At 69.1% G+C, this 112,216-nt stretch carries 103 protein-coding genes, 1 tRNA gene and 3 pseudogenes (1 of these 107 cut by a window edge); 44 read left to right on the top strand and 63 right to left on the bottom strand.

Annotated features, from left to right (window positions below):
* The 9 genes from ACW7GZ_RS11300 to ACW7GZ_RS11260 form a co-directional block, all read right to left on the bottom strand.
* A protein-coding gene (locus tag ACW7GZ_RS11300) for a lipoprotein-releasing ABC transporter permease subunit (protein WP_457002179.1) crosses the window boundary here: on the bottom strand, positions 1-528 show its start. 714 nt of this gene lie to the left of the window's left edge; 528 of the gene's 1,242 nt are visible here — the first part of the coding sequence; it begins with the start codon at positions 526-528; its stop codon lies beyond the left edge, outside the window.
* Positions 529-552: 24 nt separating this feature from the next.
* Complete coding sequence (locus ACW7GZ_RS11295; protein ID WP_457009259.1) at positions 553-1,005, bottom strand: hypothetical protein; 453 nt, start codon at positions 1,003-1,005, stop codon at positions 553-555.
* Positions 953-1,228, bottom strand: coding sequence for an FAD assembly factor SdhE (locus tag ACW7GZ_RS11290; RefSeq protein ID WP_457002175.1), 276 nt, complete (start codon positions 1,226-1,228; stop codon positions 953-955). The genes ACW7GZ_RS11295 and ACW7GZ_RS11290 overlap by 53 nt, the downstream gene beginning before the upstream one ends.
* Complete coding sequence (locus ACW7GZ_RS11285) at positions 1,225-1,647, bottom strand: MAPEG family protein (protein ID WP_457009257.1); 423 nt, start codon at positions 1,645-1,647, stop codon at positions 1,225-1,227. Before ACW7GZ_RS11285 ends, ACW7GZ_RS11290 begins: the two co-directional genes overlap by 4 nt.
* Before the next feature lie 49 nt (positions 1,648-1,696).
* Positions 1,697-2,482 (bottom strand): succinate dehydrogenase iron-sulfur subunit, encoded by a 786-nt coding sequence (locus tag ACW7GZ_RS11280; RefSeq protein WP_457009255.1) that lies wholly within the window; start codon positions 2,480-2,482, stop codon positions 1,697-1,699.
* 13 nt (positions 2,483-2,495) lie between these two features.
* Positions 2,496-4,286, bottom strand: a complete 1,791-nt coding sequence (gene sdhA / locus ACW7GZ_RS11275) for a succinate dehydrogenase flavoprotein subunit (RefSeq protein ID WP_457002170.1) — start codon at positions 4,284-4,286, stop codon at positions 2,496-2,498.
* A 13-nt stretch (positions 4,287-4,299) separates the two neighbouring features.
* A complete protein-coding gene (gene sdhD / locus ACW7GZ_RS11270) occupies positions 4,300-4,701 on the bottom strand; it encodes a succinate dehydrogenase, hydrophobic membrane anchor protein (RefSeq protein WP_457002168.1) in 402 nt (133 codons plus the stop codon).
* Positions 4,698-5,087: a succinate dehydrogenase, cytochrome b556 subunit gene (sdhC, locus tag ACW7GZ_RS11265; protein ID WP_457002166.1), complete on the bottom strand. Its 390-nt coding sequence runs from the start codon at positions 5,085-5,087 to the stop codon at positions 4,698-4,700. The genes sdhD and sdhC overlap by 4 nt, the downstream gene beginning before the upstream one ends.
* Positions 5,088-5,171: 84 nt before the next feature.
* On the bottom strand, positions 5,172-5,339 hold the full coding sequence (locus tag ACW7GZ_RS11260; RefSeq protein WP_457002165.1) for a DUF1674 domain-containing protein: 168 nt from the start codon (positions 5,337-5,339) through the stop codon (positions 5,172-5,174).
* Positions 5,340-5,368: 29 nt separating this feature from the next.
* Here ACW7GZ_RS11260 and ygfZ point away from each other — a divergent pair, with 29 nt between their 5' ends.
* Both ygfZ and ACW7GZ_RS11250 read left to right on the top strand, forming a co-directional pair.
* Positions 5,369-6,328: a CAF17-like 4Fe-4S cluster assembly/insertion protein YgfZ gene (gene ygfZ / locus ACW7GZ_RS11255; RefSeq protein ID WP_457009253.1), complete on the top strand. Its 960-nt coding sequence runs from the start codon at positions 5,369-5,371 to the stop codon at positions 6,326-6,328.
* Positions 6,329-6,485: 157 nt separating this feature from the next.
* Positions 6,486-6,980 carry an OmpA family protein gene (locus tag ACW7GZ_RS11250; RefSeq protein ID WP_457002161.1) on the top strand — a complete coding sequence of 165 codons (495 nt, stop codon included), beginning with the start codon at positions 6,486-6,488 and terminating at the stop codon, positions 6,978-6,980.
* 267 nt (positions 6,981-7,247) lie between these two features.
* On the opposite strand, the gene ACW7GZ_RS11245 is transcribed toward ACW7GZ_RS11250, so the two are convergent.
* From ACW7GZ_RS11245 to ACW7GZ_RS11225, 5 genes are all read right to left on the bottom strand, one after another.
* Positions 7,248-9,527, bottom strand: a complete 2,280-nt coding sequence (locus ACW7GZ_RS11245) for a thiamine pyrophosphate-dependent enzyme (protein ID WP_457009251.1) — start codon at positions 9,525-9,527, stop codon at positions 7,248-7,250.
* A 58-nt stretch (positions 9,528-9,585) separates the two neighbouring features.
* On the bottom strand, positions 9,586-12,225 hold the full coding sequence (locus tag ACW7GZ_RS11240; RefSeq protein ID WP_457009249.1) for a DUF3857 domain-containing protein: 2,640 nt from the start codon (positions 12,223-12,225) through the stop codon (positions 9,586-9,588).
* Positions 12,219-12,779, bottom strand: a complete 561-nt coding sequence (locus ACW7GZ_RS11235) for a GNAT family N-acetyltransferase (RefSeq protein WP_457009247.1) — start codon at positions 12,777-12,779, stop codon at positions 12,219-12,221. Before ACW7GZ_RS11235 ends, ACW7GZ_RS11240 begins: the two co-directional genes overlap by 7 nt.
* Before the next feature lie 64 nt (positions 12,780-12,843).
* Positions 12,844-14,013: an acyl-CoA dehydrogenase family protein gene (locus ACW7GZ_RS11230; RefSeq protein WP_457009245.1), complete on the bottom strand. Its 1,170-nt coding sequence runs from the start codon at positions 14,011-14,013 to the stop codon at positions 12,844-12,846.
* 216 nt (positions 14,014-14,229) lie between these two features.
* The gene (locus ACW7GZ_RS11225) at positions 14,230-15,048 is read right to left on the bottom strand and encodes a glycine zipper 2TM domain-containing protein (RefSeq protein ID WP_457009243.1); all 819 of its coding nucleotides are present in this window, start codon (positions 15,046-15,048) and stop codon (positions 14,230-14,232) included.
* A gap of 193 nt (positions 15,049-15,241) precedes the next feature.
* Here ACW7GZ_RS11225 and ACW7GZ_RS11220 point away from each other — a divergent pair, with 193 nt between their 5' ends.
* A complete protein-coding gene (locus ACW7GZ_RS11220) occupies positions 15,242-15,475 on the top strand; it encodes a DUF6116 family protein (RefSeq protein WP_457002151.1) in 234 nt (77 codons plus the stop codon).
* Between the two features lie 5 nt (positions 15,476-15,480).
* A complete protein-coding gene (locus ACW7GZ_RS11215; RefSeq protein ID WP_457002150.1) occupies positions 15,481-16,245 on the top strand; it encodes a TatD family hydrolase in 765 nt (254 codons plus the stop codon).
* Between the two features lie 64 nt (positions 16,246-16,309).
* On the opposite strand, the gene ACW7GZ_RS11210 is transcribed toward ACW7GZ_RS11215, so the two are convergent.
* Entirely contained in the window at positions 16,310-17,125 is an 816-nt protein-coding gene (locus tag ACW7GZ_RS11210) for a tRNA threonylcarbamoyladenosine dehydratase (RefSeq protein ID WP_457009241.1), read from the bottom strand.
* Between the two features lie 66 nt (positions 17,126-17,191).
* Between ACW7GZ_RS11210 and ACW7GZ_RS11205 the strand changes: the two genes are divergently transcribed.
* The 5 genes from ACW7GZ_RS11205 to ACW7GZ_RS11185 all read left to right on the top strand — a co-directional run bounded on the left by ACW7GZ_RS11205 (position 17,192) and on the right by ACW7GZ_RS11185 (position 21,431).
* Positions 17,192-17,680, top strand: a complete 489-nt coding sequence (locus tag ACW7GZ_RS11205; protein WP_457009239.1) for a hypothetical protein — start codon at positions 17,192-17,194, stop codon at positions 17,678-17,680.
* A 172-nt stretch (positions 17,681-17,852) separates the two neighbouring features.
* Entirely contained in the window at positions 17,853-18,329 is a 477-nt protein-coding gene (locus ACW7GZ_RS11200) for a glycine zipper 2TM domain-containing protein (RefSeq protein ID WP_457002146.1), read from the top strand.
* Positions 18,330-18,404: 75 nt separating this feature from the next.
* Entirely contained in the window at positions 18,405-18,890 is a 486-nt protein-coding gene (locus tag ACW7GZ_RS11195; protein ID WP_457002144.1) for a DUF456 domain-containing protein, read from the top strand.
* Positions 18,891-18,948: 58 nt separating this feature from the next.
* On the top strand, positions 18,949-20,067 hold the full coding sequence (locus ACW7GZ_RS11190; protein WP_457002142.1) for a phospholipase A: 1,119 nt from the start codon (positions 18,949-18,951) through the stop codon (positions 20,065-20,067).
* A 98-nt stretch (positions 20,068-20,165) separates the two neighbouring features.
* The gene (locus tag ACW7GZ_RS11185) at positions 20,166-21,431 is read left to right on the top strand and encodes a phospholipase D-like domain-containing protein (RefSeq protein ID WP_457002871.1); all 1,266 of its coding nucleotides are present in this window, start codon (positions 20,166-20,168) and stop codon (positions 21,429-21,431) included.
* Here the strand turns inward: ACW7GZ_RS11185 and ACW7GZ_RS11180 are convergent.
* Entirely contained in the window at positions 21,420-22,940 is a 1,521-nt protein-coding gene (locus ACW7GZ_RS11180; RefSeq protein WP_457009237.1) for a fumarate hydratase, read from the bottom strand. The two genes, ACW7GZ_RS11185 and ACW7GZ_RS11180, sit on opposite strands and share 12 nt — an antisense overlap.
* Before the next feature lie 94 nt (positions 22,941-23,034).
* Here ACW7GZ_RS11180 and ACW7GZ_RS11175 point away from each other — a divergent pair, with 94 nt between their 5' ends.
* The 7 genes from ACW7GZ_RS11175 to ACW7GZ_RS11145 all read left to right on the top strand — a co-directional run bounded on the left by ACW7GZ_RS11175 (position 23,035) and on the right by ACW7GZ_RS11145 (position 31,118).
* Positions 23,035-23,628, top strand: a complete 594-nt coding sequence (locus ACW7GZ_RS11175) for an RNA polymerase sigma factor (RefSeq protein ID WP_457002138.1) — start codon at positions 23,035-23,037, stop codon at positions 23,626-23,628.
* Positions 23,625-24,299, top strand: coding sequence for a hypothetical protein (locus ACW7GZ_RS11170; protein ID WP_457009236.1), 675 nt, complete (start codon positions 23,625-23,627; stop codon positions 24,297-24,299). The genes ACW7GZ_RS11175 and ACW7GZ_RS11170 overlap by 4 nt, the downstream gene beginning before the upstream one ends.
* A gap of 16 nt (positions 24,300-24,315) precedes the next feature.
* Complete coding sequence (locus ACW7GZ_RS11165; RefSeq protein ID WP_457002135.1) at positions 24,316-25,200, top strand: DUF4097 family beta strand repeat-containing protein; 885 nt, start codon at positions 24,316-24,318, stop codon at positions 25,198-25,200.
* A 139-nt stretch (positions 25,201-25,339) separates the two neighbouring features.
* On the top strand, positions 25,340-27,232 hold the full coding sequence (locus ACW7GZ_RS11160) for an ABC transporter ATP-binding protein (RefSeq protein ID WP_457002133.1): 1,893 nt from the start codon (positions 25,340-25,342) through the stop codon (positions 27,230-27,232).
* 227 nt (positions 27,233-27,459) lie between these two features.
* A complete protein-coding gene (locus tag ACW7GZ_RS11155) occupies positions 27,460-28,269 on the top strand; it encodes a ferredoxin--NADP reductase (RefSeq protein ID WP_457002131.1) in 810 nt (269 codons plus the stop codon).
* A 75-nt stretch (positions 28,270-28,344) separates the two neighbouring features.
* The gene (locus ACW7GZ_RS11150) at positions 28,345-28,767 is read left to right on the top strand and encodes a universal stress protein (RefSeq protein WP_457002129.1); all 423 of its coding nucleotides are present in this window, start codon (positions 28,345-28,347) and stop codon (positions 28,765-28,767) included.
* 140 nt (positions 28,768-28,907) lie between these two features.
* Entirely contained in the window at positions 28,908-31,118 is a 2,211-nt protein-coding gene (locus ACW7GZ_RS11145; RefSeq protein WP_457009620.1) for a M3 family metallopeptidase, read from the top strand.
* A gap of 59 nt (positions 31,119-31,177) precedes the next feature.
* Here the strand turns inward: ACW7GZ_RS11145 and cfa are convergent, their stop codons facing one another.
* From cfa to ACW7GZ_RS11115, 6 genes are all read right to left on the bottom strand, one after another.
* Positions 31,178-32,308, bottom strand: coding sequence for a cyclopropane fatty acyl phospholipid synthase (cfa, locus tag ACW7GZ_RS11140; protein WP_457009234.1), 1,131 nt, complete (start codon positions 32,306-32,308; stop codon positions 31,178-31,180).
* A gap of 73 nt (positions 32,309-32,381) precedes the next feature.
* Positions 32,382-33,239: a DUF3298 domain-containing protein gene (locus ACW7GZ_RS11135; RefSeq protein WP_457009232.1), complete on the bottom strand. Its 858-nt coding sequence runs from the start codon at positions 33,237-33,239 to the stop codon at positions 32,382-32,384.
* Positions 33,240-33,371: 132 nt separating this feature from the next.
* Complete coding sequence (locus tag ACW7GZ_RS11130) at positions 33,372-33,581, bottom strand: cold-shock protein (RefSeq protein ID WP_343254799.1); 210 nt, start codon at positions 33,579-33,581, stop codon at positions 33,372-33,374.
* A gap of 255 nt (positions 33,582-33,836) precedes the next feature.
* Entirely contained in the window at positions 33,837-34,550 is a 714-nt protein-coding gene (locus ACW7GZ_RS11125; RefSeq protein ID WP_457002123.1) for a pseudouridine synthase, read from the bottom strand.
* A gap of 73 nt (positions 34,551-34,623) precedes the next feature.
* Positions 34,624-34,902: a GNAT family N-acetyltransferase gene (locus ACW7GZ_RS11120; protein WP_457002121.1), complete on the bottom strand. Its 279-nt coding sequence runs from the start codon at positions 34,900-34,902 to the stop codon at positions 34,624-34,626.
* Between the two features lie 12 nt (positions 34,903-34,914).
* Positions 34,915-35,877, bottom strand: coding sequence for a histone H1-like repetitive region-containing protein (locus ACW7GZ_RS11115; RefSeq protein WP_457009618.1), 963 nt, complete (start codon positions 35,875-35,877; stop codon positions 34,915-34,917).
* Positions 35,878-35,940: 63 nt separating this feature from the next.
* Between ACW7GZ_RS11115 and ACW7GZ_RS11110 the strand changes: the two genes are divergently transcribed.
* Entirely contained in the window at positions 35,941-36,126 is a 186-nt protein-coding gene (locus ACW7GZ_RS11110; RefSeq protein ID WP_457002117.1) for a hypothetical protein, read from the top strand.
* A gap of 1 nt (position 36,127) precedes the next feature.
* On the opposite strand, the gene ACW7GZ_RS11105 is transcribed toward ACW7GZ_RS11110, so the two are convergent.
* Positions 36,128-36,730, bottom strand: coding sequence for a rhomboid family intramembrane serine protease (locus ACW7GZ_RS11105; RefSeq protein ID WP_457009616.1), 603 nt, complete (start codon positions 36,728-36,730; stop codon positions 36,128-36,130).
* An 11-nt stretch (positions 36,731-36,741) separates the two neighbouring features.
* The gene (locus ACW7GZ_RS11100; protein WP_457009230.1) at positions 36,742-38,379 is read right to left on the bottom strand and encodes a POT-type proton-dependent oligopeptide transporter; all 1,638 of its coding nucleotides are present in this window, start codon (positions 38,377-38,379) and stop codon (positions 36,742-36,744) included.
* A gap of 119 nt (positions 38,380-38,498) precedes the next feature.
* Between ACW7GZ_RS11100 and ACW7GZ_RS11095 the strand changes: the two genes are divergently transcribed.
* Positions 38,499-40,325, top strand: a complete 1,827-nt coding sequence (locus tag ACW7GZ_RS11095) for a M14 family metallopeptidase (RefSeq protein WP_457009228.1) — start codon at positions 38,499-38,501, stop codon at positions 40,323-40,325.
* 49 nt (positions 40,326-40,374) lie between these two features.
* Here ACW7GZ_RS11095 and ACW7GZ_RS11090 read toward each other — a convergent pair whose 3' ends face one another.
* The 4 genes from ACW7GZ_RS11090 to ACW7GZ_RS11075 form a co-directional block, all read right to left on the bottom strand.
* Positions 40,375-41,385, bottom strand: a complete 1,011-nt coding sequence (locus ACW7GZ_RS11090; RefSeq protein ID WP_457002111.1) for a diguanylate cyclase — start codon at positions 41,383-41,385, stop codon at positions 40,375-40,377.
* A gap of 189 nt (positions 41,386-41,574) precedes the next feature.
* Positions 41,575-43,479, bottom strand: a complete 1,905-nt coding sequence (locus ACW7GZ_RS11085) for an ATP-binding cassette domain-containing protein (protein ID WP_457009226.1) — start codon at positions 43,477-43,479, stop codon at positions 41,575-41,577.
* 41 nt (positions 43,480-43,520) lie between these two features.
* Complete coding sequence (locus ACW7GZ_RS11080) at positions 43,521-45,131, bottom strand: protein adenylyltransferase SelO (protein ID WP_457009224.1); 1,611 nt, start codon at positions 45,129-45,131, stop codon at positions 43,521-43,523.
* Positions 45,132-45,172: 41 nt separating this feature from the next.
* Positions 45,173-46,696: a transglycosylase SLT domain-containing protein gene (locus tag ACW7GZ_RS11075; protein WP_457009223.1), complete on the bottom strand. Its 1,524-nt coding sequence runs from the start codon at positions 46,694-46,696 to the stop codon at positions 45,173-45,175.
* Between the two features lie 128 nt (positions 46,697-46,824).
* Between ACW7GZ_RS11075 and ACW7GZ_RS11070 the strand changes: the two genes are divergently transcribed.
* Both ACW7GZ_RS11070 and greB read left to right on the top strand, forming a co-directional pair.
* Positions 46,825-48,351: a helicase HerA-like domain-containing protein gene (locus ACW7GZ_RS11070; RefSeq protein WP_457009221.1), complete on the top strand. Its 1,527-nt coding sequence runs from the start codon at positions 46,825-46,827 to the stop codon at positions 48,349-48,351.
* A gap of 65 nt (positions 48,352-48,416) precedes the next feature.
* Complete coding sequence (greB, locus tag ACW7GZ_RS11065) at positions 48,417-48,923, top strand: transcription elongation factor GreB (RefSeq protein ID WP_457009219.1); 507 nt, start codon at positions 48,417-48,419, stop codon at positions 48,921-48,923.
* A gap of 204 nt (positions 48,924-49,127) precedes the next feature.
* Here the strand turns inward: greB and rimO are convergent, their stop codons facing one another.
* A complete protein-coding gene (gene rimO / locus ACW7GZ_RS11060) occupies positions 49,128-50,516 on the bottom strand; it encodes a 30S ribosomal protein S12 methylthiotransferase RimO (protein WP_457009217.1) in 1,389 nt (462 codons plus the stop codon).
* Positions 50,517-50,670: 154 nt separating this feature from the next.
* On the opposite strand from rimO, the gene ACW7GZ_RS11055 reads away from it, so the two are divergent.
* Positions 50,671-51,105 (top strand): HIT family protein, encoded by a 435-nt coding sequence (locus tag ACW7GZ_RS11055; protein ID WP_457002098.1) that lies wholly within the window; start codon positions 50,671-50,673, stop codon positions 51,103-51,105.
* Positions 51,106-51,111: 6 nt separating this feature from the next.
* On the opposite strand, the gene dcd is transcribed toward ACW7GZ_RS11055, so the two are convergent.
* Both dcd and apbC read right to left on the bottom strand, forming a co-directional pair.
* On the bottom strand, positions 51,112-51,699 hold the full coding sequence (dcd, locus tag ACW7GZ_RS11050; RefSeq protein ID WP_457009215.1) for a dCTP deaminase: 588 nt from the start codon (positions 51,697-51,699) through the stop codon (positions 51,112-51,114).
* Positions 51,700-51,823: 124 nt separating this feature from the next.
* A complete protein-coding gene (gene apbC, locus ACW7GZ_RS11045; RefSeq protein WP_457002094.1) occupies positions 51,824-52,702 on the bottom strand; it encodes an iron-sulfur cluster carrier protein ApbC in 879 nt (292 codons plus the stop codon).
* Positions 52,703-53,046: 344 nt separating this feature from the next.
* Between apbC and ACW7GZ_RS11040 the strand changes: the two genes are divergently transcribed.
* The 4 genes from ACW7GZ_RS11040 (at position 53,047) to rnfB (ending at position 59,288) form a co-directional block, all read left to right on the top strand.
* Positions 53,047-56,076, top strand: coding sequence for a TonB-dependent receptor (locus ACW7GZ_RS11040; protein ID WP_457002092.1), 3,030 nt, complete (start codon positions 53,047-53,049; stop codon positions 56,074-56,076).
* A gap of 163 nt (positions 56,077-56,239) precedes the next feature.
* Positions 56,240-56,680, top strand: a complete 441-nt coding sequence (locus ACW7GZ_RS11035) for a DUF2147 domain-containing protein (RefSeq protein WP_457002090.1) — start codon at positions 56,240-56,242, stop codon at positions 56,678-56,680.
* 69 nt (positions 56,681-56,749) lie between these two features.
* The gene (gene metG / locus ACW7GZ_RS11030) at positions 56,750-58,855 is read left to right on the top strand and encodes a methionine--tRNA ligase (RefSeq protein WP_457002088.1); all 2,106 of its coding nucleotides are present in this window, start codon (positions 56,750-56,752) and stop codon (positions 58,853-58,855) included.
* A gap of 7 nt (positions 58,856-58,862) precedes the next feature.
* Positions 58,863-59,288 (top strand): Rnf electron transport complex subunit RnfB, encoded by a 426-nt coding sequence (gene rnfB, locus ACW7GZ_RS11025; RefSeq protein WP_457002087.1) that lies wholly within the window; start codon positions 58,863-58,865, stop codon positions 59,286-59,288.
* Here rnfB and ACW7GZ_RS11020 read toward each other — a convergent pair.
* From ACW7GZ_RS11020 to ACW7GZ_RS10995, 6 genes are all read right to left on the bottom strand, one after another.
* The gene (locus tag ACW7GZ_RS11020; protein WP_457009213.1) at positions 59,285-60,286 is read right to left on the bottom strand and encodes a TraB/GumN family protein; all 1,002 of its coding nucleotides are present in this window, start codon (positions 60,284-60,286) and stop codon (positions 59,285-59,287) included. The two genes, rnfB and ACW7GZ_RS11020, sit on opposite strands and share 4 nt — an antisense overlap.
* Positions 60,287-60,347: 61 nt before the next feature.
* The gene (locus ACW7GZ_RS11015) at positions 60,348-61,307 is read right to left on the bottom strand and encodes a DUF1684 domain-containing protein (protein WP_457009211.1); all 960 of its coding nucleotides are present in this window, start codon (positions 61,305-61,307) and stop codon (positions 60,348-60,350) included.
* On the bottom strand, positions 61,307-63,199 hold the full coding sequence (gene mutL, locus ACW7GZ_RS11010) for a DNA mismatch repair endonuclease MutL (RefSeq protein ID WP_457009209.1): 1,893 nt from the start codon (positions 63,197-63,199) through the stop codon (positions 61,307-61,309). Before mutL ends, ACW7GZ_RS11015 begins: the two co-directional genes overlap by 1 nt.
* Before the next feature lie 73 nt (positions 63,200-63,272).
* Positions 63,273-64,832, bottom strand: coding sequence for an N-acetylmuramoyl-L-alanine amidase (locus ACW7GZ_RS11005; RefSeq protein WP_457009614.1), 1,560 nt, complete (start codon positions 64,830-64,832; stop codon positions 63,273-63,275).
* Between the two features lie 74 nt (positions 64,833-64,906).
* On the bottom strand, positions 64,907-65,407 hold the full coding sequence (gene tsaE / locus ACW7GZ_RS11000; RefSeq protein WP_457002079.1) for a tRNA (adenosine(37)-N6)-threonylcarbamoyltransferase complex ATPase subunit type 1 TsaE: 501 nt from the start codon (positions 65,405-65,407) through the stop codon (positions 64,907-64,909).
* On the bottom strand, positions 65,407-66,900 hold the full coding sequence (locus tag ACW7GZ_RS10995) for an NAD(P)H-hydrate dehydratase (RefSeq protein WP_457009207.1): 1,494 nt from the start codon (positions 66,898-66,900) through the stop codon (positions 65,407-65,409). Before ACW7GZ_RS10995 ends, tsaE begins: the two co-directional genes overlap by 1 nt.
* Positions 66,901-66,926: 26 nt before the next feature.
* On the opposite strand from ACW7GZ_RS10995, the gene queG reads away from it, so the two are divergent.
* Positions 66,927-68,009, top strand: a complete 1,083-nt coding sequence (gene queG / locus ACW7GZ_RS10990; RefSeq protein ID WP_457002076.1) for a tRNA epoxyqueuosine(34) reductase QueG — start codon at positions 66,927-66,929, stop codon at positions 68,007-68,009.
* Positions 68,010-68,055: 46 nt separating this feature from the next.
* Here queG and pgi read toward each other — a convergent pair whose 3' ends face one another.
* From pgi to pcnB, 6 genes are all read right to left on the bottom strand, one after another.
* Entirely contained in the window at positions 68,056-69,570 is a 1,515-nt protein-coding gene (gene pgi, locus ACW7GZ_RS10985) for a glucose-6-phosphate isomerase (RefSeq protein ID WP_457009205.1), read from the bottom strand.
* Positions 69,571-69,574: 4 nt separating this feature from the next.
* A complete protein-coding gene (gene panD, locus ACW7GZ_RS10980) occupies positions 69,575-69,955 on the bottom strand; it encodes an aspartate 1-decarboxylase (protein WP_457002073.1) in 381 nt (126 codons plus the stop codon).
* A 462-nt stretch (positions 69,956-70,417) separates the two neighbouring features.
* The gene (gene panC, locus ACW7GZ_RS10975; RefSeq protein ID WP_457002071.1) at positions 70,418-71,308 is read right to left on the bottom strand and encodes a pantoate--beta-alanine ligase; all 891 of its coding nucleotides are present in this window, start codon (positions 71,306-71,308) and stop codon (positions 70,418-70,420) included.
* Positions 71,305-72,120, bottom strand: a complete 816-nt coding sequence (gene panB / locus ACW7GZ_RS10970; protein ID WP_457002069.1) for a 3-methyl-2-oxobutanoate hydroxymethyltransferase — start codon at positions 72,118-72,120, stop codon at positions 71,305-71,307. Before panB ends, panC begins: the two co-directional genes overlap by 4 nt.
* 65 nt (positions 72,121-72,185) lie before the next feature.
* A complete protein-coding gene (gene folK, locus ACW7GZ_RS10965) occupies positions 72,186-72,680 on the bottom strand; it encodes a 2-amino-4-hydroxy-6-hydroxymethyldihydropteridine diphosphokinase (RefSeq protein ID WP_457009203.1) in 495 nt (164 codons plus the stop codon).
* Positions 72,677-74,005: a polynucleotide adenylyltransferase PcnB gene (gene pcnB, locus ACW7GZ_RS10960; RefSeq protein WP_457002065.1), complete on the bottom strand. Its 1,329-nt coding sequence runs from the start codon at positions 74,003-74,005 to the stop codon at positions 72,677-72,679. The genes folK and pcnB overlap by 4 nt, the downstream gene beginning before the upstream one ends.
* Before the next feature lie 136 nt (positions 74,006-74,141).
* On the opposite strand from pcnB, the gene ACW7GZ_RS10955 reads away from it, so the two are divergent.
* Both ACW7GZ_RS10955 and fdxA read left to right on the top strand, forming a co-directional pair.
* Positions 74,142-74,217: transfer RNA gene (locus ACW7GZ_RS10955), tRNA-Glu, on the top strand.
* A 93-nt stretch (positions 74,218-74,310) separates the two neighbouring features.
* Positions 74,311-74,634, top strand: a complete 324-nt coding sequence (fdxA, locus tag ACW7GZ_RS10950; RefSeq protein ID WP_457002064.1) for a ferredoxin FdxA — start codon at positions 74,311-74,313, stop codon at positions 74,632-74,634.
* Between the two features lie 49 nt (positions 74,635-74,683).
* On the opposite strand, the gene ACW7GZ_RS10945 is transcribed toward fdxA, so the two are convergent.
* Positions 74,684-75,217 carry a hypothetical protein gene (locus tag ACW7GZ_RS10945; RefSeq protein WP_457002062.1) on the bottom strand — a complete coding sequence of 178 codons (534 nt, stop codon included), beginning with the start codon at positions 75,215-75,217 and terminating at the stop codon, positions 74,684-74,686.
* Positions 75,218-75,239: 22 nt separating this feature from the next.
* Entirely contained in the window at positions 75,240-76,151 is a 912-nt protein-coding gene (gene dapA / locus ACW7GZ_RS10940; RefSeq protein WP_457002060.1) for a 4-hydroxy-tetrahydrodipicolinate synthase, read from the bottom strand.
* Between the two features lie 190 nt (positions 76,152-76,341).
* Between dapA and ACW7GZ_RS10935 the strand changes: the two genes are divergently transcribed.
* The 3 genes from ACW7GZ_RS10935 to ACW7GZ_RS10925 all read left to right on the top strand — a co-directional run bounded on the left by ACW7GZ_RS10935 (position 76,342) and on the right by ACW7GZ_RS10925 (position 78,920).
* Entirely contained in the window at positions 76,342-76,905 is a 564-nt protein-coding gene (locus ACW7GZ_RS10935; protein WP_343254837.1) for a glycine cleavage system protein R, read from the top strand.
* Positions 76,906-76,921: 16 nt separating this feature from the next.
* Positions 76,922-77,401 carry a peroxiredoxin gene (locus ACW7GZ_RS10930; protein WP_457002058.1) on the top strand — a complete coding sequence of 160 codons (480 nt, stop codon included), beginning with the start codon at positions 76,922-76,924 and terminating at the stop codon, positions 77,399-77,401.
* Between the two features lie 115 nt (positions 77,402-77,516).
* The gene (locus tag ACW7GZ_RS10925; protein WP_457009201.1) at positions 77,517-78,920 is read left to right on the top strand and encodes a PhoH family protein; all 1,404 of its coding nucleotides are present in this window, start codon (positions 77,517-77,519) and stop codon (positions 78,918-78,920) included.
* A gap of 326 nt (positions 78,921-79,246) precedes the next feature.
* Here the strand turns inward: ACW7GZ_RS10925 and ACW7GZ_RS10920 are convergent, their stop codons facing one another.
* Complete coding sequence (locus ACW7GZ_RS10920; RefSeq protein WP_457009199.1) at positions 79,247-80,920, bottom strand: SulP family inorganic anion transporter; 1,674 nt, start codon at positions 80,918-80,920, stop codon at positions 79,247-79,249.
* Between the two features lie 138 nt (positions 80,921-81,058).
* Here ACW7GZ_RS10920 and thiD point away from each other — a divergent pair, with 138 nt between their 5' ends.
* Both thiD and ACW7GZ_RS10910 read left to right on the top strand, forming a co-directional pair.
* Positions 81,059-81,862 (top strand): bifunctional hydroxymethylpyrimidine kinase/phosphomethylpyrimidine kinase, encoded by an 804-nt coding sequence (thiD, locus tag ACW7GZ_RS10915; RefSeq protein WP_457009197.1) that lies wholly within the window; start codon positions 81,059-81,061, stop codon positions 81,860-81,862.
* Positions 81,859-82,788 (top strand): alpha/beta hydrolase family protein, encoded by a 930-nt coding sequence (locus ACW7GZ_RS10910; RefSeq protein ID WP_457009195.1) that lies wholly within the window; start codon positions 81,859-81,861, stop codon positions 82,786-82,788. The genes thiD and ACW7GZ_RS10910 overlap by 4 nt, the downstream gene beginning before the upstream one ends.
* On the opposite strand, the gene galE is transcribed toward ACW7GZ_RS10910, so the two are convergent.
* Positions 82,740-83,789, bottom strand: coding sequence for a UDP-glucose 4-epimerase GalE (gene galE, locus ACW7GZ_RS10905; protein WP_457009193.1), 1,050 nt, complete (start codon positions 83,787-83,789; stop codon positions 82,740-82,742). The genes ACW7GZ_RS10910 and galE overlap by 49 nt on opposite strands.
* A gap of 576 nt (positions 83,790-84,365) precedes the next feature.
* Between galE and ACW7GZ_RS10900 the strand changes: the two genes are divergently transcribed.
* The 6 genes from ACW7GZ_RS10900 (at position 84,366) to ACW7GZ_RS10875 (ending at position 91,587) form a co-directional block, all read left to right on the top strand.
* Positions 84,366-86,399 carry an HzsA-related protein gene (locus ACW7GZ_RS10900; protein WP_457009191.1) on the top strand — a complete coding sequence of 678 codons (2,034 nt, stop codon included), beginning with the start codon at positions 84,366-84,368 and terminating at the stop codon, positions 86,397-86,399.
* 104 nt (positions 86,400-86,503) lie between these two features.
* Complete coding sequence (locus tag ACW7GZ_RS10895; RefSeq protein ID WP_457002047.1) at positions 86,504-87,124, top strand: XrtA/PEP-CTERM system exopolysaccharide export protein; 621 nt, start codon at positions 86,504-86,506, stop codon at positions 87,122-87,124.
* Complete coding sequence (locus ACW7GZ_RS10890; RefSeq protein ID WP_457009189.1) at positions 87,124-88,713, top strand: XrtA system polysaccharide chain length determinant; 1,590 nt, start codon at positions 87,124-87,126, stop codon at positions 88,711-88,713. Before ACW7GZ_RS10895 ends, ACW7GZ_RS10890 begins: the two co-directional genes overlap by 1 nt.
* The gene (locus ACW7GZ_RS10885) at positions 88,710-89,474 is read left to right on the top strand and encodes a polysaccharide biosynthesis protein (RefSeq protein WP_457002044.1); all 765 of its coding nucleotides are present in this window, start codon (positions 88,710-88,712) and stop codon (positions 89,472-89,474) included. The genes ACW7GZ_RS10890 and ACW7GZ_RS10885 overlap by 4 nt, the downstream gene beginning before the upstream one ends.
* Before the next feature lie 23 nt (positions 89,475-89,497).
* Positions 89,498-90,823 (top strand): hypothetical protein, encoded by a 1,326-nt coding sequence (locus ACW7GZ_RS10880; RefSeq protein ID WP_457009187.1) that lies wholly within the window; start codon positions 89,498-89,500, stop codon positions 90,821-90,823.
* Positions 90,820-91,587: an acyltransferase gene (locus tag ACW7GZ_RS10875; protein ID WP_457002040.1), complete on the top strand. Its 768-nt coding sequence runs from the start codon at positions 90,820-90,822 to the stop codon at positions 91,585-91,587. The genes ACW7GZ_RS10880 and ACW7GZ_RS10875 overlap by 4 nt, the downstream gene beginning before the upstream one ends.
* 6 nt (positions 91,588-91,593) lie before the next feature.
* Here ACW7GZ_RS10875 and ACW7GZ_RS10870 read toward each other — a convergent pair whose 3' ends face one another.
* The 11 genes from ACW7GZ_RS10870 to ACW7GZ_RS10820 all read right to left on the bottom strand — a co-directional run bounded on the left by ACW7GZ_RS10870 (position 91,594) and on the right by ACW7GZ_RS10820 (position 104,418).
* Positions 91,594-92,823: a pyridoxal-dependent decarboxylase, exosortase A system-associated gene (locus ACW7GZ_RS10870; RefSeq protein WP_457009185.1), complete on the bottom strand. Its 1,230-nt coding sequence runs from the start codon at positions 92,821-92,823 to the stop codon at positions 91,594-91,596.
* Positions 92,820-94,037, bottom strand: coding sequence for a glycosyltransferase family 4 protein (locus ACW7GZ_RS10865; protein ID WP_457002037.1), 1,218 nt, complete (start codon positions 94,035-94,037; stop codon positions 92,820-92,822). Before ACW7GZ_RS10865 ends, ACW7GZ_RS10870 begins: the two co-directional genes overlap by 4 nt.
* A 4-nt stretch (positions 94,038-94,041) precedes the next feature.
* Positions 94,042-95,259 (bottom strand): GNAT family N-acetyltransferase, encoded by a 1,218-nt coding sequence (locus ACW7GZ_RS10860; RefSeq protein ID WP_457002035.1) that lies wholly within the window; start codon positions 95,257-95,259, stop codon positions 94,042-94,044.
* A gap of 3 nt (positions 95,260-95,262) precedes the next feature.
* Positions 95,263-96,348 (bottom strand): hypothetical protein, encoded by a 1,086-nt coding sequence (locus tag ACW7GZ_RS10855; protein WP_457009183.1) that lies wholly within the window; start codon positions 96,346-96,348, stop codon positions 95,263-95,265.
* Positions 96,345-97,337, bottom strand: a complete 993-nt coding sequence (nadE, locus tag ACW7GZ_RS10850) for an NAD(+) synthase (RefSeq protein ID WP_457002032.1) — start codon at positions 97,335-97,337, stop codon at positions 96,345-96,347. Before nadE ends, ACW7GZ_RS10855 begins: the two co-directional genes overlap by 4 nt.
* Complete coding sequence (locus ACW7GZ_RS10845; protein WP_457009181.1) at positions 97,334-98,854, bottom strand: class I adenylate-forming enzyme family protein; 1,521 nt, start codon at positions 98,852-98,854, stop codon at positions 97,334-97,336. Before ACW7GZ_RS10845 ends, nadE begins: the two co-directional genes overlap by 4 nt.
* Positions 98,851-99,108, bottom strand: a complete 258-nt coding sequence (locus ACW7GZ_RS10840) for an acyl carrier protein (protein WP_457002029.1) — start codon at positions 99,106-99,108, stop codon at positions 98,851-98,853. Before ACW7GZ_RS10840 ends, ACW7GZ_RS10845 begins: the two co-directional genes overlap by 4 nt.
* Before the next feature lie 115 nt (positions 99,109-99,223).
* A complete protein-coding gene (locus ACW7GZ_RS10835) occupies positions 99,224-100,432 on the bottom strand; it encodes a glycosyltransferase (protein WP_457002028.1) in 1,209 nt (402 codons plus the stop codon).
* Positions 100,429-101,778, bottom strand: a complete 1,350-nt coding sequence (locus tag ACW7GZ_RS10830) for an O-antigen ligase family protein (protein ID WP_457009179.1) — start codon at positions 101,776-101,778, stop codon at positions 100,429-100,431. Before ACW7GZ_RS10830 ends, ACW7GZ_RS10835 begins: the two co-directional genes overlap by 4 nt.
* 7 nt (positions 101,779-101,785) lie before the next feature.
* Complete coding sequence (locus ACW7GZ_RS10825; RefSeq protein ID WP_457009177.1) at positions 101,786-102,910, bottom strand: glycosyltransferase family 2 protein; 1,125 nt, start codon at positions 102,908-102,910, stop codon at positions 101,786-101,788.
* The gene (locus ACW7GZ_RS10820) at positions 102,907-104,418 is read right to left on the bottom strand and encodes a lipopolysaccharide biosynthesis protein (protein ID WP_457009612.1); all 1,512 of its coding nucleotides are present in this window, start codon (positions 104,416-104,418) and stop codon (positions 102,907-102,909) included. The genes ACW7GZ_RS10825 and ACW7GZ_RS10820 overlap by 4 nt, the downstream gene beginning before the upstream one ends.
* Positions 104,419-104,661: 243 nt before the next feature.
* Here ACW7GZ_RS10820 and ACW7GZ_RS10815 point away from each other — a divergent pair, with 243 nt between their 5' ends.
* Together ACW7GZ_RS10815 and ACW7GZ_RS10810 are read left to right on the top strand one after the other, a co-directional pair.
* Entirely contained in the window at positions 104,662-105,450 is a 789-nt protein-coding gene (locus tag ACW7GZ_RS10815; RefSeq protein WP_457009175.1) for a class I SAM-dependent methyltransferase, read from the top strand.
* Positions 105,451-105,461: 11 nt separating this feature from the next.
* A complete protein-coding gene (locus ACW7GZ_RS10810) occupies positions 105,462-106,649 on the top strand; it encodes a glycosyltransferase (RefSeq protein WP_457009173.1) in 1,188 nt (395 codons plus the stop codon).
* Between the two features lie 254 nt (positions 106,650-106,903).
* Here ACW7GZ_RS10810 and ACW7GZ_RS10805 read toward each other — a convergent pair whose 3' ends face one another.
* The 3 genes and pseudogenes from ACW7GZ_RS10805 to ACW7GZ_RS10795 all read right to left on the bottom strand — a co-directional run.
* Positions 106,904-108,016 (bottom strand): hypothetical protein, encoded by a 1,113-nt coding sequence (locus tag ACW7GZ_RS10805; RefSeq protein WP_457002019.1) that lies wholly within the window; start codon positions 108,014-108,016, stop codon positions 106,904-106,906.
* Positions 108,013-108,453 (bottom strand): hypothetical protein, encoded by a 441-nt coding sequence (locus ACW7GZ_RS10800; RefSeq protein ID WP_457002017.1) that lies wholly within the window; start codon positions 108,451-108,453, stop codon positions 108,013-108,015. Before ACW7GZ_RS10800 ends, ACW7GZ_RS10805 begins: the two co-directional genes overlap by 4 nt.
* A 151-nt stretch (positions 108,454-108,604) precedes the next feature.
* A pseudogene (locus tag ACW7GZ_RS10795) lies at positions 108,605-108,915 on the bottom strand (DUF1153 domain-containing protein); the annotation flags it as partial.
* 104 nt (positions 108,916-109,019) lie between these two features.
* Here ACW7GZ_RS10795 and ACW7GZ_RS10790 point away from each other — a divergent pair.
* Positions 109,020-109,409, top strand: a pseudogene (locus ACW7GZ_RS10790) (formylglycine-generating enzyme family protein); the annotation flags it as partial.
* A 72-nt stretch (positions 109,410-109,481) separates the two neighbouring features.
* On the opposite strand, the gene ACW7GZ_RS10785 reads toward ACW7GZ_RS10790, so the two are convergent.
* Complete coding sequence (locus ACW7GZ_RS10785) at positions 109,482-110,369, bottom strand: DUF6708 domain-containing protein (RefSeq protein WP_457009171.1); 888 nt, start codon at positions 110,367-110,369, stop codon at positions 109,482-109,484.
* Positions 110,370-110,373: 4 nt separating this feature from the next.
* Complete coding sequence (locus ACW7GZ_RS10780; protein ID WP_457009169.1) at positions 110,374-110,973, bottom strand: hypothetical protein; 600 nt, start codon at positions 110,971-110,973, stop codon at positions 110,374-110,376.
* A gap of 86 nt (positions 110,974-111,059) precedes the next feature.
* Between ACW7GZ_RS10780 and ACW7GZ_RS10775 the strand changes: the two genes are divergently transcribed.
* Both ACW7GZ_RS10775 and ACW7GZ_RS10770 read left to right on the top strand, forming a co-directional pair.
* Positions 111,060-111,191: a transposase gene (locus ACW7GZ_RS10775; RefSeq protein WP_457009167.1), complete on the top strand. Its 132-nt coding sequence runs from the start codon at positions 111,060-111,062 to the stop codon at positions 111,189-111,191.
* Between the two features lie 9 nt (positions 111,192-111,200).
* Positions 111,201-111,827, top strand: a pseudogene (locus ACW7GZ_RS10770) (IS3 family transposase); the annotation flags it as partial.
* Between the last annotated feature and the right edge of the window lie 389 nt (positions 111,828-112,216).

Here is a 112,216-nt window from a genome sequence, read left to right as displayed (position 1 = left end):
CATGGGCGTGGCCTGGAAGTCGGTGGTGACCACCACGCTGTCGCCGAGGCGCACGCCCAGCCACGCCGCCAGCTCGCGGCCGAGCACGATGTTGTAGCTGCGCGGCGTCAATGTATCGAGGCTGCCTTCGACCATGCGCTCGCCCAGCACCGAGACCTTGGCCTCGTCGGCCGGGGTGATGCCGCGGATCATGGCCGGCTCGCGGCGCTTGCCCGAAAGCAGGCCTTCGGTGGAGATGTAGGGCGCGGCGCCGGCAACGCGCGGATCGGCCACCGCGGCATCGACCGCGCGCTGCCAGTCCTGCATCGGCTCGCCGTGCGCGCTGACGGTCGCGTGCTGCGTCATCTGCAGCATGCGGTCGCGGATCTCGCGCTGGAACCCGCTCATCACCGCAAGCGTGGTGATCAGCGCGGTCACGCCGATCGCGATGCCGAGGATGGAGGCCAGCGAAATGAAGGAGATGAAGCCGTTGCGGCGCTTGGCGCGCAGATAGCGCATGCCGATGGCGACAGGTAATGGTTTGAACATCGGGTCTCGCCAGCTCGAAGGCCGCTATGGTGCCACCGATGGCCCCGCGCGCGCAGTGGGCAGCCTGTCGACGGCCAGCCGGAGTTCACGGCGCCAGCGCGGCGGCAGGGTGTCGGGCCACCAGGCCAGGCGCCGGCGGCGGCCTTCGGCATCACGCCAGGAGAGAAAAGCGAGCGGCCCGCGCCACTGCAACTCGATGTCGGCCACATCGACGTCATCGACCTGCAGGCGGCCATCGGCGGTGAACAACAGGCTGCGCGGGACCCGCCGCCACTCGCGCGCGGCGGAATGCAGGCTCTGCACCGCCGCGGCCGCGGCCAGCAGCCAGGCCACTGCGCGCGGCATCTCGCTGGCCAGCACCGCGACGGGCGCAAGCACGCCCAGCAGGATCAGGATCGCCGAAGGCCAGCGCGACGGCCGCCAGTCAATGCGGCAGGGCGCGGATCCGGTGGACCAGGGCGTCGAGGGCGTCGTCATCGGGGCGTTGCTGGCCGAGGAACCATTTCCACAGCCTATCGTCCTCGCTGTCCAGCAGCCGCAGGAAGACTTCGCGCTCGGCCGTCGGGGATTGCCGCCATTCGCGCTCCAGCCAGCGCTCAAGCAACTGGTCGAGCTCGCGCATGCCGCGCCGGCAGCGCCAGCGCAGGCGGCGGAACTCGGCCTCGTCGTCGGGCATGGGCTTGTCGACGGGTGTGCTCATGCCAGGAACAGGTACCAGGCCAGGCGGATCCAGAGCAGCGCCAGCACGAAGAAGCCCGCGATAAAGACCTGGAAGCGATGCATGACCTTGTTGTAGCCGCAGTGGATCATGCTGTGCACGATGCGCAGGGCGACAAAGCCCCAGGCCAGCCCGAGCACCCATGGATCGCGCACACCGGCGCCGATCGCCACGGCGACAGCGAAATAAAACAGCACCGGCAGTTCGAACAGGTTGCGGTAGTTGTCCGACGCGCGAGTATCGGTAAGCCGCTGCGCGATCTGCGCCGACAGCGCCACCGACTGCGGATGCACGCGCTCGCGCTTCATCACCGACACGCGCCGGCGGTACATCACCACCGCCACCACGAAGGTCAGCGCGATCAGGACCACGGCGGGCCACAGGATCAAGTTGCTTGTCATCGCGCTTCCCCGGATACGAACGCGCCGGCAGGTGCCGGCGCGGTATGGATCAGACCTGGCGGGCCAGCATCAGCTGCTTGATCTCGCTGATGGCCTTGGCGGGGTTGAGCCCCTTCGGGCAGGTCCGCGTGCAGTTCATGATGGTGTGGCAGCGGTAGAGCTTGAACGGATCCTCGAGATCGTCCAGGCGCGCACCGGTGTCCTCGTCGCGCGAGTCGACGATCCAGCGGTAGGCCTGCAGCAGGACCGCCGGGCCGAGATAGCGCTCGCCGTTCCACCAGTAGCTTGGGCACGCGGTGCTGCAGCAGGCGCAGAGGATGCACTCGTACAGGCCGTCGAGCTTGGCGCGGTCTTCCTTCGACTGCAGCCGCTCGCGGTCCGGCGGCGGCGCGCTCTGGGTGCGGATCCAGGGCTGGATGGAGGCGTACTGCGCGTAGAAATGGGTCAGGTCCGGGACCAGGTCCTTGACCACTTCCATGTGCGGCAGCGGGTAGATCGGCACCTCGCCCTTTCCGCAGTCGTCGATGGCCTTGGTGCAGGCCAGCGTGTTGGTGCCGTCGATGTTCATCGCGCACGAACCGCAGATGCCCTCGCGGCAGGACCTGCGGAAGGTCAGCGTGGGATCGACCTCGTTCTTGATCTTGATCAGCGCGTCGAGAACCATCGGGCCGCACTTGTCGAGATCGATCTCGTAGGTGTCGGTGCGCGGGTTCTCGTTGTCGTCCGGGCTCCAGCGGTAGACCTTGAACTCGCGCACGCGGGTCGAGCCCGCCGGCGCGGCGAAGTGCCTGCCCTTGTGGACCCTGGAGTTCCTGGGGAGTGAGAATTCGGCCATCTGCTTATCGATCCTAGTAGACGCGCGCAACGGGCGGGACGACTTCGACCTCATCGTCGAGCGTGTACATGTGCACCGGGCGGTAGTCGATGCGGGTGTTGCCCGCCTCGTCCACCCAGGTCAGCGAGTGCTTCTGCCATTCGGCGTCGTTGCGGTCCGGGAAGTCCTCGCGGGCGTGGGCGCCGCGCGATTCCTTGCGGTTCTCGGCCGCGACGATGGTCGCCAGCGACAGCCCCAGCAGGTTCTGCAGCTCCATGGTCTCGATCAGGTCGGAGTTCCAGACCAGCGAGCGGTCGCTGACCTTGACGTCGGCGAACGACGCGTGGATCTCGCGGATCTTGTGCACGCCCTCGGCCAGGGTCTCGCCGGTGCGGAACACCGCGGCGTCGGCCTGCATGGTGCGCTGCATGTTGTCGCGGATCACCGCCGTCGGCGTGCCGCCGTTGGCGTTGCGCAGCGTGTCGAGGTTGGACAGCGCCTTGTCGCAGGCGTCGCGGGCGAGCGTCTTGTGCGGCTGGCCCGGCTTGATGGTCTCGGCGCAGCGGTTGGCCACCGCGCGGCCGAACACCACCAGGTCCAGCAGCGAGTTCGAGCCCAGGCGGTTGGCACCATGCACCGAGACGCAGGCGGCCTCGCCGATGGCGTACAGGCCCGGGACCACGGAGTCCGGGTTGCCGTCCTTCAGCTGCACCACTTCGCCGTGGTAGTTGGTCGGCACGCCGCCCATGTTGTAGTGGACGGTGGGGATGACCGGGATCGGCTGCTTCTCGACGTCGACGCCGGCGAAGATCCGCGCGGACTCCGAGATGCCCGGGAGCTTCTCGTGGATGTCCTTGGGATCGAGGTGGGTCAGGTCGAGGTGGATGTGGTCCTTGTGCTCGCCGACGCCGCGGCCTTCGCGGATCTCGATGGTCATCGAGCGGCTGACGACGTCACGGCTGGCGAGGTCCTTGGCGTTGGGCGCGTAGCGCTCCATGAAGCGCTCGCCGTTGGAGTTGCGCAGGATGCCGCCTTCGCCGCGCACGCCCTCGGTGATCAGGCAGCCGGCGCCGTAGATGCCGGTGGGATGGAACTGCACGAACTCCATGTCCTGCAGGCCCAGGCCCGCGCGCAGCGCCATGCCGCCACCGTCGCCGGTGCAGGTATGCGCGGAGGTCGCGGAGAAGTAGGCGCGGCCGTAGCCGCCGGTGGCCAGCACCGTGCCCTGGGCGCGGAACAGGTGCAGCGTGCCCTCGGCCATGTCGATGGCGAGCACGCCGCGGCAGGCGCCCTCCTCGTCCATGATCAGGTCGAGCGCGAAGTATTCGATGAAGAACTCGGCCTTGTGCGCCAGCGACTGCTGGTACAGCGTGTGCAGCATGGCGTGGCCGGTGCGGTCGGCGGCGGCGCAGGTGCGCTGTGCAGTGCCCTTGCCGTAGTGCGTGGTCATGCCGCCGAAGGGACGCTGGTAGATCTTGCCCTCTTCGGTGCGCGAGAACGGCACGCCCTGGTGCTCGAGCTCGATGATCGCGGGGATGGCCTCGCGGCACATGTACTGGATGGCGTCCTGGTCGCCCAGCCAGTCGGAGCCCTTGATGGTGTCGTAGAAGTGGAAGCGCCAGTCGTCCTCGCCCATGTTGCCGAGCGCGGCCGAGATGCCGCCCTGCGCCGCGACCGTGTGCGAACGGGTCGGGAACACCTTGGTGATGCAGGCGGTGCGCAGGCCCTTCTGGGCCAGGCCGAAGGTGGCGCGGAGGCCGGCGCCGCCGGCTCCGACCACGATCATGTCGTAGTTGTGTTCAGTGATCTTGTAGGCGTTGGTCATTTCGGGCGTCTTGTCAGGCCAGCAGCGCGATGCGGGCGATCGCGTACAGCGATCCCAGCGCGCCGAGCACGCAGAGGAGGATGTTGAGCACAAGCAGCGTGAGCTCGACGGCGCGGTTGTGCACGTAGTCTTCGATCACCACCTGGATGCCGAGCTTCGCGTGCCAGAACAGCGCCATCACGAACAGCGCCATGAGGATGGCGTTGTAGGGGCGCGAGAAGACCTCGTAGACGCGGCCGAGGTCGGCGCCAACCATCGACACCAGGGTGCCGACCAGCCACGGCACCAGCAGCGCCAGCACCACGGCGGTGACGCGCTGCCACCAAAAGTGGCCGGTGCCGGACTTGGCCGAACCCAGGCGGCGCGCCCGCGACAGCGGCGTGCGGTAGTCGGGGGTCACCTTGACGTCGCTCATGCCGATGCTCCCAGCGCAACGAACCAGATCAGCGCGGTCAGCACCACGGTGAGCCCGAACACGGTGTAGCCGGAGCGGTAGACCTCGGGAATCGACATGCCCCAACCGGCATCCCACAGCATGTGGCGGATGCCGTTGAGCAGGTGGTAGACCAGGGCTGCCGAGAACCCGAACAGCGCGACCTTGCCCAGCGGCGAGGCCAGGCAGGCGGCAGCGGAGGCATAGGCCTCGCCGCCGGCGGCGACGGCAAGCAGCCACCACGCGAGTCCGAACGCGCCGACCACCAGCGCGATGCCGGTGGCTCGGTGCAGGATCGACATGAGCATGGTGATCTGCCAGCGGTACACCTGGAGGTGCGGCGACAGGGGGCGGTTGGAATGGGTCATCGCGGCAGGCGTCTCTTGCTGGGCGGCGGCAGCGCCGCGTTGGCTTACGAAGGTCTTGCTGTGGCCGCGTCCGGCGGCCCCGCATCAGAAATCGATGCAGCGTCCGTTCTTCTCCCAGTCGCCGTAGCGCGTTGGATCGGGGCCGTCGCGCCCACCGAACTCGGGCGCCGGCGGCGATGCCGGAGCATCGCCCGGGGAGCTCGCCGGGGGCGTCTCCGGGGGCGTATCGCCTATGATTGCGGGATCTTGCACGAGTCGAAGTCTACGTCCCGGAGCACAGTTTGGACAAGCCAGCCGCCGCGCAGGCACCGTTTTTCGCCCTTTCCGACCATGCCCTGCTCGCGCTTGAAGGCCGCGATGCGATCGCCTTCGCGCAGGCGCAGTTCATGGGCGATCTTTCGAAGCTGGCCGACGGCCAGTGGCAATGGAGTGGCTGGCTGACGCCGAAGGGCCGGGTGCAGGCCCTGTTCGCGCTGCTGCGCGTGGGGCCGGAGACGCTGTGGCTGCTGCTGCCCGATGGTGACGCCGACGCGTTGTCCGCAGCGCTGGGGCGCTTCGTGTTCCGCAGCAAGGTGAAGCTGGGAATTCCCGGGGGGCTGTCGGTCTGCGGGGTGTTTGATGCGCCGAGCAACGTGGTTGGCGCGACCGCTGCGTCCGGCGCAATTGCAATGATCGATACCGATGGCGGCGTGGAACTCGATTTCGGCGACGGCACGACGCCGCGAACCCTGCGCATCGCGTCTGCCGGCAGCCTTGGCGAGACCGGAGCGGAGGCAGGCGATGCCGCTGCCGATGGTCCCCGCGTTGATGCCGACGCCCTCGCCCGCTGGCGCGCATTCGATATCGCGCACGGCCTGCCGCGCCCCGGCACGGCGACGCTCGAAGCCTTCACCCCGCAGCAGCTGTCGCTGGAGCGCCTGCGCGCCTACAGCGTGCACAAGGGCTGCTACCCGGGCCAGGAAATCGTGGCCCGCACGCACTTCCTCGGCCAGGCAAAGCGCGGGCTGGCCTTGTTCGGCTGCGCGATCGTGCCGGCTGCCGGTGCCTCGGTGATGGAGGGCGATCGCGCGCTCGGGACCGTGGTCGCGGCCGCCGCGGCCGGCGGCGAAGCGCCCGGCCACGCCGCGCTGGCGCTGGCGCTGGCGGTACTGCCGCTTGAGCGGGCGGAAGACGCGCCGCCGCTGCATGTTGATGGCGCCGCCCTGGCGCCGCTGTCGCTGCTGGACGGCCTGGCGCGCTGAGGGCCGGCGGCCCTGCCGCCGCCCCTCCGGAGTTCCCGAACAGCGGCTCCGGTTGCGGCACGGACACGTTCCGGCGTTATGCTCGGGCGCAGGGGGATCCGGAGCGGACGCTTGGCATGGGGCCATCGCGCCGCCCGCAACGAACCAGGGGAATCACATGTATCGCCAGTGGAAGCCGACCTTGGCCGCGCTCGCGGCCACCTGCCTGATCGCAGCCTGCGCGACTGCGCCGGAGCCCGCACCAGCAACGCCGGAGCCGCCACCGCCGCCGGCCTCGTTCAACCACACGCTGTCCGGCGATGCGCTGTTCGCGTTCGGCAAGGCCAGCGTGGAGAACCTGAGCGATGCGGGGCGCGCGGAGCTCGATGATCTGGCGGCGCGGGTATTTGCCACGTCCGGCATCGAGGCGGTGCATGTGATCGGCCACAGCGATCGCATCGGCAGGGACACGGCCAACGTGGAGCTGTCGCGCAAGCGCGCGGCGGCGGTGCGGGATCATCTGATTGCCGCGGGTGTGCCGGGTGAGCTGGTTACGGCGGTGGGGCGTGGCAGTGTGGAGCCCGTGGCCGACTGTGATGATGTGAAGGGGCAGGCTTTGATTGACTGTCTTGCGCCAAACCGTCGGGTTGAGGTACGGGTCGTCGCGCCTTAAGGCTTGGCGGGGGCGGAGGATGGGCGGGTACTCCGCCGGCGTCGCGCCTTTGATTTTCCGGCGGGCCGCGGGAAGGCGCTGCAAGGCGGGTTGGGGGGTGCGGAGTGGGCATAAAGGCCCGCGCAGCGGGACAGCCCACGGAGTACCCACCGACCTGCCGTACCGCGCGCCTTCGGCGAGACGTCGCAACATGTAGCCGGTCGCAGCTATAGCTGCTCCTACAGGTGGTTGCGGGTCGGGTGGCCGCGAGGTCGGGTGGTTGCGCGGTCAGGTGGCGGCGAGGCGGTCGGCGGCGGCGACGATTTCTTCTTCGGACGGGATCACCAGGAAGGCGGCGCCGGCCAGCGGGGTGAAGGTGTCGGCGCCGGTCACGCGCAGGAAGGGGCGCGCGGCGAAGCCGCCCTCCACGATCGCGGTCACGACGCCCTCGCCCACGCCGGCGCTGCGGCGGCCTTCGTCGACGATCAGCATGCGGGTCGCGCTCGCGGCCTGGTCGCGGATGAAGTCCTCGTTGAGCGGCACCAGCCAGCGCAGGTCGACCACGCGCACCTTCCAGCCGTGCTTCGCCTCGATCGCGCGTGCGGCGCGCAGGCTCATCGGCACGCCGTTGCCGTAGCTGAAGATCACCAGATCCTCGTGGTCCTCGTCGTAGACGCGGCCTTCGCCAAGCTCCATCGACTCGCCGGGGGCCGGGAACTCCGTCAGCCAGCCGCCGTCGCCAGGCTCGTGCAGGTCCTTGGTCATGTACAGCGCGATCGGCTCGAGGAAAGCGCAGACGCGACCGTCGACCTTGGCCAGCGCCATCATCGTGCGCAGCATGGTGGCCGCGTCGTCGCCGCGGCTGGGGCAGCCGACCACCAGGCCCGGGATGTCGCGCAGCGCGGTGATCGAGTTGTCGTTGTGGAAATGCCCGCCGAAGCCGCGCTGGTAGCCGAGCGAGGCGATGCGCATCACCATCGGGTTGCGGTACTGGCCGTTCGAGAAGAACTGCAGTGACGCCGCCTCGCCGCGGATCTGGTCGCAGGCGTTGTGGAAATAGGCCAGGTACTGGATCTCCGGCATCGGCAGCAGGCCCATGTTGGCGTAGCCCTGGGCGAGGCCGAGGATCACGGTTTCGTCCAGCAGGGTGTTGAACACACGGCGCGCGCCGAAGGACTTCTGCAGGCCCTTGGTGACGGTGTAGACGCCGCCCTTCTGGGCCACGTCCTCGCCGAACAGCAGGGCTTCGGGGTACTTGGCGAACAGGTCGTGCAGTGCCTGGTTGATCTGGATCGCGAGGTGCTTCGGCGGCTGGTTCTCGGGCAGCTTGGCTTCGCTGCCGAACACTTCAAGGCGGCGCTCGTCGTAATCGGTGCGCCCGGCCTCGGCGGCCACTGCGTCGGGCGTGTAGGGAGCCAGCGGCGCCATCACGTCTTCGAGATTGTCCAGGCGCGGGCGGCTGTCGGCGTCCTCGGCGGCGGCGAAGCACTTCGCGCGCGTGGCCTCGTACAGGTCGATGACGTCGTCCTTCGACATCAGTCCGGACTCGAGCGCGATCGCGGCCGAACGCAGCAGCGGATCGGTGGCTTCGACCGCGCACAGCTCTTCGATCGAGCGCCATTCGATCTCGAAATCGGTGCCGGCGTGACCCATGATCCGGGTGGTGCGCAGGTGCAGGAAGGTGGGGCGACGGGTGCGGCGGCAATGGTCGACGGCGCGCTGCACGTCGCCGTAGCCGGTGGCCAGGTCCTGGCCGTCGGCGGTGAAATAGTCCAGGTCCGGGCGCTGCGCGAAGTTGCGCGCGATCCAGCCGTCGGGCGTCTTCACCGAGATGCCGATGCCGTTGTCCTCGCACACGAACAGCACCGGTGCCGGCAGCTTCTGGTAGGCGGTCCAGGCGGCGGCGTTGAACGCGGTCTGCGCGGTGGCGTGGTTGCTGGATGCGTCGCCGAACGAGCAGATGGCGATGCTGTCGCCCGGCACCGGCAGCGGATGGCCGATGCGCCTGCCCTGCTCGATCGCGACCGCGGTGCCCAGGGCCTTTGGCAGGTGCGATGCGATGGTGGACGTCTGCGGCAGCACCCACAGCGGCTTGCTGCCCCACACCTTGTGGCGACCGCCCGAGGCCGGATCGTCCTTTGACGCCGCGAACGACAGCGCCGAATCCATCACCGGATCCATGCCCGGCAGCTTGCGGAAACGCTCGGCCATGAAGGCGCCGGAGCGGTAGTGCAGGAAGGCGGGATCGGTGTGGCGCGTCGCGCGCGCCACCATCGCGTTGCCTTCGTGGCCGCTCGATCCGATGGTGTAGAAGACCTTGTTCTGTACCCGCAGCACGCGCGCCATCAGGTCCAGGTGGCGGCTGACCAGCTGCGATTCGAACAGCTCCATGAAGCCGGTGGCGTCGAGCGCGCTGCCGGGCAGGATGGCGTCGTCGGCGCCGGGCGCACGGCCGTTGCCACCCTCCCAGCCGCGCACGAATTCGCTGAAATTGACGTCGCAGATCTCGGCGCGGTTGAGGCCGCGCATGCGGGCGGGGATCGGGGACGGAACGCTGGAACTGGTCATGGCTTGCGATGCTCCGGACGGGGCTTGCAGGAAGGCTGGGATCGATGGGGGGACGGGATCACAGCCCCCCGCCCCCGGAAAAATAGACGACGGCGGCCACCAGTCCCACGACCAGCACCAGGCCGACCAGGAACAGGAAGGACAGCACGAACGCGCCAAGCGTCTTGGCGCGCCCGGTGGATGCCGCCACCGCGCTTGCATTGATGCTGGTCACCATGCTCCAGCACACGCCGGTGAACACCAGCAGCACTGCGAGCAGGACGCCGGGGACGTCGGACGGCTGCATTTCATGGCCGTCGGCAAAGGCCTGGATCCGGCCGCCGAGCGCCATGCCGGCAAGGAGCAGGAACAGCAGGTAGGGCACGCAGGCCCAGGCGGCGGCCAACAGCAGGTTGCCGAAGCCTGCGCGCACCGAAAGCAGGCGCAGGCAGCCCATCAGCAACAGGGTGTAGAGCGGGAACCAGACCAGCGACGCCACGAGGCTGGCGATCGCCAGGACCAGGTTGCCGCCGCGGGACTCGCCGACGAAATCGGGCGCCGCGCCCAGCACCGCGGTCAACGCGATCAGCGCCAGCGCCGGCCACCAGGCACGGGGGCGTTCCAGCAGCGTCGCCATCGTCGGCCTTGGCGCGAACAGCATTCCCGACAGCCGGTCCCTGCGCCTGCGCCTCCAGGCCAGGCCAAGCAGCGCGGCCAGGACGACGGTTGCCGCCGCCGGCCAGGCCCAGTCCGCGGCACGGGCCGAAAAAATGGCCGGCGTTGCGTCCAGGTCGACCCGGTATGCCAGCAGGTCCCTGGCGCTCTCCATGTCACTGCGGAAGCGTGCGTAGTCCGCGGCCGGGACTTCGTCGGCGTGGCGGCGCCAGCTGCCGGAGACGACCAGGTCTTCGCCTTCCACTCCGACCCGTCGCTCGAACGAGAACCAGGGGTTCTCGACCAGATCCACCCCGGGCGTGATGGACCAGCCGCGCGCATAGTCGACGCGGATCGTGTGCGTTGCGTACTGCGGCCCCGCGAGCAGGCGCGGCGCTGTCCTGGCGCGCTGTGGCAGCGTCGGCAACCAGTCGCCAAGCTGGAACAGGACGATGCCGAAGGCCTGCCCTTCCCGCTCCATGTTCCAGTCCAGGCGGTAGCCCTCGACCGTGCGCATCACGCCCGGCGCCGGCGGCTCGGCGGCATCGGGCCGGCCGGCGGCGGCGATGCCGTCGTAGAACGAGCGCATGTAGGACAGATAGCGTTCACCGATATCGCCGCGCGCGCTGTCCTCGTACTGGACGCGCCGGTCCTCGGCCTCGCCGCGGCGGTAGTCGGTCACGACGCCGAACAGGGCCCGCGCATCGCCACCCGAAGCGTCCAGGCGGATGCGCTGGGTGACTTCGACATCCGGAAGCGCGGGCACCGGCGCCGGAATTTCCACCAGCCCGCCGCTGCTGTACACCGGCAGGCCGTAGCGGAACGGCAGCGGCTCGCGCTCGCCGAGCGGCGCGCGTTCGCGGCTGCGCGTGGCGTCGATCCAGACGTCGCCATCGTCGGTGCGCGCGCGCACCACCACGTGGTCGAAGGCCAGCGGGCTGGGCAGGCGCCGGGCGACGGCGCTGCGCGCATGGGTGTTGACCAGCACGGGCTCGGCCTCGATGCCGGCTTCGGCCAGCAGCGACACCAGCAGCGAGGACTTGTCCTTGCAGTCGCCGAAGCGGCGCTCGAGCGTGGTCTCGGGCGGGCTGGGCGCGTGGGAATGGCTGCCCATGTCGATCGCGGTGTAGCGGACCTCGCCCTGCACGAAGGCGATCGCGCGCTCCATCGAGCCCATCGGATCGGCCGCATCCAGCTGCAGCTTCGCGGCCAGCTCCTGCGCCAGCGCGCGGTCCCGCAGCCGCGCGGGATACAGCGGCTTCGCCCAGGCGGCGACCGCGGACCAGTCCTCCAGGGTGGACACGCGCAGGCGCCCGAAGCCGTCGTGCCACTGCGGCGTATCGTCGTCCTCGACGATGCGCGGCAGGTCGGAGGCCCGGAATTCCAGGCTGCGGTAGCCGTCGCCACCGCCCTGCGCGACGCTGTATCCGGGCCTGTCGACGCGGTGGTTCAGGGTGACATCCGGCCGGTGCAGGAAGCGCACGCGGCGCTCGGCCAGCGCGACGCCGTAGCCCGCCGCATAGGTGTCGTGGTACTCGCTGCCGAAGATCGGGTTGGCGCCGGTGACGCTGAAGCGGTAATCGATCCGGTCGTCCACGCGCACGTCCGGCACCGTGACCTGGACCGTCAGGCGGCCGTCGAGGATCCCGGACTCCATGTCCGATTCGCGGCGTAGCACCTGGATGTCGGCGCGCTGCCGGCGGTCGATGCGCTCGCCATCGCGCAGCAGTTCGATCGCGTGGATCTCCACGCGCTGGTACAGCGGCTGGAAGTCGATCGACAGGCGCGCCGCGTCCGCAAGCCCGCGCTCGCTGATGACGCGCTCGACCAGGCGCCTGTGCCAGACCGGCTCCGCGCCCAGCAGGTTGACCTGGTCGTCGACCAGCAGGTAGCGGACATCGTCGGCGACCGGTGCGGTGCCGGCGTCACCACGAACCGGCTGCAGCTCGATCCAGTCCGGGTCCGGCGCGATGCTGTGCTGCGTGGCGCCCTGCACCGGCGCGACGAACAGCGCGATGGCCAGGGCGAACAGGCAGGCCGCAAGGGTCCCGCGATGCTTCAGCACGATGCCTGCTGCCCCCGCGGGCGTGCCTGCCACTCGTCGCGAGTCTGGCCCCAGACCTCGACCGCTGCGTCCTCGTGGGGCGCAGGCAGCCGCCCGGGCCCCTTCAGGGTCGACCCGAGGCGCTTGGCCACCTGCTGCGACGCAAGGTTCTCCGACGCGATGCAGTGGATGAAGTCGTTCCAGCCGAGGTTCGCCAGCGCCCAGTCGATCGCGGCGGTCGCGGCTTCGGTGGCGTAGCCCCTGCCCCAGGCATCAGGATGGAAGGAATAGCCGATCTCGTTGCCCGGCCAGCCCTCGGGCTTCCACGGCCCGGCCTGGCCAAGCCAGACGCCGCTGTCCCTGTCGATGATCGAGAACATGCCGAAGCCCTGCAGCATCCACGCACCGGGCTGCTGCAGGAACCTGCGCCAGGCCGCGGCGCGCGGGGCATGGCCGCCAATGTGGCGCGCGGCCTGCTCGTCGCCGATCAGCTCGGCGAAGCGGTCGAAGTCTTCGAACCGCGGCACGCGCAGGACGAGGCGTTGGGTTTCGAGTCGGATATCGGCCTGGGACATGGCGGATCTACCTGTGGCGCTTGGACCGATGAGGCGCCGAGGGTACGGCGCCCCGGATGGCGATTCAGCCGCCGAAGGCGTTGATGCCCGTCAACTCGCGGCCGACCACCAACTGGTGCACGGTCTCGGTGCCTTCATAGGTGATCACCGATTCCAGGTTGAGCGCGTGGCGGATCGGGCAGTGCTCGGTGGTGATGCCGGCGCCGCCAAGCAGGTCGCGTGCCTCGCGGGCGATGTCGATGGCCATGCGGCAGTTGTTCCACTTGGCCACGCTCACCTGCGTGGGCTGCATCTTGCCGGCGTCCTTCAGGCGGCCGAGCTGCAGGCTCAGAAGCTGCGCGCTGGTGATGCGGCGGGCCCAGTCGGCCATCTTGAGCTGCGCACTCTGCGTTGCCGCCACCGGGCGGCCGAACAGGATGCGTTCCTTGCTGTAGTTGAGCGCTTCGTCCAGGCAGGCGATGGCCGCACCGATCGGGCCCCAGGTGATGCCGTAGCGGGCCTGGGTCAGGCAGCCCAACGGGCCCTTCAGGCCCTTCACGTTCGGCAGCCGGTTGGCTTCGGGCACGCGCACGCCGTCGAAGAACAGCGCGCTGGTCACCGATGCGCGCAGGCTCATCTTGTGCTTGACCTCCTGCGCCTTGAAGCCGGCGAAGTCCTTCTCGACCACGAAACCCTGGATGCCATCATCGGTCTGCGCCCAGACAATCGCGATGTCGGCCACGTTGCCGTTGGTGATCCACATCTTGGAGCCGTTGATGATCCAGTCATCGCCGTCGCGCTTGGCGTGGGTTTTCATGTTGGCGGGATCGGAGCCGCCGTGCGCCTCGGTCAGGCCGAAGCAGCCGATGACCTTGCCGGCGGCCATGTCGGGCAGCCAGCGCTTCTTCTGCTCTTCGGTGCCGTAGGCGAAGATCGGGTACATGCACAGCGAGGACTGAACGCTGGCAAAGCTGCGGATGCCGGAATCGCCGCGCTCCAGCTCCTGGCAGATCAGGCCGTAGCTGACGTAGTTGAGCTCGGAGCCGCCGTATTCGGCCGGAAGCGTGGCGCCCAGCAGGCCGAGGCCTGCGATCTCGGGGATGAGTTCCTTCGGGAAACGGCCTTCGTCGAAGCATTCGCCGATGATCGGCAGCACGCGCTCGTCGGTGAAGCGGGCGACGGTGTCCTGCACCGCGCGCTCCTCTTCGCTGAGCAGGGAGCGGACGTCGTAAAGGTCGTACGGATTCAGGGCCATGCAAGCGCTACCGGTGGGCGGGAAACCCCGCATTGTAGCGGCGGCCGGGCAGCCTGGGGGCCGCGCGCTGTTGTGGGAGCGGCTATAGCCGCGACCGGGCCGCGGCAGGATCATTCGCGGCTATGGCCGCTCCCGCAAAGGGCAATGGGCCAGAAACAGGATGGCCGCGACCCGGGTGGGGGTGCGGCCATCGTTGCATTACCAGCTGCGGGCGGATCAGCCGCGGCCGGGGCCGTTGTCCAGGGCAGCGACCTGGGTCACGACCTGGCCATCGATCACCGGCAGGCGATCGCCGGGGCGCTCGTCCATGCGGATGCTGCGCTCGACGCCGTCATAGCTGTAGGTGACGTCGTAGCCGACGGTCACGTCGGTATCGCCCAGGGCGATGCGGTTGCCGGGCTTGCTGTCGGTGCGCATGGTGCCGGTGGTGCCGTCCGGGTTGCGGTAGGTCACCGTGTAGGCGACCACGCGCGAGGACTGCGAGCTGTCCTGCACCGTGTGGCACTGGCGGTCGATGCGCTCGACCACCTGGCCACCAACGTGGCGGCGATCGACCTCGCGGCCGGCGAATCCGCCGCCCACCGCGCCGGCGACCGTGGCCAGCTTGCGGCCGTTGCCGCCGCCGACCTGGTTGCCGACCAGGCCGCCGATGACCGCGCCGGCCACGGTGCCGCCGACGTTGCCGTCGCGCTCCGGCAGACGCTCCTGCACCACGACGTCGTTGCAGACCTCGCGCGGGCTGTTGCTGGTGGTGGTTTCACGGATGGCCTCGGAGCCGATCACGGTGGCGTACTGGGCCTCGCGCTCGGTCACCGGCTCGATGGCGAGCACGCGGGCGTATTCGAGGCGGCCATCGGCCGGGATCGCAGCGTCGTCGCCGAAGCCCAGGGCGCCATTCCCGTTGGAATCGACCAGGCCCGCGGCCGGCGCGATGTCGGCTCGCGGCGCATCGTCGCGGTTGCCCTGGAACGCGGCGACGGCGACGCCGCCGACCAGCAGCGAGGCAAGGGCGATGGCAAGCGTGTTGTTCTTCATATCGGGCTCCTCGGGGGCGAAAGCGCCGGTTGTCGGGGGTATGGCCATGAAATGGATCTGGCGTAACGGGATTCCAACATTCGCCGCCTGAACCTTTGCGGAGCCAGCGGCGCGGGACTGCACGAGGCGTGAACCCGTGCCCACTCCGCTGCGTGCTAGCGTGCCGTCCTCGTGTCCACCGAGGCCGAAGACCGTGCCCAATCCCCTCCTTGTCGCCCCACTGCTGCGCTGGCTCGGGCGCCTGAGCTATCCCAAGCTGTTCGTGGTGGCTGCGGCCCTGTTCGTGCTCAACCTGTTCGTGCCCGACCCCCTGCCCTTCATCGACGAACTGCTGATGGGCATGGGCGTGCTGCTGATCTCGCGGCGCAAGCGCAAGGGCGCGCCGCCGCAGGGCCGGGTAATCGACGGCGAAGCCCGCCGCGGCTGAGCGCGATGCTGGTCGATTCGCACTGCCATCTGGATGCCGCCGAGTTCGATCGTGACCGCGGCGAGATCGTGGCCCGGGCCCGCGCCGCGGGCGTGGCCATGCAGGTACTGCCCGCCACGCACGCCGACGAATGGCCCGCCCTGCGCGAGGCCGCGGCCGCGGATTCCGGCCTCCACGCCGCCTATGGCCTGCACCCGACCTTCCTCGAACACCATCGTGACGCCCACCTGCCGCTGCTGCGCGAGTGGATCGAACGCGAGCGTCCGGTGGCGGTGGGCGAATGCGGCCTGGACTTCTACATCGAAGGCCTGGATCCCGCCGCCCAGGCCACCTTCTTCGAGGCCCAGCTGCGCATCGCGCGCGACGCCGACCTGCCGCTGATCGTCCACGCCCGGCGCGCGGTGGACCAGGTGACCGCCGCGATCCGCCGCATCGGTGGCCTGCGCGGCGTGGTGCACAGCTTTTCCGGAAGCAGGCAGCAGGCGGAGAAGCTGTGGGAACTGGGCTTCATGCTGGGGCTGGGCGGGCCGGTCACCTACGAGCGCGCCAACCGCCTACGCACGCTGGCCGCGACCATGCCACTGGAGCACCTGCTGCTGGAAACCGATGCTCCGGACCAGCCCGATTCCTGCATCCGCGGCCAGCGCAACGAACCGGCGCGGTTGACCGTAGTCTGCGAGACGATCGCGCAGCTGCGCGGCGTGCCGGCGGCGGAGGTGGCCGCGGCGACGACGGCGAATGCACGGCGCTTGTTCGGGCTGCCGGGGTGAATGGCGGGACCGGATCGCGGCTATAGCCGCTCCCACATCAGGGCGTTGGTGAGTCGCTCCCACATCAGGGCATTGGCGCGGTTTCCCGCACGGGTGCGCGCGCCAGCAGCATCTCCAGCGCCTTGCCGGCGGCCGCGAACGCGAACGCGCCGGTGATGTGCGTGGCGGCGCCCAGCCCGCCGCCGCAGTCGAGCTTGAAGCCGTCCTCGCCGCCGACCCGTGGCCGCAGTCCGCAGACGCTGCCGTCGGCCTGCGGGTAGCGCACGTTCTCGAGCGAATACACCGCCGGCACACTGAAGTAGCGCTTGGGGCCCGTGGGGAAGTTGAACTCGGCGCGCAGCTTCTTGCGGACCAGGGCCAGCATCGCGTCGTGCTCGGTCTTCGACAGGTCGCGCACGCGCACCAGCGTCGGATCCACGCGCCCGCCGGCGGAGCCCACGGCCACCAGCGGCAGCTTGCGGCGCCGGCACCAGGCGATCATCTCGACCTTGCTGCGGAAGCTGTCGCAGGCATCGACCACCAGGTCGTAGCCGCGGTCCAGCAGCTGGTCCAGGTTCGACGGGGTCAGGAAGCTGGGCACCGCGTGCACCACCATCGCGGGGTTGATCGCGCGGCAGCGCTCGGCCATGGCCTCGACCTTGGCGCGGCCGTACTGGCCCGCGAGCGCCGGCAGCTGGCGGTTGGTGTTGGACACGCAGAGATCATCGGCATCGACCAGGGTGAGCGTGCCGACCGCGCTGCGCGCCAGCGCCTCGGCCACCCACGAGCCCACGCCGCCCAGCCCCACCACCGCGACGTGGCAGGCGGCGAAGCGTTCCATCGCGCCGCGTCCGTAAAGGCGGTCGATGCCGGCGAAGCGTTCGGTCCAGGTCGTGTCCATGGCGGCATTTTAGCGACCCCGCCGCATACAATCCCCCTTTTCGCCACGCCCACCTGGAGCCAGTACATGTCGACGCCGAAGCCGCAAGCCACGCCGAGCAACCCGTCCACGCCGCGCCCGCCGCGCAAGGCACCTTCGGCCGCGAGCCGCTACCTGTTCGTGTTCCTGCTGGGACTGGTGATCGGCGTGGTGGTGGTCGTGATGCTGATGCGCACGCTCGAGGCCCGCAAGGGCTGGCAGGACCACTATCCGCACGCGGCGATGCAGCTGATGTCGGCGCACAGCGCACAGCTGCGCCAGAAGCTCGACGCCAACCGCTGCGCCGCCACCGACGTGCTGCCGCACCTGCAGGCCATGCGCACGCTCGGCAATGATCTCGACCCGGCCTTCCCCGATCTGCGCGACAACACCCGCTTCGCCGCGCACACCGGCAGCTTCCGCGCCACGCTGGACAAGGCGCTCGCCTCGCCGCCGCTGAACTGTGCCGGCCTGAAGAGCACGCTCGAGGACGTCGGCGGCGACTGCAAGTCCTGCCACACCGACTTCCGGGGCTGAGGGCGGCGGCACAGGCAGGCGGCGCCGTCGCCGGCGCCTGCCTGTGCATGAACGATTCCTGCACGACCCGGGGCCAAACGCCCCGATGCCGCCGCGATTGATTGGCTGTTCACATCCAGCCACCTAACGTCGGCACCAAGGCATCCCTTCCCGTGCCGTGCAGGAGTCCGCAATGAAGATCCGCCTCATCAGCGCCAGCGCGATGATCGCCGCAGCCACCCTGGTGGGCTGCGCAAGCACCAGCCCCGGATACTCGGGCGGCGGCTATGACAGCGGCTACGGCAATACCTCCAGGGCCTGCGACACCTGCGGCGTGGTCACCCGGATCGACCATCGTGCACGCGCATCCAATACCCCCAACGCCACGGGTGCCGTCCTCGGCGGCATCGTGGGCGCGGTAGCCGCGCGCGAGATCACCCAGCGCAATACCGACAGCGATGGCCGCGCCAACACCGCGACCGTGGCCGGCGCAGTGGGTGGCGCGGTTGCCGGCAACGCGATCCAGAACCGCGTGCAGGGACAGTCGGTCTACGACGTCCACGTGCGCCTGGACAACGGCCGCATGACGGTGGTGACGCAGAACGACCTCGGCGGCATCCGCGAGGGTTCGTACGTGAACGTTGCCAACGGCCGCGCCAGCGTCCGCTGAGCGGAACTCCAGACTCTCTCCCTCTTGTTTTTACGGCCCGCCCTGCGGGCCGTCTTTTTGCGGCAGACTGACGCGATGGACCTCCAGCACCTCTACTACGCCATCGCCGCAGTGCTGGTCCTGGTCGGCATCGCCGGCACCATCCTCCCCGCCCTGCCCGGCCTGCCGCTGGTCTTCGCCGGCATGGTGCTGGGCGCCTGGGCTGGCGGCTTCGAATACATCGGCGTCCCGATGCTGGTGGTGCTCGGGCTGCTGACAGTCTTTTCCCTCGCGGTCGACTTCTGGGCCACCGCGCTGGGGGCGCGCCGCGTCGGCGCCAGCGGCAAGGCGGTCGCGGGCGCGGTGATCGGTACCTTCGTCGGCATCTTCTTCGGCCCGATCGGCCTGTTCGCGGGCCCGTTCGTCGGCGCACTGGCGGGCGAACTGATGCATGGCCGCGGCGTGGCCCAGGCCACGCGCGTGGGTGTCGGCACGTGGCTCGGCATCGTCTTCGGCACCGTGCTCAAGCTGGCGCTTGCATTCACGATGATCGGGCTGTTCGTGCTGGCGTGGATTTTCTGAGCCGACGGCAGACTGCGCGCTAGACTGCACCCCACCCTGATCGCGAAGCCCCGACGCCATGGAACGACGCCCGACGGCCCTGCTGCCCCTGCTCTGCATGCTCCCGTTCACCGTCGCCGCACAGGTCGCGGACCCCGCGCCGCTGCCCGGCCTCCAGGCCTGCGTGGCGATGGAAATCGCCGCCGAACGCCTGGCCTGCTACGACCAGGTCGCCGAGCGCAAGTTGCCGGGACCCGAGCAGGCCGATGCAGCGGCCGCGCAGGCACGCAGTGAAGTCCGCGAGGCCGGGCGAAGCCGCGACGGCGACACCAGCAGCGACCTGTTTCCCCACGACGACGATCCGCGCCGCGCCCTGGCCAACGCCGGCCGCGGCTCCCTGCTCGACAGCCGCTGGGAGCTTGCGCGCGACTCCAAGCTCGGCACATTCAACATGCGCGCCTACAAGCCGGTGTACCTCCTGCCCGCGTTCTGGAGCAGCAATCCCAACACCAGCCCGACCTCCTCGGCCGACGGCCAGGAGCTGCAGATGGATGGCATCGACAGCATCGAGACCAAGTTCCAGATCAGCTTCAAGACCAAGGCCGTCGAGAACCTGTTCGGCGACAACGGCGACATCTGGATGGGCTATACCCAGAGCTCGCACTGGCAGGTCTACAACAGCGACAACTCCCGCCCCTTCCGCGAGACCAACTACGAGCCGGAAGTGCTGCTGGTGTTCCGCAACAACTACAGCATCGGCGGCTGGAAGGGGCGCATGGCAGCGGTCGGCATCAACCACCAGTCCAACGGCCGCAGCGACCCCTTCTCGCGCAGCTGGAACCGCATCATGTTCAACGTCGGCCTGGACCGCGAGGACTGGGCGGTCACCTTCCGCCCCTGGATCCGCATCTCCGACGGCAGCGACGATGACAACCCCGGCATGGAGGACTACATGGGCCGGGGCGACGTCACCGTGGTGCACACCCGCGGCGACCAGACCTTCGCGCTGATGGCCCGGCACTCGCTGCGCAGCGGCGACCGTTCGAACGGCGCGCTGCAATTCGACTGGGGCTTCCCGATCAGCAGCCACCTGCACGGCCACATGCAGCTGTTCAGCGGCTACGGCGAGAGCATGCTCGACTACGACCACAAGGCCACCTACGTCGGCTTCGGGATCTCCGTGCTCGACTGGTTCTGAGCTTCACGCGTCGCTGAATGCGCCGGTCGCACAGTGGCGGTACCGGCGCATGCACGCCGAGGAATCCGATGAGCCTCAAGAACTGGAGTCGAAAGCACATGGCCTGGACCCTTGTCCTGACCGTCGTCATCACGGTGCTTGCCGTGGTGCTGGCGATGAACTTCGCCACCCCGGAAAAAAAGATCGAACGCAAGATCGCGCACCGGCATGCGATCAGCGATCCGCAGTTCCGGCGCGAGATGTCGGTCCTGCTCGGGCCGGCAATCCTGCCCGGCAACCAGGTGACCGACTACGAGAACGGCGACGAGATCTTCCCGGCGATGCTGGAGGCGATCGCCTCGGCGCAGGAAACCATCACCTTCGAAACCTACATCTACTGGTCGGGCGACATCGGCCAGCGCTTCGCCGACGCGCTGAGCGAGCGCGCGCGCGCAGGCGTGGCGGTGCACCTGCTGGTGGACTGGGTCGGCAGTATCAAGATGGATGACGAGATGCTGGACCAGATGAAGGAAGACGGCGTGGAAGTGGAGCGCTACCGTCCGTTGCACTGGTACAACCTGGGACGCATGAACAACCGCACCCACCGCAAGCTTCTGGTGATCGACGGCAAGGTGGGTTTCACCGGCGGCGTGGGCATCGCCGACCAGTGGACCGGGCATGCGCAGGACCCGGACCATTGGCGCGAAGCGCACTTCCGCATCGAGGGCCCGGCGGTTGCGCAGATGCAATCCGCCTTCAACGACAACTGGATCAAGACCACCGGCACCCTGCTCAACGGTCCAGCGTATTTCCCGGAGCTCGAGCCGGCAGGCGACATGGCCGCCCACCTGTTCATCGCATCACCGGCCGGGGGCAGCGAAAGCATGCACCTGATGTACCTGAGCGCGATCGCCGCGGCCGAGCATACGATCGACCTCACCGCCTCCTACTTCGTGCCCGACGAACTGATCGACAAGGCGCTGATCGCGGCCCGCAAGCGCGGCGTCCGGGTACGCGTGCTGCTGCCGGGCGAGCACATCGATTCGGAAGCGGTGCGCCTGTCGTCCAAGGCAGGCTGGGGCGAGTTGCTGAAGGCGGGCATCGAGATCCACGAATACCAGCCGACGATGCTGCACGTGAAGCTGCTGATCGTGGACGGCGAGCTGGTGTCGCTGGGTTCGACGAACTTCGACATCCGCTCGTTCCGGCTCAATGATGAGGCGAGCCTCAACGTCTACGACCGCGCGTTTGCGGCGCGGATGACGGAAGTGTTCGAAAAGGACATGGAGGACGCGAAGCAGTACTCGTACGAGATGTGGGAGCAGCGACCTTTGCGCGAGAAGTTCGCCGAGAAGATCATCCGGCCGATCCGGTCACAGCTTTAGGCTCAGCGGAATCTTCCCGATCCGCGACTGCCACTCGCGCGGCCCCGTCTCGTGCACCGACTCGCCGGTGGAGTCCACCGCCACGGTCACCGGCATGTCCTGCACCGTGAACTCGTAGATCGCCTCCATCCCGAGATCCTCGAAAGCCAGCACGCGGGCCGCCTTGATCGCCTTGGAAACAAGATAGGCCGAGCCACCGACCGCCATCAGGTAGGCGGACTTGTGCTTGCGGATCGCCTCGATCGCGGCCGGACCGCGCTCGGCCTTGCCGACCATGCCCAGCAGGCCGGTCTGCGACAGGATCTGCTCGGTGAACTTGTCCATGCGCGTGGCCGTGGTCGGGCCCGCCGGGCCGACGACCTCGCCCGCGACCGGATCCACCGGACCGACGTAGTAGATGAAGCGGCCGGCGAGGTCCACCGGAAGCGCTTCGCCGCGGTCGAGCATCCCGACCATGCGCTTGTGCGCCGCGTCGCGGCCGGTCAGCAGGCGGCCGTTGAGCAGCAGCGTCTCGCCCGGCTTCCATGAAGCGACTTCCGCCGGGGTCACGGTGTCGAGATCGACCCGGCGGCCCTTGGAGGCGTCGTACGTGATCTGCGGCCAGTCCTCAAGCGACGGCGGATCCAGCATCACCGGGCCGCTGCCGTCGAGGGTGAAGTGCGCGTGCCGCGTGGCCGCGCAGTTCGGGATCATCGCCACCGGCAGGTTGGCAGCGTGGGTCGGATAGTCCTTGATCTTGACGTCGAGCACCGTGGTCAGGCCACCCAGGCCCTGGGCGCCGATGCCGAGCGCATTGACGCCGTCGAAGATCTCCAGGCGCATCACTTCCAGGCGGTTGGACGCCCCGCGGGCCTTCAGGTCGACGATGTCGATCGGCTCCATCAGCGCTTCCTTGGCCAGCAGCATCGCCTTCTCGGCGGTGCCGCCGATGCCGATGCCGAGCATGCCCGGCGGGCACCACCCGGCGCCCATGGTCGGCACCATCTTCAGCACCCAGTCGACGACGGAGTCCGACGGATTGAGCATGGCGAACTTCGCCTTCGCCTCCGAGCCACCGCCCTTGGCGGCGACGATCACGTCGACCTTGCCGCCCGGGACCACCTTGAAGTTGATGATCGCAGGCGTGTTGTCACCGGTGTTGCGGCGGGCGCCGGCAGGATCGGCCAGCACGCTGGCGCGCAGCTTGTTCTCGGGCAGGCGATAGGCACGACGCACGCCTTCGTTGGCCATCTCTTCGACGCCCATGGTGGCGTCGGGCCAGCGCACGTCCATGCCGATCTCGAGGAACACGGTGACGATGCCGGTGTCCTGGCAGATCGGGCGGTGCCCTTCGGCGCACATGCGCGAGTTGATCAGGATCTGCGCCATGGCGTCCTTGGCCGCCGGCGACTCCTCGCGCTCGTACGCTGCGGCGAGGTTCCGGATGTAGTCCACCGGGTGATAGTAGCTGATGTACTGCAGGGCGTCGGCGACGCTCTGGATGAAGTCTTCCTGGCGGATCTCGGTCACGGCGGGCTCTTGGACTGCGGGCTCAGGCGCCCATTTTACGCCGCCGCGGCGGCAAGGCTTAAACCCTTTGCCGCGACGCTGCATCCGACTGGGTATGCTCGACGCCGCCATGACCGACAGCCTGCAAACCCCGGCCGCCTTTGATGCCGGGGACAGCGACCACGCCCTGGCGCTGGCCGCGGCCGGCGGTGACGTGGCCGCGTTCGAAGCGCTGTATCGCCGCCATGCGGCGCGCGTGCACGGCGTGGTGCTGCGCCTGGCCGGCTGGCAGCATGCGCGCGCCGAGGACCTGGTGCAGGAGACCTTCCTCCGCGCTTGGCAAGCGCTGCCGCAGTGGCGCGGCGAGGCCGCCTTCGGCACCTGGCTGCACCGGTTGGCGGTGAACACCGCGCTGATGGACCTGCGCGCACGCCGCGCGCGCCCGGCACTCGACGGTGACGACGACGGACTGCTCGACGAGCTGCCCTCGCCCGGCGCGCCCGGACATGGTCCTGCCATGGCGATGGACCTCGCCCGCGCCGTCGCCACGCTGCCGCCGCGCGCACGCGCCGTGCTGGTCCTGCACGACATCGAAGGCTGGACCCACGGCGAGATCGGCACCGCGCTGGACATGGCGACGGGCAGCTCCAAGGCCCAGCTGCACCGTGCGCGCGGGCTGCTGCGCGCCCGACTCGGAGACATGACATGAGTACGAACACGCACCCCGGTGGCCAGGGCGGGACCGGTCCCGCACTGCCCCGCGACCTGGCCGCGCGCCTGCGCGGATTGCGCGAAGACGCCACCCCGGAGCGCGACCTGTGGCCCGCGATTTCCGCCCGACTGGAGCCACGGGGACCGCTCTGCGACGCCCGTCACGCCGGCGCTGCGGGGGACGTCCGCGTCGCGACCTCCACCACGCCGGCGGCATGCACGCAGTCGGCACCGCCTGCGCCCACGCCGCCAGCCGCGCAGCGCAGCGACCGACGCCGCCACCTGCGTCGCCGCAATGCCGCCTACGCCAGTGCCGCCGCGGTGGTGCTGGCAGTGGCAGCAGGCTGGCAGCTGCTGCCGGTGCGGGTTGCGGTCGACCCGCCGGCCAACGGCCCCACCAATGTGGTCGCCACCGGCGCCGCGGCCCTCGCCACGAGCCCGCTGCTGCGGGCCGCCGACGCGCTGGCCCGCGAATACCAAGGCGCCCTGCGCGAAGTCGAAGCCACCGGCACCGGCAGCGCGTCTACGCCCGGCCTGGACGCCGAACTCGACCGCAGCGCCGCCGAAGTGCGCGCCGCGCTTGCCCGTGATCCCGACGCGCTGCACCTGTTCCACCGGCTGCAGCACATCTATGCCCACCGCCTGGCGCTCAGCCTGCGCCAGGCCTGACCCGAGGAGTTCCCACATGACCCGTCATCTCATCATCGGCCTCGCGCTCGCCGGCCTTGCCGGCCCGCTGCTCGCCGCCACCCCGATCAACGAAACCCGCCCGCTCGACGCCCGCGGCGAAGTCGAGGTCTCCAACCTCAAGGGCCAGGTCGAGGTCCGCACCTGGGACCGCAACGAAGTCCGCATCACCGGAAGCCTGGGCGATGGCGTCGAGCGCCTGGAGATCGACGACGGCGGCCACAAGCTGTCGGTGCGCGTGCGCTATCCGCGCAACGGCCGCGACAGCGAACCCACGACCCTGGTGCTGGAAATCCCGCGCCAGGCCAGCCTCGACGTCGATTCGGTCGCAGCCAGCGTCGATGTCCAGGGCGTGGCCGGCGACGATCTGGAAATCGACAGCGTCAGCGGCCGGGTGACCGCGGTCGGCGCACCGCGCAAGGCCAGCATCGAAAGCGTCAGCGGTGACCTGAAGCTCAATCTCAACAGCCGCGAGGTCGATGTCGAGAGCGTAAGCGGCAAGGTCGCCCTGCGCGGCCGCATCGCCGGCCATATCGACGTGGAAACGGTGTCGGGCGATATCGATATCGACACCCGCGGCGAGCGCCTGGCGCGGCTGGAAAGCAGCTCGGTATCGGGCGATTCCAGCATCAGGACGGCCATGGCCGATGGCGGCCGCTTCAGCTTCGAGTCGGTCAGCGGCGACGTCCGCCTGGCACTGCCGGCCGGCGCCTCGACCCGGGTCGAGGCCAAGACCTTCAGCGGCGACATCGACGCCCCCGGCGCCGACGTCGTGCGCAAGCGCGTGGGCCCCGGCGCCAGCCTCGAGCACCGCTATGGCACCGGCAGCGGGTCGGTCACGATCGAGACCTTCTCCGGCGACGTGGAGCTGCAGCTCGACTGACAGCTGTTTGTGGGAGCAGCTACAGCTGCGATCCGCGCCGCCTGCCCTGTGCCGCAGAGCGATCACGGCTATAGCCGCTCCCAGAGGTTCGCGGCGCGCGCTGTAGCGGTCTGCACAAGGGTCGGGGCAAGATGGCGCGATGTCGACCGTCGCCAGCGCCGCCCGCACCCCATCATCCCCGCCTGATCCACAGGCGGGCCGCCCTTCGCTTCGCGAACGGCTCAGCGCGCTGCGCAACCTGCCGCCGTTCCTGCGCGAGATCTGGCGCACCAGCCGGGCACTGACCATCACCACGCTCGGCCTGCGCCTGCTGCGGGCGGTGCTGCCGGTGGCGATGCTGTACCTGGGCAAGCTGATCATCGACGAGGCCATCCGCCTGGTCGGCACCGGCGTGGTCGGCGACGGCTTCGCCGAGGCCTGGCGCACCGGCCAGCTCGACTACCTGGCGCTGCTGCTGGCGGCCGAGTTCGGCCTGGCGATCGGCTCCGACCTGCTCGGGCGCGTGGTCTCGTACTGCGACCAGGTGCTGTCGGAGATGTTCACCAACGCCGCCAGCGTGCGCCTGATGGAACACGCGGCGACCCTGGACCTCGAGGACTTCGAGGATCCGGAGCTCCAGGACAAGCTCGACCGCGCGCGGCGCCAGACCATGGGCCGGATGAACCTGATGGGCCAGCTGTTCGGCCAGGCCCAGGACATCGTCACCATCATCAGCTTCTCCGCCGGCCTGATGATCTATGCGCCCTGGCTGATCCTGCTGCTTGCCGTGGCGCTGATCCCCGCCTTCGTGGGCGAGTCGCACTTCAACGCGCTCAACTATTCGCTCAACTTCCAGTGGACCGCCGAGCGCCGCCAGCTGGAGTACCTGCGCCAGACCGGCGCCAGCGTCGACACCGCCAAGGAAGTGAAGATCTTCGGCCTCCACCACTTCCTGGTGGAGCGCTTCCGCACGCTTTCGCAGGCCTTCCTGGTCGCCAACCGCAAGCTGGCCCGCCGGCGTGCCTTCTGGGGCACCCTGTTGGCCGCGCTCGGCACGCTCGGCTATTACGTGGCCTACGCCTACATCGCCTGGCGCACGGTGCACGGCGATTTCAGCATCGGCGACCTGACCTTCCTCGCCGGCAGCTTCCGCCGCCTGCGCCAGCTGCTTGAAGGGCTGCTGGTGGGCCTGTCGCAGGTGGCCGGGCAGGCGATGTTCCTCGACGACCTGTACTCGTTTTTCGACATCGAGCCGGAGATCGTGTCGAAGCCGGGGGCATCGGCCATCCCTCGCCCCATCTCCAGCGGCTTCGTGTTCGAGAACGTCGGCTTCCGCTACCCCGACGCCGCCCGCTGGGCGCTGCGCGGCGTCGAATTCGAGCTGCGCGCGGGCGAAGTGCTTGCCCTGGTCGGCGAGAACGGCGCAGGCAAGACGACCCTGGTCAAACTGCTCTCGCGCCTGTACGACCCCGACGAGGGCCGGATCCTGCTCGACGGCCGCGACCTGCGCGACTACGACCTCGACGACCTGCGCGCCAACATTGGCGTGATCTTCCAGGACTTCGTGCGCTTCCACATGACCGCGGCCGAGAACATCGGCGTCGGCCAGATCGACGCCATGGACGACCGCGAGCGCATCGAGACCGCGGCGCGCCGCGCGATGGCCGACGAGGTCATCACCGGCCTGCCCCGCGGCTACGACCAGGTGATCGGCCGCCGCTTCAAGACCGGCGTCGACCTCTCCGGCGGCCAGTGGCAGAAGGTCGCCATCGCCCGCGCCTACATGCGCGATGCCCAGGTCATGATCCTGGACGAGCCCACCGCGGCGCTGGACGCACGCAGCGAGTACGAGGTCTTCCAGCGCTTCCGCGAACTCTCCGACCAGCGCACCACGGTACTGATCTCGCACCGCTTCTCCAGCGTGCGCATGGCCGACCGCATCCTGGTGATGGCCGACGGCCTGATCGAGGCCAGCGGCACCCACGAAGAACTGATGGCCGCCGGCGGCCGCTACGCCGAACTGTTCGAACTGCAGGCCGCCGGCTATCGCTGACACCCCACCACCGATCCACTGTGGCAGCGGGTTTGTGTGGCAGCGGCTATAGCCGCGAGAAGGCCCGTTCGCCGCATACGGCAGCTCGGGCATCTTGGTCTTCGCTCCGGACACATGGTTCGATCGCCGCTATAGCGGCTCCCACTGGGGGTCCGCCGGGGTCGGGGCAAGCGGCAGGGCCTGAGCGTACAATAAGCGGGTTTCCTTCCCCTCCGGCCCAACACAGCATGTCCTCAGCGTTTGGCACCGAGACGGTGCTGGACGTCCGTCACTGGACGGACGACTACTTCAGCTTCACCACCACCCGTGACGACGGCTTCCGCTTCGACAACGGCCAGTTCGTGATGATCGGCCTGCCCGTCGAACAGCCCGACGGCAGCACGAAGCCGCTCATGCGCGCGTATTCGATCGCCAGCGCGAACTGGGAAGAGCAGCTGGAGTTCTTCAGCATCAAGGTCGCCAACGGACCGCTGACCTCGCGCCTGCAGCACATCCGGCCCGGCGACGACGTGCTGATCGGCCGCAAGCCCACCGGCACCCTGCTGATCAGCGACCTGCACCCCGGCCGCAACCTGTACCTGCTGGGCACCGGCACCGGCTTTGCGCCGTGGCTGTCGATCATCAAGGATCCGGAGACCTACGAGCGCTTCGAGCGCGTGGTGCTCTGCCACGGCGTGCGCAGCGAGGCCGACCTCTGCTATCGCGACTACATCGTCAACGAGCTGCCGCGCCACGAGCTGCTCGGCGACATCCTGCGCGAGCGCCTGCTCTACTACCCGGCGGTCACCCGCGAGGACTTCGTGTTCGACGGCCGCCCCCACCGCGGCCGCTTGACCGACCTGATGGCCACCGGCCAGATGATGGCCGACCTCGGCCTGGACGCGCTTGATCCCGCACGCGACCGCGCCATGATCTGCGGCAGCCCGGGCATGCTGGCCGACTTCCGCGCGCTGCTCGATGGCCGCGGCTTCAAACCGTCGATGCGCATCGGCGTGGTTGGCGACTATGTCTTCGAGCGGGCCTTCGTCGAGAAGTGAGCCGCCGGCGCCATGCCCCGGCGCCCCGCACCGCGTAGAATCCCGCCATCACGCACGAATCCCGAGGAAATCCGCATGAAGATCCTGGTCGCCGTTGACGGCAGCGACATCAGCGTCCGCGCCGCCAGACACGCCAACACGCTCGCCAGGAGCCTGGCCAAGCCGGCGAAGATCTTCCTGGTCGCGGTGGATGCCGCGCCCTTCCCCGGCGTCGTCACCCGCATCGGCAGGGAGGCGATGGATACGATCCACGCCGAGAACCACCAGCGCATGCTCGCCCCGGCGCGCAAGGCGCTGGCCCGAAGCAAGGCCGACGTGCGCGAACTGGCCGTCGTCGGCGAGCCCTCCGAAGCCATCCTCGCCGCGGCGAAGGACACCAAGGCCGACATCGTGGTGATGGGCTCGCACGGCCGCGGCTCGGTCAAGGGCATCCTGCTGGGCTCGGTGTCGAGCAAGGTCATCGCCCAGAGCGAGCTGCCGGTCACCATCGTCCGCTGAGCGCGCTCCTGTGGGAACGGCTATAGCCGCTCCCACAGGCAGTGCGGCATGGACCATGCCTTTCGTCAGGGGGAGCTCCCGGGCGGGCGGGGTACCCTAGGGGACTCAGTCCCGCAAGGAAACGCCCGATGAAGCATCCGCTGTCGCTCGCCCTGGCCATCGCCATCGCCGGTGCAGGCATGTCGCCTGCCCTCGCCCAGTCCACCACCGATGCGGAAGCCGCCGTGTCCGCCAGCGCCGCTGCCCTCAAGGACAATCCCTTCGCGGCGAAGAGCACGCTGCCACTGCAGTACCCGCACTTCGACCTGATCCGTGACGAACACTTCGCCCCCGCCTTCGAGGCCGGCATGGCCGAGCAGCTCGCCGAGGTCCGCGCGATCGCCGACAACCCGGAACCGCCGACCTTCGAGAACACCATCCTGCCGCTGGAAACCAACGGCAAGACCCTGGGCCGCGCGATGCGCGTGTTCTTCAACCTGGTCGGCACCGACACCAACGACGCGCGCAAGAAGCTGCAGGCCGACTATTCGGCGAAGTTCGCCGCCCACCGCGACGCCGTCTCGCTGGATCCGAAGCTGTTCGCGCGCATCAAGGCCCTGCATGACGCCCGCAGCACCCTGGGCCTGGACGCCGAAGGCGTGCGCCTGGTCGAGGAGTACTACAAGGACCTGGTCCGCTCCGGCGCCGCGCTCGACGAGACCCAGAAAGCGCGCCTGAAGGAAATCAACTCCGAACTGGCGACCCTGGGCACGACCTTCAGCCAGAACGTGCTGGCCGAGGTCAACGACTCCGCCGTGGTGGTCGACACCGCCGCCGAGCTGGAGGGCCTGACCGATGAGCAGGTCCGCGGTGCCGCCGCCGCAGCGACCGCGCGCGGCCACGAGGGCAAGTACGTCGTCACCCTGCTCAACACCACCGGCCAGCCGCCGCTGTCGCAGCTGGCCAACCGCGAACTCCGCGAACGCATCCACAAGGCCTCGGTGGTCCGCGGCGCGCGCGGCAACCAGTGGGACAACACCGCCCTGGTCGCAAAGGTCCTGAATCTGCGCGCCGAGCGCGCGAAGATGCTGGGCTTCGAGACCTATGCCGACTACGTGCTCGACGGCGAAACCGCCAAGACCACCGATGCCGTCAACGCCATGCTCGGCCAGCTGGCCCCGGCCGCCGTCGCCAATGCCCGCGCCGAGGCCGGCAAGCTCCAGGCCATGATCGACGCCGAACAGAAGGCCAAGGGCGAGCCCACCTTCCAGGTCGAGCCCTGGGACTGGGCCTATTACACCGAGAAGGTGCGCAAGGCCGAGTACGACTTCGACGAATCCCAGCTCAAGCCCTACCTGGAGATGAAGAGCGTGCTCGAGGACGGCGTGTTCTACGCCGCCACCCAGCTCTACGGCATCACCTTCAAGGAGCGCACCGACCTGCCGAAGTACCACGAGGACACCTGGGTCTACGAGGTCTCCAACGCCGACGGCAGCCAGCTCGCGTTCTTCATCTTCGATCCCTACGCGCGCGACTCCAAGCGCGGCGGTGCGTGGATGAGCGGCTACGTCTCGCAGTCGGAGCTCGAGGGCACCAAGCCCGTGGTGGCCAACCACCAGAACATCCCCAAGCCCGAGGCCGGCAAGCCGACCCTGCTGACCTGGGACGAGGTCACGACCATGTTCCACGAGTTCGGCCATGCGCTGCACGGCATGTTCTCGGACGTGAAGTACCCCTACTTCTCCGGCACCAGCGTGCCGCGCGACTTCGTCGAGTTCCCCTCGCAGGTCAACGAGATGTGGTCCGACTGGCCGTCGATCCTGGCCAACTACGCCAAGCACCACGAGACCGGCGAGCCGATGCCGCAAGCGCTGCTGGACAAGGTGGTCGCGACCGCCAAGTTCAACCAGGGCTTCGCCACCACCGAGTACCTGGGCGCGGCCATGCTCGACCAGTACCTGCACCAGCTGCCGGCCGACAGGCTGCCCGAGGCCGGCGACATCCTCGCCACCGAGGCCGCCGCGCTCAAGGCCGCCGGCCTGGACTTCGCCGCGGTGCCGCCGCGCTACCGCACCACCTACTTCAGCCACATCATGGGTGGCTACGCGGCCGGCTACTACGCCTACATCTGGTCCGAGGTGCTCGACGCCAACACGGTGGCCTGGATCGAGGAGAACGGCGGCCTGACCCGCGCCAACGGCGACCGCTTCCGCGCCACGCTGCTGTCGCAGGGCGGCAGCAAGGACGCGCTGCAGCTGTTCACCGACTTCTCGGGCAAGACGCCGGACATCAAGCCGCTGCTGGTGAAGCGTGGCCTGGATGCCACCACCGAGGACGGCGCCCCGCCGGCCGGGACCACCCAGCAGGATTGACCCATCGCTTCCCCCGCTCCGGCGGGGGAAGTTCTTTCCGGGGTCGCCGCACCCGCCCCTCAGCGCGCGGCGACGATGCCGCCGGGAATGCCCTCCGGTGACATCAACACCTGCCACAGCTGGGTACGGCGCATCCGGAAGCCCGCCATCGAACAGCCCAGGTAATAGCGCCACATGCGCCGGAAGCGCTCGTCGTAGCGGGCTGGCAACCGGTCCCACGCGGCCTCGGCGTTGTCGCGCCAGGCCTGCAGCGTCAGGTCGTAGTCGGCGCCGAAGTTGTGCCAGTCCTCGATCACGAACAGGCCTTCGCTGGCCACTGCCAGCTGCCGCGCCGAGGGCAGCATCGAGTTCGGGAAGATATGGCGCGCGATCCAGGGGTCGGTGCGGCGACGCGAGGCGTTGCCGCCGATGCTGTGCAACAGGAACAGGCCGTCGGCGGGCAGCAGCGAGCGCACCAGGTCGAAATAGCCGCGGTAGTTGCGCAGCCCCACGTGCTCGAACATGCCGATGGACAGCACCCGGTCGAAGCGTTCGCCGCGGAGCGCGCGGTAGTCCTGCAGGCGGAACTCCAGCGGCAGGCCGTCGCACAGCGCTTCGGCGAAAGCCTGCTGCTCCCGTGAGATGGTCACCCCCACGCCGCTGACGCCATGGCGCTCCGCGGCGAACTTCAGCGCTTCGCCCCAGCCGCAGCCGATGTCGAGCACGCGCATGCCCGGCCGCAGGCCGAGCTTGCGACAGACCAGGTCGAGCTTGGCTTCCTGGGCGGCGTCGAGCGATTCCGCCAGCCTGCCGTCACGGTCATGCCAATAGCCGCAGCTGTAAACCAGGCGGCGGCCGAGCATGGCCCGGTACAGGTCGTTGCCGAGGTCGTAGTGGCGTTCGCCCACCGCGTAGGCGCGCCGCCCGAGCTGCAGGTTGAGCAGGCGCGCGGCGGCGGCGTCGCGGAGGTCGGCCAGGCCGGGCGCACGGCGGTCCAGCCCTGCTGCGAGCAGGCGGCCGATCAACTGGTCCAGCGAGGGCGTGTCCCACCACCCATCCATATAGGACTCGCCCAAGGCCAGCGAGCCCCCGGCCAGCAGCCGTGCCGGCAGCCGGGTGTCGTGAACCCGCATGTCCCAGGGCCTGTCGCCGCCAACGCGGACGTCGGCGGAAGCCAGCAGGCCATGGACGCGTTCCTGGATCGGATGCATCACCGCCCCCGAAATGGCCCGGGACGATGCTAGCGCCTGGCGGCGGCGGGGGCCAATCCCGGCCCCGCGCCGCTCAGTTCGCGGCGAACAGGCCCCGGTATGGCGGTGAGACATGCGGCAGCAGCACGCTGGCCGGCACGTCGACCGTCTGCACACCATCGGAGTACGGTCCCACCTGATAGGGCGGGAACACGAAGCGCAGCCCGCGCAGGCGGCCGTCGCCCCCCGGGAGCGGCTCGAAGTGGGCGAAGTTGGCCACCTCCGGCCCGGTGCCTTCATCGATCATGCGACCAACGCTGCGCTGCAGGCGCGCACGATCATCAGGCTCGAGGTTCGCATCGGCATCCAGGCGCTGCGAGAGCGCCCCGTGCAGGGACTCGCGCACGAACGCCGAGACATCGTTCCAGGCATCCGGACCTTCGAGCAGGGCCTCCGCGCGGAGCATTTCATTGCGCCCGGGCAGCCACACGAAACGCGCGACCAGCGGATTGCCGTGGGCTCCGCCGGTATAGCTGGTGCCGGTAGCCTGCACCGCCACCACCTCGGGCGACTCCATCACTATGTCGAATGGCAGCGACAGGTCATAGGGGGCGCCGGCGCCGGGGGCGTCGGGGTCCCGCGCTGCAACCGCTTCCATCAGGTCGGCGCGGGCCGCATCCGCATACCGTCCAAGCTCCGCCGCCAGCCCCGGATGGCGATTGATGCCTGGCGGGTAGCTGATGCCGATGATGTAGCGCGGGTCGGACTTCATCACGTCCTCGAGCACCCGCGGCTCTTCGCCCCGGGCATCCGGGTCGGTGATGGCGGCAGCCGGATCCGGCGCCGGGCCGCTCACGGCGCCCCCCGGGACCTCGGCCTCGCGACGGCAGCCGGCCGCAGCCAGCGCCACCACCAGTATCAGCGGCACGATGCGACAAGAGCGATGAACCATCTGGAACCCCCCGTTCAGTCCGTGGAAGGGCACAGGCTAACGACCCGGGCGTGATGCCGGCGCTTACGCCCCGGACACGAAAAAGCCCCGGACGTTGCCGTCCGGGGCTTCTGATGCAGCGATGTGCGGACCTTAGATGGCCTGCACTTCGTCGGCCTGCAGGCCCTTCTGGCCCTGCACAACCTTGAACGAAACCTGCTGGCCTTCCTGCAGCGACTTGAAGCCGGTGCCCTGGATCGAACGGAAGTGGACGAACAGGTCCTGGCCGCTCTCAGGCGTGATGAAGCCGAAGCCCTTGGCGTCGTTGAACCACTTGACGGTGCCGGTCTGACGATCGGACATGGTGTTACTCCTTGAACAGTTTTGAAATGACACGGTCCGCAAGCGGATCCGAGACTGCGAAGCAAGGGGTAGCACAGGAACGATGGAGCGGATCGTCGGAAGCTGGCGCAAACGCCTTGTAACCTTGGATCTACCGCACCGGAGCCACGATGTACCGTGATCCCGCTTTGAACAGTGGGCGAACCATACCGCAAATTCGATTGCAAATGTGAACGGCGTGTACCGTTCGTCGTCGACTGCCCCCGGATGGACCGTCTACCAGGCGTCCTGCTGCGGCAAAAGGACCGTCAATTCGGCGTCGCTGAGGTTCCGCCAGCGCCCCGGCTTGAGGTGGCCAAGCTGGACCGGACCCACGCGCACCCGCACCAGCCGCTTCACCCGATAGCCGAAATGCGCCGCCATCAGCCGCACCTGCCGGTTGAGCCCCTGCACCAGGGTGATCCGGTAACCGAAGCGGCCAAGCTTCCGGGTCCGGCATGGCAGGGTTGTCTCCCCGTGGACCGGCACCCCGCGGGCCATGCCGCGCAGGAACTCGTCGGTGACCGGGTTGTTCACCGCCACCAGGTACTCCTTCTCGAGCTTGTTTTCCGCACGCAGCACGGCGTTGACGATGTCGCCGTTGCTGGTCATCAGGATCAGGCCCTCGGAATCCTTGTCCAGGCGCCCGATCGGGAAGATGCGCTGCTGGTGGCCCACGAAATCGACGATATTGCCGGCGACCCCGGACTCCGTGGTGGAGGTGATGCCCACCGGCTTGTACAGGGCGATGTACACGTGCTTGCGCTTGCCCGGCGCAGTGCCGCGCGGGCGCAGCGGCTGGCCGTCTAGCAGGACCGTGTCGTCCTCGCCGACCTCGGCGCCGATCCGCGCACGCATGCCGTTGACGGTGACCCGGCCCTCGCCGATGAGGCGGTCGGCCTCCCGACGCGAGCAGGCGCCGGTTTCGCTGATGTGCTTGTTGAGGCGCATGGCCGCCGACACTGACCGAGGTTGAAAAGGGGCGCAAGTCTGGCAGATCACGCGTCAGCGCGCCCGATGCGTTTCAGCCCAGCAAGTCGGCATGCTCCGGATGGCGACCTGCCCAGGCCTCGGCGTAGGCGCAGAGCGGGCGGACCTTCCAGCCCTCGGTGCGGGCGTGGTGGAAGGCGGCTTCCACAAGCTTGCCGGCGATGCCGCGTCCGCCAATGGCCTCGGGCACCCGGGTGTGGGTGATGTGCATGAGACCATCGGCCATCTCGTAGTCGAGGTTGGCCACATGGCCGTCGACCTCGGTCACGAACCGGCCCGGGATGCCGTGGTGGGTGATATCCAGGGTCCCCATCGCAATCACTCCTCAGTCGGTGTCGCCACGGCCATCGCGCTTGCCCTGGTTATGGCGATCGGTGGTGGACATGCTGCCGTGGATCGAAGCCATCCGCGACTCACCCGCATGCAGGTCCTGCGCCTTGCTCGCTGCCTGTGGCGACTGGTAGCCGGGCTGCGGAACATGGTCGGCAACCGGGTCGAGCGACTGCCAGGGCTGGGGTGAACGATCGCGCTCCTGCTTTTCCTCGAGCAGCTTGCGGGTGTTCGCGAGCGCGCGCTCGGGCGAAACCTTCTTCGCGGTGGCCTTCTTCGCGGTGGCCTTCTTCGCGGTGGCCTTCTTCGCGGTGGCCTTCTTCGCGGTGGCCTTCTTCGCGGTGGCCTTCTTCGCAGTGGCCTTCTTCGCAGTGGCCTTCTTCGCAGTGGCCTTCCTCGCGGTGGCCTTCTTCGCGACGGCCTTCTTCGCGACGGTCTTTTTCGCGACAGCTTTCTTCACGACGGTCTTTTTCGTGACGGCCTTTTTCGTGGCGGCCTTCTTCGCCACCACTACCGGCGCGTTCCTGCGGGCTTCGACGAAGCGCCCCAGGATCTCGGCCAACAGTTCTTCCTTGCGTGCGGTCCTTGCCGCGACGCCGCCCGGGCCGGCCGCCTTGCTGTCCCCGCGCTTGCGTGCAGCGAGGCGCTGACGCTTCAGCAGGTCCCGGGCCCGGTCACGCGAGGCGCGTGCGCGCGTCGCGCGGCCGGCCAACGCCGCCCGGTCAAACCCGCGCAGGGCGTTGGCCCGGCTGTCGTCGTACAGGCGCATCTCGGCCTTGTTGAGCAGTTCGGTCGCCTGGGCGCGGGTAAAGGCCATCTGATTTCTCCATTTGGTGACGGGTTCATGGGTATCACGGAATGGATTCAGGCGCGGTGAGTGCCGCCGGCCCGGGTCACTGCCCGCCGGCCCGGGTGCGCTTGTGACGGGAAGCGTCACCCCCGCCTGCGCCGTGGCCATCGCGGCCACGACTGGCACGGTTGATGCATGCAGTCCAGCACGCAGCCCAGATGGAGAGCCACCATGCACGCCACCACCGACACGCGCGCCGCGCACGAAGCCGTCACCCGGCTGTTCGACCTGTCCCGCTCGGGCGAGGTCGACAACGTCGAGTTCAACCAGCTCGATTCGCTGGTCTACGCACGCCTGCTCCAGGCCTACGACTGCGACCAGGCCGGCATCGGCGCCGGCAGCGAATCGATCTCCTGACTCAGGACATCGGCGACATCAGCCGCGCCAGGAAGACCTCGACTACGCCCGGCTCCATGATCACCGTGAACAGCAGGCCGTAACCCGCGCCCCACAGGTGGGCGCTGTGGTTGACGTTGTCGCCGCCGCGGCGCTCCATCCAGATCGAATAGCCGACGTAGAGCACGCCGTAGACGATCGCCGGCACCGGGATGAAGAACACGAAGATCAGCGCCCAGGGCTGCACCAGGATGAAGGCGAACAGCACCGCCGACACCGCGCCCGAAGCACCGAGGCTGCGATAGCCGGCATCGTGGCGATGGCGCAGGTAGGTGGGCAGGATCGCCACCACGATCGCCGACAGGTAGAACAGCGCGAACCCGAGCGAACCGATGTAGGGCGCGAACATCCGTTCGACGTAACGCCCGAAGAAGAACAGCGTGACCATGTTGAACAGCAGGTGCTGCCAGTCGGCGTGCACGAAGCCGTGGGTCACCAGGCGGTCGTACTGCTTGTGGCGTTCGATCGCCGGCGGCCACAGCAGCAGGCGCTCGAGCAGGCGCCGGTTGCCGAAGGCCTGCCACGACACCAGTACCGTCAGCGCCAGGATCACCAGGGTGACCATGCCCCCGCCGCTCACGCCGCCACTCCCGCGGACACGCGGTAGTTGTCCTGCATCGGGTACCTGCGCGCATAGGCCGCGAACGCCAGCGCCGCCAGGAATGCGAACACGGCGAAGAAGAACATCAGGAAGGCGTTCTCGCTCAACCCGGTGGAGGCGATGGCGGACGTCACCGCGTCGTTGCGCACGCCGGCGTTGGTCAACAGCACCCACAGGCTGCCGAAGGTGCTGGTCAGGTACCAGAAGGCCATGATCACGCCCTTCATCGCCTGCGGCGCCTGGCTGTAGGCGAACTCGAGCGCGGTGGCCGAGACCAGCACCTCGCCGAAGGTCAGCAGCAGGTAGGGCAGGCTTTGCCAGGCCAGCGAGACCTCGGCGCCGCCGTCGAGCCACAGCTGCAGCACCCCGGCCGCGATCCAGGCGATGCCCGAGAACACGATGCCCCAGCCCATCCGGCGCAGCGCGGTCACGGTGAAGCCCATCCGGCGCAGCAGCGGGTACAGCACCAGGTTGTTGAACGGGATCAACAGCATCACCAGCAGCGGATTCAGCGCCTGCATCTGCGCCGCCTCCTTGATCAGCCAGCTCGGCCACCACCAGGCCTCGTGCGGGATCAGCATGGTGTTGCCCTGGATGATCCAGGTCGAGGCCTTCTGGTCGAACAGCGACCAGAACGGGGTCACCAGCGCGAATACGATCAGGATGCGCAGCACCGCGCGCACGCCGTCGACCGCCGCGTCCGGGTGCAGGCCACGCGCGCGCTCGAGCTGCAGCGAGGCGCCCCAGCCGACGCAGGCGATCACCACGCCCAGCGCCAGGCAGGCGGTGATGACGAAGCCGAAGGAATCCGGCCAGGGCAGCGGCACGCCAATCGCGTCCAGCGCCCACAGGGCCAGCATCAGCACCGCGAGCGTGATGCCCGCGCGCGCGATCAGCGTGCCGGAGCCGCCCTGCCCTGCGCTGCCCCGCAGCGCGGTGCGCACGACGTTGAGGAAGGAATCGGGATCGCGCCCAGACGGCGGCACGTTGACGTACTCCTTGCGGCCCAGCCAGAACACGACGGTGGCAATGAGCATCAGAACGCCCGGCACGCCGAAGGCCACCGCCGGCCCGTAGCTGCGCAGCAGCAGCGGCGCCAGCAGCGAGGCGAAGAACGAGCCGAAGTTGATGATCCAGTAGAAGGCGTCGAAGACCACCTTCGCCTTCGACTTGTTGGTCTGGTCGAACTGGTCGCCGCAGAACGAGACCACCAGCGGCTTGATGCCGCCCGAGCCCAGCGCGATCAGGAACAGGCCGGTGTAGAAGCCGTTGCGGCTGTCCTCGAACAGCGCCAGGCAGGCGTGGCCCGCGACGTAGATCAGCGAGAACCACAGCACGGTGTTGTACTTGCCGAAGTAGCGATCCGACAGCCAGCCGCCGAGCAGCGGGAAGAAATACACGCCGATGACGAAGCTGTGGAAGATGTCCTTGGCGGCGCCCTCGCGCTCCGGGCCCGCGGGCAGGTAGGCCAGCAGCATCGAGCTGATCAGGAACGGGATGAGGATGTTCCTCATGCCGTAGAAGCTGAAGCGCTCGCAGGCCTCGTTGCCGATGATGTAGGCGATCTGGCGCGGCATCCTGCCGGCGTCGGGGGCAACGGGGGCGTGGCTCATGCGGTGTGGCCGATTTGCGGTCGAAGCCGCGAAGGCTAGCGTATCCGCCGCGGGCGCGCTTTGGCCGAAAGGCATGGACGCGGCATCATGGGCGCCCGTCGCCACCCCGGCCCGATTCCATGTCCCGATCCAGGATCGCCGCAATGCCGCTGTGCCTGCTGCTCGCGCTGTCGGCTGCCACTGCGGCCGCCACGGCGGGCACCACCGCAATCGTGGGCGCGCCGCGCCCTGCCGCCGCGGCAGCGCCGCCCCTGTCCACGGTCGCCGAACAGTCAGGCTTCGTGCGCACCGGCCGCTACGACGAGGTGCTCGCGCTGTGCGCCGGCTTCGCCACGCGGTATCCGGAAGCGGTGCATTGCATCGACTTCGGCACCACGCCCGAAGGACGGCCGATGAAGGCGCTGGTCGCCTCGCGCAGCGGCGCGCTGACGCCGGAGGCCGCGCGCGCGGCCGGGCTGCCGGTGCTGCTGGTCCAGGGCGGCATCCACGCCGGCGAGGTCGATGGCAAGGACGCCGGCTTCCTGGCCCTGCGCCAGGCCCTGGACGGCGAGGCCGCGCCGGGGGCGCTCGAGCGGCAGGTGCTTGTGTTCGTGCCTGTCTTCAACGCCGACGGCCACGAGCGCTTCGGCGCCTGGAACCGGCCCAATCAGCGCGGCCCGGAGGAAATGGGCTGGCGCACCACCGCGCAGAACTACAACCTCAACCGCGACTACCTGAAAGCCGATGCGCCGGAGATGCGCGCGATGCTCGGCCTGGTCGAGGCCTGGGACCCGATCGCCTACGTCGACCTGCACGCCACCAACGGCGCCCAGTTCGAACACGACGTCTCGGTGCAGATCGAACCGCTGCACTCCGGCGATGCCGCGCTGGCCCGCGCCGGCCTGGCCCTGCGCGACGGCCTGCTCGACGGCCTGGCGGCGCAGGGTTCGCTGCCCCTGCCCTTCTATCCCTCGTTCGAGGTCCATGACGACCCCAGCTCGGGCATCGTCGACGGCGTCTCCCCGCCGCGCTTCTCGCACGGCTATTTCCCGCTGCGCAACCGCTTCGGGATCCTGGTGGAGACGCATTCCTGGAAGGAATACCCGGTGCGCGTCGGCATCACCCGCAACCTCGTGGTCGGGATGCTTGAGCAGACGGCCGCACACGGCCGCGAGTGGCTGGAGGTCGCGGCCGCGGCCGACGCCCGCGCGACGCGGCTCGCGGGGCGGACGGTGCCGCTGGACTACGTCGCCACCGACCGTGTGCGCACCGTGGACTTCCGCGGCTACGCCTGGACCCGCACGCATTCCGACGTGTCCGGCGCGCTGGCCACGCGCTACGACGAAGCCACGCCGCAGGTCTGGAAGATGCCGCTGCGCGACGAGATCGTGCCCGGCCACAGCGTGGTCGCGCCCGGCGCCGGCTATCTGGTGCCGGCGCGGCACGCGGGCCAGGTCGCGCGCTGGCTCGACGTCCACGGCGTCGACTACCGCCGGGTGGCCCGGCCGCTCGCGGGCGCCGCCATCGAAACGTTCCGCACCGAGGCGCCGCGGCTGGCCGCGACCTCGAGCGAGGGCCGCCAGCGCCTGGGCGTGGATGGCGCGTGGCGCCCGGAAACCCGCGACCTTGTCGCCGGCGCGCTGTTCGTGCCCATCGCCCAGCCGCGCGCGCGCCTGGTGATGGCCATCCTCGAACCGCAGGCACCGGACTCGATGGCGGCCTGGGGCGAGTTCAACAACGCCTTCGAACCCAAGGAGTACATGGAGCCCTACGTCGCCGAAGCCGTCGCGCGCGACATGCTTCGCGATCCGGTGGTCCGCGATGCCTTCGAGCGCCGCGTGGCGGAAGACGCGGAGTTCGCGGCCAGCCCGCGGGCACGGCTGGAGTGGTTCCATCGCCGCCACTCAAGCTGGGACGAGCGCCTCGGGCTTTACCCGGTCTTCCGCACCGACACGACGCCCGACTGACCGGCTGGCCGCATGCAACGCGGCGCGGCCCGGCGGCCATTCGAACTGCTCAGCGCGGTCGCTCGAACGCCACCGTCACGTCGGACTCGACCCGGTTGCGGCCCGCGGCTTTCGCCCGGTACATCGCCCCGTCCGCGCGCTGCAGCCACTCGTCCGCGGTGACCACCGCAAGATCGACCTCGGCCAGGCCGATGCTCAACGTGCAGTTCTGCAGCACCGCCTCCTCGGGGCGCTCGGCGAGAAAGGTGGTGCGCACGCGCTCGGCCACCCGCAGCGCACCCTGCAGCCCGGTCTCGGCCAGCAGCACGCCGAACTCGTCGCCGCCGTAGCGCGCCGGCGTGTCGATGTCCCGGGCACAGATTTCCAGCACCCGGGCCACGTTGCGCAGCACCTCGTCGCCCACGACGTGGCCGTGGCTGTCATTGACCTCCTTGAGGTTGTCGACATCGACCAGCATCAGCACCGCCGGCCGCCGCGTGCGCGCATGCCTGGCCAGCTCGGCGGCCAGGGCTTCGTTCCAGCCACGCCGGTTGCGCAGGCCGGTCAGCGCATCGATGCGGTTGAGCCGCTGCAGCTGGCGGTTCTTCGCACTGATGTTGCGCCCGAGCTCGTATGTGATCGTGGCCAGCACCAGCGGGTACACGACCAGGAACGGCAGCGTGGCAAGGATGCTCGCCATGCTGCTTTCAAGCCCCACCGGGAATCCAAGCGCCGCGGACACAAGCACGCAGGCGATGAGCAGTGCCGGCGTGGTGCGCGCGGCGAAGCGCCAGCCGCCGACGGCGATCTTGTCCATGGTGACCATGACCAGCAACACGGCGCTGGGCACCAGGTTGAATCCCATGATCGCGATCCAGGCGCCGGCGGCGGCCGAATCGATCACCAGATGCTGCTGGGCGGCCAGCTTCGGCTCATGCGCGCGGTGCGTGAGCCAGCGCGCCAGCAGCGGCCACGCGAATCCATTGAAGGCCCACAGCGCCCAGGTCCATGCCGGCGCGTCGTTGCCTGCCAACACCGATGCCACGAGCAGCGCCGACAGGGCGCCCCCCAGGGTTCGCATGTGGTGCACGCGCGCGACGAACCGCCTCTCGCGCTCGCGGACTCCAGTCTGTTCTATCGATTGCATCCGCGCAGGGTCGCCCCGATCCGCCCGTGCGGCAAGTAATGCCAAGCTGGCGAATGGGCGTTCCCGGCACTGCGTCACACCCGCCCCGCAGTAGTGACGCTCCGGTTTACGACGCCAGGGCACTCAGGTCGCGCCTTGCTCCAGCTCGGCCCAGCGCGCATACGCAGCGTCGAGCTCCGCCTGCGCAAGTGCGATCGCGTGCTTGTGGGCGTCGATGTCGGCGCCTGGACGCTGGTAGAACGCCGGGTCGTTCATCGCCTCGATGCGCAGGGCGATGTCGGCCTCCAGCGCGTCGATCCGCGCCGGCAGCTGTTCCAGCTCGCGTTCGAGCTTGTAGCTGAGCTTGCGGCGCGGGGCTGCACCCGCGTCGGCCTCCACCGTTGCCGGAGTTTCGACAGGCCTGTCCTGGACCGCGCGCGCGTGCGTCTCCGTGCTTCGCACGACGGACCGTTGCCGCAGCCAGTCACTGTATCCACCAACGTACTCGCCGATCCGGCCCTCGCCGCCGTCCTGCATCACCAGGGTCGAGGTCACCACGTTGTCGAGGAAGTCGCGGTCGTGGCTGACCAGCAGCAGCGTGCCCGGGTAGTCCGCCAGCAGTTCCTCGAGCAGCTCAAGCGTCTCGACGTCGAGGTCGTTGGTGGGTTCGTCCATCACCAGCAGGTTCGACGGCTGCGCGAACAGCTTGGCCAGCAGCAGCCGGTTGCGCTCGCCGCCCGAGAGCCGGGTGATCGGCGCGCGCGCACGCTCGGGCGTGAACAGGAAGTCCTGCAGGTAGCCGATCACGTGCTTGCGCTTGCCGCCGACCTCGACGAAATCCTGGCCCTCGGCCACGTTCTCCAGCGCGTTCCAGTCCTCGCGCAGCGTGGCGCGGTACTGGTCGAAATAGGCGACCTGCAGCTGGGTGCCGATGCGGATCTCGCCGGACTGCGGCTGCAGCTGGCCCAGCAGCAGTTTCAGCAGGGTGGTCTTGCCGCTGCCGTTGGCACCGACCAGGCCGATGCGGTCGCCACGCAGGATGGTGGTCGAGAAGTCGCGCACCATGGCGCGTTCGCCGAACGCGAACGACACGTCCTTGGCCTCGATCACCTTCTTGCCGGACGCACCGGCCTGCGCGGTGTCCATGCGCACGTTGCCGGTCAGCTCGCGGCGCTTGGCGCGGTCGTTGCGCATCGCTTCCAGGCGCCGCACGCGACCCTCGTCGCGGGTGCGGCGGGCCTTGATGCCCTGGCGGATCCAGATTTCTTCCTGCGCCAGCATCTTGTCGAAGCGCGCGTTCTCCTGCGCCTCGGCGTTGAGACGCTCTTCCTTGCGGCGCAGATAGTTGCCCCAGTCGCCCGGCCAGCTGGTCACCTGGCCACGGTCGATCTCGACGATGCGGGTGGCCAGCGCGCGCAGGAAACGGCGGTCATGGGTGACGAACACCAGCGCGCCGGACCAGCCCTTCAGGAAGCTTTCCAGCCAGTCGATGGCGGCGATGTCGAGGTGGTTGGTGGGCTCGTCGAGCAGCAGCAGGTCGGGCGCCGACACCAGCGCGCGCGCCAGCAGCACGCGGCGCTTCATGCCACCGGAAAGCTCGGAGAAGGCCAGTTCGCCATCGAGGTCGAGCTTCTGCAGCGTCTCTTCCACGCGCTGGTCCGCGGCCCAGCCGTCGGCGGCATCGATCTTCGCCTGCACCGCCGACATCGCGTCGGCGTCGTAGTTGTCGCCGTGGCTCAGGTGGTGGAACTCGGCGAGCCACGCGCCCAGCTCGCCCATGCCTTCGGCGACGACGTCGAACACCGTGCCGGCGGCGCCGGCAGGCACCTCCTGCTCCAGGCGCGACACGCGCACGGTGCCGTCGCGGCGGATGTCGCCATCGTCGGGCTTGATCTCGCCCGACAGCAGGCGCATCAGCGTGGACTTGCCGGCGCCGTTGCGGCCGATCAGCGCAATGCGCTCGCCGGGCTCAATGGCCAACTCGACTTTCTCGAGCAGGAGCGGACCGCCGACGCTGTAGTCGACCGAATTCAGTGTGATCAGGGGCATCCGCCCATTCTACCGCTCGCGGGCGCCGCGGCCGGCTGGTTTCATGAACTGCAGGACAGCATCGAGCAGCCAGCGCGGTCCCGGGCCCAGTCGGGGCGCAGGGCGGCGAAGGCCTCGCGGCCAGGCTGCTCGCCGTAGGGGTCCCGGAACACGTCCAACAGCTCGGCGATTCCGGATTCGTCACCCGATTCCGCGCGGTCGATCGCCTGCTGCGCCAGGTAGTTGCGCGGTACGTAGCGCGGATTGGCGGCATGCATGCGTGCGATCCGCGCTTCGCGAGGCAGTCCGTCCGCCCGGCAGCGGGCGGCGTAGCGGGCGAGCCAGGCGTCCAGCGCGGCGGCATGCTCGGCCGGCAGCGCCGGATCGTAGAACGCGCCGCGCAGCGGTGCGGCCGGGGGCGCGGCCGCTTCGACATCGATATCGGACAGCGCGCGGAACAGACGCGTCATGTCGGCACCGGTGCGGTGCATCAGCGCCTGCAGCGCGCGCATCAGCTCGAGATCGTCGTCGCTGCAGTCCGCGAGTCCCAGCTTGGTGGCGGCGTTGTCGCGCTCGCACCGGCTCCAAGTGGCCGCGTAGGCGTCGAGCCCGGCCTGCAGCGGTGCTGCTTCGGCGAACAGCGGCGACAGTGCGCCTGCCAGCCGCGACAGATTCCAGTGCGCGATGCGCGGCTGCCAGCCGAAACGGTAGCGGCGTCCCTTGGCATCGGTGGTGTTGGGCGTCCAGTCGGGATCGTAGTCGTCGATCCAGCCATAGGGGCCGTAGTCGATCGTGAGTCCGAGGATCGACATGTTGTCGGTGTTGAGCACGCCGTGGACGAAGCCCACCCGCATCCAGTGGCCGACCAGCACAGCGGTGCGCACGCAGACCTCGCGGAACCAGGCCGCGAACAGCGCTTCGTCGAAGGCGCCGGCCGCACGCAGTTCCGCCAGCGGCCGGCCCTCGTGGTCCTGGCCCAGCAGCCACGGGAAGTCCCGCCAGATGCAGAACTCCGCCAGCGCGCGCAGCAGGTCCACGTCCCCGCGCGAGGCCGGCAGCTCGAAGGTCCCGAAGCGGATGAACGAGGGCGCGACCCGGCACACGACCGCACCGGGCTCCGGCCGCGGGTGGCCGTCGTAGAACATGTCCCGCACCACCGGCTCGCCGGTGGCCACGAGCGACAGCGCGCGGGTGGTCGGCACGCCCAGGTGATGCATGGCTTCACTGCACAGGAACTCGCGGATCGAGGACCGCAGCACCGCGCGGCCGTCGGCGCCGCGGGAGTACGGCGTCTGGCCCGCCCCCTTCAGCTGCAGCTCGTGCCTGCTGCCATCGGCGGCCACGGCTTCGCCCAGGCTGATCGCGCGCCCGTCGCCAAGCTGGCCGGCCCAATGGCCGAACTGGTGGCCGCCGTAGTTCGCCGCCCAGGGATCCATGCCCGCGAGCAGCTCGTTGCCGCCGAAAGCCTCCGCGAACGCCGGCGCGCCAGGCGCATGGGCGGCGATGCCCAACTGCCGGGCCACCTCGGCCGCATGCGCGACCAGCCGCGGCGCCGCAACCGGCGTCGGCGCGACCCGCGACCATGCAGCACCCTGCACCTGGCGCACGCCCGGTCCGGCGAGCGGATCGCCGGGAAGTTCGCGCAGGAAAGCGTTGTCGAAGCACAGCTGCATGCGCGCAGTCTGGCAGGCGGAGCGCGACGGCTCCGTGCGCTTCAGCGGCTGCACCCTTCCAGGCGCAGGCGCTGGCCGGTGCGGATGGCGAAGGCAGGCCCCTTCAGACGGTTGGCCTGGGCCAGCTTCCGCACCTCGCAGCCATACTGGCGCGCGATCGCGGCCAGGGTTTCGCCACGCGCCACCTGGTGCTCGCGCGGCGCCGCGCTCGGCGTCGCGACGCCGGTGGCGACCGTGGTCCCGGCGGGCCGCACCACTTCGATCGGCCCCGTGCGCAGCAGGGCCGCATTGACGCTGCTGCCCATCAACTGCTTTGCAAGCTCCGCGCGCCGGCCCTGCGCGCACCAGCGCTTGTACAGCGCGGCCATGCGCGTGGTGCCCTGGAGCACCGCGCCGGCGGGAATCACCTGGTCCGCTTCGAAGCGCGGGTTCAGGTTGCGCAGTTGGCGCATGTAGCCATGCCGGCTGCCGCTGTCGCCCATGCACACGGTGAGTTCGTAGATCGACGCCGGCCGCGAGAGCGCGAAGCGGGTCGGGCGTGCATCCACCTTCGGAAAGCTCAGGCCGTACTCCTTCGGATGCAGGTACAGCCAGGCCGCCGCGATCACCATCGGCACGTAGTCGCGGGTTTCAGCGGGAAACTGGTTGTAGACGTCGGCCTCCCAGAACGGACGCCCGCCGCTGGCATCGTGGATGCGCCTGGCGCGGCCCTCGCCGCCGTTGTAAGCGGCCAGCCATTTCTCGACCTCGTTGCCGAACTCGGCGAAGCGCTCGCTGAGGTAGCTCGACGCGGCATCGGCGGACAGCGCGGGGTCGTAGCGGGTGTCGAAACCGCTGGCATCCACCCCCAGGCCGAAGCGCTGCCCGGTGGCCGGCATGAACTGCAGCGGGCCTACCGCGCCGGCGCGGGAACCCACGTGCACGCGGCCGGTGGATTCCTTGGCCATGATCCCGAACAGCAGCGCCTCGGGCAGGCCGCGCTTCTCGAAGGCCGGCGCCATCAGGTGGCGCATGTACTGGTAGTTCTCGTGGCTGGTGATCAGCGACACGCGCATGTCGGTCAGCCAGCGGCGGATGCCTTCCTGCACCGCCGGGTTGAACTGCACCATGCTTACGAAGCGCTGGCCGTCCTCGCTCAGCAGCGCCGCGGCGCTGGCACCCTCGGGCACGTCGCCCGTCGGCAGGCCGCCCTCGTCGAAGCCTTCGGAATCGAATTCGCCGCCGTACACGCCCGCGGCGTCGTCGGCCTGGGCCTTCAGCAGCCGCTTCCACCCCGGCAGCATCGAGGCGACTTCGCAGCCGCGCTGCTTCTCACAGGCCAGCATCACGTCTTCCATGTCCTCGAGCGCGGCGTTGCCCTCGTCGATGGCGACGGGGTCGGCGTTGGCGGCTTTTACCAGCGACTCGCGGTAGCGGGCCTCGGCGGTGGCCATGCGCTCGACCAGGTCTGCGGCGGCGGCGCGGTCGCGCTTTGACTGGGCGGAGGCTTCGGGGATGTGCAGGGCAAGGACTGCAACGGCCGCGGCAAGCGCCAGCCGCGGCAGGACAACGGAAAATGGGGGCATTCGAGGACCAGGACTGCTTTTCGATCCTGCAGGGTAGCGGCCGGTCTCGGCCAGCGGCAAGCGCTTCGCCGGGGACCCCGCCCGGCAGCCCCTTGTCGCTAGAATCCGCCTATCACACAGGAGCCCCCATGGACCCGATCCTCGTCGGCAAGGCCGTCACTACCCCGGAATCCCTGCCCGAAACTGGCGGCCGCGTCTTCCTGCAGCCGAGGCTCGCCAACCGCCACGGCCTCGTGGCCGGCGCCACCGGCACCGGCAAGACCGTGACCCTGATGACCCTGGCCGAAGGCTTCTCGCGGATCGGCGTGCCGGTGTTCATGGCCGACGTGAAGGGCGACGTCGCCGGCCTCGCCGTGCCCGGCGACATCGACGACAAGCTGCGCGAACGCGCGGCGATGATCGGCGTCGACGCCTACGGCCCCGAAGCCAGCCCGGTGCTGTTCTGGGACATCTACGGCAAGGCCGGCCACCCGGTGCGGACCACGGTCAGCGAGATCGGACCGACCCTCCTTTCGCGCATGCTGGAGCTCAACGACACCCAGTCGGGCGTGCTCGACATCGTGTTCAAGCTGGCCGACGACCGCGGCCTGCTGCTGCTCGACCTTGCCGACCTGCGCGCCCTGCTCGGCCTCGTCGCCGAGGAGCGCAAGGCGGTGTCCACCCAGTACGGCCTGGTCAGCACGCCCTCGATCGGCGCCATCCAGCGCGCCCTGCTGCGCCTGGAATCCGACGGTGGCGAAGCCTTCTTCGGCGAGCCGGCGCTGGAGCTGGCCGACATCATGCGCACCACCAGCGACGGCCGCGGCGTGGTCAGCATCATGGCCGCGGACCGGCTGATCCTGAAGCCGCGGCTATATTCGAGCTTCCTGCTGTGGCTGTTGTCGGAGCTGTTCGAAACCCTGCCCGAGGTCGGCGACCTCGACAAGCCGAAGCTGGTGTTCGTGTTCGACGAAGCGCACCTGCTGTTCAACGATGCGCCGGCGGCGCTGCTGCAGCGCATCGAGCAGGTGGTGCGCCTGATCCGCTCCAAGGGCGTCGGCGTGTACTTCTGCTCGCAGTTCCCCGACGACGTGCCCGACAACGTGCTCGGCCAGCTCGGCAACCGCGTGCAGCACGCACTGCGCGCCTACACCCCGCGCGACCAGAAGGCGGTGCGCACCGCGGCGGAAACCTTCGTGTCCAACCCCGGGCTCGATGTCGCCAAGGCGATCGGCCAGCTCGGGACGGGCGAGGCGCTGATATCAACGCTGCAGGGCAAGGGCGCGCCGATGCCGGTGGAGCAGACCCTGGTCGCGCCGCCGCGCTGCCGGATGGGCGCGATCACCGACTCGGAACGCGAGCGTGTGCGCGCGGGCAGCCCGGTGGGGGCGAAGTACGACACCACGGTCGACCGCGAATCGGCCTTCGAGATGCTGGCAAAGAAGGCCGACGGCCTCGCCGAGCAGGCCGATGCGCCGAAGGCGCGCACCGCCAAGCAGGACGAGCAGGAATCGGGCGGCGGCTTCGCACAATCGATGAAGGACGCGGTGTTTGGAACAAAGCGCCGCCAGGGCATGGTCGAGACCATGGCCAAGCAGACCGCGCGCACGGTCGGCAACCAGATCGGTCGGCAGATCCTGCGCGGGATCTTCGGTGGCCTGACGGGCAAGAAGTGAGCGCACGCATGGTCCGCTCCGCAACGTCGGCGTCCGCGTCGGCGACCGACAAGCGCTGAGGCCACATGTCACGCTGGCGCCCGCCTCCGGAAAAATCGACCGCCCTGGTCACCCCGGGCGGCCACGCACGCCTGAAGGCCGAGCTCGACGACCTCTGGCGCGTGCGCCGCCCCGAAGTGGTGCGCGCGCTCGCCGCCGCCGCGGCCGAGGGCGATCGTTCGGAGAATGCCGAATACACCTACCGCAAGAAACAGCTCGGCGAGATCGACCGCCGCGTGCGCTATCTGTCCAAGCGCCTGCAGGAGTTGCGCGTGGTCGACACCGCGCCCAGTGATCCTTCAGCGGTTTATTTCGGCGCGGTGGTAGAGGTGGAAGACATCGCCAGCGGCGAATGCTCGACCTACCGGATCGTCGGCCCGGACGAGACCGACGCCACGCTCGGCTGGATCAGCATCGACTCGCCATTGGCGCGGGCGCTGCTGAAGAAGCGGCTGGACGACGAGGTCGAAGTGGAGCTCCCGGGCGGACGGCGCGGCTTCGCCGTGGTCGCGGTGGACTACCCCGCGGACTGAGGCGCTGGCGCGGGACATCCTGGCGCGTTGGCGCTGACACGAAGCCACTGTAGGAGCAGCTATAGCTGCGATCCCCGCCACGGAAAAGTCCGGCGCACGGTACGGCGGGCTTGCGGCGTCTTCCCGCAGGCCGCAGCCGGCATTCTAAGGACCGCGCAGCGGACCTGCCGGCGGAGTGCCTGCGCACCCTCTGCCCCCGCGACCTCAGCCGTTGTATTCGACCTCACCGTAGAGATCGTGCTCGTCGCTGCCCATGATGCGGATATCCGCGAACTCGCCCGGCACGAGCCCGGCCTCGCGGCCGTCCTGCACCTGTACCAGGCCGTCGATCTCCGGCGCGTCGGCCATCGAGCGCGCAATCGCGAGGTCGCCGTCGATGGCATCGACGATGCAGCGCTGCACGGTGCCGACCTTGGCTTCAAGGCGCGCGGCCGAGATGTCGGCCTGGCGCTCCATGAAGCGCGCAAGCCGCTCCTGCTTCACTTCCTCCGGCACCGGGTCCGGCAGCGCGTTCGCCGCGGCGCCTTCCACCGGCGAATAGGCGAAGGCGCCGACCCGGTCGAGCTGGGCTTCATCGAGGAAGTCGAGCAGGGATTCGAACTCGGCCTCGGTTTCGCCCGGGAAGCCGACGATGAAGGTTGAGCGCACCGTCAGCTCCGGGCAGGCGGCGCGCCAGGACTGCACGCGTTCCAGCGTGCGCTCGACGGCGCCCGGGCGCTTCATCAGCTTCAGGATGCGCGGACTGGCGTGCTGGAAGGGGATGTCGAGGTAGGGCAGCAGGCGCGGCTGGCCGTCGGCCTTGCGCTGCGTCATCAACTCGATGATGCCGTCGACGTGCGGATACGGATAGACATAGTGCAGGCGCACCCAGGCGTCGAGCTCGGAAAGGCCTTCGCACAGCGCCTTCATCCGGGTCTGGTAGGCCCTGCCCCGCCACGTGCGCTCGGCATAGCGCAGGTCGACGCCGTAGGCGGACGTGTCCTGCGACACCACCAGCAGCTCGCGGACGCCGCCATGCACCAGGCGTTCGGCCTCGCGCAGCACTTCGTCCACCGGGCGCGAGACCAGGTCGCCGCGCATCGACGGAATGATGCAGAAGCTGCAGCGGTGGTTGCAGCCTTCGGAAATCTTCAGGTAGGCGTAGTGCTTCGGGGTGAGCTTCACCCCCGACGCGTAGTCCTCGCCGCTGAGGCGCGGCGCATGCACCAGGTCGACAAACGGATCGTGCCGCGGCGGCAGCGCGGTGTGCACCGCGTCCATCACGCTCACGTAGTCCTGCGGGCCGCTGATCGAGAGCACGCCCGGATGCGCCTCGCGGATCACGTCGGCGCGCTTGCCCAGGCAGCCGGTGACGATGACCTTGCCATTTTCGGCCATGGCCTCGCCGATCGCGTCCAGCGATTCGGCCACGGCGGAATCGATGAAGCCGCAGGTGTTGACCACGACCACGTCGGCGGCGTCGTAGCTGGACGACAGCGCGTAGCCCTCGACCCGGAGCTGGGTGAGGATGCGTTCGGAGTCGACCAGGGCCTTGGGGCAGCCGAGGCTGACGAAGCCCACGCGTGGGGCGGTCGGGGAAATGGTGTCGGTCATGCGCTGGGGTGGCTCTGGAAGTGGTCCGCGCTACGCGGACGGGAGGGTGCGGGGTCTTCGCGCGGCGATTATAGCGGCGGGCTAGAATCGACCCGAGGGCCGACTTCCCGCAGCGCGCGCTCGCGCCCGCGGCGGACCATTGAAGGAGGGCGCCATGCCCAGGCACAGGTCACCACAGCACGAACCCTACGCCCTGCATCCGCAGCTCGCCGCCGACAGCCATCCGCTCGCCGCCCTGCCCCTGTGCGACCTGCAGCTCATGGACGACAGCAACTACCCCTGGCTGGTGCTGGTGCCGCGGGTGGCAGGCGCACGCGAACTGCTTGATCTGGACCCCGCGCAGCGCGCGTCCCTGGTCGAGGAGATCAGCCGCTGCGAACGGCTGCTTCTCGACGTGTTCCAGCCGCACAAGCTCAACGTCGCCGCGCTCGGCAACCTAGTGCCGCAGCTGCACGTGCACGTGATCGCCCGCTTCGAGCATGACCCGGCCTGGCCGGCGCCGGTCTGGGGCCGGGTCGCCGCACGCCCCTACGCGCCCGAAGCCCTGGTAGCCCGGGTGCGCGAACTGCAGGCGGCGCTGGCTCCCTGACCATGCTCAGGTCCGCGGCAGGGTGACCCCGGTCTGGCCCTGGTACTTGCCGCCGCGGTCGCGGTAGGAGGTCTCGCAGACGTCATCGGCCGCGGCCTGGAAGAACAGCATCTGCGCCACGCCCTCGTTGGCGTAGATCCGCGCCGGCAGCGGCGTGGTGTTGCTGAACTCCAGCGTCACGTGCCCCTCCCACTCCGGCTCCAGCGGGGTCACGTTGACGATGATCCCGCAGCGCGCGTACGTGCTCTTGCCCAGGCAGACCACCAGGGTATCGCGCGGGATGCGGAAGTATTCGACGGTGCGCGCCAGCGCGAACGAGTTCGGCGGGATGATGCACTCGTCGGCCTCGATGTCGACGAAGCTCTTCGGATCGAAGTGCTTCGGGTCGACGATGGTCGAGTTGATGTTGGTGAACACCTTGAACTCTCGCGAGCAACGCACGTCATAGCCGTAGCTGGACGTGCCGTAGCTGACGATGCGCTCGGCGCTGGCGCCGCCCTTGTCGACGAATTTGACCTGGCCGGGCTCGAAGGGCTCGATCATGTTCTTTTCCGCGACCATGCGGCGGATCCAGCGGTCGGACTTGATGCTCATGCGGCTCCCGGCAACGATGCCCCGGCGGGACGCCAGGGCAGGTGCGGCGATTGTAGGGAATGGTCGCCGCCGGGGCATCCCGGCGGCGACGTGGCAGCGCGGCGACTTCGACCGCGCTGCAGGTTCAGAGCAGCGAGGCCGAGATCGACGCCGGCGCGCGTGGCCGCTTGGCCAGCTCGGCGACCACGTTGCGCGCAAGCTCGCGGTACGCGGCGGCGGCGGCGGAATCGGGCGCCGCGGCCACCACCGGCACCCCGGAATCGGCGTGCTGGCGGATCGCGATCTCCAGCGGCAGCGAACCGAGCAGCGGCACGCCGTACTGGCTGGCCATGCGTGCGCCGCCGCCTTCGCCGAACACGTGTTCGGCGTGGCCGCAGTTCGAGCACACGTGCACCGCCATGTTCTCGACCAGGCCCAGCACCGGCACCTCCACCTTTTCGAACATTTTCAGCGCCTTGCGGGCGTCAAGCGTGGCCACGTCCTGGGGTGTGGTGACGATGACCGCGCCGGCGACCGGGATCTTCTGCGCCAGCGTCAGCTGGATGTCCCCGGTGCCCGGCGGCAGGTCGATCACCAGGTAGTCGAGGCCTTCTTCACCGCCCCACAGCGTGTCGCCCAGGAGCTGCGTCAGCGCCGACGTGGCCATCGGTCCACGCCAGATCATCGGCGTGTCGTCCTCGACCAGCAGGCCGATCGACATCGCCTCGATGCCGTGGGCGCGCATCGGGAGGATCGACTTGTTGTCCGGGCTCTCGGGCCGGCCCGACAGGCCGAGCATGGTCGGAATGCTGGGGCCGTAGACGTCGGCGTCGAGGATGCCGACGCGCGGCCCCTCGGCCGCGAGGGCCAGTGCCAGGTTGACGGCGGTGGTCGATTTGCCCACACCGCCCTTCCCGGAGCCCACGGCAATGATGTTGCGGACCCGCGGCAGGGGCTTGAGGGTGCCTTGGACGGCACGCGCGGGGATCCGCGCGGCCGGGGGCGACGGCGTTTTCGGGAACAACTCTCCACTCCGGCAGTGACTACGGCCGGCAAGCTTGCGCCAAAGCAGCAGCGACTGCGAGCCACGCCGCTCTGAATACGCCGCCTCCGGCCCTGCGTGGGAATCAAACGCGACGCTTCCGCAGCGGAAACCGGATCCAGCGCACATTTGCGCGGGAAATGCAACACAGAACTGTTGCAATAGCGTTAACCCCATGTTAAGAAATTCTGCAGTCCGCAAAGCCGCATGCATACCAGAGTCAAGCAAGGCAAGAAACGGACCCGACGGCCGCTGCGCTCCCGGACCCATGGGGAATGAATTCGCGGCATTAGCGTCCTCCACATCAACCGGGGAGTCCGAACGCCGTGAAGAAACCCACCATCCGCTCCACTGCACGACGCACCGTGCTGAGCCTCGCGCTCGGAATGTGCTTTGTCTCGGGCGTCCACGCCCAATCCAATACCGCAGGCTCCATTTTCGGATCCGGCGTCGAGCCGGGAACAACCATCACCGTGGAGAGCGCCGACACCGGCTTTCGCAGGGACGTCGTTGCCGACTCGAGCGGGCGTTTCAGCATGTCGTCCCTGCCGGTGGGCCGCTATCGCGTCACCGCGGCGCGCGGCGCCGAGGTCGTGGGCTCGCGCGACAACGTCGCGGTGGTGATCGGCGGCGGTGCCGAGGTCTCCTTCTCGGCCACGGCTGGCGGCGATGTCACCACCATCGACGGCGTGCAGGTCTTGGGCAACCGCGGCCCGTCGATTGACGTGTCGGCCACTGATACGCGCACCGTCTTCACCGCCGAAAAGCTCCAGAACATGCCGGTTGCGCGCAACATCCAGGCCGTGGCGCTGCTCGCCCCCGGCGTCATCCAGGCTGACTCGCGCTATCCCAATACCGCCTCGTTCGGCGGCTCGGCGGCGTCGGAAAACGCGTTCTACATCAACGGTTACGCCGTCACCAACCCGCTGACCAACCTCGGCTCGACCACCCTGCCCTTCGACGGCATCAACCAGATGCAGGTGATCACCGGCGGATACGGCGCCGAGTTCGGGCGCGCGACCGGTGGTGTCGTGAACATCGTCACAAACCGTGGTGGCAACGAGTGGAAGTTCGGTGGCCTGCTGACCTATTCGCCGTCGAGCTTGCGTGCCACTTCCAGGAACATCTACTACCCGGACAACGGTACGCCCACCGACGGATTGCTCTACCAGAAGCGCGACGAGATCGAGTCCGGTGCGTGGAGCTATGGCGTCCACGCCAGCGGCCCGCTCATCAAGGACCGCCTGTTCGTGTACGCGAGCGGCGAGATCACCCAGCAGGACCAGATCGGGGTTCTTGCGCGCCCGGGCGGCGCCACCAACGGCCGACAGCGTTCCGAGTACGACATCCCGCGCTGGATGGCCAAGGTCGACTGGCAGATCTCCGACAACCATGCCCTGGAATTCACGGCGGTATCGGACGTGACCGAGCAGAACGTCCAGTATTCCCAGTTCCAGTACGTGCCCAATGCCGATGACGTCATCCGCGGCACGACCAAGACCGGCGGGTACTACTATCGCGACGGCGGCGAGCTCTATATCGGCCGTTACACCGGCTACCTGACCGACAACCTCACGTTGACCGCGCTTTATGGCCAGCAACAGGGCGACCACGAGGCCGTGCCGTTCGGGTACGACCCCGGCATCACCTATGTCAGCGACACCCGCTCTATCGCCAATCCGGTGCAGCGCGGTTCGTATGGACAGCTCGCCTTCCCCGACGCGTACGACGAAACCGAGGGCGGTCGCATCGACCTGGAATGGCAGGCGGGCTCGCACCTGCTGCGGCTGGGCTATGACCGGCAGGATTCCGAATCGCGGGCCGGTGAAGTGACATCCGGCCCTGGCTATCGCTGGATCTACAGCAGTTGCGGCCCTGGCCGCGAAGGCGACGGGATCGACGGCGGCGGCGGCGCCACCTGCCCGGGCGGGAGCGGCGACTACGTGTCGCAGTACAAGTACGCGAACGGCGGCACGTTTACCGTCGAACAGTACGCGTACTACCTCGAGGACCGCTGGCAGGTTTCCGACAACTGGCTGCTTTCGCTGGGCCTGCGCAACGAGAACTTCGAGAACTTCAACGCCGACGGCGTTTCCTACGTGGAACAAAGGGACCAGTGGGCGCCGCGCATCGGACTGAGCTGGGACGTCCTCGGTGACGCCTCCCTCAAGGTGTTCGCCAACGCCGGCCGCTACCACCTGGCCATGCCCAACAACGTCGCCCTGCGCGGCGCCGCGGGCTCGCTGTATACCAATGAGTACTTCGCGTTCACCGGCATCGATCCGGCCACCGGCGAGCCGATCGGGACGACCGCGCTCGGCGACGGCCCGTACTCGTCCAATCGCGAGTATGGCCAGGCTCCCGATCCCCGGACCGTCACCGCCAAGGGCATCGATCCGCACTTCCAGGACGAGTTCGTGCTCGGCTTCGAAAAGCAGTTCGCCGACCAGTTCACCTTTGGCGCCCGTTACGTGCACCGCAACCTGCGCAGCGCGATCGACGACATGTGTGACTTCCGCCCTGCCTACAACTGGGCGATCAACCAGGGCCTGGGCGAGGAAACCGCGACCAGTCTGGGCGATGCGCTGGCGGCCTGCCGCCTGTTCAATCCGGGCGAAGCGAACACGTTCCTGCTCGACGACGGCACGGGCAACCTGGTCGAGGTTGCGCTGAGTGCAGCCGAACTCGGCTTCCCCGAGCTCAAGCGCATGTACCAGGGCATCGACTTCTTCGTCGAGCGTCCTTTCGACGGCACCTGGTTTGGCCGCGTGGACTACACGCTGTCGCGCAACTACGGCAACGCGGAGGGCCAGCTGAAGTCGGACGTGGGCCAGGGTGACGTCTCGCAGACGATGGACTGGGACCATCCGGAGCTGATGGAATTCGCCAACGGGTACCTGCCCAACGACCGGCGCCACAAGCTGACGGCGTACGGCTACTACCAGGCCAGCCCGGAATGGCGCTTCTCCGCGACCGCCAGCTTCATCTCCGGCCGCCCGAAGAACTGCACCGGCTACTACCCGGATGACCCGGCGAACGACGAGTTCAACGAACTCTATTCGTACGGCGGCCCCTACTACCACTTCTGCAACAACGAGCCGCAGCCGCGCGGCACCGGCGGCCGGATGCCGTGGAACAAGCGCCTCGACCTTGGCGTGGCCTACCTCCCCGCGTTTGCCGACAACAAGCTGGTCCTGTCGATGGACGTGTTCAACGTCTTCGACGACCAGATCGGGCAGAGCATGGTGGAGTACGGCGAGAACGGCGGCGTCGGCGTGCCCTACTCGCAGACAGAGCGCATCCTGAGCTATTCGGCGCCACGCAACGTCCGCTTCGCCCTGCGCTACAGCTTCTAGGGCGAGGTCGGGGACGGGGCCCGCGGCTCGCGCCGCGGGTCCCGTCGTTTTTGCGGGGCCACGCCGGACGCGGACCCGCCGGCCTTGTTCTCTTCCGCTGCGACAGCGGTTATAACGGCGGGGCCGCCCCCAAGGCGGACCACTGACTACCCAGGAGCCCCCAATGCGCATGCACTTCCTTTCCGCAATCCTGTTCGCAACCGCCGCCCTGCTGGCACCAGGCGCCAGCGCACAGGCCAACGGACCCACGGGCCAGTGGAAGACGATCGACGACCAGACCGGCAAGGCCAAATCGATTGTCGAGATCTCCAGGGCCGCGGACGGCACTTACAGCGGCCGCATCATCGAACTGCTCGACCCCAGCCGGCCCGATCCAAGCTGCGACAAGTGCAAGGACGATCGCAAAGGCAAGCCGATCACGGGCATGGAAATCATCCGCGGCATGAAGACCGACGGCGCCTCCTGGTCGGGCGGCACCATCCTCAAGCCCGACGAAGGAAAGGTCTACAAGTCGAAGATGGAACTGGTCGAAGGCGGTGCCAAGCTGAAGGTCTCCGGCTGCGTGGCCTTCATTTGCAAGTCGCAGCTCTGGGAGCGGATCTAGCCTTACGCGCCCCCGGGGAGCTCCAGGCCGGCATGCGATAATCCGCATCCTTTCGCACGCAGCCACGCCATGCCACGCCCCGCACTCGTCACCAACGCCCTGCCCTACGCCAACGGTCCGTTGCACATCGGCCACCTGGTCGGCTACGTGCAGGCCGACATCTGGGTGCGCGCGCGGCGCATGGCCGGCGGCACGGTCCACTACGTCTGCGCCGACGACACCCATGGCACGCCGATCATGCTCGCCGCCGAGAAGGCGGGGACCACGCCGGAGGCCTTCGTCGCCGGCATCCAGGCCGGGCACGAGCGCGACTTTGCGGACTTCGGCGTCGCGTTCGATCATTACGACTCGACCCACTCACCACGCAACCGCGCGTTGACCGAGGCCATCTACGCGCGCCTGGACGCTGCCGGGCACGTCAGCCGGCGCTCGGTGGCGCAGCTGTATGACCCGGACAAGGGCATGTTCCTGCCTGACCGCTACGTCAAGGGCACCTGCCCGCGCTGCGGCACCGCCGAGCAGTACGGCGACAATTGCGAACACTGCGGCGCAACCTACTCGCCCACCGAGCTGCTGCAGCCGTACTCGGTGGTCAGCGGCGCCACGCCCGAGCTGCGCGAGAGCGAACACTTCTTCTTCGAGCTCGGCCACTTCGAAGCCTTCCTGCGTGAGTGGCTGGCCGGTGACGTCGCCACCCCCGGGGTCAAGGCCAAGCTGCTGGAGTGGGTCGACGGCGAGGGCGGGCTGCGCGCCTGGGACATCTCGCGCGACGCGCCCTACTTCGGCTTCGAGATCCCCGGCCATCCGGGCAAGTACCTGTACGTCTGGATCGACGCGCCGATCGGTTACCTGGCCAGCTTCCAGGCGCTGTGCGAGCGCGAAGGCCTCGACTTCGACGCATTCGTCGATGCCGGCAGCCAGGCCGAGATGCACCATTTCCTGGGCAAGGACATCATCAACTTCCATGGCCTGTTCTGGCCGGCGGTGCTCGATGGTGCCGGGCTGCGCCCGCCCACGCGACTGCACGTCAACGGTTACCTGACCGTCGACGGCGCCAAGATGTCGAAGTCGCGCGGCACCTTCGTGATGGCGCGCACCTGGCTGGATGCCGGGCTCCCGCCCGAGGCCCTGCGCTATTACTTCGCGGCCAAGTCCGGCGGCGGCGTCGAGGACATCGACCTCAACCTGGCCGACTTCGTGGCCAGGGTGAACTCCGACATCGTCGGCAAGTTCGTCAACCTGGCCAGCCGCTGCGCCGGTTTCATCGGCAAGCGCTTCGACGGCATGCTCGCGCCGGCGCTGCCGGAGCCGGAGATGTACGCGCGCTTCGTCGCGGCGCTGGCGCCGGTGCGCGACGCCTACGAACGCAACGAGCCCGCCAGCGTGCTGCGCCAGGTGATGGCGCTGGCCGACGAGGCCAACCGCTGGATCGACGAGCGCAAGCCCTGGGTGATCGCGAAGCAGGACGGTGCCGACGCCGAGCTGCACGCTGTCTGCAGCCAGGGCCTGAACCTGTTTCGCGTGCTGGCCGGCGCGCTGCACCCGGTGCTGCCGGCGATGGCCGTGCAGGTGGAAGCCTTCCTCGCGGCTCCGCTCGCCCGCTGGCAGGACCTGGACGCCCCGCTCACTGGCCACCGCATCCAGCCCTACCAGCCGCTGTTCACCCGCATCGACCCGAAGAACATCGCCACCATGACCGAAGCCAGCAAGGACGACCTCAAGCCTGCCGCCGCCCCCGTCCTTGTAGGAGCAGCTACGGCTGCGACCGCGCCGTCCGTAGCCACCAAAGGCGGCACGCCCACCACGACGGCGAACAAAGCGATGTCCAGCGACGCCGCGGCCCCCACCATCACCATCGACGACTTCGCCAAGCTCGACCTGCGCATCGGCAAGGTCATCGCCTGCGAATTTGTCGAAGGTTCGGACAAGCTGCTGCGCTTCGAGCTAGACGCCGGGGAGCTCGGCACGCGCCAGATCTTCTCCGGCATCCGTGCAAGCTACGGCGAGCCGGCTTCGCTGGTCGGCCGCAGCGTGGTCTTCATCGCCAACCTCGCGCCGCGCAAGATGCGCTTCGGCATGAGCGAAGGGATGATCCTGTCCGCCGGCTTCGACGCCGGCGCGCTGGCGCTGCTTGGCGCCGATCCCGCGGCCGCGCCCGGGATGCCGGTCCGCTGAGCCGGCGATGAGCGGCCGCGACGCCCTGGTCGAGCGCCTCGACCGGCTGCTGCCGCAGACCCAGTGCGGGCAGTGCGGCTACAGCGGCTGCCGGCCCTATGCCGAAGCCATGGCCGCAGGCGACGCCGGCGTGGACCGCTGCCCCCCGGGCGGGGATTCCGGCGCGCGCGCATTGGCGACCCTGCTGGGCGTATCACCACTGCCTTTCGACCGCAGCCTGGGCGAACACCGCCCGGCCGAGGTCGCGCTGGTGATCGAACCCGACTGCATCGGCTGCACCAAGTGCATCCAGGCCTGTCCGGTCGACGCCATCATCGGCGGCAGCAAGCGCATGCACGTGGTGCTTGCACCGCTGTGCACGGGATGCCGGCTGTGCGTTCCGGCATGTCCCGTGGACTGCATCGTGATGCTGCCGGACCCTCTCCTGCCCTAGCGCGTGCCGACGCACTCCGAACACACGCGCTCCACTGCATAGCCCCTCGCACGCAGCTTCTCGACCACGCCGTCCTCGCCCAGCAGGTGCATCGCGCCGACCACCACCAGGCTGTCGTCGCTGCCATCTTCGCGCAGCCGCGCTTCCAGCTTCGGCACCCAGGCGTCGTTGCGGCCGACGTTGATCACCTGGTACAGCGCGGGGAAGTCGCGGCGCAATTCGGCGATCGTGCCGTCGATGATCGCTTGCGTATCGCCGGCCCGCCACGCGCCGTGCAGGGCGAGCATCTGCTCTGCACCGGCCTCCGCCTGTTCCAGCGCCTGCTCGAGCATCTGCAGCTGCTCGCCGGCGTCCATTCCGTCGAGGAAGGCGATCTGCTGGGCACCGGTCTCGAGCCCGGCCACGGGCTTCTGCGCGGTCTCCGCCAGTCCGCCCATGTGCGCGTCGAGCCCGATGGCCGGATCGAAGCCCAGCCCGGTCATCTGGCTGATGGTCACCATCATGCCCACGAACCAGGGCTCGAAACGCTGCAGTACCTCGACCGTCATACCGGTGGCGGCCAGCTGCGCGGCGTTGTCGCGGCCCCAGTCGGCAAGCTTCGCCGCCAGCTCCGGGCCAAGCTCGTCGTCAAGCGTGCTGCCGTCGGTGCGCATTGCCGCCTGGGCCATCTGCAAGGCCAGCTGCGGCGAGGCCAGCTCGTCCGGCGCGACCTCGAACACCAGCTTCTCGGCGTCGGCGAAGGCCATGTCGACGTCGCGCGACAACGGATAATCGGTGGGAAGCAGCAGGTGGAAGGAGCCGAGCAGGTACAGCGAGTTGTCCTTGTCGGACACCTTCCACAGCAGCGGCACCGGAGCCGTCGTTCCGGCAGTCGCCGCGGCGGTCGGTTGCGCGCTGGCCGGTGGCGCGGCCATGGCGAAGGCGCTGGCGCCAATGAGCAGGGTCGCGGCAACGGCGCCGGCAAGCAGGGACCCGCGGGCCCCGTGGGTATTGAACATGGAGGTCCTTTTCTGGGTGGTGGACGCCGCATTGCGGCGGCCAGGTGCGTGCCCGTGCACGTCAGGCGCCCGGCTTCGCATAGGCCTTTTCGCCCGCGGTCAACGCGAGGTCGAGCCGGTTTTCCGGCGGCGGCAGCGGGCAGGTGGCGAAATCCGTGAAGGCACAGGGCGGATTGTAGGCGCGGTTGAAATTGAGCATGACCCGGCCATCCGCTTCCGGCGGCGACGTATCCAGATAACGGCCGGCGCCGTAGCTGGCGTGGCCATTGGTGCGGTCGGCAAGGACCAGGAACAGGCCGCCGTCCTCGCCAGCGATGGCTTCAAGCCTGTAGTCGGTGCCGTCCCTGCTGAACTCCACCGCGCCCGGATTGGGCAGCAGGTCGATCCCGCCGACGATGTTGGCGATTTCGATGGTGCGCCCGGCGGGATGCGGCTCGAAGCGCGCCTCGACCAGCCAGTCCGCATCCACCGGCCAGTATTCCAGTTCGCCGAAGCCCGTGCGCCCGCGCGCCTCCGCGTGCTTGACGCGCAGCGCGCGACGTTCACCGCGCGTGATCAGTGAAAGCCTGCCCTTGCCGTCATCGAACTGCAGCTCCGTCGGTTCCGGATCGAGGGCGTCGCGCAGCTCGATGCGGCCTGTGACCGGCGCATCGCCCACGGCGACCGCCACGCCCCGCTCCGGCGTGAAGTACACCCGGCCGCCCTCCTGCTGCACCAGGCCGAGCTTCGCCGGGCCGTGGCCCAGGCGGATGCCGCTGGTGGCGCTGTTGCCGATGTAGTGCGCGCGCAGCTCCAGCCAGTGCAAGCCGACCAGGCTGGTCCAGCCGTCTTCGGCCAGCAGGCCTTCGCGTCGCTCGCTGCGCCATTCGGCCTCGGCCGCGGTCAGTGCCGGACTGGTCTGGGGTACGTCGGTGGCCTGGTGGTCGCCACCGGCCGGTGGCGCATCGGAACCACAGCCCGCCAGCGCGACGGCGAACAGGAGCCAGGCCGCGGCGGCGGCAAGCGATGTGTGTCTGGTCATCAACGTCCCCTCATGAACCAACGGTCGATATCGGCGAGCGAAAAGCGTGTCCACGTCGGGCGACCGTGGTTGCATTGTCCGGAGCGTTCAGTGGCTTCCATGTCGCGCAGCAGCGCGTTCATTTCAGCGATGGTCAGGCGCCGGTGCGCGCGCACCGCGCCGTGGCAGGCCATGGTTGAAAGCAGCTCGTCACGGGCGGCGCGCACGCGGCGGCTCTCGCCATGTTCGCGCAGATCGGCGAGCACGTCGCGCAGCAGGGCCTCGGTATCGCCGCTCGCAAGCAGGGCAGGCACGCCGCGCAGCAGCAGCGACTGCGGGCCGGTGCGCGAGACTTCGAAGCCGAGCTCGGCCAGGGTCGCGGCCTCGCGTTCGGCGATGTCGGCCTCGCGCTCGCTCACCGCCACCGCCTGCGGCACCAGCAGCGGCTGCAGGCGCAGGCCGGCGCCATCGTGCGCGGTCTTGAGCTTCTCGTAACCGATGCGCTCATGGGCGGCGTGCATGTCGACCACGACCATGCCGTCGGCGGCTTCGGCCAGGATGAAGATGCCGTGCAGCTGTGCGACGGCGAAGCCGAGCGGCGGGACGCCGTCCTCGCCGGTCTCGGGCAGCGGGCCCTGCGTGCCCGGCTGCGGCGCCCAGGCCAGGCCGCCCACGCCGCCGGCCGCGCTTGCGCTGCCGGCGCCCGCATCGCCACCGGCAACCGTGGCTGCCGCGCCATAGAGCAGCGCATAGGCGTCGCGTGCCTCGTCCACGCGCAGCGACAGGTTGGACTGGCCGGCAGCGCGCGCGGCCAGCTCGCGCCCGACCACAGCCTGGGTGCTGACCGCCGCCACCAGCGGCGCGTTACCCGCGCGGGTTGCCGCAAGCGCTTCATGCAACGTGCGATAGACGAAATCGTGGACCATGCGCGAATCGCGGAAACGCACTTCATGCTTGGCCGGGTGCACGTTCACGTCCACCCGCGCCGGATCCAGCTCCAGGAACAGCACGTAGGCCGGCTGGCGGCCGTGGAACAGCACGTCGGCATACGCCTGCTTCACCGCGTGCGCGACGCTGCGGTCGCGGACCGCGCGGCCGTTGACGTAGAGGTACTGCTGGTCGGCGCTGGCGCGCGAGTAGGTCGGTTGCGCGATCCAGCCGTGCAGGCGCAGCGCGGGCGCGTCGCCGCGGCTGTCGTCGCCTGGGCGCGGGCCGACCGCGTGCTCGACCCGCAATGCGGCCTGCGCAAACGCCTCGCCCAGGGTCTCGACCAGGCGCCCGGCGCCTTCATCGAACGCGAGCCCCTCGCCGCCGCCGCGATAGCGCCGCGACGGACGGCCGTTGTGCGTGACCCGCAGCTCGACGTCCGGGCGCGCCAGGGCCAGCGAGCGCAGCCATTCCTCGATGTGGCCCAGCTCCGTGCGCTCGGCGCGCAGGAACTTGCGCCGCGCCGGCACGTTGTAGAACAGGTCGCGGATCTCGACCGTGGTGCCCTGCGGATGCGCCTTGGGCAGCACCTCGCCCACGCGTCCGCCCTCGACCTGCAGGCTGGCACCGTGCCCGTCGCCATCGCGGCGCGAAGTGATGCTGAAGCGGCTGACCGATGCGATCGACGGCAGCGCCTCGCCGCGGAAGCCGAGCGTGGCCACGACCTCCAGGTCGTCGAGCGAGGCGATCTTGCTGGTGGCATGCCGCGACACCGCCAGCGGCAGCTGCTCCGGCGCGATGCCACCGCCGTCGTCGCGGATCCGCATCAGGCGCACGCCGCCTTCCTCGAGGTCGATGTCGACGCGCCGCGCGCCGGCGTCGAGCGCGTTCTCGACCAGCTCCTTGACCACCGACGCCGGGCGTTCGATGACTTCGCCGGCGGCGATCTGGTTGACGAGGGTGTCGGGAAGCTGGCGGATGCTCAAGAGGTCGCGGGCACCGGCCGCTGTGCGTCCGGCTGATAGGGGCCAGACCCGATGATAAGCGAGCTTGCCGCCCTCAGCGGCTGCCGCCGCTCGCGACCGGAACGCCATCCGCGGATGCGCGCATCGCAAACAGCGTGCCCGGCGGTGGCTGGCTGGTGAAATAGGTCTTGACCCCGTCCAGCACCGCGCGCGCGACGTTGCCCTGGAAGGTCGGGTCGATCAGGCGCTTCTCTTCCTCCGGATTGGAAAGGAAGGCGGCTTCCACCAGCATCGAAGGCATGTCCGAGGTACGCAGCACCGCGAAGTTGGCGCGCTCGATGTGCGGCTTATGGTTGTTGCCGATGCGCTTGAGGCCCGCGAGGATGTGGTTGCCGGCGTCTTCCGAGGCCTTCATCTGCCCGCTCTGGGTGAGGTCGAGCAGGACGTTGGTGAGCATGCTGTCGGAGGTCGCGACCTTGCCGCCGCCGATCAGGTCGGCCGCGTTTTCCTTGTCGGCCAGCCAGCGGGCGCGCTGCGAGGACGCGCCCTTGAGCGACAGCACGTACACCGACGAGCCCTTGGCGCTGCGGTTCTCGGCGGCATCGGCGTGCAGCGAGATGAACATGTCGGCGCCGGCGGCGCGCGCCAGCTGCGCGCGGCGGTTGAGCGGGATGAAGACGTCGGCGTCGCGCACCAGGTGCGCCTTCAGGCCGGGCGTGGCGTTGACCTGGCGCGCGAGTTCGCGGGCGATGGCGAGGTTGATGTCCTTCTCGCGCTTGCCGGTCGGGCCGACGGCGCCGGGATCCTGGCCTCCGTGGCCGGCATCGATGGAGATCACCAGCGGACGCGTCGCACCGCTGGCCGCGGCCTGCGCGGCGTTGGTGCTGGACGGCCGGGAGGCGGCCGGCGCCGCGGCCTCGCGCTTGACGGGCGCGGGCACGCCGGTGGCAATCGTGGTCGGCACCGCCTGCCGCGGCGACGGATCGCTCGATGGCTGTGGCCGCTGCGGGGATGCCGTGGACGGGGCCGCGGGCGCCGGGGCGCCGGCGGCGGGAAGGTTCGCGATCAGCCGCGACGTGGCATCGGCGGACGCGCGTGCCGGATCGGGGGCCGGACCGTTCGTGGCGGCCGTGGCCACCCCGGCGCCGGACTGGGTAGCGGCCGCGATCCGCGCGATCGGATCGTTCGTGGCCGGCGCCCCAGCCGTGGGAGCGCGGGCACTTGCTGCCGGGGCCACAGGCGCGGAGCCGTGGTCGCCGGGCCATTCAAGCACCAGCCGGGCGCCGTCGGGGCCGGCTTCGAACCGCGGAGCAAGGGCGACCACCGGCATCGCCAGGTCGAATACCACCCGGGTGGTTCCGGGCGCCGGCTCTCCAGTACGCACCGCCTTGACCACGCCCGCGCCGGCCGGGGCACCGGCGCGAAGCGCCAGCCGGCTGCTTGGAAAATCCACGACCAGGCGATCGGGCCCTGAGAGCGCAATCAGCTTGTAGTCCGCCTCGGCGTCAAGCTTGAGCTCGGCGCGCGTGCCCGTAGGCCCGGCAGTCAGCCGCACGTCATTGATTTCGGACGCTTTGGCGAAATTCCAGAGCAGCGCAGCCAGGAGGGCCGCGCCGAGCAGGAATTGCTGCAGATGGATGCCCCGGACGCGCATGGCCGTAGTCAAGCATCACTTCGGCAGGTTTGCAACAGGTTTTCCCTTAGGAATCCGGGACCTGCCCGCCCTTCCTACGGGTTGGGTTCAGGAAGCCCCTGCAAACGACCCCGTTGGGCCAGGGCGGCCAGCCACGCTTCGCCCGCCGCGCCGCGGAATGCCAGCCTGCAGCTTCGACCCTCTCCATCCACCCCGAGGTGGACCTCGAGGTCGGCCGCCGGCAGGGCACCCAGGCCCCGCTCCGGCCATTCAACCAGCCACAGCCGCGCGTCGGCGTCGTCCAGGCCCAGGAATTCGAGTTCGCCGGCATCGCCGATGCGGTACAGGTCCAGGTGCAGGGCTTCGCCACCGGTCGCCAGCGGATAGCGTTCGACCAGGGTGTAGGTGGGACTGCGCACCGGGCCGGTCACGCCCAGTGCGCGCAGCCAGGCGCGGGCCAGGGTGGACTTGCCTGCGCCGAGATCTCCGTGGAGGTGCACCACGGACAGGACCGGCTGCGTGCCGGCGAGTGCTTCGGCCAGCAACGCGGTCGCCTCGGCACCGGGCAGGAACATGCTGCGTTCGCGGGCGTCCATCAGCCCTGCCCCACGTCGCGCAGGGACGCGATGAGGTCGCTGGGCAGCAGCCCGCGGGCGCCACCGGCTGCCGCTGCATGATCACCGGCCACGGCGTGCAGCAGCGCGCCGGCGACCGCGGCTTCGATGGCCGGAAGGCCCTGGGCGCGCAGCGCTGCAATGATTCCGGTGAGCGCATCGCCCATGCCACCCACGGCCATGCCGGGATTGCCCGCGTCGATGATCCAGACCCGGCCGTCCGGCGCAGCCACCACGCTGCCGGCGCCCTTGAGCACCACCACGCAGCCATGGCGCGCGCACAGTGCGTGCGCCGCGGCGATGCGGTCGCGTCCGACCGCTACCACCGTGCAGCCGAGCAGGCGCGCGGCCTCGCCGGGATGCGGCGTCAGCACTGCGTCGGCAGGCACGCTGCGCGGCTCGCTTGCGATGAGGTTCAAGGCATCGGCATCGATCACCAGCGCGCCGGCGCCGGCGATCGCGGCATCCAGTAGGCCCGTGGCCCACTCGTCGCGACCCAGCCCGGGGCCTATCGCGCAGACGTCGGCCGCGGCCAGCAGTGGCCCAAGCGCAGCCGGCTCTTCGAGCGCATGCGCCATCGCCTCGGGCGTGCGCGCCAGCAGCGGCGCCACATGGGCCGTGCGCGTGGCGACGGTGGCCAGGCCGGCGCCCGCCCGCAGCGCCGCGCCTGCCGCAAGCAGCATCGCGCCACCCATTCCGTGGTTGCCACCGACCAGCAGCGCGTGGCCCGAGCGTCCCTTGTGCGCGGTGCGGACGCGCCGCGGCAGCAGTGCCCCCAGTGCGCCTGCGCGCAGCCGCCACGCCGCCGGCCGCACGCCGTCGAACGCGGCATGCGGAATGTCGAGCGGCGCCATGGCCAGGCTGCCCACGTGGTCGAGGGCCGCACCCGTCGCCAGTCCCGCGTGGTCGCCGAGGAACTGCAGGGTACGGCTCGCGCGCACAGCGATGCCGGGCACGCTTCCGCAGGACGCGTCCACGCCCGACGGCACGTCGAGCGCGAGCACCTCCGTGACACTCGCGGCGATCGCAGCGATCAGCGCGGTGCAGGCAATGTCGGCGCGGCCGTCGAAACCGATGCCGAACATCGCATCGACCACGACGTCGCAGCCCGGTGGGAGCGCCTCCGCCACGTCCACGGCACCGCCCGCATCGAGGAATTCGGCCGCCGCGCGCTTGGCCAGCGCGCTGCGTGGCACCTGGCCACCGGCGTGCAGCACGCGCACGTCGCGCCCTGACTCGAGCGCGTGCCTCGCCAGCACATAGCCGTCGCCCCCGTTGTTGCCCGGGCCGCAGACGACCACGATCCGCAGCGCCTGCGGCCAGTGTTCAAGCAGGAAACGCCAGGCCGCGGCGCCGGCGCGCTGCATCAGCGCGAAATCGTCGCCGGCAAGCAGGGCGATCGCCTGCGCTTCGATCCGGCGCATGCCTGCAATGTCGTACAGCGGCGTGGCGGCGTCGGTTCGGGAGGCGTGCATGGCCCGGATTCTATACTTGGCGCGCCATGTCCCGGCTTCCCGCCAGCGCTGCGATCACGCCCGACCCCGCCGCGCTTGCCGCGCGGGTCCGCGCCCTGGTGCACGAGGCCGGCTTCCAGCGCTGCGGCATCACCGGCATCGACCTCGGCGATGACGAAGGCCACCTGCGCGACTGGCTCGCGCGCGGCTTCCACGGCTCGATGGACTGGATGGCGCGCCACGGCAGCAAGCGCTCGCGGCCGCAGGAACTGGTGCCGGGGACGATCAGCGTGCTGTCGGTGGGCCTGGACTACGGCCGCCGCGACGACGTCGAGGCCTGGGCGACCCTGGCCGACGGCGAGCGCGCCTACGTCGCCCGCTACGCGCTGGGCCGCGATTACCACAAGCTGATGCGCAATCGCCTGCAGAAGCTGGCCGACCGCATCGCCGCGGAGATCGGGCCGTTCGGCCATCGCGTGTTCGTCGATTCGGCGCCGGTGCTGGAACGCGCGCTGGCGCGCAACGCCGGCCTCGGCTGGATCGGCAAGCACACCTGCCTGATCGACCGCGACGGCGGCTCCTGGTTCTTCCTCGGCGAGCTCTACCTCGACATCGCCCTGCCCCCCGACCCGCCGGCGACGCCGCACTGCGGCAGCTGCCGGCGCTGCATCGATGTCTGCCCGACGCAGGCGATCCTGGGGCCGAACGTGCTGGATGCGCGGCGCTGCATCAGCTACCTCACCATCGAGCACGAAGGCCCGATCGACGAGGAGCTGCGCCCGCTGATGGGCAACCGCATCTTCGGCTGCGACGACTGCCAACTGGTCTGCCCCTGGAACAAGTTCGCCCGCCGCCACGACGAACCCGACTTCCGCGCCCGCAACGACCTGGACACCGCCAGCCTTGCCGAACTGTTCGCGTGGGAGGAGGACGAATTCCTGCGCCGCACCGAAGGCACCGCGCTGCGCCGTAGCGGGCATGCGCGTTGGCTGCGCAATATCGCCATCGCGCTGGGCAATGCACCGGCCACGCCGGACGTGCTGCACGCGCTTGAAACGCGCCGCGAACACCCCGACCCCGTCATCCGCGAACACGTTGCCTGGGCCCTGGCGCGACACGCCGCCCGCTGAACACCCCGCCCCTTTCGTAGGAGCAGCGAGGCGCGACCCAAGGGATTCAGCGGTGCGCGCGGATCTCTTCAAGCAGCGCCCGCGTCACAGCATCACCCGCCTCGCGCTCGCCGCGCACCGCGGGCAGCAGCTCGCCGGCGATGCGCTTGCCAAGCTCCACGCCCCACTGGTCGAAGGCGTTGATGCCCCACAGCACCGACTGCGCGTAGACGCTGTGCTCGTACATCGCCAGCAGCGCGCCGAGCGAATGCGGCGTGAGTTCGTCGAGCAGGAACAGCGTCGACGGCCGGTTGCCGGGATACGCCTTCTGCGGATCATCGGCCGCATGCCCGTTGCCCAGCGCCTCGGCCTGCGCCAGCAGGTTGGCGAGCAGCGCATCGTGGTTGCCCGCATGCGCATGCGCCGGCCGCACCACGCCGATGAAATCGGCCGGCACCACGTCGGTGCCCTGGTGCAGGGCCTGGAAAAAACTGTGCTGGGCGCCGGTGCCGGCGCCACCCCAGACCACCGGCACGGTCGCCACGCCGGGCGCGCGGCCGTCGCTGCGCACCGACTTGCCCAGGCTTTCCATCACCAGCTGCTGCAGGTAGGCCGGCAGGTGCGCCAGGCGCTGGTCGTAGGGAAGCACGGCCTGCGTGGGCAGGCCGAGCGCGTTGCGGTTCCAGACCGCCACCAGCGCGTGGTGGATCGGCAGGTTGGCTTCCAGCGGCGCTTCGACGGCGTGCGCGTCCATCTCGGCGGCGCCGGCAAGCAGGGCCTCGAACCCGCCCATGCCCACCGCCAGCGCGATCGAGAACCCGACCGCCGACCACAGCGAATAGCGCCCGCCGACCCAATCCCACATCGGCAGCACGCGCTCCGGCGCCACGCCGAAGGCCTCGGCCGCGGCCACGTTGGCGCTGACCGCGTACAGGTGCTCGCCCCCGCCCAGCCAGTCACGGACGACCTCGCCGTTGAGCAGCGTCTCCTGGGTACCGAAGCTCTTGGACACCAGGATCGCCGCGGTGCGCGCCGGATCCAGGCCGCGCAGTGTGTGCTGCACCTCGCTGCCATCGACGTTGCTGACGAAGTGCAGGCGGAAGCGGCCGTCGTTGAAATCCTTCAGCGCATCCACCACCAGCCGCGGGCCAAGATCCGAACCACCGATGCCGATGTTGACGATGTCGGTGACGCCGGATTCGCGCAGCGACGCGACCAGGCCCGCCATGCGTTCCCGCGCGGCCAGCGCATCGGCGTGCGCGCGCTGCGCAACCTCGCCGCGACCGATGTCCGAACGCAGCGCCGTATGCAGCGCGGGCCGGCCCTCGGAAACGTTTACCTCGGCACCATCGACCAGGGCGCGCAGCGCCAGCGACAGGCGCACATGCCCGGCGAGTTCGCCGAGGGTGGCCAGGGTCGGCCCATCCAGACGCTGGCGCGCGAAGCTCGCGTACACCGGTCCCACGCGCAGCGCCATCGCCTGCGCACGCGCGGGATCGGCTGCGACCAGGTCGGGGATGCGCGAGCCGGCAAGACGCTCGGCGTGGTCGAGGAACTGCCGGACCAGCGCTTCGCCGGCCAAGGCGTCAGGCCGCCTGCGCCGGGATAGCGTCGTTGGTGTGCGTCATCCGGTTCTCACGATCGACGTACACCAGGCTGGGCTTGAACGCGGCGGCCTCGGCCTCGTCGCAGGCGCCATAGGCGCAGACGATGACCAGGTCACCCGGTTCGGCCTGGTGGGCGGCGGCGCCGTTGACGGAGATGATGCCGCTGCCTTCTTCGGCGCGGATCGCATAGGTCGCGAAGCGCTTGCCATTGTTGATGTTGTAGATCTCGATGCGCTCGTATTCGCGGATGCCCGAGAGGTCGAGCAGGCGGCCGTCGATCGCGCAGGAGCCTTCGTAATGCAGCTCGGCGTGGGTGACGGTGGCGCGGTGGATCTTGGCTTTGAGGAGGGTCAGGAGCATGGTTGGGGACCGCGATCTGCCGGGAAATCGGCGTCAGCCTTCGATTCTACAAGATGGCGGGTTTTGCTCTTGTCCGGGACGACTGCTGCCGTGGACTGGTTCAGGGTTCCGGGTGGGTTGCAGGGCGGACGCTTCGCAGGCGTGTCAGGGACCTGGGCTTGGCGGGGGCGGAGGATGGGCGGGTACTCCGCCGGCGTCGCGGTGAAGCTGCTCCTGATTGCCGGCGGAATACCCGCCCACCCTCCGCTGCCATCGGCGCAGTGGGGTGGTGGAACGAGCAGGAGCGTCGCGCCTTTGATTTTCCGGCGGCCCGCGGGAAGGCGCTGCAAGGCGGGTCGGGGGGTGCGCAGTGGGCATAAAGGCCCGCGCAGCGGGACAGCCCACGGAGTAGCCACCGGCCCGCCGTACCGCGCGCCTTTGGCGAGACGTCGCGTCATGTGGGGGTCGCAGCTGTAGCTGCTCCTACAGAGGCGGGGGCGCGGTGGGTCGGGCCGGGAATTCGAGGTTGTCGATCAGGCGGGTGCGGCCGAGGCGGGCGGCGATAAGGGCGACGCGGCGGCCGTCGTCGGCATCGCCCGGCGCATCGGGTTCGACCAGCAGCGGCGTGCGCACCACGGCGTAGTCGACTTCGAAACCGGCGGCCTGCAGTCGTGTGACGGCCTCGGCTTCCGCGGCGCGCCGGTCGGCGCCGCCCTGCACCGCCGCGCGCATCGCCAGCAGGGCGCGGTGGATTTCAGGAGCCAGCGCGCGCTCGGTGGGCGACAGATATTGGTTGCGCGAGCTCTGCGCCAGGCCATCGTCGTCGCGCACGATCTCGGCGCCCAGCACCTCCACCGGGAACGCGAGGTCGTCGACCATGTGCCGGATCACCGCCAACTGCTGGTAGTCCTTGCGGCCGAACACCGCGACGTCGGGCTGCACCTGGTTGAACAGCCGCGCCACCACGGTGCACACGCCGTCGAAGTGCCCCGGGCGATGCGCGCCGTCGAGCACGCCGGTGATCCCGGGCACCTGCACGCGCACCGCGCGCGCCGTGCCCAGCGGGTACATCTCCGCAAGCTGCGGCAGCCAGACGAGGTCGCAGCCGGCGCCATCGAGGCCGGCGACGTCGGCATCGGGCGTGCGCGGATAGCGCTCGTAGTCTTCACCGGGACCGAACTGGGTGGGATTGACGAAGACGCTGGCGACCACGCGGTCGGCATGCACACGCGCCAGGCGCACGAGGCTGTAGTGGCCTTCGTGCAGGTTGCCCATGGTCGGGACCAGGGCCACGCGCAGGCCGTCGCGCTTCCAGGCGGCGATGCGTGCGCTCAGCGCGCCGAGCGCGCGCGCGACTTCGATCGCCGCGCTCATGCGTAGGAGTGCGCCGCGTCGGGGAAGCTGCCGTCGCGCACGGCGGCCACGAACGCCTCCGCGGCGCCGGCCACCGAGCCGCCTTCGGCCAGGAAATCCTTCACGAACTTCGGGCGCCGGTGGCCGGAATCGAGGCCGAGCATGTCGTGCATCACCAGCACTTGGCCATCGCAGTCGGCACCCGCGCCGATGCCGATGGTGGGCACCGCGCTGTCTCGGGTGATGGCGGCCGCCAGCGCTGCGGGCACGCCCTCCAGCACGATCAGCGCGGCGCCGGCTTCGGCCACTTCGCGCGCTTCGGCGCGCAGGCGCCCGGCAGCGGCCTCTTCGCGCCCCTGGACCTTGAAGCCGCCGAAGCGCAGCACCGACTGCGGCGTCAGGCCGAGGTGGGCGCAGACCGGCATCTCGCGCTCGGCCAGGAAGCGGATCACGTCGAGCTTGGGACCAGCGCCCTCCAGCTTCACCATCTGCGCGCCTGCCTGGAGCATCCGGGTGGATGCGTCCAGCGCGCGTTCGGGCGTGGCGTCGGCCTGGAACGGCAGGTCGGACACCAGCAGCGCATGGCTCAGCGCGCGGGCAACGCAAGCGGTGTGATAAGTGATGTCGTCGACGGTCACCGGCAGCGTCGAAGCGCGGCCCTGCACCACCATGCCCAGTGAATCACCGATCAGGATCAGGTCGACGCCCGCGGCGTCGAACACGCGCGCGAAACCGGCGTCGTAGGCGGTCAGCATGGCGAGCTTGCGGCCCGCTGCGCGCGCCTCTGCGAGGCCGGGCACGGTCATCGGCCGGCGGTCCTGGTTCTTGGCCATCGAGTATCGCGTCCGTGGTTGGGGGGGAGGCACCCCAATCTTACGCCGCGTGGTGGCGTGAGGGCTCAGACGGCTGCGATGCCACTGGCGTCGATGCCCGCGAGCAGCGCGTCGGCGCGGCCGAGCCCGGGAACCACGACGTCGGGCGCGACCTCGGCCAGCGGCACCAGCACGAAGGCGCGCACGTGCAGCAGCGGATGCGGCACCACCAGTCCCGGTTCGTCCACCACCGCGTCGCCATGCAGCAACAGGTCAAGGTCGAGCGTGCGCGGCCCCCAGCGGCTGCCGTCTGCGGCGCGCTCGCGGCCATGGTCGCGTTCGATCGACAACAGTGCGTCGAGCAGCTCGCGCGGCCTGAGCGTGGTCTCCAGCGCGGCGACCGCGTTGATGAAATCGGGCTGCGCCTCCACGCCCCAGGCCGGCGTGCGGTAGAGGCGCGAGGTGCGCAGCAGGCGAGTGGCCGACAGCCCATCGAGCGCGGCCAGCGCCGAGCGCAGGGTGGCGGCCACCTCGCCCATGTTGCCGCCCAGGCCGATGAAGGCCCGGACCGGCGCACTCATCCCGTGGTCACGGGCCGTCGGCGACGGCGGCGGCGGGGCGTGCGCTGGGCGTCGTCGCCGTCGCCCTCCACGTCGTCCAGCGGGCTGTGGGCGATGGCCATGTCGGGATCAAGCTGGGCCTCGCGCCAGAAGGCGATGTCCTCGGCGTGTTCGTCGGAACCGGCCTGGCGCACCTGCAGGAAGTCGAAGGCGGCGCGGAAGCGCGGGTGCGCGATCATGCGCATCACCCGTTTGCGCTGGCGCAGGCCGAAGCGCGACTGCAGCAGCCAGATCTCCTGCATCGGCAGCGAGAACCGGCGCGGGACCGCAATGGTGGCCAGCTCGTGCACGGTGACCCGGTCGGCGGCGCGGCGCTGGGCGTCGGCCGGCGGCACGTCCTGCGCCTGCAGCGTCATCAGCGTGCGGCAATAGGCGGGCCACATCAGCAGTGCGAACAGGAACGCAGGCGACACCGGCTCGTCGGCGGCCACGCGCGCGTCGGTACCGCGCAGGCCCTCCAGCACGACGGCGCGCAGCGCACCGCTGCGGTTCGCCTCCATCGCCGCCCCCGCCTCGGGGAACATCGCCTTCAGCAGGCCGTGGCGCTCCAGGCCCTCGAAGCTGGCCACCCCGTGCCCGGAGAGGAACAGCTTCAGGGTTTCCTCGAACAGGCGCGCGGGCGCGGCCTCGGAGAGCAGCGGCGCCAGCGCGCGGATCGGTGCCGCGGTGGCCGGGTCGATGTCGAAGTCGAGCTTGGCCGCCAGGCGCACCGCGCGCAGCATGCGCACGGGATCTTCGCGGTAGCGGGTTTCGGGGTCGCCGATGAGCTTGAGCACGCGGTTCTGCACGTCCTCGAAGCCGCCCAGGTAGTCGCGCACCGAGAAGTCGTCGATCGTGTAATACAGCGCGTTGGCGGTGAAGTCGCGGCGCACGGCGTCGTCCTCGACCGTGCCGTAGACGTTGTCACGCAGCAGTCGCCCGCCCTCGTGGGTCTCGCGGTCACCGCTGCCGTCGTCGACGTTGGCGCGGAAGGTCGCGACCTCGATGATCTCGCGCCCGAAGACCACGTGCGCCAGCCGGAACCGGCGCCCGATCAGGCGGCAGTTGCGGAACAGCGCTTTGACCTCTTCGGGCGTGGCGCTGGTGGCGACGTCGAAGTCCTTGGGGCTGCCGCCGACAAGCAGGTCGCGGACCGCGCCACCGACCAGGTAGGCCTCGTGGCCGCCTTCGCGCAGCCGATAGAGGACGCGCAGCGCGCTGGCGCTGATGTCCTTGCGGGAGATGGTGTGCTGGTCGCGCGGGATCGTCCGCAGGACCGGTGTAACGGAAGGGATATCGTTGGGCATCGGGGAAAAAGTACCTGCGCTGGTTGCCCAGTGGCAGCCTGTGCTTGCTATACTAGCAAGCCGCATACAGCCTTGGCTTGTCGCGGGACCGGTCGTCCAGCCGGTGCCGTCCCGAAAGGGCGGCGAATGCACCACTGCTCCCTTCGTCTAGAGGCCCAGGACGTGGCCCTCTCAAGGCTAAAACACGGGTTCGAATCCCGTAGGGAGCACCATATTCATCAGGGCCCGCACCGGCAACGGTCGCGGGCCCTGTTTTTATGCGTGGGCGCTACAATATGCGGCCTCCACAGCCAGCATCGCGAACCATGCCCTTCGTCGTCACCGAGAACTGCATCAAGTGCAAGTACACCGACTGCGTCGAAGTGTGCCCGGTGGACTGTTTCCACGAAGGTCCGAACTACCTGGTGATCGATCCCGACGAGTGCATCGACTGCACTTTGTGCGAGCCCGAATGCCCGATCGGCGCGATCTACGCCGAGGATGACGTTCCCGCCGGCCAGGAGGGCTTCGTGGCCCTGAACGCCGAGTTGTCCAAGGAATGGCCGGTGATCACCACCCGCCAGGACCCGCTGCCGGACGCCGAGGAGTGGGACGGCAAGCCCAACAAGCTGCCGCTGCTGGAGCGCTGACGCGCGATCCGCTTCCGGACCGCGCGCCCCGCCACTGCCCGCGGAAGGCTTACTGCTCCAGGCCCGCGCGCAGGGCTTCGATCACGCGCACCGCGTCCTCGCCGGCCGCCGGCAGGCCGCGCGGATCGACCGCCGACACATAGGTGCCCGCTTCGACCTGGGTCACGCGCACCAGGAACTTGGTGTCGCCGGCGTCGATGTCGTAGGTGCCCAGCAGCTGCGCCTTGCTGACCACGGTCACGCCCTCGATGCCGCCGAGCAGCGACTCGATGCGCTCGAACGCGTCGTCGCGCGCGAGCTGGACGGTGAAGCCGTTGGTCGAGCCCTGCGCGGCCGGTGCCGCCGGCGCTGCGGACGACATGTCCGACCGGGTCACGCTGGTGGTTCCGGTATCCGGAACGGCCATCGCCGAGCTGGTGTCGGGGCGATCGAGATCGGGCGGCACCTCGAGCGGCCGGTCCTGCGGCGCGGCTGCGTAAAGCGCGTTGTCCTTGCGGAACCAGCTGCAGCCGGCGGTGGCGACCAGGGTCGCGACAAGGGCGACCGCAATGGCCGGACGAAGCATGGAACGGGAAGGCTGCATTGCTGTCTCCTGGGAAAACGGTTCAGGCCGCGATGGCTTCGCGGCAGGTCTGTTCAAGCGCATCGAGGCCGGCGGCAAGGTCGTCCGCGGCCGCAGCGTACGCCGCCGAAAGCGGCAGCAGCGGCAGGCGGATGCCATCGCCGTCACCGAAGCCGCGCCGCGCCAGCAGGGCCTTGACCGGGATCGGGTTGGATTCGACGCCGCAGAATTCGATCAATCCCCGGATCTTCGCACCCAGGGTCGCGCAACCGCCGGCATCGCCGCCCCGCGCAAGGTCGCACAGGCGGCGGAAGGCCGCGGGTGCCACGTTCGACGCAACCGAGACCAGGCCATCGGCGCCGGCCAGCATCGCGCGCGCCGCGCTGCCATCGTCGCCACTCAGAATCGAAAAGCCCGGCCCCGCCAGCGGCAGCAGCGCGCGCATGCGTGCTTCGTCGGCGACGGCCTCCTTGATCCCGATGATGGCCTTGTGGGTGGCCAGCTGGGCGACCGTGTCCGGCTGCATGTCGCAGCCGGTGCGCGGCGGCACGTTGTACAGGATGACCGGCAGCGCGCCGTCGTCGGCGACCGCGCGGTAGTGAGCGACCAGGCCCGCTGGCGTCGGCCGCACGTAGGGCGGCGTGACCACCAGCGCCGCGTCGGCGCCGCAGGCGGCGGCAAGACGGGTGCGTTCGACGGTATGCGCGGTGCCCGAGTGGCCGGTGCCGGCAATGACCGGCACGCGGCCGGCCACGCGCTCCACGGCCGCCCGCAGCAGGACTTCGTATTCAGCGCCGGTGAGCGCGGCGGCCTCGCCGGTGGAGCCGGCGACCACCAGGGCCTGGGTGCCGCCCGCAAGCTGGGCGTCGACCAGCCGCAGCCATGCGTCGGTATCGAGTCCACCGGCGGCCCTGAAAGGCGTCGCCAGCGCGGTGATGCTGCCGGAAAGATGCAAGCTGGACCTGCGTTGGGAAGCCGTGCGGGAGGCTGCGCGACGGGGCGCGCAGCAGGGTGATCTTACTTGCGGCGTCGAAGCACGGGCAAGTATGCTGGCTGCAGCCTCAAGGGCGGCCGCTTGGCCCGTCCAGGCGCGAATGGCAGCCAGTCTCCCGGCGCCCCGCACTGCCACCCCCGTGGACTCCGATTTGACCGACACCGATACAACCCGGCCCGCGCCGACCGAGAACCACCTGCTCATCAACGCCTATACGACGCATCCGCGCTCGCCGCTGCTGGCGGTATCGCGGCGGATCGCCGACAGCGGCTGCAACCTGGTCGACACGCGCCTGTCCACCGTCGGCCGCGACGTCTCGGTCACGGCGCTGGCCACCGGCTCCTGGGACGCAGTGGCGAAGCTCGAAGCCATGCTCTCGCGCCTGGAGCGCGAAGAGGGCCTGAAGCTGGTGTGGTACCGCACCGGCGCCAAGCCCGTGCAGTCCAACCTGCTGCCCTACATCGTCGAAGTGGTGGCGTCGGACAAGCCCGGCATCCTCTACCAGCTGGCCGATTTCTTCGACCGCCAGAGCATCACCATCGAAAGCCTGCACTGCTCGCGCTACCGCGCCATGCAGACAGGCGCCGACATGTTCTCGGCCCAGGTCACCATCGGCGTGCCCGCGGACATGCACATCGCGGTGCTGCGCGACGATTTCCTCGAATTCTGCGACCACCTCAACCTCGACGCGATCATGGACCCGATGAAGTTCTGAGCGCGCAGGAATGGCAATGAACGAAGGCGACAAGCTGGACCGCACCACCCTCGTGCTCCCGCTGCAGCTGTCAGGCGGGCAAAGCGCGACGCTGGCCGATCATGCCGGCCGCTGGCTGGTGCTGTACTTCTATCCCAAGGACTCCACGCCCGGCTGCACCACCGAGGGCCTGGACTTCAACGCCCTGCTGCCGGAACTCGAAGCGCTGGATGCGACCGTGCTGGGCGTCTCCCGCGACTCGGTGAAGTCGCACGACAACTTCTGCGCGAAGCAGGGTTTCCGGTTCCCGCTGGTCAGCGACGCCGACGAGGCCCTGTGCCGCGCGTTCGACGTGATCAAAGAGAAGAACATGTACGGCCGCAAGGTGATGGGCATCGAGCGCAGCACCTTCCTGATCGACCCCGAGGGACGCATCGCTCGCGCATGGCGCAAGGTGCGCGTCCCGGGGCATGCCGATGCCGTGTTCGAGGCGCTGAAGGAAGCCCGCGCCCGGTGAACCACCGCTGCGCCCCCGCCCATCGCCGCCCCGCCATGCGGGCCGCGGCGGTCCGCGCGTGCGCCACATTTGCACTCCCCCCCTGCCACGCCACTCCGGACGGACGAACACCCTGATGAACCACGGCAAGCGGATCTACGTACTCGATACCAACGTGCTGATGCACGACCCGACTGCACTGTTCAAGTTCGAGGAGCACGATGTCTACCTGCCGATGCAGGTGATCGAAGAGCTCGACAACGGCAAGAAGGGCACTACCGAAGCCAACCGCAACGCGCGCCAGGTCAGCCGCTTCATCAACGAACTGATCGAGGCCCACGGTGCCGACCACATCGCGTCCGGACTGAAACTGGAGCGCCCCGGCGGCCTGCAGCTGCGCGGCACCGGCGCCAGCGGCGTGCTGCGCTTCCAGACCACCGTACCGAAGGAGGACAAGACCTCGTTCGGCGCCGTGGCCCCGGACAACCGCATCCTCGGCGCCATCCTCGACCTGAAGCGCGAGGACGGCAGCGACCCCGTGGTGTTCGTCTCCAAGGACATCAACCTCCGCATCAAGGCGGCCATCGCCGGCATCCCCAGCGAGGACTACGAGAACGACCGCGCGCTGGACGATTTCAGCCTGCTCTACACCGGCGCCACCGCCCTGCCCGAGGACTTCTGGCAGCGCCACGGCAAGGACCTCAAGTCCTGGACCGACAAGGGCCGTACCTGGTACGAACTGCGCCATACCGAAGACGACGACTGGCATCCCAACCAGTACCTCTACCTGCCGGGCGACGAAAACGCGGAGTTCCGCGTGGCGTCGGTCGAAGGCGACCGCGCGGTGCTGCAGATCGTCGACGACTACCGCAGCCACCAGCACGCCGTCTGGGGCATCGTCGCGCGCAACCGCGAGCAGAACTTCGCGATGAACGCGCTGATGGATCCCGAGATCGATTTCGTCACCCTGCTCGGCACCGCCGGCACCGGCAAGACCCTGCTGGCCCTGGCCGCGGGCCTGGCGCAGACCATGGACGCCCAGCGCTACCGCGAGATCATCATGACCCGCGCCACCATCAGCGTGGGCGAGGACATCGGCTTCCTGCCCGGCACCGAAGAAGAAAAGATGACGCCCTGGATGGGCGCGCTGACCGACAACCTCGAAGTGCTGCTGCCCAGCAACAAGGAAGGCGGCAGCTGGGGCCGCGCCGCCACCAACGACCTGCTGGCGTCGCGCATCAAGATCCGCTCCCTGAACTTCATGCGCGGCCGCACGCTCCTCGACCGCTGGCTGATCCTGGACGAGGCGCAGAACCTCACGCCCAAACAGATGAAGACGCTGATCACCCGCGCCGGCCCCGGCACCAAGATCGTCTGCCTGGGCAACGTCGAGCAGATCGACACGCCTTACCTCACCGAAACCACCTCCGGCCTGACCTACGCCGTCGATCGCTTCAAGCACTGGGCCCACAGCGCGCACGTGACCCTGCGGCGCGGCGAACGTTCGCGCCTGGCGGATTACGCGTCCGAGGTGCTTTAAGAGCCTTTGGGTCGTGTGGGCTTGGGTCGTGGGGGCGGAGGTGTGTGGGTACTCCGCTGCCATCGACACTGCAGGCTGGGGGTGAACGGCAAGGGCAAAGGCAAGAACAACGGCAACAGCAACTGCGAGCCTTCGCTTGGACAATGACCTTGTGGGAGCGGCTATAGCGGCTTCCACAACAGCCACCGCCGCGCCTGCGAAGGCGTATCCATGGCGGATTGATGGGAGTACCCATCGACCCGGCACCCCGCCGCGCACCGCGTGCCGCAGCTGTTGCCCGGTTGCCTGCGCCTTTGCGCGCGCCGCCCTCGCCCTCAAGCCGGCCATCACTCGTCGACGACAGGCTCCACCGCGTCACGCCGGGCCTCGATGTAAAGCAACGCCTCCGACAGAGTCTTGAAGTAGCTGCCCGGATCATCCCGGCCCACGATGTCGGCACGCACCAGCTTGCGCAACACGGCCATGTTGGCGCCGTTGAGCAGCACTCGCACCCCGCGCGCGCGCAGGCTTGCGATGGAGGACTCCAGCCTCTTGAGGCCCGTCGCATCGATGAACGGAACCCGCTCCAGGCGCAGCGCCACGTAGCGCGGTGGCGCCTCGCGTGACCATGACAGCGCGCGTTCGAGCGAATCGACTGAGCCAAAGAAGAACGGCCCGTCGATGGAATACACAGCCACGTCCTTCGGCAATGTCGAGAGCCCGGCCTCTTCCAGCTCCTGGCGCAGGCTGGCCTGCTGGTGTTCGACCACCTCCACCGACGCGCTCATCCGGCGCATGAACTGCATCATCGCCAGGATCACGCCGATGTTCACCGCCACCACCAGGTCCGTCAGGATGGTGAGCGCGAACGTGATCAGCAGGATCGCGACGTCCGCGCGCGGCGCCTGGCGCACCATCCGGATGAAGCGCGGCGCCTCGCTCATGTTCCAGGCCACCACGAACAGGATCGCCGCCAGCGCCGCCAGCGGCACCTTGCCCGCATAGGGCGCGATCACCAGCAGGATCAGCACCAGCACGATCGCATGCACCACGCCCGCGATCGGCGCATTGCCACCGTTGCGGATGTTGGTCGCCGTGCGCGCGATGGCACCGGTCGCCGCGATGCCGCCGAACAGCGGCGAGATGATGTTGGCGATGCCCTGCCCCACCAGCTCCTGGTTGGAGTCATGCTTCGTGCCGGCCATGCCGTCGGCGACCACGGCCGAGAGCAGCGACTCGATCGCGCCCAGCATGGCGATGGTGAACGCCGAAGGCAGCAGCAACATGATGGTGTCGAAGCTGATCGAGGGCACCGCGAACTCCGGCAACGAGCGCGGGATCGCGCCGAAGGTCGATTCGATGGTGGCCACGCCCGGCAGCCCGAACGCCGCGACCACCGCGGTCGCCGCGACCATCGCCAGCAGCGGCCCCGGCACGCGCGAAAGCCCGGGGATGCGCGGCCCGGACAATGCCAGGGCCAGGCTGCCCAGCCCAAGTAGCGCGGTGGGCCAGTGCAGCTGCGTGAACGACTGCAGCATCTGCCAGGCCTTCATGTAGAACGGCCCCTCGCCCGCCGTCGGCAGGCCGAAGAAGTACTGCCACTGCCCCACCCAGATGATGACCGCGATGCCGGCGGTGAAACCCACGATCACCGGGTCCGGGATGAAGCGAATCACCGAGCCCAGCCGCGCCAGGCCCATCGCCACCAGGATGACGCCGGCCATCAGCGTCGCCACCAGCAGCCCGCTCACGCCGAACTGCGCGACGACGCCGGCGAGGATGACGATGAAGGCGCCCGTGGGACCGGCGATCTGTACCCGCGAACCGCCGAACAGCGACACCGCGATGCCGGCGATGATCGCCGTGTACAGGCCCTGCTCCGGCTTCACGCCCGAGGCGATTGCGAAGGCCATCGCCAGCGGTAGCGCGACCACGCCGACGATCAGGCCAGCGGTGACGTTGCGCATCCAGTTGTCGCGGCGGAACAGGCCGGCGCGCTTGGCTTCAAGCAGCGCGATCATGCGCCGCCCGCCTGGCCCGGGCACCGACGCCCGCCCCCGGGCAGGGCCTTGGCGGCCCGATTCCATGCAACTCCACTCATTCGCCTGGCCCTGTCGAGGACATGCATTCTGATATGTGAAACATCACAATACCCGACCATGACCAGGCCCATCTCAGCACTGACCATCGCCGGTTCCGACTCCGGCGGCGGCGCCGGCATCCAGGCCGACCTCAAGGCCTTCGCCGCCCACGGCGTCCACGGCTTGTCGGCGATCACCGCACTCACCGCGCAGCACACGCGCGGGGTGACCGCGGTGCACGTACCGCCGGTGGAATTCCTGCGCGCGCAGATCGATGCCTGCTTCGATGATTTCGACGTTGGCGCGGTGAAGCTGGGAATGCTGGCTTCGGCCGAGGTGATCCACGCCGTGGCGGATGCGCTCGAGGTCCATCGCCCGCGGTGGCTGGTACTCGACCCGGTGATGGTGGCGACCTCGGGTGCGCGCCTGCTCGAGGCCGATGCGCTTGAGGCCATGCGCACGCGGCTGCTGCCGATGGCCGACCTGCTCACCCCCAACATCCCCGAGGCCGAGCTGCTGCTGGGACACGCCATCGCCGACGGACCGGCGGCGGACGCGGCGCTTGCCGCACTGCGTGCCCTGGGCGCGGACGCGGTGCTGCTGAAGGGCGGGCATCTCGACGAGGGCGACACCGTCGTCGACCGCTTCGCCGACGGCAGCGCGTGCACCGGACACCGCGGGCCGCGGCTGGTGGTCGATGGCCACGGCACCGGCTGCACGCTGGCATCGGCGATCACCGCCAACCTCTGCCTTGGCCGCGATCTTCCCGATGCCGTCGGCCACGGCATCGGCTACGTGCGCGACGCCTTGCGCAAGGGCATGCGGCCCGGCCGCAGCGACGTGCTGGTCCTCGGGCACTTCGACGCGCGCCCCGGGGCATGACGCCGGGAACCGCGGCGGGCGCAGGGCATGTCGCGACGCGGGCGCTCGCGATTGAAGCCGCGGACGGCCACCGGTTCGAACTGCTGGCCTGCGCCACCGACCGGCCTCGACGCAGCCTGCTCTGGCTGCCGGCGCTCGGCGTCGCCGCGCGCCACTACCTGCCGCTGGCCGAGGCGCTGGCACGGCACGGAATCGCCGTGTTCGTGCACGAGTGGCGCGGACACGGCAGCAGCAACCTGCGCGCCGGCCGCCAGGTGGACTGGGGCTATCGCGAACTGCTGTCCCTCGACATCCCCGACAGCGAAGACGCGATCACCGCCGCCCTGCCCGGCCTTCCACGCGTCATCGGCGGCCACAGCCTGGGCGGACAGCTCGGTGCCTGCCGCCTGGCGCTGGCGCCCGCCACGTACGCGGCGCTGTGGCTGGCCGGCTGCGGCGCGCCGTACTGGCGGGCGTTCCCCCTGCCGCAGCGCCTGTGGCTGCCGCTGGCCTACCGCGTGCTGCCGTGGCTTGCCGATCGCGCCGGCAGCCTTCCGGGGCGGCGCCTTGGCTTCGGCGGCAACGAAGCGCGGGGGCTCATGCGCGACTGGAGCGCGACTGCGACCAGCGGCCGCTATGCCGCGAGCGGGCTGGGCAACCTGGAGCCGGCGATGGCCGCGGTGCGCGTGGACATCCGCGCGGCCCTGTTCGCACGCGACTGGCTTGCGCCTGCGTCGTCGCTCGACTGCCTGTTGTCGAAACTGCCGAGGTCACCGTCGGCGCGCGCGGTGTTCGACGATGACGCCCTCGGGGTGGCCTCCGACCACTTCGCCTGGATGAAGTCGCCTGCCCGCGTGGCTAGGTGGCTGCAGGAGCCGGGCCCGGGCGGGCTGACCGTTCAGGACGCTCCGTCGGCCGGCGGCTCCACCGCCCCGGCGGGCTCGTAGCCACGCGGATTGCGCGACTGCCAGCGCCACGCATCCCGGCACATCGCCTCGATCCCGTGTTCGGCGCGCCAGCCGAGCAGCTCCTGCGCAAGCGAAGGATCCGCATAGACCTCGGCCACGTCGCCGGGGCGGCGGGCGACGATCTCGAAGGGCACCGCGTGCCCCGATGCCTCTTCGAAGGCCCGGACCAGTTCCAGCACGCTGGTGCCGCGCCCGGTGCCGAGGTTGATGTTGGCGCTGCGACCCTCGCGCACCAGGAATTCAAGCGCGTCTGCATGGGCGCGGGCCAGGTCGACCACGTGGATGTAATCACGCACGCCGGTGCCGTCCACGGTCGGCCAGTCGCCGCCGAACACCGCGAGCCGCTCCCGCTGCTGCACGGCCACCTGGCAGACATAGGGCATGAGGTTGTTGGGCACGCCACCGGGCGCTTCACCGATCAGGCCCGAGGCGTGCGCTCCCACCGGATTGAAGTAGCGCAGGTTGACGGCGTGGAAGCCCGGGTCGCTGGCGCAGAGGTCGCCGATCAGCTGCTCCATGACCAGCTTCGTGCGCCCGTAGGGATTGGTGACCTGCAGCGGCGCGTCCTCGCGCACGGGCACCGAGGCCGGGTCGCCGTACACGGTGGCCGACGAGCTGAAGACCAGCCTGTGGACCCCGTGGCCGCGCATGGCCTGCAGCAGGTGGATGGTGCCGCCGATGTTGTTGTCGAAGTAGTCCAGCGGGCGCTCGCAGGACTCGCCCACGGCCTTGAGCGCCGCGAAGTGGATCACCGCGTCGAAGCGTTCCCCCGCGAACAGCGCGTCTACCGCGGCGCGGTCGCGCAGGTCCACCCGGCGCAGTGCGGGTGGCTGGCCCAGGAGCGTGGCCAGGCGTTCGAGCACGCGCGGCGAGCTGTTGCTGAAGTTGTCCGCGACCACGAAGTCATGACCGCGAGCGGCCAGTTCGATGCAGGCATGGCTGCCGATGTAGCCGGCGCCGCCGGTGACCAGGATGCGCATTGGATCGTCCCCCTTGGAATCTGCGTCGAAAGCGTACGCGAATGCCCGGCGCCAGCGGAAACCCAGGCATCGCGGTGTCCAGGCGGGCGGGTGGAACGCCTGCGCTCCGCCGCAACCGCCAAACAGTGAACTGCGTCACCTATTCATGCCTTGCCACTTGTTCTCGATCTGGTATTCAGCCTGAATTCCAGCTGCGTGAGAGCCGCGCCGACCACCCGCGGTTGGCGGCAACGGCCGAGTGCATTCCCCCGATCCCTTCCTGGATACGCCACGATGACAGTCCCGCCCCGCCCGCCAAGCCCCCCGGCTTGCTTATCGCGCTTATCCACCTTTTTCCGATTACCCCGCACCACCCCTGTTTCCACGTCCCGGCTCATTGTTCTGCTGCTCGCCGCCGGCACGCTCGCCGCCTGCAGCCCCGGCTCCCGGCAGCCCCCCGCGGCCGAAACCGCCCCGGCCATCGCGTCATCGACCTCCGGCCCGGCCCGCGCCGCCGGCCAGGCAGTATCCCCGCCGCCGCCCGCCGCCGCGTTCGCTTCCACCCCCGTCCAGAACCCCGTCCTCTTCGTCACCCAGGTGCCGACCGACGGCGACGTGTTCGCATCGCGCCTGTCCACCTTCGCCAACCACATGACCGGCATGACGTCGGTGCCCCGCGGTGGCGGCCTGCTGATCCGCTATCCCGACGGCAGCCTGCGCGACCTGACCCGCGAAGCGGGTTTCGGCATGGATGGCCGCCAGGGTGCCAACGCCATCGCCGTCCGCGAGCCGACCGTGCACTGGTCGGGCACGAAGGCGATCTTCAGCATGCTGGTCGGCGCGCCCACGCAGCAGTACGGCGCCACCACCGGGCGCTGGCAGATGTACGAGGTCAGCGGCCTGGGCCAGGGTCTGGTGGCAAGCATCACCAAAGTCGCGAACCAGCCCGCCTACAACAACGTTTCGCCGCTGTACGGCTCGGACGACAGCATCCTCTTCACCTCCGACCGGCCCCGCGATGGCTCGGCGCACCTGTATCCGCAGCTCGATGAATACGAAAGCACGCCGATCGTCACCGGCCTCTTCCGGCTTGATCCCGCCAGCGGCGCCGTGCGCATCCTCAACCACGCGCCCAGCGGGGCCTTCAGCCCCGTCATCGACAGCTATGGCCGCATCGTCTTCACCCGCTGGGACCACCTGCAGCGCGACCAGCAGCAGGACGCCGGTACCTCCGGCTCGTTCGACTACGCCAGCGAAGCCACGGGCGCGCCTTCGGTCGGCACCCGGACGGATGTCTTCCCCGAGGCGCGGCTGGGGATGGACAGTCCCTACGGCCCGGTCGGCAATTACCACAGCAACATCTTCATGCCCTGGCAGGTCAACCAGGACGGCAGCTTCGAACAGACGCTCAACCACGTCGGCCGGCACGAAATCAGCTTCGGCTTCCTCGGCCGCTCCTTCGCCGGCGATCCGTCGCTGTCCGACAACACCGACACGTCGCTGATCGCCAACCGCAAGTTCATCAGCCAGTACGGCGGCCTGTTCCATCTCCGCGAGGACCCGACGCAGCCGGGGATCTATTACGGAATCAACACCGCCGAATTCGGGAGCCTGACGACCCATCAGATCATCCGCATGAGCGGCGCTCCGCACCTCAACCCGGAACAGATGGTGATCACCGATGCATCGCCCGCGCCGACCGGCGCCGGCCTGAGCGGTGGTCGCTTCCGCAACCCGCTGCCGATGACCAGCGGGCACATGGTCGCAAGCCACACGCCCAGCGCCAACGCCGGCCCGGGCATCGAGCTCCGCCTGCGCCAGGTGGTGGGTACGCCGGGTACGCTGGCCGCGGGCCCCGCGCTGACGCCCGGGATCGTCAAGTCGGTGTCCTGGTGGACACCCGACAGCCTGCGGTCCTTCGAGGGCGCGCTGTGGGAAATCGAACCCGTCGAGGTGGTCGCACGCCCGCGCCCGCCCTACACCTCCGAAGCGGCGCTGCAGACGCCGGAACGCGCGCTGTTCGCGTCCGAAGGCGTGGACGAGGGCGCTTTCCGCAGCTGGCTGCGGGCCAACGACCTTGCGATCATCGTCACCCGCAACCAGACCAGCCGCGACCGGAGCGACCGCCAGCAGCCCTACAACCTGCGCGTCCCCGGCGGCACGCAGACGGTGGCCAACGACGGCATCGTCTACGACATCGCCCACTTCCAGGTCCTGCAGGGCAACCTGGTGCGTGCGTACCGGGACTCCACGTCCGGGCGGCGCGTGCTCGCACAGCCGATCGACACGGGCGCCAATCCCGGCAATCCGCTGGGGCCGGATGGCAGCGTCCGCATCGAGGCCGATGGCTCGACCGCCGCCTTCGTGCCCGCCAACCGCGCGCTGACCTGGCAGACGGTGGATCCCAACGGCGTGCCGGTCGTGCGCGAGCGCGTGTGGATCACCATGCAGCCCGGCGAGATCCGCACCTGTGGCGGATGCCACGGCGAGAACACGCGCAACCAGGCCGGCCAGGCGGAACCGGCCAACGCGCCGACGGCCCTGAGGACCCTGCTGCGGCACTGGAAGCAGCGCGGCGCCCAGCCGGCACCGCGCGACGGATCGGCACCGCTGCTCCCGCCGGCCCCTTAGCACGCGGACGCGCGGCGGCGTGGTGACCGCCGGCGGCGTGGTGACCGCAGGCGGCGGGCTTTGCCGTTGTATCTGGCAACCCGCCACACGTGGAAACCCCGCCGATGACCGCGCTCCGCATGATCGCCACACTCGCGCTTGCCGCCCTGATGGGCGCATGCGCGTCGTCCCGCGGCATCACCGATGTCCCACCCGACCAGCCCCAGGCCGCCGTCGGTGAGTATCTGATCGGCGTCGACGACATCGTCCAGGTGACCGTGTGGCGCAACCCCGAGCTGGGGATCACGGTCCCGGTGCGCCCGGACGGCCGGATCTCCGTGCCGCTGGTCGGCGACGTGGTCGCCGGCGGGCTGGCACCCGCCGCCGTGGCGGCCGACATCCAGGACAAGCTCTCGGCCTTCGTGCGCGACCCGCAGGTGGCGGTGATCCTCACCGACCTGCGCAGCCACGAATACCTCTCGCGCGTCCGCGTCACCGGTGCCGTGCGCCAGCCGGTCTCGATCCCCTTCCGCCAGGGCATGACCGTGCTTGACGCGGTGCTCGCGGCCGGCGGCGTCAACGAGTTCGCGGCCTCCGACCGCGCCGCGCTGTACCGCCGCACCGGCGACGACTCCACCACGACCTACGCCGTGCGCCTGGACCGGATCCTCGACCGCGGCGACCTGGCCAGCAACCACCGCGTGGCACCCGGCGACGTGATCACCATTCCCGAGCGCGCATTCTGATGGCGTCCCACGCACTGGCCGCACCCCGGCGCCCCGGTGGCCCGCCCTCCAGCGTTCCCGACCTGGCACCCACCGAACTGCTCCCGATCCTGCTGCGCGAGGCGCGGGCGCGGATCATGCTGCTGGTCTCGATCTTCACCGCGATCGCGCTGCTGACCCTGGTCGTCGGCCTGTTCGTGATCCCGCGCAACTACACCTCTTCGGTGACGATCCTGGCCCAGGACAGCGACATCATCCAGCCGCTGCTGGAAGGGCGGGCGGTTCCCACCGGCGTGTCCGACCGCGCCGGCATGGCGCGCCAGATCATCTACGGCCGCAAGGTGCTGGGCGAAGCCCTGGCGGTTGGCGGCTGGCTCCAGGGCGATCCCTCGCCGATCGAGCAGGACCGGCTGATGGAGGACATCCGCAACCGCACGCTGATCGAGAGTCCGCGGCCCGAGCTGGTGCAGATCAGCTATCGCGATCGGGACCCCGAGCGCGCCTTTGCGCTCGCGGCGACCTTCGGCGACATGTTCATGAAGGAGGCCGCTGCAGCCAAGCAGCGCGAAAGCCGCGAGGCCTACGAGTTCATCGACAGCCAGGTGCAGGGATACCACGCCAAGCTTTCGAGCGCCGAGGGCAACCTGCAGGACTACCAGTCGCGCAACGTCGACGCCCAGCCGGGAAGCGCCGCCGACTCCACCACCCGGATCGGTGCACTGCGCACCCAGCTCGAGCAGACGCGCATGGCCCTGCTCGAGCAGGAGTCGCGCGAATCGTCGATCGCCGCCCAGCTGTCGGGAGAGTCTGCGGTGACTGCGGTGCAGACGCGCGAGAACCTTTACCGCACGCGCCTGATCGAGCTCCAGTCCGAACGCGACCGGCTGCTGCTGGCGTACACCGAGCAGCACCCGGACGTGCTGCGCCTGAGCCACCAGATCGACGACATCACCCGAATGCTCGCCGACGAGCGGGACCGCCGCGAGGCGCCCGGCGCGGCCGGCACGCTGTCCGATGAAGCCCAGGCCAATCCGCTCTACCAGGAGCTGCGCAGCCAGCTGTCGCAGGCCCGCCGGGAGACCGCAGCCACCCGTTCGCGGCTGCAGATCGCGCAATCGCTGCTCGACGACGAACTCGACCGCAGCCGGCGGATCGCGGCGTCGGAAGGCGCGCTGGCCGAGTTGACCCGCGACTACGAGGTCAACCGCGAGATCTACCAGGACCTGCTGCGCCGGCGCGAGAACGCGCGTGTCTCGATGGGCCTCGACCAGGAAAACCGCGGCCTCACGCTGCGCATCCAGGACCCGGCGATCATGCCGCTGCGGCCTTCAGGCCTGCGCTTCATGCACATCGCGGCGGTCGGCCTGCTGATCGCCATCGCGTTGCCGCTGATGCTGGTGTTCGCGGTCGCCCGCTTCGACCCGCGCGTGCGCTCGCAGCACCTCATCGTCAAGCATGCCAGCCTGCCGCTGCTGACCACCGTGCCGGCCTACCCGACGCCGGGCGAACGCCGCCGCGAATACTTCTCCGTGGCCTTCGCCATCGCCATGCTCGGCTCGGTGGCGCTGGTCTATGTCCTCACCTACGCATACAGGGTCGTGGCCGCATGAACTCCGCATCGATGATCGAACCGCAGCGCGGCGCGCATGCCCTGGCCGAAGCCGTCGGCACGCCACCGAAGGAGGCCTCGCGCAGCCTGGCCCGCGTCCAGCCGCAGCCGTTTTCGCCGCGCGCGCTCGAAGAGCGCCGGCTGATCCACCGCCAGGACTCCGTGCGCGTCCAGGCCGACGCCTTCCGCGACCTGCGCACGCGCCTGCTCAACCTGCGCGGCAACCAGAACTTCATCACCCTGGTGGCGCCGGTGGCGCACAACTGCGGCGGCAGCTTCGTGGCACGCAATCTCGCGCTGGCGTTCGCCTTCGACGAAGCCAAGACCGCGCTGCTGGTCGATTGCGACGCCCTGCACCCGAGCCAGCACATCGCGCTGGCCGCGGGCAGCGACAACTGCGGGCTGATGGACTACCTCGGCGGCGGCATCGACGACCTCGACGACATCCAGTACTCCACCGGGATCCCGCGCCTGCAGCTGATCCCCAACGGCAGCGTGCGCGAGATCGCCGGCGAGTATTTCACCTCGGCGCGCGCGCGGACGATGATCGACTCGCTACGACAGGCAGATCCCAACCGCTACATCATCCTGGACGCGCCGTCGGCGCTGAATTCGCCCGACGCCCGCATCCTCTCCGACCTTGCCGACGTGGTGGTGCTGGTGACCGGCTACGGCAAGGCCACGCTGGAGGCGATCGAGAAGGCCGCCGCCAACTTCGACCCGGCCAAGCTCGCGGGCATCGTGTTCAACGACAACCATTGACCCGCCATTCGGGAAGAACCGCCATGGGAACGTCCAGCTTCCGGGTTTCGCTGATCGCCGCCGCGGTGGCCGCGGCGGTGTCGCTCGTCGCGCCGCCCTCCGCGCGGGCGGCGCGCATCGACTACGTGGTCGACGCGGGCGTCGAGCACGACGACAACGTCCGCGTGTCCGCCGTCGATGCCGACGCCCAGCGGATCCTGCGCGCGGGCCTAGGCGTCCTGGTGACCCAGGAAGGCTCCACGCTGCAGGCCGTGGTGGCCGGCCGCGCCGACTACCGGGAATTCGACGGCGGCATCGACGACGGCGTCGAGGGCATGCTTTCGGCCTACCTCAACTGGGTCATCATCCCCGACCGCCTGAGCTTCACGGTCCAGGACGAGCTCGAACTCCAGGCGGTCGACCGCTTCGCCGCCGATTCACCCGACAACAGGCAGCAGGTCAACGTGCTCTCGCTGGGGCCGAACTTCCTGTTCAACGTCGGGCGCACGCTGCAGGGACGCGTGGAGGCACGCTACATCGACTCCGATGCCGAGATCACCGACGAGTTCAACTCGAACCGGGTCGGCGCCGCGCTGCGCCTGACCAAGGCCCTGGACGAAGGCAGCGACCTGGGCTTCAACGCGCAGTGGACCGATGTCGACTACGACTACGACCTCGCCGCGCGCGACCACGAGCGCACCGACGTCTACGCCAGCTACGTGCGCACCCGGGCCAACATCGATTACACCGTCGACGCCGGCTACTCGCGACTCGACTACGACGACGGCGACCGCCGCAACGGCCCCCTGCTCCGCGTCGAGGCCGGCTGGCGCCCGAGCGAACGCAGCCGCCTGTCGCTGATGCTGCTCAACCAGTTCTCCGATGCGGCCGACGCGGCCCTGTTCGACGGTGTCACCGGCAGGCCCGAGGCCTCGGTGCCCGGAAGCGTGCTGGTCGATGGCCGCACCGTCATCCCCTCGGCCTACCGCGAGCAACGCCTCGCGCTGGCCTGGGACCACGCCGGTGATCGCGTCGGCTGGCGGCTCGAACCCTACATCCAGCGCCTGCGCTACATGGATGCGCTCGCGCCCGACGAAGAGGCGCGGGGCGTGTTCGCCGGCGCGGACTACCGCATCAGCCCGACGATGACCCTCTCCGGCTGGGCCAGCGCCGAACGCACCGAATACCGGCCCCTTGGTGCCAGCGACGACACCCGCCGTGCCGGCCTCGCGCTCGAAAAGCGCTGGACGCGCCACTGGAGCACCTCGCTCAGCTACTACCGCTACGAGCGCGACAGCGAAGTGTTCGACAACGAAGTGCGGCAGAACGTCTGGTACCTCTGGATGTCGTACCGGAACCGCCCGCTGTGAGCACGCTTGCCACGGTCCGCCACTGGGCGCGGACCTCAGCCCACCCCGCCGCCGCCGCCGCGCGGCGGACGCGCGGCCTTGCCCGCGGACTGACGCTGCCCGCGCCGCGCATCCTGGTCCTTCCCTACCTCTGGCTGTTCCTCGGCGTGCGCGGGCTGCTGTTCTTCCTGCGCCGCGTCTTCGTGGCCGAGCCGCTGTTCAAGGCCTACTGCAGCCGCGTCGGCCGCGGCGTGACCACCGGCATCCACGTGCCATGGGTCCAGGGCGCCGGCGACCTCGTGGTCGGCGACCACGTCCGCATCAGCGGGAAGATCTCGATCAGCTACGCCGCAAGCTTCACCAGCCGGCCGCGCCTGGAAATCGGCGACCACTCCGACATCGCCCACGACACGCGATTCGTGGTCGGGCGCGAGATCCGCCTGGGTCGCCACGTGCAGGTTGCCGGCGGCGTGACCTTCCGCGACTCCGGCGGCCACCCCACCGATCCCGAGCGCCGCCGCCTGGGCAGCGCCCCCGATCCCGACGACGTGAAACCGGTGGTGGTCCACGACCATGCCTGGATCGGCTCGGGCGTGCTGGTGATGCCGGGCACCGAGATCGGCGAAGGCGCGATCGTGTCCGCGCACGCGGTGGTCTCGGGAAAGATCGCGCCCTACAGCATCGTCGCCGGCAATCCGGCGCGGCGCATCGGCATGGTCCAGCAGCCCGGCACGGCCGCCGCCGCCCCGGCCGCAGTACCAGCTACCGCACCGGCAACCGCCTGACAGGCTTCAGACCAACGCCTCCGCGGCGTCGGGATGGCCGAGGAAGTCACGCGGGCTGGCGCTGCGCCCGTAGGCACCGGACTGGAACACCACCACCAGGTCGCCCGGCTCCGCGACGCCCAGCTCCATCCGGTCGCCAAGCAGGTCCAGCGGGGTGCACAGCGGGCCGACCACGCTGGCGGTCTCGAAGGCGCCGGGGCGGCCGTTGACCGCCACCGGGTAGTTGCGGCGCATGACCTGCCCGAAGTTGCCCGATGCCGCCAGGTGGTGGTGCATGCCGCCGTCGACCACCAGGAACACCTGGCCGCGCGATATCTTGCGATCGACCACGCGCGACACGTACAGGCCCGAATCTCCCACCAGGTAGCGGCCGAGTTCGATCACCAGGTGCGCGCCCGGGGCGTCGTCGCGAAGACGCGCGGCCAGGCCGGCCAGGTTTTCGGCCACCGGACCGACATCCAGCACCGACTCGTTCGCGGCATAGGGGATCCCGAAGCCGCCCCCGAGGTTCAGGCTGCGCAGCGGTGCCGGCAGCAGGCCGGCCCACTCCATGGCCAGGTCATAGCTGCGCGACTGCGCCTCGACGATGGCCGCGTGGCGCAGGTTCTGCGAGCCGGCGAACATGTGGAAGCCCTCGAAGGCCAGGCCCGCCGCGGCGATCGCGCGCAGAGCGGCGGGAACCTCCTCGGCATCGATGCCGAACTGCCGCGCGCCGCCGGTCATCTTCATGCCGGAGGCCTTGAGTTCGAACGGCAGGTTGACGCGCAGCGCCACGCGCGCAGGCGTGCCGGTGGCCGCGGCGGCACGCGCCAGGATGTCGATCTCACGGAAGGACTCGACATTGACCAGCACGCCGGCCGCCTGGGCCTGGGCGAGCTCGGCGTCGGACTTGCCCGGGCCCGCGAAGGACACCTGCACGGGATCCGCGCCGGCATCCAGGGCCACGCGGAGTTCGCCGGCCGATGCGACGTCGATCCCGTCGGCCAGGCGCGCCATGTGGCCGACCAGCGCCGGCATCGGGTTGGCCTTCATCGCGTAGTGCACGCGGACGCTGTCCGGCAGGGCCGCGCGCAGGGCGTGCATTCTGTCGGCGATGCGCCCGCGGTCATAGAGGTAGCAGGGCGTGCGGCCGACCTCGGCCACCACCCGCGACAGCGGCCGGCCGCCGACCATCAGTTCACCGGCGGCGTCGACGGGCCAGGAAGGCGTGCCCGGGCGGGCGTGTTCGTTGTTCAAGTCGTACGGTCCCGTGTTGCCTGCAGGCGACGGTGGAAGTCCACCAGCTGCAGGATGTTGTTACGCCACTGGTGGCGCTCGGCCACGCGCCGGCGGGCATTGCCGCCCACGCGCGCGAGGTCTTCGGGCGCGCGGCTGCGCGCGATGACGGCGTCGACCGCCGCGTCGAGGTTCCCGGCCGGGAACATCCAACCGGTCGTGCCCTCGTCCAGCACCTCGCGGATCGGCTCGAAGTCCGGCGCCACCGGTGGCACGGCGCAGGCCATGAACTCGAACAGCTTCACCGGGGAGGTGTAGTCGCCGGCACTCGGCAGGATCGCCATGTCCATCGCCGACAGCAGCCCGGGCACCTCGTCGTGGGCGACGCGGCCGGTCAGCACGACCTGCCGCGACAGCCCGCGTTCCTCCACGAAGGCGCGCAGCGCGGGATACGTCGCGCCGTCGCCGACCAGCAGCAGCTTCAGGCCGGGCGCAGATGCGAGGCGACCGGCGATCCGGTGCACAAAGGCATCGATGGCGTGCCAGGGCACGAACGCACCGAGGTAGCCGCAGACCACGCTGCCTTCCAGTCCCAGGCGCTCGCGCGCCTGCGAGCGCTGCTCCGCGGTGAACGAGAACTTCGCGATGTCGGCCGCGTTCGGCGTGACGATCGCCGGGGCCATGTCCGGATGCGCCGCGCGCGCGCGGTCGCGGAACACGCTGGACACGAAGACCAGGCCGTCGGCGTCGCGGAAGGCGCGGCGTTCGATCGCCATGGCCAGGCGGCGCAGCGACAGCGGGCGCACGCGCTCGACGATGGCCGAGTCGTTGACTTCCAGGATGATCGGGACGCCGCTGCGCCGCGCCAGCCAGATCGTGGCGTACATGAACAGCGAATAGCGCTCGTAGATGAAGTCGACGTCGGGGTTGCGCCGGAGCCAGCCGCGCACGCGCCAGCCGGCCACCAGGTTGTAGGCGAGCTCGACGAGCTCGAACACCGGCTCGGGCAGCCCGGTCACCAGCTTCATCCACGGCCGGGCCTGCCGCGTCGGTGACATCGCCCCGGGCGAAGCATAGGGATCCGCGCCGGGCAGCGAGACCACGTCCACGTCCACGCCTTCGCGGCGCAGCGCATCGGTGATGCCACGGATATGCACGCCCTCCACCGCCTTGCCCTGGGTGCGATGGTGGTAAAGCACCTTGCGCACGCTTGCCGCCGCGTTGACCGCGTCCATGGCCTCAGGCCTCCTGCGTGGATGGCGTCATCGCCAGGGCTTCGCCGAGGGGGACCCCGAGGGTCCCGCGCTGCGCAAGCCCGGCGCCGATGCGCTCGGCCGTGGCGCGCATGCCCGATCGGCGCACGTCGATCGAATGCAGCATGTGCTCCGTGCTCGACAGCCTGCGCTTGTATTCCTGGTCGCCGGCGAGGAAATCGAAGGCCGACTCGCCGGCCGCCGCGGCCTGCTCGACCGCGGCGTACAGCGAGGCGATGCCCGGCCGGTCATGGCGCTGCAGCAGACCGTAGTTCATCCCCGCGTTGTAGTAGTAGACATTGCCCTGCCAGCCGAGGTTGTAGAGATAGCCGACCAGCGCGTCGCCGGCGGTCACGCGGACGATGCGCGCGAAGCCATCGTCGCTGGAACGCTCGATCAGCGTGCGGTGGAAGCGGCGGAAGAACGGGCTCGCGAAGCAGCCGCCGGCCCCGCGGGACTGCCAGTGCTGCGTGTGGAGTTGCTCGAAGGCGTCGAACCAGTCCAGCGCAACGCGCACGTCCGCCGCCGTTTCGGCGCGCAGGGGCCCCAGGGACTCGTAGGCGCGCAGGGACTGTCGCAGCGAGCCGCGCACCTTGCGACCAAGCACTTCGAGATAGCCACCGGGCGCGTCGCGCACGGCTGCGAGGTCGACCTGGTAGCAGGGCCGCGAGCGCACGCTGGTCGCCTGCATGTCCTGCGGCAGCGCCGCGGCGATGGCCTCGCCTTGCGCCGAGGTGGAGATGCGCAGGCGACGCCAGTCCCGCGGCAGCAGGTCGAGTGCATCGAACAGTGAACGCCACGCGGCCGGCAGCCACCCGGGCCTGGCCAGCAGGCCTGCGTACTCGATGGTGATCTCGTCGATCCCGGCATCCCCGGTCTCCTGGAGATGCCACGAACGCCGCCCCAGCCAGCGCGCGCCGCCCTGCTCCGGAGCGTCCACCAGCAGCGCCAGCGCAGCCACGCCACCATGCGCGTCGCGTGCACGGAACACCATCGGCCGGATCCCGGCAGGCAGGTGCTCCAGCCATGTGGACACCCATTGCCAGCTTGCGAACGGCGAACAGGCAGCGACGTCCTGCAGTGCGATCCAGTCCGTGGCGAGGTCCGGACAACGCTCAAGCGGCAGCAGTTCACCGCGCAGCACGGCGTCCCTGCTCCAGTCGCCCGGCATCGACGCCTCGGGCTTGGCTTCATTGATCGGCATCGTTCAACCGTCCTGGTCGATATAGGTCAGATGTGGCGGCGGCGGATTGGCGTCCAGCGCCGGGTCGATCCAGCGTACGACCACCTGCTGGCCACCGCGGCTCTTGAAGCCGGACGCACGCCAGGGCGCGGCCGCATCGGCATCCATGGCCGCGCGCAGACCGATCGCCGCGTATCCCTGTCGCCGCGCCTCGCGCAGCAGTACGCGCAGCGACGGCAGCGCGATCCCGGCGCAGGCACCCGCCGACCAGAAATCGTGCACCTCGAGGATGTGCGGCCACGGCGGCTCGACGCCGCATGCGAACCACGCCTGCAAGCGTCCAGCGGCATCTTCCACCAGCAGGTAGCGGATGCGAATGCCAACGCCCTGGTCGAAGCGCCAACGCAGCATTGCTTCGTCGCGCACCGCCGTGAGCCGCGGATGGCGGGGCGTCGTGGACCAGACCACGTCCATCGCCGGGTCGACGTGGTCGACCCAGCGCGCCCGAAGTCGAGGCCCGGCCCGCAAACGCCAGGCCCTGGATACCGCGTCGCCGCCATCCACCGCCAGTCCCGCCAGGCGCGCCGGCATCGCCAACGGGCGCGGCAGGCGACGCGCCAGATAATGTCCGTGGCGGACTATGCGCACGCTGCGCTCCATGTCGGCCAAGGGGCGAAGGCCTGCACGCCTGAGCGCGGCACCGGCTCCCTGGCTCGCATTGGGTATGCCGTACACGAGGTCGAACCGATCCTGCGCGGCTTCGAGGACGGATTCGAGCAGCATCAGCGCCGGCCCGAGCGAGCGATGCGCGGGCTGGATCGCGAGGTGCGACAGCACGCCAGCCCGAAGCTCGCGCCCACCGGCGCGCATCTTGCGCGGGGCCAGGGCAAGCAGGCCGACGATGCCGTCGTCCACGTGCTCGACGAAGCGGAGCACCGGCCGCCCGAAGGGCGAGCGCAGGCAGATGGCGTCATAGCGCGCACCCAGGAGCGCATCGTCATCGCCGAGGCTGCCGCGCCAGGCTGCGATCGCGGCCTCGCGGCAATCGCCGATGTCTTCGCCGTCGCTGATCCGATACGCGGAGACGATGGGCGTCGACTCCAGGTTCAAGCCGCCACCTCCTCCAGCACCGTCGCCCCGCGCATGAGCAGCGGACGCTCGTGCAGGTAGCGCGTGGTACGTCGCTTGTTGCCGATGTCGACGTACACCGCGGCCGCCTGCTCCGTGCCGATGCCGAGCGCGCGCCCAAGCTCTTCCGCCGGGCGGTCGTGTTCCAGCGCCCAGAGGGCGAGGTCCATTTCACGATGGGGAAGCGCGAAGTAGAACTCGTCCTGGCCCTGCGCCAGGCTGTAGGTGTCCGTGGTCGGGACGGCCGCACAGACGCGTTCGGGAAGTCCGAGATGCCGCGCCATCGCATAGACCTGGGTCTTGTACAGGTGCGCGATCGGCTTCACGTCGGCCGAGCCGTCGCCATTCTTGACGAAGAAGCCCTGGTCGTATTCCAAGCGGTTTGGCGTACCCACGACCGCGTAGTTGAGGCGGTCGGCATGGTAGTACTCGATGGTCTTGCGGATGCGCTGCTTGTAGTTGGTGGCGGCCACGATCTGCAGGTATTCCGAAAGCCCCAGGACGCAGTCGTGCCGTCCGCCATCGGGATCTTCCGCCACCAGCCGGAACACGTTGATCCGGCCTTCGGTGCCGCCGTCGATCGCGATCTTGAAGCGCCAGCCTTCGCCGTAGCCCGGCAGCGCACGGCGCACCGCAGCGTCCCGCTCGCGGTAGCAGCCGATCGCCTCCAGTGCGGGCGCGATGTCGACCGTCTCCACGCGGATACCGAGATGCGAAGCCAGGACCCCGGCGCGTCCTGCACTGTCGTCGGAAGAGTCGCGCTCGGGCAGGATCAGGCCGACCACCCGCTCCGGCCCCAGCGCGCGCACCGCCAGCGCCGCGCAGCACGAGGAGTCGATGCCCCCGGAGATCGCGACCACCAGTCCGCGACGATGCAGTCGCCTGGCGGTGCTCTCGCGCAGCCAGGCGGCGATCCGGTCGGCCTCCGCTTCCAGGTCCATGTCCAGCACGTCGTAGCCCAGTTCGCTCACGGTGTCGCCTCCAGGTTCTCCGGCCGGGCCAGGCTGGCGCGCCTGACCTTGCCGGAAGCGGTGCGCGGCAGCGCGGACACGAAGTCGACGCGGCGCGGGATTTTGTAGGGGGCCAGTCGGCCGCGGCAGTGGGCGCGGATGGCGTTCTCGCAGAGGCCCGGGTCGCGCCTGACAACCCAGGCATGGACCACCTGGCCCAGGACCTCGTCCGCGACGCCCACCACCGCGACTTCGGCGATGCCGGCGTGTTCGAGAAGTGCTTCCTCGACGTCCAGCGGATGCACGCGATGCGCGCCGGTCTTGATCATGTCGCTGCGCCGGCCCGCCAGGAACAGGTAGCCTTCGGCGTCCATGCGGCCGAGGTCGCCGGTACGCAGCCACCCGTCGCGCAGGACCAGTGCGCTCGCGGCCGGGTCGCGCCAGTAGCCGCGCATGATCCCGGGGCCGGCGGCCCAGACCTCGCCTTCGACGCCGGCGGACACTGCGTTCCCGGCCTCGTCGCGGACCTGCAGGCGCACGTCGCGGATCGGCCGTCCGGCCGAGCCGGGCTTGTCGTCCAGGCGCGCCGGAGGCACCGAGGCCAGGCGCGCGGTGGCCTCGGTCTGGCCGTACATGATGTGCAGGCACACGCCCGGAAGCAGCTCGCGAAGACGTCCGGCCAGCGCCACCGTCATCGCTCCGCCGGCCTGGGTGAGATAGCGCAGGCGCGGCAGCGTGCGTCCCTCCAGCACACGGCGCTCGAGCAGCAGGGCGAAGGTCGAGGGCACCCCCGAAAACCCGGTGGCCGCTTCCCTCTCCAGCGTGCCGGCCACCAGGTGCGGGAACACCAGGTTGGGCTCGAGCACCACGCAGGCGCCGGCGGCAAGGTGCGTGTGCAGCACCGAGGCACCGTACGAATAGTAGAAAGGGAGGACGCTCACCGTGCAGTCGTCCGCGACCAGGCCGAGGTCCGCAACCACGGCGTCGACGTTGGCCACGACATTGGCGTGGGAAAGGGTCACGCCCTTGGGCGCACCGGTGGTGCCGGAGGTGTACATGATCATCGCGAGATCGCAGGCGGCACCGGACGCCCCCAGCGCTTTCGCCGGCGAAGGCGCCGCCGCTTCCGGCCAGGCCGCGTCGCTGCGTGGCCCCAGCAGCATCCGGCGACCAGGAGTGACGGTGGCCTCGAGCGCCGCCTCCGACTCCACATCGCCGGACGCGGCCAGCACCAGCGCCGGCTCGCAGTGCGCGAGCCATGCCGCGAGCTCGCGCCTGCTGGCCTGTGCGTTGAGCGGCACCACCACGGCACCGGCAAGCCAGACGCCATAGCAGGCCACCACCGCCTCGTAGCGATTGGGCAGTACCAGCGCCACGCGATCCCCGGGGACGACCCCACGTGCCTGCAGGACCCCGGCGAAGCGCAGCACCGACGCCGCCAGCGCGGCATAGTCCGCACGGCAATCGCCGTCGCCGATGGCAGCTGCCGACGGCCTGCGTGCCGCCGTGGCCAGCAGGCGGTCGGCAAGCGTGGTCACTGCACGCCGCCCGCCGCCTTGCGGCCAAGGAAGGTGCTGATGCTGTCGATGCTGTCGAAATTGGCCGGCACCATTTCCTCCGGGCTCACCCGGATGTCGTAGGCCGACTCGAGGAACTCGATCAGCTCCAGGATGCCCGTCGAGTCGACGATGCCGCCGCGGATCAGCGAGGTGTCGTCGGCAACGGCACCGCTGTCGTCGGTGAACAGGAAATTGTTCAGGATGAACGGCTTGATGGTCGCCTTGTAATCCATTGCGTCTCGTGCGCCTCGGTTGGGTGACGGGCTCCGGACGGCACGCCCGTGCACGCCGGATCTCCCCGTGTCGCCATGAAAGACGTAAATACCGGTGCGTACCGGACGGCACCGCTCAGCGCGGGCCTGCGGGCGTGGGGCCGGGAAGCCCGGCCGCGTGGGCCGCAAGCACGTCCGCACAGGCCGCGAAGGTCTCGCGCGCCACGTCGTCCCAGCTTCGCGCCATCGCCCGCGCGATCGACGCGTGGTCCCAGGAGCGGGCCAGCGCCTCGTCCAGCGCCTGCGCGAGCCGCGCCGGGTCGCGTGCCGGCACCAGGATCCCCGATCCGGAAGCAACGATCTCGCCTGCGCCGCCAACGTCGGTGGCAACCACCGGACACCCGCAGGCCAGCGCTTCCACGAGCACGTTCGGATAGCCCTCCGACCAGCTCGGCAACGTGAGCACGTTGGACGCCGCGATCCACTCCGCGACCTGCAGCGGCTCGAGGCCGCCGGTCATGCGCACGCGTGCCGCCAGGCCGCTCTCGGCCACCATTCGCGCAAGCCGTTCACGCATGACGCCATCGCCCACCAGGCCAAGCATGGCGTTCGGCTCCCGGACGTGGACCGCGGCGAACGCTTCGAGCAGCTCATGCATGCCCTTGGATTCGACCAGGCGGCCAACGTAGGTCACGAGCTTCGCCGCCGGGTCGATGCCCAGCTGCCTCCGCACCGTTTGCCGGTCGCGCGGATGGAACACCGCGGTGTCGACGCCGTTGACGATCGTGCTGACCATGCATGCATCCACGCCGAAATCGCTGATCACGGCCCGACGCATGGCTTGGCTCACGGTCAGCACCGCGTCGGCGCCATGGAGCGTCTTCCGGGTCAGCCAGGCCGCCATGCCCGAGCGCATGTGGATGTCGGAGCCGCGCGCGCCGACGATGCACGGCACGCCCAGCGCCCGTGCGGCACGCAGCGCCGCGTTGCCGTCGGGATAGATCCAGTAGCCGAGCACGATGTCGGGGGCGAAGCGTCGCAGCCGCGGCGCCAGCGCACGGCCACCAACGAAGCCGTTGCTTGCGCGCGACAGACCGGGAAAGCCCGGATAGGTGTAGGGCTCGAGGTCGATGCCATCGAGCGAGTAGCCGGGGTCGACGATTCCGCCGAGGAATGTCCTGGGCGCCAGTCCGGGCAGGCGCGGGTGGCGGACCTGCGGGAAGTACACGCGCACATCGGCCAGCCGCGAAAGTGCGCGCGCGGTCTCGTGGATGTAGCGGCCGCGCGCGAGGTCGTGCGGCACCGGGAGATTCGGCGTGACCAGCGCGATCCGCGGCCGGGTCACGACATCACCAGCAGGAGCCTGAGCAGCACGTAGAAGCCGACCGTGACCAGGCCCGCCAGCAGCACCCAGCGGATCACGTCGCCGCCAAGGCGGAAGGCAGGCATGGCCGGGAAGCGCTCGCGCACCGCGGTGGAGTGCGCGACCACCACCGCGGCCAGCAGGTAGAGCAGGATGATGTAGCTGCGGCTGAGGAAGAACGCCGTGGCCGCGAAGCCCGCCAGCGAGACCAGCAGGGCGGTCGCGATCGCGCGGTCACGGCGCCACTGCTCGACCAGGGCCGTGTCCCAGGCGGAGTCGGACGCCGCTGCCGCGCCGTCCCCGTCCCCGTCCCCGTCCCATGCCGGCGGCTGCCCCGGATAGCTGCCCGGCGGCGCCTGGCGCAGGATGCGGACCATCATCCAGAAGCAGTAGCCGATGAAAGCGAACCACAGCCCGAAGCCGATGATTCCGTTTTCGGCAAGCACCAGGACCAGCGAGTTGTGCGCGGTGAGATGGTGGTAATTGGTGAAGTTCCCGGTGCCGACGCCGTACAGCGGGCTGCCGATGAACATCTGGATGCCTTCGTACCAGGCTTCCACCCGGCCTGATGCCGATCGTTCCGCAACGTCGAGCTCGTTCAATCGCGAAGGCAGCAGCCGCATCGCCACCAGTCCCACCGCAGCCACGATCAGCGCGCTTGCCAGACCGCGCCGCACCCACAGGAAGACGCCCAGCATCGCCGCCACGGCCAGCATGCCGCCGCGGGAATTGGTGAGATAGATCCCGTAGAGCAGAAGCCCCGCCACGCCCAGCCACAGCATCCGGCGCAGCCCAAGCAGGCCGCCGCGACTGGCCAGGTACACGGCCATGGGCAGGCAGATCACGAACAGCATCGCAAGATCGTTGGGGTCGCTGAAGATCCCCAGGTACTGGATGCGGCCGTCGTCCACCAGCGGCATGCCGGTCCAGCCGACGCCAGTCGACTTCTGGTCCACGCCGTGCACTGCCATGAGCGCGGCGCTGGCAGTGAACACCACCATTACCCAGGTCATGCGCCTGGGCGTGGTGGTGGTATTGGCCAGGACCACGAAGGCCACCAGGCTGGGAGCGAACAGAGTGAAGTGCTCGACCGCGCCACCGACCCAACCGTTGAGCGCGATCGACAGCGATGTCATCACGACGAAGGCCGGCAGGATCAGGTACTGCGGTTCGTCGAAGCGCTTTTCACGCGAGCCCAGCCATGCCAGCAGGGCGCCGACCAGAGCGATCGGCAGCAGCGGAATGCCCGCCCCCGCCATCTGCGGATACTCCTGCGGGCGCACCAGCACCAGCAGCAGATAGAAGGCAATGCACAGGAAGGCGAACATCAGCCGGTCACCACAGGTGCAGCCTGCGGCCGCGCGCGAAGGCGAACGCAGCCTGCGCCGCGAACAGGTTCATGTGCACGAACGCCACGAGCATGCGCACCGGAAAGATTGCCGCAAGCATCGGCATGCGCGGAGCCAGCGCAACCAGCACAACCCCGATGGCGGCGGCGATCGCGCAGGCCAGGTAGAAAACATGGCCACGCGCCAGCACCAGCGCGGCGGCACCCATGGCCAGCAGCGCCCACGGCGCGGCCAGGCGCAGCAGCTTGTGTCCCACGAAGCGGAACCAGAGCGGGTTCCGCCTTGGATCCAGCAGCCACGGCGCAAGCTGCACCAGCTGCAGGTTTCCGGCCAGCGTGCGTACCTTGCGCACGCGCTCGCCGGCCGATGAATCCGAGGCGCGATCCCAGGCCACCGCGGCCGGCTGCCAGGTCACGCGCGCGCCCTGTGCGGCCACCTGCATGGGCACCAGCACATCATCGAGCACCGTTTCGGCCGGCAGCGGCCGGAACAACGCGCGGCGCATCGCATACAGCGCACCGCTGACGCCGACCACGGAGCCGCTGGCCGCCTCGGCCAGCCGGATCGACGACTCATAGCGCCAGTAGGCGTCGACGCTGGCCGCGAAGCCGGTGTCGGGATCCTCGAAACGAAGCTGCCCGCCCACGGCACCCACCGCCGGATCGGCCAGGTGCGCCACCAGCGCCCGCAGCGCGCCGGACTCGATCCGCTGGCGGACGTCGACCATCAACAGCACCTCGCCGGTCGCCGCCGCCACGGCGTCGTTCAGGCAGCTCGCCTTCCCGCGCCGCGGCGTGAACTCCAGCACGCGCACGCGCGCATCGTCGATGCCGCGCGCAGCGTCCGCCGTGCCGTCGCTGCAACCGTCGCAGGCGACCAGCACCTCGACGCGTTCGCCCGGATAGTCCAGCGCCAGCAGATTGCGCAGCTTGGTTGCGACGATGGCCTCGCCGTCATGCACCGGCACCACCACGCTTACCATCGGCAGCGGCGCCCCGGCGCGAGCGACGACCGGACGCGGCGCGATCCGGGCAAGCAGCAACATGCACAGTGGATAGCCGGCATAGGTGAATCCCACCAGGCCCACGCAGCTCCAGAACAGAAGAATCACGGCGCGACTCCACCGCCGGCAAGGCGCAGCGCCATGGTGCTTGCCCATGCACCCAGGCGGGGATATCGCTGGCCCAGGCCGGCGAGGATGCGGGCATCGTCCCTGCGCCATGCGCGATATCCCACGCTGGCCACGACATAGACCAGCACGTAGGCCGTGGCCGCCACGAGCCCGCCCCACGATCCGGGCAGCACCCGCACCAGCACCAGCGCCGGCAGCAACGCGGTAGCCGCCGCGGCCATCAGCCGGAGCAGTTCACGCCAGGGCATGCGCAAGGCCAGCAGCCGGGTGATGCCGACCCAGGTCACGGCGAACACCAGCATCCGCGATACCGCGTGTGCCAGCACGGCACCGGCCAGGCCATGGCGCGGCACCATGTAGATCGCCAGCGACGCGGTCACCACCAGCGACAGGACGACGAAGCCCACGCGCAGTTTCTGGTTGTCCGTGGTCGACAGCAGCGCGCCGAAGGCACCTTCGGCCAGCGTCAGTCCGCCAACCACCACCATCACCTGCAGCGGCAGCACGACCGCGCCGTAGGCATCGCCGTACAGCAGCACCACCAGCGCCGGCGCGGCCAGCGCTCCGGCACCGGCAAGCAGCAGGCCCAGCGCCGCGTAGTAGCGCACGGCCCCGGCCACGATGACGCCCGCGCGTTCGCCTCCACCCGAGCCGTAGGCATGCGACATCATTGGCATCAGCACCGTGCCCAGGCCGGAAGACAGCATGTCGATGCCGCCGCGGGTCAGCGCCGCCGCGATCGCGAAATAGCCCACCGCGGCGGCTCCCACGGTGCGGTTGAGCAACCAGGTTTCTATCGACTTGTTGCCCAGCGCCCACGCAAGCACCAGCAATACCGTCCACCACAGGTGACTGCGCACGCGGGGCTTCAGCACGGCATCCAGCGGCGTGTGATTGGGCAGCAGCACCGCGCGGCGACGCAGGCTCCGCCCGGCGATGGCATGCCCCGCACCCACGACCGCGAACAGCACGACATAGGATTCGAGTCCTGCTCCCGTCCACAGCAACAGGAGCACGGCGGCGATGTTGAACAGGCTCATCGCCACCGTGGCTCCGGCTTCGATGCCGTAGTGGCCATGACCCTTGGCGATCGAGACATCGAAGATGAACCAGGCCTTGCACATGCCGGCGACAAGCGTGGCGGCGGCGAACAGGCCCAGGCCCTCGCGCTCCCAGCCGGTGGGCTTGAACTGCGGCAGGAACACCAGGAAGGCGACGGCCACCAGCGCCGCGCTCGCGAGCTGGCGCCTTAGAAGCCAGCCGTGGACGCTTCCGGCAACCACTTCCGAACCCCGCCCAAGGCTTTCGGAGACGAAGCGGATGGCGGTCGTGGTGATGCCGTTGTTGGCCACCAGCACAAGCAGCCCCGCCAACCACACGACGTAGGCGTAGCGACCGAAATCATCGGGGCCCAGGGTGCGTGCGATGACTATGCTGGTGAGCATGCCCAGCGCGTAGGTGATGTAGGTCGATCCCGTGACCATCATCGCGCCCCGGAGCGCGGACACACCGCTGAAAAGCTGGTTCGACTGCTGGCGTGCCAAAGTAGTGATCGCTGGGCGAAAGGTGGCTGCCCTTGAGAACGTGCATGCGTCCGTGAACCGGCCACGACCACGCGGGCCAAAGCCTTCGAGCATGTCCCTCCCGGTGGCCTCTACGCGCCCGCATCCGCGTTCCATTACGGGGACACTCCAGGGAAGGCGCGGCCTGAAAAGGCCTGCGTCGGGAACATGTACTACGACGCATACAACCGCCAGGACATGGTTGACGACTTCGCTTCGCGCAGCCACCTCATGCCTGCGGAGTTCGCGGCGCTTGGCGAGGTCTGGCCATTGGTTCGTGGCGACATCCTCGACATCGGCGTGGGTGGTGGCCGCACCACGGGCTACCTGCGGGGCGTCGCCCGCAGCTACCGCGCGCTGGACATCTCCGAAAAAATGACCGAAGCCTGCCGTGCGCTGTACCCCGGGACCGAGGTCGGCGTCGGCGACGCGCGGACGCTGGACGGCCACCCCGACGCCGGCTACGACCTGGTGCTGTTCTCGTTCAACGGCATCGACTACATCGACCACGCGGAGCGGAGCCGGGTCCTGGCGGCGACGTACCGCGTCCTCCGTCCCGGCGGGGCGTTCGTCTACTCGTCGCACAACCTCGGGGTCCTCGGCGGGCATCCGCCGCCGGTCCAGCCTGCACGCCTGGTGCCGACGCTGGACCCGGTCCGCATGCTGGTCCGCAGCGCGCGGACGCTGGCCACGAACGTACGCAGGCGCCGCAACCGCAGGCGGCTGCAGGATCGGCAGTACTTCGCCGCGGACCATGCCGTGGTCAACGATGAAGGGTATGACCATTCCCTGCTCACCGTTTACGTCGACCCGGCCGCGGAGTGCGAGGCACTGGCCACCGCGGGCTTCGTGGACACGATGACGATCGACGCTCGCGGGGGCCGCGACCCCGGACGACACCTGGACCCGTGGGTCCATTACGTCACCCGCAAGCCCGCGGCCCGGGCGGGCGGGTGAGCGCAGCACCGATGGCCGCCACGCGACGCCTGCCCGGCGACGGGCGGCTCTCGATCCTGCACGTGGTCGACTCGCTCGAGTGCGGCGGGCTGGAGCGCGTGGTCGCGGATCTCTCGGTCGCGCAGCGCGACCACGGGCATTCGGTGGCGATCTTCAGCCTCACCGACGCGGCCGGCCTCGGGCCAGAGCTCGCCGCCGCCGGGATCGATGTGATCGAGGGCGGCAAGCGTCCGGGCTTCGACCTGGGCCCTTTGGCGCGGCTCGGGCGCGCGATGGCGGACAGGCGGATCGGGATCGTCCACAGCCACAACTTCGTACCCAACTACCATGCCGCTCTGGCCCTCGCCCTGCCCGGCCGCGCGCGCGCGGCGCTGGTCAACACCTGCCACAACATGGGGGCCCGGCTGTCCCGGCCGCGGCTGCGGGCGCTGTACCGTCTCTCGCTGATGCGCACCGCGCGCGTGGCCGGCGTCGGCGACCAGGTCGCGCACCACCTCGTCGAGCAGCGCCTGGCGCCTGCGTCGCGGGTGGCCGCGGTGCGCAACGGCGTCCCCGTGGGGCGCGCACCCGGCGACGCCGAGCGCGCCGCCGCCCGCGGCGCACTGGGGCTCGCGGCCGACGCGCTGGTGATCGGCTGCGTCGGCCGACTGGTCGAACTCAAGAACCATCGCCTGCTCCTGGAGCAGGTGCCGGCGCTGGCGGCGATGTTCCCCGACCTGCGCGTGCTCCTGGTCGGCGACGGCCCGATGCGCATGGTGCTCGAGGAGCAGGCCCGGGCGCTCGGCATCGCGGAGCGCGTGCAGTTCACCGGTGCCCGCGATGACGTCGCACGCCTGCTGCCCGCCATGGACGTGTTCGCCCTGCCCTCGCGCACCGAAGGCCTCTCGATCGCCCTGCTGGAAGCCTGCGCCGCGGCGTTGCCGGTACTGGCGAGTGATGTCGGCGGCAACCCGGAGATCGTGTGCCATGGCGGTACCGGCCTGCTGTTCCAGAGCGATGACGGCGCGGCGCTGCGCGCGGCGCTCGCACAGCTGCTTTCGGACCGGGCGCTGCGCGCGTCGCTTGGCGCGGCGGCGCGCGCATGGGTGGTCGCCAGCGCCTCGATCGAAGCCATGCGCGCGAGCTACGACGCGCTGTACGCGGAGGCGATTGGCGGGGTTGCAATGACCCAGCCGTTTCTGCTCAGGTCAGGCCGCTAGGGATGGTCTGAACAAGTCCTCCAAAGTGTGGTGAGATTGCCCCATCCTTGCAAGGCGCCCCTTCCAGGGCCCACTTCTTCCATCTCCGCCAGGAGCACTTCGCGTCGCGTGCGCTTCATTCTTGTTGGCGAATTCCGCGTCGCCGAAGCTCATCTGGTCCATGGTCGAAGCCGTCTTGCCGGAGTCGTTCAATCAAAGCACCCTTTCAGGGAATTTTTCAGACCTTCCCTAATCGACTCACGCTCGCCAGCCAGCTAAGAGAACATGTACTGAAAGAACAACTCATACGGCAACCATGTCCACAAAACCAGGCCGGCGACGAAAGACACGATGTAGAGTCGCTTCTCCTGCGGATGCAGGGTCCGCGTACTGACCTTGCTGGCAAACTCGGCCGGCACTGGCCCATCCGTCGACTCCTCCCAAGCAGTTCCGGACAGGTCGCTTTCGCTGAGCTGTGGCACCCAGCCAAGACGGCCGCCGATGAACGTGAAGATATACATCGGCCACCAGCCCGCGGTCCAAATCGGAACCAGCAACCACATCCATACCTTGCTTTCCTGGCTACGATCAGCCCAGTCATTGGTTGCGAACCAGAAGCTCAAGCGATGCTGCCTGTACTCCCTCCACAGGGGCAAGCGGATACCGCCCAGCAAGTAAATTTCGGGTAGGTTCTTCCAGTTTCCTTCCATGTAATCGCAGAGGAAGCGATAGTACATCGCGGCGATCTTGGAGCTGCCAACATGGAGCTTGATCTCGATCAGGTTTCGTGCATTGCAGCCACTATCTGCAGGCTGGACGAGGTGGAAATTTTCGACAAGTGATCCACCGGCCGCGTGTACAGTGCGGATTTGTTCAATATAGGGATGCAGATCGCTCCATCGCGCTTCGACACGCTTATTGCCCTGCAGCTGGGTGACCGTCCCAGCGCGACGATTGAATACGGTTGGCCGCGCAAACTCCTTCCTCACGAAAACGCGAATACAGCCACCTACTGCTGCAGTTGCCGCAGCAGCCGAGATCGACATAACTATAATCATAAACCAAGGGGATGAGATCAAACCCGCAGTATATCGACCCCACTCATCCAGAGTGATCGAAAGAAAAAAAACTGAGAGTCCTGCGCAAACGAGGGCCATGGATACGAGCATCCCAAATCCCAACGCGATTCCATCCGCATTAGGCAGGGTCTTCATCGCCGCCGGGTTCGCGCCCAGCACCAACTCGCCGGCGTAACCTTGTGACGCCCGCACCAACAGCGGATACATCGTCTGTTTCTGCTGCACCCGCAGCGGTCGGGTTCGATCAATGTCATAGCCTGGGCTGACCTCAGGCCTCAACCTGATGAACTCGTCCTGATCCTGACTCATGCTTTCGCGTCCGCTTGGGTAATCGCCTGCTTCATTCCACCTGCATCGGGCACGACCAGTTCGGGGTTGGTCGTGCGGTCGGGCCAGTAGCGCAGCTCAGCGCCCACACGCCGCAATTCGCCCTCGCTGTAAACGAGCTGCCAACGCGCGCCACCTTTGTCTGTACGGGACAGAACAGATCCCGTCGAAGGGGCTGATAGTCCCGGATTCCGGCCCGGGCTACCCAACAGCAACTTATTGTGATCAACGATCCCTGTGCCGGGTCGATCACCAGCAAGGCGACCTTCCTTAACTGTCAGCCGCCGGCCATCGCTCATTTCAAACCGGAAGATGTACTCGATCCAGCTCTCACTGGTGAGCTGTGGCGAATCTACTTCGACCACCACGGTGCCGCCAAGCCGGAGCCTGAAGATGCTAGCACCTTGTCGCCATTCCATCCTCAACTCAAGTGGCAGTGCGAAAACCTCCTCGAAGGCCCGAACCTCTTCGTCCCTGCTTGCATAAGCATCCGTCGTGCCTAGCTTGGACTTTCGCAGCCAGGTTTGCAGCGGGTTGTCGCGCCGACTTTCGCCTGCGAAAAGCAGTGCAGGTCTCGTCCTTGCCCAACAGGGACGCCAATTTTTTCGAGCGTGCAACTCCAGCATGGCCTTGCCGTAGGCTTCCTGCAGGTCCTTGAGCTGGCGCTCGTATTGATCACGAACGTCCTCGGGCTTGGCCCGCAGCGCGTTCTCCATGCCGCGCTTCCCCTCATCGACCCAGCTTTCGATCTCCGACGGGGTCAGGTCGAGTTGGCCGCTGGCCTCAGCTACTGTTGTCTTGCCCTGGATGATCTCCAGCACCAGCGCCGACTTCCGGCGGGCCGTCCAACGCTTGATTTCCTCTTCCATCATCACGCTCATAGGTGTCTTCTTCGAAAAATAGCACCTGAGCAGGAATTCAATGGGTCATTACAACGCCGACGCATGGAGCGAACTCCAACCCCACTGCGCCCGCGGACACTTCGTTGCAAGAACGCATCGAGACACTGAAGTCCAGGACATTGAAAGGCTTGGTCGAGATCAAGGGCGGCAGCTTCACCATGGGTGACTTCGGCCCAATCGACCCTCGCGTTGAAATGCCGTACACCGGCGAGCGCGACGAAGATGTACTGCGTGAGGTCACCCTGAGCAGCTTCGCCATGAGCGCCCTCAAAATCACCTACGCCGATTTCGATGTATTCACCGAGGCCACCGGGCGGCCGAAGGTAGCGCAGCAGGAGCTGGATCTAGCCTACCGCGATTTGCCTGGCATCCCCGCCGGGGTGAATTGGCAAGACGCGCAGGCCTATTGCCAATGGATCGGTCAGCAGATCGACAAACAGGTGGATCTACCTACGGAAGCACAGTGGGAATATGCGGCACGCAACCGTGGACAGATGGTCGTTTTGGCAACAGACAACGTCATAGTGGAGAATGGCCGACGATCCCTATGCCTGCTTCACCGTCCATTTTGCGAGCTCGGCTTCGCTCAGTGCCGGACCACCAGCTGCAGCAACGACGTGCGGCGGAAAATCCGGCAGCTTGTCGTAATTGGTCTTGCGCAATGTATCGCCCGGATTCAGCGGCGGGCCGCCTTCCTCCATATAGCGGCGGATGTGTTCCCACAGTTGCACCTGCGTCGTATCGCGCCAGGTGCCGGTTACGCCCAGATCCACCATCAGGTCCACTTGCGTGGGCTGTTTCGGCGTCGTGCAGAGCATCTGCATCACCGTCTCGGTGCGGGCAACAGTGCCGCCGGGCACGTCCAGCCGCCGGTAGGTACGGGTCTGCACGTCCTCCCAGCGATAGCTGCGTAGTTCGTCAGGCACGCCCTTTTCCCAGAATTTGAAGAAGCTCAATCGCTTGATCGGGAAGACATGGACTTCTCGCGTTTTACGATTGAACAGAACAGGGTGATCAGAAGGGCTGAAAAATCCTCTGCGAATAAATAGCACACACATCAAAAAAAGCGCCCCGCCGCCCAACATTGGAGTCATGATGAACCACAAAGGATCGCCGCGGAAAACACTCGAATATGCGGCAAAAAGTAGCAAAATTGGCCCAATCATAAGAATTGAGCCACCTACCCCTAAATACTTCCCCCCACCTTCGCCCTGAATTATGCCTACTTCGATGGCATCCGGACGAACGCGCACAACCGCATTATGCGTCAGCGGTTTGGCATGCACTGGTTGACGCTTGTCCTTCGGCATCACCCGCAGTGGGTTCTTCTTTGCGTACAGGTTGGTCTTCCGTTGCTTCTGGCTGAACTCCAGCTCCGGCTCCGGCTGCTTCCACTCCGGCACCAGCATGCCGTCATCGCGATCTTCGGACATCCGCTCAACTCTCCCTCAGGATCTGGTCCACCAACGGTATTTCCTCAGCCTCCGGGTCACCATAGATCACGACCTCGGCCCAGGCATCGCGATAGACATTCACATCCAGCTGCGCGGATAGTTCAACCGTCAAGACGTTATTCTTGCGCGCTTCCGTCGCTTCCGGCTCGACTGTCCCGATCTCATGCTTTAGTTGACTGCCGCGCCGCGCGTCGATGAGGGGCACGTTGCCGGGATGATGCGCGTAGTACGCCACCAACGCTTCTTTGTTGTCCACTTTTTTCGCGACGATGCGGATGGCCCAAGGCATGCTGGGCTCCAACACCTCGGGTAGCATCACCCGCGCCCAAGCTTCGCGGGTGATCTTAGGACCGACCGGCTCGCCGTTCCACAGTTCGCGTGCGGTCTCGATCGCGTTGCCAATCGGGTTCAATCCGCGCCTCGCCGCCCGACCGTAGTTGCCCCAATTGGTGAGCCGGCTGCGGAAGTCGAAATCCACCCGCACCCCGATCAGCAGCTTATTCAGCTCCTCCTGCTCACGTTTCAGGCTGCCCCATTTTTCCGGATAGCGGCCCCAGAAGGTTTGCCCCGCCCACTCCTCCATGGGGGTGCCCAGTAATGCGGCGATGAATCGCTCCGGCTTCTGTAGACACCTTGCAGCCCTGATTCACGGCAGCAGCAGGAGTGTCTATGAGCAGCAAGCGATACGCGGAAGAGTTCAGGATTGAAGCGGTCCGGCAGATCACCGATCGCGGCCACCCGGTGGCGGAGGTTGCCGCCCGGCTGGGTGTGTCCGTCCACAGCCTCTACACCCCGATGTAGAACCCGGGCGGCAAGCACCGGGTCGCCCGGCTGATGCGCGGTGAAGGGTTGCGAGCGCAGGTCGGCTATCGCCGCCGCCCCGGGATGCGTGGGGGCACGCCGGCCGTCGTCGCCGACAACCACCTGGCGCGGCAGTTCGCTCCGGAGGCGGAAAACCGCGCCTGGGTCAGCGACATCACCTACATTCCCACGCACGAAGGCTGGCTGTACCTGGCAGCGGTGATGGACCTGTTCTCGCGCAAGATCGCTGGCTGGGCCATGGGGCCAACCATGCACACCGATCTGGTGCTGCGGGCGTTGGTGATGGCGGTGTGGCGCCGCCAGCCGCCGGCCGGGTTGCTCGTGCATTCGGACTAGGGAACGCAGTACACCGGGCACGACTGGCAGGACTTCCTGAAGGCGCACGGCCTGGTCAGCAGCATGAGCCGGCGAGGCAACTGTCATGGCAACGCCGTCGCCGAGAGCTTCTTCCAGCTCCTCAAGCGTGAGCGCATCAAGCGCCGGATCTACGCGACCTGCGACGACGCCAGGTCCGATGTCTTCAACTACATCGAGATGTTCTACAACACCCGCAGGCAGCACGGTCACAACGACGGGCTGCCTCCGGTAGAGTTCGAAAGGCGGCAATCAATTTGAGGCTTCGAGGTGTCTAAAGAAGCCGGGGCGATTCAGTATCCCGTCCTTCACTGCTCGCAACAGTGCCTGCTGCTTGAACTCTGTTCTAAACCGCTTACGTTCTGCCTTTGTCACGGACTTTTTCCTGATCATCTCTCTCACCTCGGATTGCGATATTGAATCGCTTATCCGGGTGTCCGTGAGGATCATACGGGCCTTGACCGCGTGCTGCGGACTGGATGCGCCAGGGATGTGACTGCAGGTCGGCAAGCAGTCTGCCCGCGTCGCGGCGGCGCGCGGCCACGCCGGCGTTGACCTGATCCTGCCCCTGCTTCACGGACACCCGGATAAGCGATTAAATATCGCAATCCGAGGTGAGACAGATGACCAGGAAGAAGTCAGAGACGAAG

The sequence above is a fragment of the Luteimonas sp. A537 genome (assembly GCF_054052065.1).
Note: the sequence above shows the minus strand (reverse complement) of the source record. Positions and strands in the feature narration are given on the sequence as shown.

What these genes read in the sequence shown, in the direction of transcription:
- rimO (WP_457009217.1), bottom strand. Translation starts at nt 50,516, where the DNA reads ATGACCGACACCATTTCCCCGACCGCCCCACGCGTGGGCTTCGTCAGC.
- ACW7GZ_RS11225 (WP_457009243.1), bottom strand. Translation starts at nt 15,048, where the DNA reads ATGAAGAACAACACGCTTGCCATCGCCCTTGCCTCGCTGCTGGTCGGC.
- ACW7GZ_RS10995 (WP_457009207.1), bottom strand. Translation starts at nt 66,900, where the DNA reads ATGCACGCCTCCCGAACCGACGCCGCCACGCCGCTGTACGACATTGCA.
- ACW7GZ_RS11155 (WP_457002131.1), top strand. Translation starts at nt 27,460, where the DNA reads ATGTCCTCAGCGTTTGGCACCGAGACGGTGCTGGACGTCCGTCACTGG.
- ACW7GZ_RS11135 (WP_457009232.1), bottom strand. Translation starts at nt 33,239, where the DNA reads ATGGTTCATCGCTCTTGTCGCATCGTGCCGCTGATACTGGTGGTGGCG.
- ACW7GZ_RS10820 (WP_457009612.1), bottom strand. Translation starts at nt 104,418, where the DNA reads ATGATGGTCACGGGATCGACCTACATCACCTACGCGCTGGGCATGCTC.
- ACW7GZ_RS11015 (WP_457009211.1), bottom strand. Translation starts at nt 61,307, where the DNA reads ATGACCAGACACACATCGCTTGCCGCCGCCGCGGCCTGGCTCCTGTTC.
- thiD (WP_457009197.1), top strand. Translation starts at nt 81,059, where the DNA reads ATGACCAGGCCCATCTCAGCACTGACCATCGCCGGTTCCGACTCCGGC.
- ACW7GZ_RS10775 (WP_457009167.1), top strand. Translation starts at nt 111,060, where the DNA reads ATGAGCAGCAAGCGATACGCGGAAGAGTTCAGGATTGAAGCGGTCCGG.
- ACW7GZ_RS10810 (WP_457009173.1), top strand. Translation starts at nt 105,462, where the DNA reads ATGGCCGCCACGCGACGCCTGCCCGGCGACGGGCGGCTCTCGATCCTG.
- ACW7GZ_RS11235 (WP_457009247.1), bottom strand. Translation starts at nt 12,779, where the DNA reads ATGTCCCAGGCCGATATCCGACTCGAAACCCAACGCCTCGTCCTGCGC.
- ACW7GZ_RS10780 (WP_457009169.1), bottom strand. Translation starts at nt 110,973, where the DNA reads ATGGAGGAGTGGGCGGGGCAAACCTTCTGGGGCCGCTATCCGGAAAAA.
- ACW7GZ_RS10800 (WP_457002017.1), bottom strand. Translation starts at nt 108,453, where the DNA reads ATGGAATGGCGACAAGGTGCTAGCATCTTCAGGCTCCGGCTTGGCGGC.
- ACW7GZ_RS10865 (WP_457002037.1), bottom strand. Translation starts at nt 94,037, where the DNA reads ATGGACGCGGTCAACGCGGCGGCAAGCGTGCGCAAGGTGCTTTACCAC.
- cfa (WP_457009234.1), bottom strand. Translation starts at nt 32,308, where the DNA reads ATGCATCCGATCCAGGAACGCGTCCATGGCCTGCTGGCTTCCGCCGAC.
- ACW7GZ_RS11215 (WP_457002150.1), top strand. Translation starts at nt 15,481, where the DNA reads ATGCTGGTCGATTCGCACTGCCATCTGGATGCCGCCGAGTTCGATCGT.
- ACW7GZ_RS11055 (WP_457002098.1), top strand. Translation starts at nt 50,671, where the DNA reads ATGCCCAGGCACAGGTCACCACAGCACGAACCCTACGCCCTGCATCCG.
- ACW7GZ_RS11170 (WP_457009236.1), top strand. Translation starts at nt 23,625, where the DNA reads ATGAGTACGAACACGCACCCCGGTGGCCAGGGCGGGACCGGTCCCGCA.
- sdhC (WP_457002166.1), bottom strand. Translation starts at nt 5,087, where the DNA reads ATGACCCATTCCAACCGCCCCCTGTCGCCGCACCTCCAGGTGTACCGC.
- ACW7GZ_RS11280 (WP_457009255.1), bottom strand. Translation starts at nt 2,482, where the DNA reads ATGGCCGAATTCTCACTCCCCAGGAACTCCAGGGTCCACAAGGGCAGG.
- ACW7GZ_RS10885 (WP_457002044.1), top strand. Translation starts at nt 88,710, where the DNA reads ATGAACTCCGCATCGATGATCGAACCGCAGCGCGGCGCGCATGCCCTG.
- ACW7GZ_RS11095 (WP_457009228.1), top strand. Translation starts at nt 38,499, where the DNA reads ATGTCCCGATCCAGGATCGCCGCAATGCCGCTGTGCCTGCTGCTCGCG.
- pcnB (WP_457002065.1), bottom strand. Translation starts at nt 74,005, where the DNA reads ATGCCCAACGATATCCCTTCCGTTACACCGGTCCTGCGGACGATCCCG.
- ACW7GZ_RS11090 (WP_457002111.1), bottom strand. Translation starts at nt 41,385, where the DNA reads ATGCGAACCCTGGGGGGCGCCCTGTCGGCGCTGCTCGTGGCATCGGTG.
- tsaE (WP_457002079.1), bottom strand. Translation starts at nt 65,407, where the DNA reads ATGGACGCCCGCGAACGCAGCATGTTCCTGCCCGGTGCCGAGGCGACC.
- ACW7GZ_RS11100 (WP_457009230.1), bottom strand. Translation starts at nt 38,379, where the DNA reads ATGAGCCACGCCCCCGTTGCCCCCGACGCCGGCAGGATGCCGCGCCAG.
- ACW7GZ_RS11165 (WP_457002135.1), top strand. Translation starts at nt 24,316, where the DNA reads ATGACCCGTCATCTCATCATCGGCCTCGCGCTCGCCGGCCTTGCCGGC.
- ACW7GZ_RS11200 (WP_457002146.1), top strand. Translation starts at nt 17,853, where the DNA reads ATGAAGATCCGCCTCATCAGCGCCAGCGCGATGATCGCCGCAGCCACC.
- queG (WP_457002076.1), top strand. Translation starts at nt 66,927, where the DNA reads ATGTCCCGGCTTCCCGCCAGCGCTGCGATCACGCCCGACCCCGCCGCG.
- ACW7GZ_RS11075 (WP_457009223.1), bottom strand. Translation starts at nt 46,696, where the DNA reads ATGCCCCCATTTTCCGTTGTCCTGCCGCGGCTGGCGCTTGCCGCGGCC.
- ACW7GZ_RS10945 (WP_457002062.1), bottom strand. Translation starts at nt 75,217, where the DNA reads ATGCAGCCTTCCCGTTCCATGCTTCGTCCGGCCATTGCGGTCGCCCTT.
- ACW7GZ_RS11150 (WP_457002129.1), top strand. Translation starts at nt 28,345, where the DNA reads ATGAAGATCCTGGTCGCCGTTGACGGCAGCGACATCAGCGTCCGCGCC.
- ACW7GZ_RS10920 (WP_457009199.1), bottom strand. Translation starts at nt 80,920, where the DNA reads ATGATCGCGCTGCTTGAAGCCAAGCGCGCCGGCCTGTTCCGCCGCGAC.
- fdxA (WP_457002064.1), top strand. Translation starts at nt 74,311, where the DNA reads ATGCCCTTCGTCGTCACCGAGAACTGCATCAAGTGCAAGTACACCGAC.
- ACW7GZ_RS11020 (WP_457009213.1), bottom strand. Translation starts at nt 60,286, where the DNA reads ATGTTCAATACCCACGGGGCCCGCGGGTCCCTGCTTGCCGGCGCCGTT.
- ACW7GZ_RS10830 (WP_457009179.1), bottom strand. Translation starts at nt 101,778, where the DNA reads ATGTTCGCCTTCCTGTGCATTGCCTTCTATCTGCTGCTGGTGCTGGTG.
- galE (WP_457009193.1), bottom strand. Translation starts at nt 83,789, where the DNA reads ATGCGCATCCTGGTCACCGGCGGCGCCGGCTACATCGGCAGCCATGCC.
- ACW7GZ_RS11160 (WP_457002133.1), top strand. Translation starts at nt 25,340, where the DNA reads ATGTCGACCGTCGCCAGCGCCGCCCGCACCCCATCATCCCCGCCTGAT.
- ACW7GZ_RS11035 (WP_457002090.1), top strand. Translation starts at nt 56,240, where the DNA reads ATGCGCATGCACTTCCTTTCCGCAATCCTGTTCGCAACCGCCGCCCTG.
- ACW7GZ_RS11245 (WP_457009251.1), bottom strand. Translation starts at nt 9,527, where the DNA reads ATGACCAGTTCCAGCGTTCCGTCCCCGATCCCCGCCCGCATGCGCGGC.
- ACW7GZ_RS11210 (WP_457009241.1), bottom strand. Translation starts at nt 17,125, where the DNA reads ATGGACACGACCTGGACCGAACGCTTCGCCGGCATCGACCGCCTTTAC.
- ACW7GZ_RS11185 (WP_457002871.1), top strand. Translation starts at nt 20,166, where the DNA reads ATGGCCTGGACCCTTGTCCTGACCGTCGTCATCACGGTGCTTGCCGTG.
- ACW7GZ_RS11295 (WP_457009259.1), bottom strand. Translation starts at nt 1,005, where the DNA reads ATGACGACGCCCTCGACGCCCTGGTCCACCGGATCCGCGCCCTGCCGC.
- ACW7GZ_RS11190 (WP_457002142.1), top strand. Translation starts at nt 18,949, where the DNA reads ATGGAACGACGCCCGACGGCCCTGCTGCCCCTGCTCTGCATGCTCCCG.
- ACW7GZ_RS11130 (WP_343254799.1), bottom strand. Translation starts at nt 33,581, where the DNA reads ATGTCCGATCGTCAGACCGGCACCGTCAAGTGGTTCAACGACGCCAAG.
- ACW7GZ_RS11230 (WP_457009245.1), bottom strand. Translation starts at nt 14,013, where the DNA reads ATGGCCCTGAATCCGTACGACCTTTACGACGTCCGCTCCCTGCTCAGC.
- ACW7GZ_RS10925 (WP_457009201.1), top strand. Translation starts at nt 77,517, where the DNA reads ATGAACCACGGCAAGCGGATCTACGTACTCGATACCAACGTGCTGATG.
- sdhD (WP_457002168.1), bottom strand. Translation starts at nt 4,701, where the DNA reads ATGAGCGACGTCAAGGTGACCCCCGACTACCGCACGCCGCTGTCGCGG.
- rnfB (WP_457002087.1), top strand. Translation starts at nt 58,863, where the DNA reads ATGAGCGGCCGCGACGCCCTGGTCGAGCGCCTCGACCGGCTGCTGCCG.
- ACW7GZ_RS11080 (WP_457009224.1), bottom strand. Translation starts at nt 45,131, where the DNA reads ATGCAGCTGTGCTTCGACAACGCTTTCCTGCGCGAACTTCCCGGCGAT.
- ACW7GZ_RS11005 (WP_457009614.1), bottom strand. Translation starts at nt 64,832, where the DNA reads ATGCGCGTCCGGGGCATCCATCTGCAGCAATTCCTGCTCGGCGCGGCC.
- ACW7GZ_RS10860 (WP_457002035.1), bottom strand. Translation starts at nt 95,259, where the DNA reads ATGCCGATCAATGAAGCCAAGCCCGAGGCGTCGATGCCGGGCGACTGG.
- panC (WP_457002071.1), bottom strand. Translation starts at nt 71,308, where the DNA reads ATGAGCGCGGCGATCGAAGTCGCGCGCGCGCTCGGCGCGCTGAGCGCA.
- greB (WP_457009219.1), top strand. Translation starts at nt 48,417, where the DNA reads ATGTCACGCTGGCGCCCGCCTCCGGAAAAATCGACCGCCCTGGTCACC.
- panD (WP_457002073.1), bottom strand. Translation starts at nt 69,955, where the DNA reads ATGCTCCTGACCCTCCTCAAAGCCAAGATCCACCGCGCCACCGTCACC.
- ACW7GZ_RS11125 (WP_457002123.1), bottom strand. Translation starts at nt 34,550, where the DNA reads ATGCGCCTCAACAAGCACATCAGCGAAACCGGCGCCTGCTCGCGTCGG.
- ACW7GZ_RS11085 (WP_457009226.1), bottom strand. Translation starts at nt 43,479, where the DNA reads ATGCCCCTGATCACACTGAATTCGGTCGACTACAGCGTCGGCGGTCCG.
- ACW7GZ_RS10805 (WP_457002019.1), bottom strand. Translation starts at nt 108,016, where the DNA reads ATGAGTCAGGATCAGGACGAGTTCATCAGGTTGAGGCCTGAGGTCAGC.
- ACW7GZ_RS11175 (WP_457002138.1), top strand. Translation starts at nt 23,035, where the DNA reads ATGCTCGACGCCGCCATGACCGACAGCCTGCAAACCCCGGCCGCCTTT.
- ACW7GZ_RS11205 (WP_457009239.1), top strand. Translation starts at nt 17,192, where the DNA reads ATGTCGACGCCGAAGCCGCAAGCCACGCCGAGCAACCCGTCCACGCCG.
- ACW7GZ_RS10895 (WP_457002047.1), top strand. Translation starts at nt 86,504, where the DNA reads ATGACCGCGCTCCGCATGATCGCCACACTCGCGCTTGCCGCCCTGATG.
- ACW7GZ_RS11250 (WP_457002161.1), top strand. Translation starts at nt 6,486, where the DNA reads ATGTATCGCCAGTGGAAGCCGACCTTGGCCGCGCTCGCGGCCACCTGC.
- dcd (WP_457009215.1), bottom strand. Translation starts at nt 51,699, where the DNA reads ATGAGCATCAAGTCCGACCGCTGGATCCGCCGCATGGTCGCGGAAAAG.
- ACW7GZ_RS10840 (WP_457002029.1), bottom strand. Translation starts at nt 99,108, where the DNA reads ATGGATTACAAGGCGACCATCAAGCCGTTCATCCTGAACAATTTCCTG.
- ACW7GZ_RS11285 (WP_457009257.1), bottom strand. Translation starts at nt 1,647, where the DNA reads ATGACAAGCAACTTGATCCTGTGGCCCGCCGTGGTCCTGATCGCGCTG.
- panB (WP_457002069.1), bottom strand. Translation starts at nt 72,120, where the DNA reads ATGGCCAAGAACCAGGACCGCCGGCCGATGACCGTGCCCGGCCTCGCA.
- sdhA (WP_457002170.1), bottom strand. Translation starts at nt 4,286, where the DNA reads ATGACCAACGCCTACAAGATCACTGAACACAACTACGACATGATCGTG.
- folK (WP_457009203.1), bottom strand. Translation starts at nt 72,680, where the DNA reads ATGAGTGCGCCGGTCCGGGCCTTCATCGGCCTGGGCGGCAACATGGGC.
- ACW7GZ_RS10930 (WP_457002058.1), top strand. Translation starts at nt 76,922, where the DNA reads ATGAACGAAGGCGACAAGCTGGACCGCACCACCCTCGTGCTCCCGCTG.
- ACW7GZ_RS10910 (WP_457009195.1), top strand. Translation starts at nt 81,859, where the DNA reads ATGACGCCGGGAACCGCGGCGGGCGCAGGGCATGTCGCGACGCGGGCG.
- ACW7GZ_RS11105 (WP_457009616.1), bottom strand. Translation starts at nt 36,730, where the DNA reads ATGGTCACCCTGGTGATCCTGGCGCTGACGGTACTGGTGTCGTGGCAG.
- ACW7GZ_RS11070 (WP_457009221.1), top strand. Translation starts at nt 46,825, where the DNA reads ATGGACCCGATCCTCGTCGGCAAGGCCGTCACTACCCCGGAATCCCTG.
- ACW7GZ_RS11115 (WP_457009618.1), bottom strand. Translation starts at nt 35,877, where the DNA reads ATGGCCACGGCGCAGGCGGGGGTGACGCTTCCCGTCACAAGCGCACCC.
- ACW7GZ_RS10785 (WP_457009171.1), bottom strand. Translation starts at nt 110,369, where the DNA reads ATGTCCGAAGATCGCGATGACGGCATGCTGGTGCCGGAGTGGAAGCAG.
- ACW7GZ_RS10890 (WP_457009189.1), top strand. Translation starts at nt 87,124, where the DNA reads ATGGCGTCCCACGCACTGGCCGCACCCCGGCGCCCCGGTGGCCCGCCC.
- ACW7GZ_RS11195 (WP_457002144.1), top strand. Translation starts at nt 18,405, where the DNA reads ATGGACCTCCAGCACCTCTACTACGCCATCGCCGCAGTGCTGGTCCTG.
- ACW7GZ_RS10880 (WP_457009187.1), top strand. Translation starts at nt 89,498, where the DNA reads ATGGGAACGTCCAGCTTCCGGGTTTCGCTGATCGCCGCCGCGGTGGCC.
- metG (WP_457002088.1), top strand. Translation starts at nt 56,750, where the DNA reads ATGCCACGCCCCGCACTCGTCACCAACGCCCTGCCCTACGCCAACGGT.
- ACW7GZ_RS10815 (WP_457009175.1), top strand. Translation starts at nt 104,662, where the DNA reads ATGTACTACGACGCATACAACCGCCAGGACATGGTTGACGACTTCGCT.
- ACW7GZ_RS11120 (WP_457002121.1), bottom strand. Translation starts at nt 34,902, where the DNA reads ATGGGGACCCTGGATATCACCCACCACGGCATCCCGGGCCGGTTCGTG.
- ACW7GZ_RS11110 (WP_457002117.1), top strand. Translation starts at nt 35,941, where the DNA reads ATGCACGCCACCACCGACACGCGCGCCGCGCACGAAGCCGTCACCCGG.
- ACW7GZ_RS11290 (WP_457002175.1), bottom strand. Translation starts at nt 1,228, where the DNA reads ATGAGCACACCCGTCGACAAGCCCATGCCCGACGACGAGGCCGAGTTC.